Origin of the sequence: Sphingomonas sp. S-NIH.Pt3_0716 (genome assembly GCF_003950715.1) — a bacterium.
Classification (GTDB): domain Bacteria; phylum Pseudomonadota; class Alphaproteobacteria; order Sphingomonadales; family Sphingomonadaceae; genus Sphingobium; species Sphingobium yanoikuyae_A.
This window is the reverse complement of the sequence record NZ_QLJK01000006.1, coordinates 1-113,326: the sequence shown is the minus strand read 5'-3', so window position 1 is coordinate 113,326 and position 113,326 is coordinate 1. Positions and strand designations below refer to the sequence as shown.

Annotated in this window: 113 protein-coding genes, 3 tRNA genes and 1 pseudogene; 54 read left to right on the top strand and 63 right to left on the bottom strand. The window is 63.5% G+C overall.

The features are described 5' to 3' along the window. Window positions 1–21: 21 nt before the first annotated feature. Entirely contained in the window at window positions 22–1,368 is a 1,347-nt protein-coding gene (gene gor / locus BRX37_RS06535) for a glutathione-disulfide reductase (RefSeq protein WP_010337904.1), read from the bottom strand. A 198-nt stretch (window positions 1,369–1,566) separates the two neighbouring features. Then, window positions 1,567–3,066 carry a glucose-6-phosphate isomerase gene (pgi, locus tag BRX37_RS06530; RefSeq protein ID WP_069337008.1) on the bottom strand — a complete coding sequence of 500 codons (1,500 nt, stop codon included), beginning with the start codon at window positions 3,064–3,066 and terminating at the stop codon, window positions 1,567–1,569. A gap of 189 nt (window positions 3,067–3,255) precedes the next feature. Here pgi and lepB point away from each other — a divergent pair, with 189 nt between their 5' ends. The 4 genes from lepB to BRX37_RS06510 all read left to right on the top strand — a co-directional run bounded on the left by lepB (window position 3,256) and on the right by BRX37_RS06510 (window position 7,378). Then, the gene (gene lepB, locus BRX37_RS06525; RefSeq protein WP_125985982.1) at window positions 3,256–4,080 is read left to right on the top strand and encodes a signal peptidase I; all 825 of its coding nucleotides are present in this window, start codon (window positions 3,256–3,258) and stop codon (window positions 4,078–4,080) included. Next, entirely contained in the window at window positions 4,080–4,760 is a 681-nt protein-coding gene (gene rnc, locus BRX37_RS06520; protein ID WP_125985981.1) for a ribonuclease III, read from the top strand. Before lepB ends, rnc begins: the two co-directional genes overlap by 1 nt. Window positions 4,761–4,833: 73 nt before the next feature. Beyond that, window positions 4,834–5,742 (top strand): GTPase Era, encoded by a 909-nt coding sequence (era, locus tag BRX37_RS06515; RefSeq protein ID WP_048937133.1) that lies wholly within the window; start codon window positions 4,834–4,836, stop codon window positions 5,740–5,742. 136 nt (window positions 5,743–5,878) lie between these two features. Continuing rightward, window positions 5,879–7,378 (top strand): ABC1 kinase family protein, encoded by a 1,500-nt coding sequence (locus BRX37_RS06510; RefSeq protein ID WP_125985980.1) that lies wholly within the window; start codon window positions 5,879–5,881, stop codon window positions 7,376–7,378. Window positions 7,379–7,435: 57 nt separating this feature from the next. Here BRX37_RS06510 and BRX37_RS06505 read toward each other — a convergent pair whose 3' ends face one another. From BRX37_RS06505 to topA, 3 genes are read right to left on the bottom strand one after another with little or no spacing between them, the layout of a single operon-like run. Next, window positions 7,436–7,660, bottom strand: a complete 225-nt coding sequence (locus BRX37_RS06505) for a hypothetical protein (protein ID WP_125985979.1) — start codon at window positions 7,658–7,660, stop codon at window positions 7,436–7,438. Continuing rightward, window positions 7,650–8,108, bottom strand: coding sequence for a hypothetical protein (locus BRX37_RS06500; protein WP_125985978.1), 459 nt, complete (start codon window positions 8,106–8,108; stop codon window positions 7,650–7,652). Before BRX37_RS06500 ends, BRX37_RS06505 begins: the two co-directional genes overlap by 11 nt. Continuing rightward, window positions 8,105–10,693 carry a type I DNA topoisomerase gene (gene topA, locus BRX37_RS06495; protein WP_125985977.1) on the bottom strand — a complete coding sequence of 863 codons (2,589 nt, stop codon included), beginning with the start codon at window positions 10,691–10,693 and terminating at the stop codon, window positions 8,105–8,107. The genes BRX37_RS06500 and topA overlap by 4 nt, the downstream gene beginning before the upstream one ends. Window positions 10,694–10,842: 149 nt before the next feature. On the opposite strand from topA, the gene BRX37_RS06490 reads away from it, so the two are divergent. Next, the gene (locus tag BRX37_RS06490) at window positions 10,843–11,706 is read left to right on the top strand and encodes a DUF4253 domain-containing protein (RefSeq protein WP_164522423.1); all 864 of its coding nucleotides are present in this window, start codon (window positions 10,843–10,845) and stop codon (window positions 11,704–11,706) included. Between the two features lie 21 nt (window positions 11,707–11,727). On the opposite strand, the gene dprA is transcribed toward BRX37_RS06490, so the two are convergent. From dprA to BRX37_RS06475, 3 genes are all read right to left on the bottom strand, one after another. After that, complete coding sequence (gene dprA, locus BRX37_RS06485) at window positions 11,728–12,810, bottom strand: DNA-processing protein DprA (RefSeq protein WP_125985975.1); 1,083 nt, start codon at window positions 12,808–12,810, stop codon at window positions 11,728–11,730. Next, complete coding sequence (plsY, locus tag BRX37_RS06480; protein WP_125985974.1) at window positions 12,807–13,421, bottom strand: glycerol-3-phosphate 1-O-acyltransferase PlsY; 615 nt, start codon at window positions 13,419–13,421, stop codon at window positions 12,807–12,809. The genes dprA and plsY overlap by 4 nt, the downstream gene beginning before the upstream one ends. A gap of 168 nt (window positions 13,422–13,589) precedes the next feature. Then, window positions 13,590–14,132 carry a sugar O-acetyltransferase gene (locus BRX37_RS06475; RefSeq protein ID WP_048937137.1) on the bottom strand — a complete coding sequence of 181 codons (543 nt, stop codon included), beginning with the start codon at window positions 14,130–14,132 and terminating at the stop codon, window positions 13,590–13,592. A gap of 99 nt (window positions 14,133–14,231) precedes the next feature. Here BRX37_RS06475 and murI point away from each other — a divergent pair, with 99 nt between their 5' ends. Continuing rightward, entirely contained in the window at window positions 14,232–15,035 is an 804-nt protein-coding gene (gene murI, locus BRX37_RS06470; protein WP_125985973.1) for a glutamate racemase, read from the top strand. 182 nt (window positions 15,036–15,217) lie between these two features. Next, on the top strand, window positions 15,218–16,444 hold the full coding sequence (gene hemA / locus BRX37_RS06465; protein WP_125985972.1) for a 5-aminolevulinate synthase: 1,227 nt from the start codon (window positions 15,218–15,220) through the stop codon (window positions 16,442–16,444). 189 nt (window positions 16,445–16,633) lie between these two features. Here the strand turns inward: hemA and BRX37_RS06460 are convergent, their stop codons facing one another. Together BRX37_RS06460 and BRX37_RS06455 are read right to left on the bottom strand one after the other, a co-directional pair. After that, a complete protein-coding gene (locus BRX37_RS06460) occupies window positions 16,634–17,278 on the bottom strand; it encodes a class I SAM-dependent methyltransferase (RefSeq protein WP_125985971.1) in 645 nt (214 codons plus the stop codon). Beyond that, a complete protein-coding gene (locus BRX37_RS06455; protein ID WP_125985970.1) occupies window positions 17,275–18,498 on the bottom strand; it encodes a BtaA family protein in 1,224 nt (407 codons plus the stop codon). The genes BRX37_RS06460 and BRX37_RS06455 overlap by 4 nt, the downstream gene beginning before the upstream one ends. 132 nt (window positions 18,499–18,630) lie before the next feature. On the opposite strand from BRX37_RS06455, the gene BRX37_RS06450 reads away from it, so the two are divergent. The 7 genes from BRX37_RS06450 (at window position 18,631) to BRX37_RS06420 (ending at window position 26,848) form a co-directional block, all read left to right on the top strand. Further along, the gene (locus BRX37_RS06450; RefSeq protein WP_125985969.1) at window positions 18,631–19,623 is read left to right on the top strand and encodes a ligase-associated DNA damage response exonuclease; all 993 of its coding nucleotides are present in this window, start codon (window positions 18,631–18,633) and stop codon (window positions 19,621–19,623) included. Window positions 19,624–19,747: 124 nt separating this feature from the next. Beyond that, the gene (locus BRX37_RS06445; protein WP_125985968.1) at window positions 19,748–21,358 is read left to right on the top strand and encodes a cisplatin damage response ATP-dependent DNA ligase; all 1,611 of its coding nucleotides are present in this window, start codon (window positions 19,748–19,750) and stop codon (window positions 21,356–21,358) included. Window positions 21,359–21,385: 27 nt separating this feature from the next. Beyond that, entirely contained in the window at window positions 21,386–21,733 is a 348-nt protein-coding gene (locus tag BRX37_RS06440) for a GFA family protein (protein ID WP_125985967.1), read from the top strand. 82 nt (window positions 21,734–21,815) lie between these two features. Next, window positions 21,816–23,021, top strand: coding sequence for a saccharopine dehydrogenase family protein (locus BRX37_RS06435; RefSeq protein ID WP_125985966.1), 1,206 nt, complete (start codon window positions 21,816–21,818; stop codon window positions 23,019–23,021). 101 nt (window positions 23,022–23,122) lie between these two features. Next, a complete protein-coding gene (locus BRX37_RS06430) occupies window positions 23,123–24,214 on the top strand; it encodes an alpha/beta fold hydrolase (protein WP_125985965.1) in 1,092 nt (363 codons plus the stop codon). A gap of 7 nt (window positions 24,215–24,221) precedes the next feature. Further along, window positions 24,222–25,394, top strand: a complete 1,173-nt coding sequence (locus BRX37_RS06425; RefSeq protein WP_125985964.1) for a carboxynorspermidine decarboxylase — start codon at window positions 24,222–24,224, stop codon at window positions 25,392–25,394. 260 nt (window positions 25,395–25,654) lie between these two features. Further along, complete coding sequence (locus BRX37_RS06420; protein ID WP_004207266.1) at window positions 25,655–26,848, top strand: type III PLP-dependent enzyme; 1,194 nt, start codon at window positions 25,655–25,657, stop codon at window positions 26,846–26,848. Between the two features lie 163 nt (window positions 26,849–27,011). On the opposite strand, the gene BRX37_RS06415 is transcribed toward BRX37_RS06420, so the two are convergent. From BRX37_RS06415 to BRX37_RS06385, 7 genes are read right to left on the bottom strand one after another with little or no spacing between them, the layout of a single operon-like run. Then, window positions 27,012–28,217 carry a class I SAM-dependent RNA methyltransferase gene (locus BRX37_RS06415; protein WP_125985963.1) on the bottom strand — a complete coding sequence of 402 codons (1,206 nt, stop codon included), beginning with the start codon at window positions 28,215–28,217 and terminating at the stop codon, window positions 27,012–27,014. Then, window positions 28,214–29,605, bottom strand: coding sequence for an NAD(P)H-hydrate dehydratase (locus BRX37_RS06410; RefSeq protein WP_125985962.1), 1,392 nt, complete (start codon window positions 29,603–29,605; stop codon window positions 28,214–28,216). Before BRX37_RS06410 ends, BRX37_RS06415 begins: the two co-directional genes overlap by 4 nt. Then, window positions 29,605–29,961: a hypothetical protein gene (locus BRX37_RS06405; RefSeq protein WP_125985961.1), complete on the bottom strand. Its 357-nt coding sequence runs from the start codon at window positions 29,959–29,961 to the stop codon at window positions 29,605–29,607. Before BRX37_RS06405 ends, BRX37_RS06410 begins: the two co-directional genes overlap by 1 nt. 52 nt (window positions 29,962–30,013) lie before the next feature. Further along, window positions 30,014–30,730: an N-formylglutamate amidohydrolase gene (locus tag BRX37_RS06400; protein ID WP_125985960.1), complete on the bottom strand. Its 717-nt coding sequence runs from the start codon at window positions 30,728–30,730 to the stop codon at window positions 30,014–30,016. Then, window positions 30,727–31,590 (bottom strand): 4-(cytidine 5'-diphospho)-2-C-methyl-D-erythritol kinase, encoded by an 864-nt coding sequence (locus BRX37_RS06395; RefSeq protein ID WP_318276623.1) that lies wholly within the window; start codon window positions 31,588–31,590, stop codon window positions 30,727–30,729. Before BRX37_RS06395 ends, BRX37_RS06400 begins: the two co-directional genes overlap by 4 nt. Before the next feature lie 14 nt (window positions 31,591–31,604). Then, window positions 31,605–33,221 carry a tetratricopeptide repeat protein gene (locus BRX37_RS06390; RefSeq protein WP_125985959.1) on the bottom strand — a complete coding sequence of 539 codons (1,617 nt, stop codon included), beginning with the start codon at window positions 33,219–33,221 and terminating at the stop codon, window positions 31,605–31,607. A 25-nt stretch (window positions 33,222–33,246) separates the two neighbouring features. After that, window positions 33,247–34,899: an electron transfer flavoprotein-ubiquinone oxidoreductase gene (locus BRX37_RS06385; RefSeq protein ID WP_125985958.1), complete on the bottom strand. Its 1,653-nt coding sequence runs from the start codon at window positions 34,897–34,899 to the stop codon at window positions 33,247–33,249. A gap of 81 nt (window positions 34,900–34,980) precedes the next feature. Here BRX37_RS06385 and BRX37_RS06380 point away from each other — a divergent pair, with 81 nt between their 5' ends. The 3 genes from BRX37_RS06380 to moaB are packed head-to-tail and all read left to right on the top strand — an operon-like array spanning window position 34,981 to window position 38,071. After that, a complete protein-coding gene (locus BRX37_RS06380; RefSeq protein WP_125985957.1) occupies window positions 34,981–35,760 on the top strand; it encodes a uracil-DNA glycosylase family protein in 780 nt (259 codons plus the stop codon). After that, the gene (locus tag BRX37_RS06375) at window positions 35,757–37,544 is read left to right on the top strand and encodes a lytic transglycosylase domain-containing protein (RefSeq protein WP_125985956.1); all 1,788 of its coding nucleotides are present in this window, start codon (window positions 35,757–35,759) and stop codon (window positions 37,542–37,544) included. The genes BRX37_RS06380 and BRX37_RS06375 overlap by 4 nt, the downstream gene beginning before the upstream one ends. Beyond that, the gene (gene moaB, locus BRX37_RS06370) at window positions 37,544–38,071 is read left to right on the top strand and encodes a molybdenum cofactor biosynthesis protein B (RefSeq protein ID WP_125985955.1); all 528 of its coding nucleotides are present in this window, start codon (window positions 37,544–37,546) and stop codon (window positions 38,069–38,071) included. The genes BRX37_RS06375 and moaB overlap by 1 nt, the downstream gene beginning before the upstream one ends. A gap of 60 nt (window positions 38,072–38,131) precedes the next feature. On the opposite strand, the gene BRX37_RS06365 is transcribed toward moaB, so the two are convergent. After that, a complete protein-coding gene (locus BRX37_RS06365) occupies window positions 38,132–38,644 on the bottom strand; it encodes a YbjN domain-containing protein (protein ID WP_125985954.1) in 513 nt (170 codons plus the stop codon). A gap of 86 nt (window positions 38,645–38,730) precedes the next feature. Between BRX37_RS06365 and BRX37_RS06360 the strand changes: the two genes are divergently transcribed. Then, window positions 38,731–39,798: a PA0069 family radical SAM protein gene (locus BRX37_RS06360; protein WP_125986046.1), complete on the top strand. Its 1,068-nt coding sequence runs from the start codon at window positions 38,731–38,733 to the stop codon at window positions 39,796–39,798. A 7-nt stretch (window positions 39,799–39,805) separates the two neighbouring features. On the opposite strand, the gene BRX37_RS06355 is transcribed toward BRX37_RS06360, so the two are convergent. The 8 genes from BRX37_RS06355 to ccmC form a co-directional block, all read right to left on the bottom strand. Continuing rightward, entirely contained in the window at window positions 39,806–41,728 is a 1,923-nt protein-coding gene (locus tag BRX37_RS06355; RefSeq protein WP_125985953.1) for a potassium transporter Kup, read from the bottom strand. A 133-nt stretch (window positions 41,729–41,861) separates the two neighbouring features. Next, window positions 41,862–42,503, bottom strand: a complete 642-nt coding sequence (locus tag BRX37_RS06350) for a tetratricopeptide repeat protein (RefSeq protein WP_125985952.1) — start codon at window positions 42,501–42,503, stop codon at window positions 41,862–41,864. Continuing rightward, window positions 42,500–42,910 carry a cytochrome c-type biogenesis protein gene (locus BRX37_RS06345; RefSeq protein WP_125986044.1) on the bottom strand — a complete coding sequence of 137 codons (411 nt, stop codon included), beginning with the start codon at window positions 42,908–42,910 and terminating at the stop codon, window positions 42,500–42,502. The genes BRX37_RS06350 and BRX37_RS06345 overlap by 4 nt, the downstream gene beginning before the upstream one ends. Further along, window positions 42,910–43,437 carry a redoxin family protein gene (locus BRX37_RS06340; protein ID WP_235682084.1) on the bottom strand — a complete coding sequence of 176 codons (528 nt, stop codon included), beginning with the start codon at window positions 43,435–43,437 and terminating at the stop codon, window positions 42,910–42,912. The genes BRX37_RS06345 and BRX37_RS06340 overlap by 1 nt, the downstream gene beginning before the upstream one ends. Further along, a complete protein-coding gene (locus BRX37_RS06335) occupies window positions 43,434–45,362 on the bottom strand; it encodes a heme lyase CcmF/NrfE family subunit (protein WP_125985950.1) in 1,929 nt (642 codons plus the stop codon). The genes BRX37_RS06340 and BRX37_RS06335 overlap by 4 nt, the downstream gene beginning before the upstream one ends. After that, the gene (gene ccmE, locus BRX37_RS06330) at window positions 45,359–45,805 is read right to left on the bottom strand and encodes a cytochrome c maturation protein CcmE (protein WP_125985949.1); all 447 of its coding nucleotides are present in this window, start codon (window positions 45,803–45,805) and stop codon (window positions 45,359–45,361) included. The genes BRX37_RS06335 and ccmE overlap by 4 nt, the downstream gene beginning before the upstream one ends. Next, on the bottom strand, window positions 45,802–45,933 hold the full coding sequence (locus BRX37_RS06325; RefSeq protein ID WP_107917594.1) for a heme exporter protein CcmD: 132 nt from the start codon (window positions 45,931–45,933) through the stop codon (window positions 45,802–45,804). The genes ccmE and BRX37_RS06325 overlap by 4 nt, the downstream gene beginning before the upstream one ends. A 2-nt stretch (window positions 45,934–45,935) precedes the next feature. Continuing rightward, on the bottom strand, window positions 45,936–46,658 hold the full coding sequence (gene ccmC, locus BRX37_RS06320; RefSeq protein WP_125985948.1) for a heme ABC transporter permease CcmC: 723 nt from the start codon (window positions 46,656–46,658) through the stop codon (window positions 45,936–45,938). A gap of 202 nt (window positions 46,659–46,860) precedes the next feature. Here ccmC and purF point away from each other — a divergent pair, with 202 nt between their 5' ends. After that, window positions 46,861–48,321 carry an amidophosphoribosyltransferase gene (gene purF, locus BRX37_RS06315; RefSeq protein WP_017499557.1) on the top strand — a complete coding sequence of 487 codons (1,461 nt, stop codon included), beginning with the start codon at window positions 46,861–46,863 and terminating at the stop codon, window positions 48,319–48,321. A gap of 96 nt (window positions 48,322–48,417) precedes the next feature. Continuing rightward, window positions 48,418–49,134: an SDR family NAD(P)-dependent oxidoreductase gene (locus tag BRX37_RS06310; RefSeq protein ID WP_037506635.1), complete on the top strand. Its 717-nt coding sequence runs from the start codon at window positions 48,418–48,420 to the stop codon at window positions 49,132–49,134. Here the strand turns inward: BRX37_RS06310 and BRX37_RS06305 are convergent. Both BRX37_RS06305 and BRX37_RS06300 read right to left on the bottom strand, forming a co-directional pair. Further along, window positions 49,131–50,399 carry an SAM-dependent methyltransferase gene (locus tag BRX37_RS06305; protein WP_125985947.1) on the bottom strand — a complete coding sequence of 423 codons (1,269 nt, stop codon included), beginning with the start codon at window positions 50,397–50,399 and terminating at the stop codon, window positions 49,131–49,133. The genes BRX37_RS06310 and BRX37_RS06305 overlap by 4 nt on opposite strands. 37 nt (window positions 50,400–50,436) lie before the next feature. Then, window positions 50,437–51,813, bottom strand: coding sequence for a cryptochrome/photolyase family protein (locus BRX37_RS06300; RefSeq protein ID WP_125985946.1), 1,377 nt, complete (start codon window positions 51,811–51,813; stop codon window positions 50,437–50,439). Between the two features lie 189 nt (window positions 51,814–52,002). Here BRX37_RS06300 and BRX37_RS06295 point away from each other — a divergent pair, with 189 nt between their 5' ends. From BRX37_RS06295 to BRX37_RS06250, 10 genes are all read left to right on the top strand, one after another. Next, the gene (locus BRX37_RS06295) at window positions 52,003–52,488 is read left to right on the top strand and encodes an RNA pyrophosphohydrolase (RefSeq protein WP_069337025.1); all 486 of its coding nucleotides are present in this window, start codon (window positions 52,003–52,005) and stop codon (window positions 52,486–52,488) included. A gap of 41 nt (window positions 52,489–52,529) precedes the next feature. Continuing rightward, window positions 52,530–53,429: a DUF481 domain-containing protein gene (locus tag BRX37_RS06290; protein ID WP_125985945.1), complete on the top strand. Its 900-nt coding sequence runs from the start codon at window positions 52,530–52,532 to the stop codon at window positions 53,427–53,429. 41 nt (window positions 53,430–53,470) lie between these two features. Continuing rightward, a complete protein-coding gene (locus BRX37_RS06285; protein ID WP_125985944.1) occupies window positions 53,471–54,688 on the top strand; it encodes a hydrolase in 1,218 nt (405 codons plus the stop codon). 16 nt (window positions 54,689–54,704) lie between these two features. After that, window positions 54,705–55,724: an arginine N-succinyltransferase gene (locus tag BRX37_RS06280; protein WP_037506629.1), complete on the top strand. Its 1,020-nt coding sequence runs from the start codon at window positions 54,705–54,707 to the stop codon at window positions 55,722–55,724. Beyond that, window positions 55,721–56,980 carry an N-succinylarginine dihydrolase gene (locus BRX37_RS06275; protein ID WP_125985943.1) on the top strand — a complete coding sequence of 420 codons (1,260 nt, stop codon included), beginning with the start codon at window positions 55,721–55,723 and terminating at the stop codon, window positions 56,978–56,980. The genes BRX37_RS06280 and BRX37_RS06275 overlap by 4 nt, the downstream gene beginning before the upstream one ends. Before the next feature lie 29 nt (window positions 56,981–57,009). Continuing rightward, the gene (locus BRX37_RS06270) at window positions 57,010–57,231 is read left to right on the top strand and encodes a hypothetical protein (RefSeq protein ID WP_125985942.1); all 222 of its coding nucleotides are present in this window, start codon (window positions 57,010–57,012) and stop codon (window positions 57,229–57,231) included. Between the two features lie 123 nt (window positions 57,232–57,354). After that, a complete protein-coding gene (locus BRX37_RS06265; RefSeq protein WP_010337851.1) occupies window positions 57,355–58,263 on the top strand; it encodes a histidine kinase in 909 nt (302 codons plus the stop codon). Window positions 58,264–58,429: 166 nt separating this feature from the next. Then, window positions 58,430–58,876 (top strand): TadE/TadG family type IV pilus assembly protein, encoded by a 447-nt coding sequence (locus BRX37_RS06260; RefSeq protein WP_037506839.1) that lies wholly within the window; start codon window positions 58,430–58,432, stop codon window positions 58,874–58,876. Further along, entirely contained in the window at window positions 58,873–60,516 is a 1,644-nt protein-coding gene (locus BRX37_RS06255; protein WP_125985941.1) for a TadG family pilus assembly protein, read from the top strand. Before BRX37_RS06260 ends, BRX37_RS06255 begins: the two co-directional genes overlap by 4 nt. Before the next feature lie 203 nt (window positions 60,517–60,719). Then, on the top strand, window positions 60,720–62,168 hold the full coding sequence (locus BRX37_RS06250; protein ID WP_125985940.1) for a cobyric acid synthase: 1,449 nt from the start codon (window positions 60,720–60,722) through the stop codon (window positions 62,166–62,168). A 72-nt stretch (window positions 62,169–62,240) separates the two neighbouring features. Here the strand turns inward: BRX37_RS06250 and BRX37_RS06245 are convergent. From BRX37_RS06245 to BRX37_RS06230, 4 genes are all read right to left on the bottom strand, one after another. Further along, window positions 62,241–62,317 (bottom strand) — tRNA-Arg (locus BRX37_RS06245). A 120-nt stretch (window positions 62,318–62,437) separates the two neighbouring features. Further along, window positions 62,438–62,620 (bottom strand): hypothetical protein, encoded by a 183-nt coding sequence (locus BRX37_RS06240; protein WP_004207302.1) that lies wholly within the window; start codon window positions 62,618–62,620, stop codon window positions 62,438–62,440. Between the two features lie 92 nt (window positions 62,621–62,712). Further along, window positions 62,713–62,892 carry a hypothetical protein gene (locus tag BRX37_RS06235; RefSeq protein ID WP_125985939.1) on the bottom strand — a complete coding sequence of 60 codons (180 nt, stop codon included), beginning with the start codon at window positions 62,890–62,892 and terminating at the stop codon, window positions 62,713–62,715. A 106-nt stretch (window positions 62,893–62,998) separates the two neighbouring features. After that, window positions 62,999–63,075 (bottom strand) — tRNA-Arg (locus BRX37_RS06230). 138 nt (window positions 63,076–63,213) lie between these two features. Between BRX37_RS06230 and BRX37_RS06225 the strand changes: the two genes are divergently transcribed. Further along, window positions 63,214–63,705 carry a hypothetical protein gene (locus tag BRX37_RS06225; protein WP_125985938.1) on the top strand — a complete coding sequence of 164 codons (492 nt, stop codon included), beginning with the start codon at window positions 63,214–63,216 and terminating at the stop codon, window positions 63,703–63,705. A 45-nt stretch (window positions 63,706–63,750) separates the two neighbouring features. Here BRX37_RS06225 and ppdK read toward each other — a convergent pair whose 3' ends face one another. The 3 genes from ppdK to BRX37_RS06210 all read right to left on the bottom strand — a co-directional run bounded on the left by ppdK (window position 63,751) and on the right by BRX37_RS06210 (window position 69,464). After that, window positions 63,751–66,450: a pyruvate, phosphate dikinase gene (ppdK, locus tag BRX37_RS06220; protein ID WP_125985937.1), complete on the bottom strand. Its 2,700-nt coding sequence runs from the start codon at window positions 66,448–66,450 to the stop codon at window positions 63,751–63,753. A 138-nt stretch (window positions 66,451–66,588) separates the two neighbouring features. Beyond that, window positions 66,589–68,592, bottom strand: a complete 2,004-nt coding sequence (gene glyS / locus BRX37_RS06215) for a glycine--tRNA ligase subunit beta (protein WP_125985936.1) — start codon at window positions 68,590–68,592, stop codon at window positions 66,589–66,591. Then, entirely contained in the window at window positions 68,592–69,464 is an 873-nt protein-coding gene (locus BRX37_RS06210) for a glycine--tRNA ligase subunit alpha (RefSeq protein WP_004207307.1), read from the bottom strand. The genes glyS and BRX37_RS06210 overlap by 1 nt, the downstream gene beginning before the upstream one ends. Before the next feature lie 134 nt (window positions 69,465–69,598). On the opposite strand from BRX37_RS06210, the gene BRX37_RS06205 reads away from it, so the two are divergent. From BRX37_RS06205 to pth, 4 genes are all read left to right on the top strand, one after another. Beyond that, window positions 69,599–70,525: a TraB/GumN family protein gene (locus BRX37_RS06205; RefSeq protein ID WP_125985935.1), complete on the top strand. Its 927-nt coding sequence runs from the start codon at window positions 69,599–69,601 to the stop codon at window positions 70,523–70,525. Between the two features lie 4 nt (window positions 70,526–70,529). Beyond that, window positions 70,530–71,420 (top strand): TraB/GumN family protein, encoded by an 891-nt coding sequence (locus BRX37_RS06200; RefSeq protein ID WP_125985934.1) that lies wholly within the window; start codon window positions 70,530–70,532, stop codon window positions 71,418–71,420. 115 nt (window positions 71,421–71,535) lie between these two features. After that, window positions 71,536–72,147 (top strand): 50S ribosomal protein L25/general stress protein Ctc, encoded by a 612-nt coding sequence (locus tag BRX37_RS06195; protein WP_004207310.1) that lies wholly within the window; start codon window positions 71,536–71,538, stop codon window positions 72,145–72,147. Window positions 72,148–72,328: 181 nt separating this feature from the next. Beyond that, window positions 72,329–72,898, top strand: a complete 570-nt coding sequence (pth, locus tag BRX37_RS06190; RefSeq protein ID WP_125985933.1) for an aminoacyl-tRNA hydrolase — start codon at window positions 72,329–72,331, stop codon at window positions 72,896–72,898. 6 nt (window positions 72,899–72,904) lie between these two features. Here pth and BRX37_RS06185 read toward each other — a convergent pair whose 3' ends face one another. Genes BRX37_RS06185 through BRX37_RS26665 form a run of 3 tightly spaced genes read right to left on the bottom strand, consistent with a single transcriptional unit; the run spans window position 72,905 to window position 74,960 of the window. Further along, on the bottom strand, window positions 72,905–73,711 hold the full coding sequence (locus BRX37_RS06185; RefSeq protein ID WP_125985932.1) for a porin family protein: 807 nt from the start codon (window positions 73,709–73,711) through the stop codon (window positions 72,905–72,907). An 18-nt stretch (window positions 73,712–73,729) separates the two neighbouring features. Continuing rightward, window positions 73,730–74,785, bottom strand: coding sequence for a linear amide C-N hydrolase (locus BRX37_RS06180; protein WP_125985931.1), 1,056 nt, complete (start codon window positions 74,783–74,785; stop codon window positions 73,730–73,732). Window positions 74,786–74,813: 28 nt separating this feature from the next. After that, window positions 74,814–74,960 (bottom strand): hypothetical protein, encoded by a 147-nt coding sequence (locus tag BRX37_RS26665; RefSeq protein WP_161730658.1) that lies wholly within the window; start codon window positions 74,958–74,960, stop codon window positions 74,814–74,816. 50 nt (window positions 74,961–75,010) lie between these two features. Between BRX37_RS26665 and BRX37_RS06175 the strand changes: the two genes are divergently transcribed. From BRX37_RS06175 to BRX37_RS06140, 8 genes are all read left to right on the top strand, one after another. Beyond that, entirely contained in the window at window positions 75,011–76,639 is a 1,629-nt protein-coding gene (locus BRX37_RS06175) for an alpha-D-glucose phosphate-specific phosphoglucomutase (RefSeq protein ID WP_125985930.1), read from the top strand. 66 nt (window positions 76,640–76,705) lie between these two features. After that, entirely contained in the window at window positions 76,706–77,416 is a 711-nt protein-coding gene (locus BRX37_RS06170; protein ID WP_125985929.1) for a DUF2490 domain-containing protein, read from the top strand. Window positions 77,417–77,485: 69 nt separating this feature from the next. Then, window positions 77,486–78,586: a redox-regulated ATPase YchF gene (gene ychF / locus BRX37_RS06165; protein ID WP_125985928.1), complete on the top strand. Its 1,101-nt coding sequence runs from the start codon at window positions 77,486–77,488 to the stop codon at window positions 78,584–78,586. A gap of 4 nt (window positions 78,587–78,590) precedes the next feature. Next, a complete protein-coding gene (locus tag BRX37_RS06160) occupies window positions 78,591–79,118 on the top strand; it encodes a DNA-deoxyinosine glycosylase (RefSeq protein ID WP_125985927.1) in 528 nt (175 codons plus the stop codon). A gap of 74 nt (window positions 79,119–79,192) precedes the next feature. Continuing rightward, the gene (locus BRX37_RS06155; RefSeq protein ID WP_125986043.1) at window positions 79,193–80,473 is read left to right on the top strand and encodes an alkaline phosphatase family protein; all 1,281 of its coding nucleotides are present in this window, start codon (window positions 79,193–79,195) and stop codon (window positions 80,471–80,473) included. 45 nt (window positions 80,474–80,518) lie between these two features. Continuing rightward, window positions 80,519–82,069: an alkaline phosphatase D family protein gene (locus BRX37_RS06150; RefSeq protein WP_125985926.1), complete on the top strand. Its 1,551-nt coding sequence runs from the start codon at window positions 80,519–80,521 to the stop codon at window positions 82,067–82,069. A 59-nt stretch (window positions 82,070–82,128) separates the two neighbouring features. Beyond that, entirely contained in the window at window positions 82,129–82,593 is a 465-nt protein-coding gene (locus BRX37_RS06145; RefSeq protein WP_125985925.1) for a MaoC family dehydratase, read from the top strand. A 100-nt stretch (window positions 82,594–82,693) separates the two neighbouring features. Further along, entirely contained in the window at window positions 82,694–83,320 is a 627-nt protein-coding gene (locus tag BRX37_RS06140; protein WP_125985924.1) for a LysE family translocator, read from the top strand. Between the two features lie 13 nt (window positions 83,321–83,333). Here the strand turns inward: BRX37_RS06140 and BRX37_RS06135 are convergent, their stop codons facing one another. Together BRX37_RS06135 and BRX37_RS06130 are read right to left on the bottom strand one after the other, a co-directional pair. After that, a complete protein-coding gene (locus BRX37_RS06135) occupies window positions 83,334–83,987 on the bottom strand; it encodes an MOSC domain-containing protein (protein ID WP_125985923.1) in 654 nt (217 codons plus the stop codon). Between the two features lie 74 nt (window positions 83,988–84,061). Further along, a complete protein-coding gene (locus tag BRX37_RS06130; RefSeq protein ID WP_125985922.1) occupies window positions 84,062–84,280 on the bottom strand; it encodes a hypervirulence associated TUDOR domain-containing protein in 219 nt (72 codons plus the stop codon). 123 nt (window positions 84,281–84,403) lie between these two features. On the opposite strand from BRX37_RS06130, the gene BRX37_RS06125 reads away from it, so the two are divergent. The 6 genes from BRX37_RS06125 to BRX37_RS27240 all read left to right on the top strand — a co-directional run bounded on the left by BRX37_RS06125 (window position 84,404) and on the right by BRX37_RS27240 (window position 88,573). Next, window positions 84,404–85,582 carry a glycosyltransferase family 4 protein gene (locus BRX37_RS06125; protein WP_010337830.1) on the top strand — a complete coding sequence of 393 codons (1,179 nt, stop codon included), beginning with the start codon at window positions 84,404–84,406 and terminating at the stop codon, window positions 85,580–85,582. Window positions 85,583–85,610: 28 nt separating this feature from the next. Then, on the top strand, window positions 85,611–86,924 hold the full coding sequence (locus BRX37_RS06120; RefSeq protein ID WP_017499524.1) for a replication-associated recombination protein A: 1,314 nt from the start codon (window positions 85,611–85,613) through the stop codon (window positions 86,922–86,924). Beyond that, a complete protein-coding gene (locus BRX37_RS06115) occupies window positions 86,921–87,778 on the top strand; it encodes a hypothetical protein (RefSeq protein WP_125985921.1) in 858 nt (285 codons plus the stop codon). Before BRX37_RS06120 ends, BRX37_RS06115 begins: the two co-directional genes overlap by 4 nt. 28 nt (window positions 87,779–87,806) lie before the next feature. Then, window positions 87,807–87,881: transfer RNA gene (locus BRX37_RS06110), tRNA-Thr, on the top strand. 252 nt (window positions 87,882–88,133) lie between these two features. Continuing rightward, the gene (locus BRX37_RS26660; RefSeq protein WP_164522422.1) at window positions 88,134–88,286 is read left to right on the top strand and encodes a hypothetical protein; all 153 of its coding nucleotides are present in this window, start codon (window positions 88,134–88,136) and stop codon (window positions 88,284–88,286) included. A gap of 164 nt (window positions 88,287–88,450) precedes the next feature. Beyond that, on the top strand, window positions 88,451–88,573 hold the full coding sequence (locus BRX37_RS27240) for a hypothetical protein (RefSeq protein ID WP_276609692.1): 123 nt from the start codon (window positions 88,451–88,453) through the stop codon (window positions 88,571–88,573). Window positions 88,574–88,806: 233 nt separating this feature from the next. On the opposite strand, the gene BRX37_RS06105 is transcribed toward BRX37_RS27240, so the two are convergent. After that, the gene (locus BRX37_RS06105) at window positions 88,807–89,148 is read right to left on the bottom strand and encodes a PDDEXK family nuclease (RefSeq protein ID WP_125985920.1); all 342 of its coding nucleotides are present in this window, start codon (window positions 89,146–89,148) and stop codon (window positions 88,807–88,809) included. Then, window positions 89,138–89,620: pseudogene (locus BRX37_RS06100) on the bottom strand (TIGR02594 family protein); the annotation flags it as partial. The gene BRX37_RS06105 and the pseudogene BRX37_RS06100, both read right to left, overlap by 11 nt. Before the next feature lie 102 nt (window positions 89,621–89,722). On the opposite strand from BRX37_RS06100, the gene BRX37_RS06095 reads away from it, so the two are divergent. Next, entirely contained in the window at window positions 89,723–90,331 is a 609-nt protein-coding gene (locus BRX37_RS06095) for a hypothetical protein (RefSeq protein ID WP_125985918.1), read from the top strand. 77 nt (window positions 90,332–90,408) lie between these two features. Here BRX37_RS06095 and BRX37_RS06090 read toward each other — a convergent pair whose 3' ends face one another. From BRX37_RS06090 to BRX37_RS06005, 19 genes are all read right to left on the bottom strand, one after another. Then, entirely contained in the window at window positions 90,409–90,792 is a 384-nt protein-coding gene (locus BRX37_RS06090; RefSeq protein ID WP_125985917.1) for a hypothetical protein, read from the bottom strand. Beyond that, window positions 90,785–90,958: a hypothetical protein gene (locus tag BRX37_RS26655; protein ID WP_164522421.1), complete on the bottom strand. Its 174-nt coding sequence runs from the start codon at window positions 90,956–90,958 to the stop codon at window positions 90,785–90,787. Before BRX37_RS26655 ends, BRX37_RS06090 begins: the two co-directional genes overlap by 8 nt. Further along, complete coding sequence (locus BRX37_RS06085; RefSeq protein ID WP_125985916.1) at window positions 90,955–91,251, bottom strand: hypothetical protein; 297 nt, start codon at window positions 91,249–91,251, stop codon at window positions 90,955–90,957. The genes BRX37_RS26655 and BRX37_RS06085 overlap by 4 nt, the downstream gene beginning before the upstream one ends. Before the next feature lie 11 nt (window positions 91,252–91,262). Beyond that, complete coding sequence (locus BRX37_RS06080; protein WP_125985915.1) at window positions 91,263–98,198, bottom strand: phage tail protein; 6,936 nt, start codon at window positions 98,196–98,198, stop codon at window positions 91,263–91,265. Continuing rightward, window positions 98,191–98,643: a DUF6950 family protein gene (locus BRX37_RS06075; protein WP_125985914.1), complete on the bottom strand. Its 453-nt coding sequence runs from the start codon at window positions 98,641–98,643 to the stop codon at window positions 98,191–98,193. Before BRX37_RS06075 ends, BRX37_RS06080 begins: the two co-directional genes overlap by 8 nt. Window positions 98,644–98,670: 27 nt before the next feature. Then, on the bottom strand, window positions 98,671–99,324 hold the full coding sequence (locus BRX37_RS06070) for a hypothetical protein (RefSeq protein WP_125985913.1): 654 nt from the start codon (window positions 99,322–99,324) through the stop codon (window positions 98,671–98,673). Next, a complete protein-coding gene (locus BRX37_RS06065; protein ID WP_206434127.1) occupies window positions 99,321–99,845 on the bottom strand; it encodes a hypothetical protein in 525 nt (174 codons plus the stop codon). Before BRX37_RS06065 ends, BRX37_RS06070 begins: the two co-directional genes overlap by 4 nt. A gap of 121 nt (window positions 99,846–99,966) precedes the next feature. Next, the gene (locus tag BRX37_RS06060; RefSeq protein ID WP_206434126.1) at window positions 99,967–102,327 is read right to left on the bottom strand and encodes a phage tail tape measure protein; all 2,361 of its coding nucleotides are present in this window, start codon (window positions 102,325–102,327) and stop codon (window positions 99,967–99,969) included. 7 nt (window positions 102,328–102,334) lie between these two features. Further along, complete coding sequence (locus BRX37_RS06055) at window positions 102,335–102,613, bottom strand: phage tail assembly protein T (RefSeq protein ID WP_318276616.1); 279 nt, start codon at window positions 102,611–102,613, stop codon at window positions 102,335–102,337. Window positions 102,614–102,663: 50 nt separating this feature from the next. Next, a complete protein-coding gene (locus BRX37_RS06050; RefSeq protein WP_125985910.1) occupies window positions 102,664–103,071 on the bottom strand; it encodes a hypothetical protein in 408 nt (135 codons plus the stop codon). Window positions 103,072–103,073: 2 nt separating this feature from the next. After that, window positions 103,074–103,490, bottom strand: a complete 417-nt coding sequence (locus BRX37_RS06045; protein ID WP_125985909.1) for a phage tail tube protein — start codon at window positions 103,488–103,490, stop codon at window positions 103,074–103,076. 89 nt (window positions 103,491–103,579) lie between these two features. Further along, window positions 103,580–103,939 (bottom strand): tail completion protein gp17, encoded by a 360-nt coding sequence (gene gp17 / locus BRX37_RS06040; RefSeq protein WP_125985908.1) that lies wholly within the window; start codon window positions 103,937–103,939, stop codon window positions 103,580–103,582. Further along, on the bottom strand, window positions 103,936–104,385 hold the full coding sequence (locus tag BRX37_RS06035) for an HK97-gp10 family putative phage morphogenesis protein (RefSeq protein WP_125985907.1): 450 nt from the start codon (window positions 104,383–104,385) through the stop codon (window positions 103,936–103,938). Before BRX37_RS06035 ends, gp17 begins: the two co-directional genes overlap by 4 nt. Further along, a complete protein-coding gene (locus BRX37_RS06030; RefSeq protein WP_125985906.1) occupies window positions 104,382–104,705 on the bottom strand; it encodes a phage head closure protein in 324 nt (107 codons plus the stop codon). Before BRX37_RS06030 ends, BRX37_RS06035 begins: the two co-directional genes overlap by 4 nt. Before the next feature lie 2 nt (window positions 104,706–104,707). Next, window positions 104,708–105,217 (bottom strand): head-tail connector protein, encoded by a 510-nt coding sequence (locus tag BRX37_RS06025; protein ID WP_206434125.1) that lies wholly within the window; start codon window positions 105,215–105,217, stop codon window positions 104,708–104,710. Between the two features lie 73 nt (window positions 105,218–105,290). Then, window positions 105,291–106,370, bottom strand: a complete 1,080-nt coding sequence (locus BRX37_RS06020; RefSeq protein ID WP_125985905.1) for a phage major capsid protein — start codon at window positions 106,368–106,370, stop codon at window positions 105,291–105,293. Beyond that, window positions 106,360–107,175 carry an HK97 family phage prohead protease gene (locus BRX37_RS06015; protein ID WP_125985904.1) on the bottom strand — a complete coding sequence of 272 codons (816 nt, stop codon included), beginning with the start codon at window positions 107,173–107,175 and terminating at the stop codon, window positions 106,360–106,362. Before BRX37_RS06015 ends, BRX37_RS06020 begins: the two co-directional genes overlap by 11 nt. Window positions 107,176–107,183: 8 nt before the next feature. Further along, the gene (locus BRX37_RS06010) at window positions 107,184–108,419 is read right to left on the bottom strand and encodes a phage portal protein (protein WP_125985903.1); all 1,236 of its coding nucleotides are present in this window, start codon (window positions 108,417–108,419) and stop codon (window positions 107,184–107,186) included. Window positions 108,420–108,430: 11 nt separating this feature from the next. After that, on the bottom strand, window positions 108,431–110,107 hold the full coding sequence (locus BRX37_RS06005; protein WP_125985902.1) for a terminase large subunit: 1,677 nt from the start codon (window positions 110,105–110,107) through the stop codon (window positions 108,431–108,433). Window positions 110,108–110,128: 21 nt separating this feature from the next. Between BRX37_RS06005 and BRX37_RS06000 the strand changes: the two genes are divergently transcribed. Beyond that, window positions 110,129–110,503 (top strand): hypothetical protein, encoded by a 375-nt coding sequence (locus BRX37_RS06000; protein ID WP_125985901.1) that lies wholly within the window; start codon window positions 110,129–110,131, stop codon window positions 110,501–110,503. On the opposite strand, the gene BRX37_RS05995 is transcribed toward BRX37_RS06000, so the two are convergent. Beyond that, on the bottom strand, window positions 110,487–110,894 hold the full coding sequence (locus tag BRX37_RS05995) for a hypothetical protein (protein ID WP_125986039.1): 408 nt from the start codon (window positions 110,892–110,894) through the stop codon (window positions 110,487–110,489). The two genes, BRX37_RS06000 and BRX37_RS05995, sit on opposite strands and share 17 nt — an antisense overlap. A 51-nt stretch (window positions 110,895–110,945) precedes the next feature. On the opposite strand from BRX37_RS05995, the gene BRX37_RS05990 reads away from it, so the two are divergent. The 3 genes from BRX37_RS05990 to BRX37_RS05980 all read left to right on the top strand — a co-directional run bounded on the left by BRX37_RS05990 (window position 110,946) and on the right by BRX37_RS05980 (window position 113,152). Next, window positions 110,946–111,890, top strand: a complete 945-nt coding sequence (locus BRX37_RS05990; RefSeq protein WP_125985900.1) for a hypothetical protein — start codon at window positions 110,946–110,948, stop codon at window positions 111,888–111,890. Between the two features lie 9 nt (window positions 111,891–111,899). Continuing rightward, on the top strand, window positions 111,900–112,547 hold the full coding sequence (locus BRX37_RS05985) for a hypothetical protein (RefSeq protein WP_125985899.1): 648 nt from the start codon (window positions 111,900–111,902) through the stop codon (window positions 112,545–112,547). A gap of 215 nt (window positions 112,548–112,762) precedes the next feature. Further along, window positions 112,763–113,152: a hypothetical protein gene (locus tag BRX37_RS05980; RefSeq protein WP_017501269.1), complete on the top strand. Its 390-nt coding sequence runs from the start codon at window positions 112,763–112,765 to the stop codon at window positions 113,150–113,152. Here BRX37_RS05980 and BRX37_RS05975 read toward each other — a convergent pair. Next, the coding region (locus BRX37_RS05975; RefSeq protein WP_164522420.1) for an HNH endonuclease at window positions 113,121–113,326 on the bottom strand (206 nt) is incomplete at its 5' end. The two genes, BRX37_RS05980 and BRX37_RS05975, sit on opposite strands and share 32 nt — an antisense overlap.

The following is a 113,326-nucleotide window of genomic DNA, read 5'->3' as shown; positions in this document are numbered from 1 at the left end:
CGGATCTTTGGTTCTCCGCCTTTACTTCAGCAGCACCAGCTCTTCAGCCATGCTGGGGTGCAGCGCCACGGTATCGTCGAAATCCTGCTTGGTGAGGCCCGCCTTCACCGCGACGGCCGCCGCCTGCAGGATTTCCGGCGCATCCGGGCCGATCATGTGCAGGCCCACCACCTTGTTGGTGGTCGCATCCACGACCATCTTGTAGAGCGCCCGCTCGTCGCGTCCGGCCAGCACATTCTTCATCGGCCGGAAGTCGGAGGTATAGACCTTCACCGTGCCATATTTATTCTTGGCCTGCGCTTCGGTCAGGCCGACGCCCGCCAGCGGCGGATGGCTGAACACGGCCGACGGCACACAGCTATAGTCGACGGTGCGCGGATTATTGCCGAACACGGTGTCGGCAAAGGCATGGCCCTCGCGGATCGCCACCGGGGTCAGTTGCAGCCGGTCGGTGACGTCACCCACCGCATAGATGCTCTCACAGCTGGTGCGGCTATATTCGTCGACCTTGATCGCGCCCTTGTCGTCGATCTCGACGCCGGCATTCTCCAGACCCAGACCGTCGGTGTGCGGGCGGCGGCCGGTGGCGAACAGCACGATATCGGCCGCGACCGGATCGCCATTCTTGAAGTGGACGCACAAGGTGCCATCCTCCTTCTTCTCGATCTTCTCCATCTGCGCGTTGAAGCGGAAATTAATCCCCTTCATCGTCGAAATCTGGAGCAGGCGGTCGCGGATCTGCTCATCATAACCGCGCAGCAGCGTGCCGCCCCGGTTGACCATCGTCACATGGCTGCCGAACTGGTGGAAGATGCCGGCAAATTCATTGGCGATGTAGCCGCCGCCAACGATGACGATCCGCTTGGGGCATTCGTCCAGATGGAACACCTCGTTGGAGGTGATGCCATGTTCGGCGCCCTCCACTTCCGGGATCAGCGGCCAGGCGCCGGTCGCGACCAGGATGACCTTGGCCGTCACCTCGCGCCCGCTGGCGAGCTTCACGCTGTGCGGCCCGGTCACCGTCACGCGCTCGGCGATCAGCTCGACCTTATGGCTGTTGAGGGTGTTGGTGTAGAGTCCTTCGAGCCGGTCGACATCGGCCAGCACATTGTCGCGCAGCGTCGCCCATTCAAAGCCGCAGTCCGGCACATTCCAGCCGAAACGGCGAGCGTCCTTCAGATCCTCGGCGAAATGCGCGCCATAGATGAGCAGCTTCTTGGGCACGCAGCCGCGGATGACGCAGGTGCCGCCGACGCGAAATTCCTCCGCCACCGCGACCTTGGCGCCATGCGCGGCGGCGACGCGCGACGCGCGCACCCCGCCCGATCCTGCGCCGATGACGAAAAGGTCGAAATCATAATCGCTCATGCCAGTCTCCGCTCGGCGCACTATCTTGGCGGCGGATATGGCGGCTGGACCGCGCAGTTACAAATGGGAATTTCCTCCCCGCATGCGGGGAGGGGGACCATGCGCAGCATGGTGGAGGGGGTGCGCCGCCAGCCCGGCGGAGAAGGATAGCCCCCTCCACCGGCCTGCGGCCGGTCCCCCTCCCCGTGCCGGGGAGGATTACTCGCCCAAAGCGATCTCGATCAGCGCCATGGTCGAGGGATCGAAGCCGGTCGGACCATTGGCCTCGATCGACTTGGCGATCTCCTTGCCCAGTTCGACGCCGAACTGGTCATAGGGGTTGATCCCCATCAGCACGGCATTGGCGAAGGTGCGATGCTCGTAAAAGGCGATCAGCGCGCCCAGCGCCTCCGGGTTCACATCATCCATCAGGATGGTGGTCGACGGGCGGTTGCCGGCATAGGCGCGCGCCGGGTCTTCATTGTCCTTGCCGCGCATCAATGCCGCGCCCTGGGCGAAGCAATTGACCAGCAGCGCGCGATGATGCGCCGGGTCGAGCGCATTGCCCGGCTCGATCGAGGCGATGAACTCGACCGGGGTCAGGATCGTGCCCTGATGCAGCAGCTGGAACACGGCATGCTGCGCATCGGTGCCGACGCCGCCCCAGGTGATCGGCGCGGTCGGCCCATCGACCGGCGAGCCATCCAGCTTCACCGACTTGCCGTTGCTCTCCATCTCCAGTTGCTGGAGATAGGAGGGCAGCAGCGCCAGCCGCTCGTCATAGGCGAACAGCGCACGCGTCTCGCAACCCAGCACGCGGGCATAATATTGATCGACGAAGGCAGCGATCAGCGGGATATTCTCGCGCGGATCGGTCAGCTGGAAATGGCGGTCCATCGCCGCCGCACCTTCCAGCAGGCTTTCGAACGCGTCCCAGCCCAGCGCCAGTGCGGCGGGGAAGCCGATCGACGACCAAAGCGAATAGCGGCCGCCGACGCTTTCAGGGAAGGGCAGGATGCGGGTCTCATCGACGCCCCATTCCATCGCCTTTTCCGGCGCGGCGGTCAGCGCGATGATCTTGCCATAAGGGTCTTCGACACCCGCCTCGACCATCCAGTTGATCGCGCTCGCCGCGTTCAGCATGGTTTCGCTGGTGGTGAAGGTCTTGGACGCGATCGCGATCAGCGTGGCGTCGGGGTCGAACGCATCCATCGCCTTTTCAAGCGCCGTGCCATCGACATTGGAGACGATCGCGACATCATAGCGCATGCCGTCGCCGCCCAGCGCATCGACGATCAGGTCCGGGCCGAGCGCCGACCCGCCGATGCCGATATGCAGGATATGGCGGATCGGGCCGAGCGCCTCTGCCTCGATCGCGTCGATCAGCGCGCGGGTGCGATTGTGCAGCGCCTTGGCCAGCGCCACGCTGTCGGCATTGCCGACGCCGCGCTGCGCGGTGTGCTCGGCGGCGCGCCCTTCGGTATTGTTGACCGCCTCGCCGGCGAACAGCGCCTCGCGCCGGCCGGCAAAATCCTGTTCCTGCGCCAGCTTCAGGAAGCCGTCGACCAGATCGTCGGTCAGGTGCGTCTTGGACCAGTCGAAGCGCAGCGGCCCATGGCTCAGCACCAGCTTGGACAGGCGGTCGGGATCACTCTCGAAGATGGTCTTGAGTTCAGCTTGAGGCAGGGCGGCAAGGGCCGCCAGTGCGGGACTGGACATGCGGGAGATCCTCTTGGTCGTTGGTCGATATCGACGCTGCACCGGTCGATTCTTCCTCTCCTTATCCAAAAGCGGCACGCATTGCATCGTCCACGCGCTTGACGCGGCGCGGGCGACCCCGCAAAAGCCGCGACAGGCCGCAGTGACACGTCGCAGCGCGGCACGATCTTGAAGGAACATTAGGCAGACATGAGCGCAAAATCGGAAACGCGGGACTTCATCTGGTTCCTCGCCAAGCTGGCGGTGTTCGTCTTCGTCCTGCGCAGCTTCATCGTCTCGCCCTTCAACATCCCTTCGGAATCGATGCAGCCGCGCCTCTTGATCGGCGACTATCTGCTGGTCGCCAAATGGCCCTATGGCTATTCGCGCTATTCGCTGCCCTTCTCGGTGCCGCTGATCCCCGGCCGCATCTTCGCCTCGACGCCGCAGCGCGGCGACGTGGTGGTGTTCAAGGCGCCGCCGAGCCAGAAGAACGACTATATCAAGCGGGTGATCGGCCTGCCGGGCGACATGATCTCGGTCCGCGGCGGCACCGTCTATCTGAATGGCCAGGCGATCCCGAAGCAGAAGGTCGCCGACCTCGTCATTCCGGTGACGCCCAACATGGAAGATGCCGCGCAGAAGGAAGGCAGTCCCTCCCCCTGCTATCGCCCCGAATTCGAACAGGCCGCGCCGGGCGGTGGCAAGCAGTGCCGCTATCCGCAATATCGTGAGACGCTGCCGGGTGGCAAAAGCTACAATGTCCTCGACCTGGTGCCCGATGGCGCCGCCGATGACCGTGACACCGTGCTGGTGCCGCAAGGCCATCTCTTCATGATGGGCGACAATCGCGATCGCAGCGCCGACAGCCGCTTCCCTGCGGTCGAAGGCGGCGGCATCGGCCTCGTCCCCGAGGAAAATCTGGTCGGCAAGGCGCTGGTCTCCGTCTTCTCGACCGATGGCAGCGCCAACTGGCTGCTGCCCTGGACCTGGTTCACCGCCGCACGCTGGAGCCGGATCGGGGAAGGCTTTTGATGGTGGCTTCGCACAGGCCTGATACCGCAGCCTGGCTGATCGCGCTGATCGGCCGCGCGCCGATCAACCCCGCCGCCTTCGAACAGGCGCTGACCCATGGCAGCGCCAAGGCGGAGAATTACGAGCGGCTGGAATTTCTGGGCGACCGCATCCTGGGGCTGCTGATCGCCGAATGGCTCTATGCCCGCTTCCCGGCCGAACCGGAAGGCAAGCTGTCGCGTCGTTTCAACGCACTGGTCTCAGGCGAAACCTGCGCGCAGGTGGCCCGCGCCGCCGGCGTGCCCACCCATCTGGTGCTGGGCAAGCAGGCGCGCGACGATGGCGCCGCCGACAGCGACAATGTGCTGGGCGACGTGATGGAGGCGCTGATCGGCGCCCTCTATCTGGAGGCCGGACTGGACGAGGCGCGCACGCTCGTCCACCGCCTGTGGGGCGACCGGGTCGATACCCAGACCGCCGCGCCGCGCCACCCCAAGTCGGCGCTGCAGGAATGGGCCGCGTCGAACAAGCGCAAGCCGCCCGAATATGTGATGACGGACCGGTCGGGGCCGCACCATGCGCTGCGCTTCACCGTCACCGTCTCGATCAAGGGCGCGGGCGAGGCAAGCGCCACCGGCGGCTCCAAGCAGGAAGCCGAAACCGCTGCCGCGAAAGCCCTGCTGGAGCAATTGGCGGGCTAAGCCTGTCCCCAACATTCATTTTGGTTTAGGAAGACGTCTCCGCGCATTGGCGTGGAGCGAACGGAGCATGTGATTGACCATCGAGTTTGAAAATCAGCGCTGTGGCGTCATCGCCATCGTCGGCGCCCCCAATGCCGGCAAGTCGACGCTGGTCAATGCACTTGTCGGGCAGAAGGTGGCGATCACCAGCCCCAAGGCGCAGACCACGCGCACCCGCGTCATGGGCGTCGCGATCGAGGGCGATGCGCAGATGGTGCTGGTCGACACGCCCGGCATCTTCGCGCCGCGCCGCCGCCTCGATCGCGCGATGGTGCAGGCCGCCTGGGGCGGCGCGCAGGGCGCCGACCTGATCGTCCTGCTGGTCGATGGCAAGGCGGGCCTTGGCGCCAAGATGGAGCCGATCATCGCTGCGCTGAAGGCCCGGCCGGAACGCAAATGGCTGGTGCTCAACAAGGTCGACATCGCGGTCAAGGAGAAGCTGCTGGTCCATACCCAGCGCCTCTATGAGGAACTGGAGTTCGAGGAGACCTTCTTCGTTTCCGCCGCGACCGGCGATGGCTTGCCCGAACTCAAGACCGCCTTTGCGAACGCCATGCCCCAAGGCCCCTGGCATTTCCCCGAGGATCAGGTGTCGGACGCGACCGACCGCATGCTGGCGGCCGAAATCACCCGCGAGCAGCTTTATCACCAGCTCCACGCCGAACTGCCCTATGCCGCCGCGGTCGATACCGAGCAGTATAAGGAGCGCGACGACGGTTCGGTCGAAATCCACCAGCAGATCCTGGTCGGCCGCTCCAGCCAGCGCGCGATCGTGCTGGGCAAGGGGGGGCAGCGCCTCAAGGAAATCGGATCCAAGGCGCGCGCCGAACTGGCCAACCTTCTGGGCGTCAAGGTCCACCTCTACCTCCACGTCAAGGTGAAGGAAGACTGGGAAGAAGATCGCTTCATCTATCGCGACATCGGCCTCGACTGGGTCGACTGACTGACGACCGTTCGCTTCGAGCCTGGTCGAGAAGCGGAGAGCGCTACGCGCGCGTTTCTCGACACGCTCGAAACGAACGGATCGGGGTTCGATTACTCAAGCGAAACATAATCACCATCCCGGTCGTTGAGCCATCATGCTCAAGACCATCATGGTGGCCACGCGGGATCGCGCACGACTGGCCGAGATTACCAGCGTCGCTACCCGCTTCGGCCTCGACATGCTGCTCGCCCGGCTGGGACTGGCGAAAGGCGATGACAGTGCCACCGCCGATCCGCCCGACCTGCCCCGCCGCACCCGGCAGGCAATGGAAGCGCTCGGCCCGACCTATGTGAAGCTCGGCCAGATCCTCGCCACCCGGCAGGATCTGCTGCCCGAGGCGTGGATCGCCGAATTCGGCAAGCTGCACAGCGACGCGCCAACCCTGCCCTTCGATCAGCTTCGCCCACGCCTCGAAGCGGTGCTTGGCGAACCGGTCGAAACCGCCTTCGCCCGCTTCGACACGGCGCCGCTCGCCGCCGCCTCCATGGCGCAGGTCCATCGCGCGACCCTGACCGACGGGCAGGAGGTGGTGGTCAAGATCCGTCGCCCCGGCATCCGCAAGGCGATGGAGGCGGACCTGCGCCTCATCACCCATCTGGCCGGCGTCGTCGAAGCAAGCAGTCGCGAGGCGCGCCGTTTCCAGCCGCAAGCGCTGGTGCAGCAATTGCTCGACACCGTGCTGGAGGAACTGGATTTCACCCAGGAAGGTCGCAATGCCGACCGGCTGCGCGAAGACCTGGCCGACAACCCGGCCGTGGTCATCCCGGCGATCCACTGGACTTATTGCGCGGAAACCGTGCTGGTGATGGATTATATCGACGGCGTGCCGCCGCGCGACGGCGATGCCTTGCGCGCTGCCGGCATCGATCCGGCCGCGATCGCCGACCTCGGTGCCGCGCTGGTGCTCGACATGGTGCTGGTCCATGGCCGCTTCCATGGCGATCCGCATCCCGGCAATCTTCTCTGCCTGCCCGGCGACCGGCTCGCCTTGCTCGACCTTGGCCTGATCGGTCATGTCAGCGCGCGGCGGCGGCAGGAATTCCTGTCCTTCATCCTCTCGCTGCGCTCCGGCGACGCCCGCACCCTGGCCGACACGCTGCTGGTCTGGTCAAAGGCCAGCGCGCCCGATCCCGGCCAGGTGCTGGACGCCGCCGAGCAACTGGTCGCGCGCCATGGCAGCGGCCCGCTGGTCCTCACCCGCATGGTCGCCGACTTCTTTCCGCTGCTGCGCAAGGAGGGGCTGGTGCTGCCGCCCGACCTCGCCCTCATCTTCAAGGCGCTGATCACGATGGACGGGGTGCTGGGTGCGATCCAGCCCGGCTTCGACCTGTCGCAAGCCCTGCAGAAGGCGCGCGGCCGGCTGGTGATGAACCAGGTCGCGGCAGCCCATGCCCCGGAAAAGACCGTTGCCCTGCTGCTTGAGCTCTCGCGCATCGCCGACGACGCCCCGCGCCTGCTGCGCGCGCTGACGCGCCGACTGGAGGCAGACACGACGCCCGCCACGCCATCACCGCCCGACAATGGCGCGAAATGGATCGCCGCCGCCATCCTGGCCGCTGGCAGCCTGATCGCCGCCGCCCACTATTTCGGCTAGAGGGGCGTCGGTTCGGCTCCGCGCCACAACGGAGCAAGCGATAAACTGGTCAGCCGATCAATTCGCCGGCGCTTCATTTTCCGCGATGATCGACAGGGCAAAGTCGCGCGACCGCTTTACCAACGTGCGGACCGTGTCCGGCCCGTCATAGCCTTCATAGGTCGCGACAAGGATCACCTTGCCCGCCGCCGTCGTCAGACAGCCGCCAACGCCGATCGCCACCTGCGCCTGCTGGGTCTGCATCGTCATCGATCCGCCGATGATGGCGCAGCTATCGTCCATTCCCGCTGGTCTGAGTCTTGGCGCCGAACAGCGTCTCCATCCCCTTGTCGATGGCCACATTGGTATCGTCCTTGTCCAGAAACGCCTTGAACGCCGGCGTGTCGAACTCCGCCTCCATGAGCTTCAGGAACTGGTCCCGCTCCAGCGTCGCCATCAATGCCGCGACCGGCGCCTTGACGAGGATATAGCGATCCAGCTTCGTCAGCGTCGCGTCGCAGGCATAGAGGGTCAGGACCGTGACATTCTGCGTGTCCATGGTCGCCATCATCTGCGCCAGCGACGCCATCGGCCCCTTGGGCGGGCAATAGCCCTCCGGCACGGTCCAGTGCAGTTCCTTGTCGCCGACCTGAAAGCGCACGACGTCCGGTTCGGCGGCCAGCGCGGGGCTGGCCGCCGACGGAAGCAGGGCGACGATGGCGCAGGCACGCCCCGCCATGGCGCCGATCATGCCTTGGCGGTCTCCGCCTTCTTCTTGGCCGGGGCCTTCTTGGCAGCGGGCTTCTTTTCGCCCGCTTCCTTCTTCGCCGCCGGCTTCTTGGCGGCCGCCTTCTTCGCCGGCGCCTTCTTGCCCTTCTTGGCCGGGGCCGCCGCTGCGCGCGCGTCGATCAGCTGGGCCGCTTCCTCCAGCGTCAGCGCGTCCTGCTCGATCGTCTTGGGCAGGGTCGCGTTGGTGGTGCCGTCAGTGACATAGGGGCCATAGCGGCCCGCCATCAGCTTGATCTCCGCCTCGGTGCGCGGATGCTTGCCCAACACCTTGAGCGGCTCGCGCGACGATCCGCCACGCCCGCCCTTGTTCGCCGCATCGGCGAGCTTGGCGACGGCCATGTTCATGCCGACCTCGAAAATCTCGGCGGTCGAGGACAGGCGGCCATATTTGCCGTCATGCAGCAGATAGGGACCGAAACGACCGATATTGGCGACGATCGGCAGCCCGGTTTCCGGGTGCAGGCCGACTTCGCGCGGCAGGCTCAGCAGCTTGATCGCCCAGTCGAGCGTCATCTCGCCATCGGGCAGATCCTTGGGGATCGACCCGCGCTTGGCTTCCTTGCCCTCGCCAATCTCGATATAAGGGCCGAAACGGCCGGACTTCTTGACGATGTCCTGCCCGGTCTCGGGATGCTGGCCCAGGATTTCGGGACCGGTATCGGCGCCATCGCTGCCGCCGGGCTGGCCGAACTTGCGGGTATATTTGCACTCGGGATAGTTGGAGCAGGCGATGAACGCGCCAAAGCGGCCGCCGCGCAGCGACAATTGGCCATCAGCGCAGAGCGGGCAGGCGCGCGGATTGCTGCCGTCCGCCTTGGGCGGGAACAGCATCGGCTCCAGGAACTTGTCCAGCTCCGCCGTGATGTCGGACGGTTTCTGCTCCATGATCTCGGCAGTCTTGGGCTTGAAGTCCTTCCAGAAGGCTTCGAGCACTTCCTGCCACTGGGCGCGGCCGCCGCTGATCTCGTCCAGCTCATCCTCAAGACCCGCGGTGAAGTCATAGGAGACATAGCGCTCGAAGAAGCGCTCCAGGAAGGCCGTGACGAGACGCCCGCTTTCCTCGGCAAAGAAGCGGTTCTTCTCGACGCGCACATAGTCGCGGTCCTTCAGAACCTGCAGGGTCGAGGCGTAGGTCGACGGGCGACCGATGCCCAGCTCTTCCAACCGCTTCACCAGCGACGCTTCCGAAAAGCGCGGCGGCGGCTGGGTGAAATGCTGTTCGGCGCTCACCTTCTTCTTGGCCGGCGCGTCGCCTTCGCTCAGGCGCGGCAGCAGCTTGCTGTCGTCGTCTTCCGCGTCGTCGCGACCTTCTTCGTAAAGGGCGAGGAAACCGGGGAAGATCACCACCTGGCCGGTGGCGCGCAGCGTGTGGCTGCCGCTGCCGTCGACCATGTCGATGGTGGTGCGTTCCAGCCGGGCCGAGGCCATCTGGCTCGCCAGCGCGCGCTTGAAGATCAGGTCATAGAGGCGCGCATGATCGCCACCACCGACCTTGTCGCGATGGAATTCGGTCGGACGAATGGCTTCGTGCGCTTCCTGCGCATTCTTCGCCTTGGTCTGATATTGGCGTGGCTTTTCGGGCAGGTAGCCGCCGTCATAGCGCTCCGCGATCGCCTTGCGCGCGGCCGAGATGGCGCTACCGTCCATCTGCACGCCATCGGTACGCATATAGGTGATCGCGCCGTCCTCGTAGAGCTGCTGCGCGATCCGCATCGTGTGGCTGGCCGAAAAGCCCAGCTTGCGCGCGGCTTCCTGCTGCAGGGTCGAGGTGGTGAAGGGCGGCGGGGGATTGCGGGTGAGCGGCTTGGTCTCGACCTTGTCGACGGTGAAGCGCCCGGCCTCCACGTCCGCCTTGGCGGCCATGGCATCGCCTTCCTTGCCGATGGTCAGGCGGTCGATCTTCTCGCCCTTCCAGCGGACCAGGCGCGCGGTGAAGCCCTGCCCGCCCTGCTCCATCTCGGCCGAGATCGACCAATATTCCTGCGGCACGAAGCTTTCGATCTCGCGCTCGCGCTCCACCACCAGGCGCAGCGCGACCGACTGGACGCGGCCGGCCGACTTGGCGCCGGGCAGCTTGCGCCACAGCACCGGCGACAGGGTGAAGCCCACCAGATAGTCGAGCGCGCGGCGCGCCCGATAGGCGTCGATCAGATCCTCGTCCAGCGCGCGCGGCTTGGCCATCGCGTCCAGTACCGCCGCCTTGGTGATCGCGTTGAACGTCACCCGGTCGACCGTCTGCGGCAGCGCCTTCTTGGCGCGCAGCACTTCCTGCACATGCCAGCTGATCGCTTCCCCTTCGCGATCAGGGTCAGTCGCCAAGATCAATCGCGTGGCCTTCTTCGCTTCGTCGGCGATGGCCTTGAGCTGCTTGCCCTTGTCGCCATAATTTTCCCAGGACATAGCAAAGCCATTGTCGGGATCGACCGACCCGTCCTTGGGCGGCAGGTCGCGGATATGGCCGTAGCTGGCCAGGACATGGAAATCCCCGCCCAGATATTTCTCGATGGTCTTCGCCTTGGCCGGCGATTCGACAATGACAAGTTGCATGTGGGTCCAGTAGCTGCTTACGCGTGTGTGTGTAAGGTGGGGAGCAAACACGTAGCACGTCAAGCCAATCTGACGACTGGCTCCGTCAACGAATCACCCCCATGACATTTTCGTTCCTAGCGGAGCCACGAATGATGAGGCGGAATTTTTTGGCAGCGCTCATTGCCGGAGCGGCTGCGATCCTGGGCGGAAAGGCACAGAAAGGGCGCGCGACAACCGGCCAGCTTGGCGGCGACGCGCAGGATAGTTCGTCAACGGAACTGGTAGAGATGCGGCAGAAACTGCGCGCCGCCCTTCCCTATGAATGCGTCACCGTTGCGGGGGGTGACGCGCTCTCCGAATGGAAACGCCTCCACGATCTCGGCCAAGGCTGGCCAGTCATCATCGGCGATGACGAAGCGCTGGATCGCATCGCGGAGCAATATAGCCTGGATGATCCGGCCATGCTCCCGCCATCGGCACACCCCTCTGCGTCATTGCCCAAAACAGCGGCCGAAATCATTGCTGCGGCGGACGGCGTCAATGTCCCGGCCGCGCTCAGGCAGTTCTGGCAAGATGAATATGGGGACGATGAGGAAGCGGATGCCATGCCTGCAGAAGGTTCATGGCCGAGTTCGACATCCAATGCGCAGCCTGGCTTCACCATCGCCAGCGATGTGTTGACGGGCAAGGCTTTCCCGCGCATTCACATCCTCCTCATTCCCACCCCCCATTCCTATGAAGTCCCCGCCTATCTGCGATGGGGCAACTGGAATGCCTGCCCGTCTCCGAAAATCCATGTCGCAGCCTTGCGATACTGGCATCACCGCTATGGCGCGGAGTTGATCGGGTTAAACGGCGACACCATCAATATGCGGGCATCCCGCCGACCCAGCACGAAAGCAGAGGCTCTCAACCTCGCTCGCGATCAGTTCTACTATTGCGCAGATATCGTCTATCAGGGCACCGAAACGCTGGCGCCATTGGCGGCTGGTCTAATGGATTCCGATTGGTGGTTCTTCTGGTGGGATTGATCACATCCGGGGAGTAATCGTTTACCGCAGGCTGACCCGGCCACCCGCCTGCCGTTCCAGCCCGCCCGCCAGCTCCAGTTCCAACAGCACGGTCTGCACGACCGCAGGCGACAGGCCGGACAGGCGTATGACCTCATCCACCGCCACCGCGACCGGCCCCAGCAAGGCGATCACCGCCGCGCGATCGGCATCGGCGACATCGCTCGACACCGGCTGGCCGATGAAGTCGAAACTGCCCTGCCGCACCATCCGGGGATCAAGCCCGCCGACCGCCTCCAAAATGTCGTCGGCATTCTGCACCAATGTCGCGCCTTCGCGGATCAGCAGGTTGCAGCCCTGGGCGCGCGGGTCGAGCGGTGATCCGGGCACCGCCATCACCTCGCGCCCCGCCTCGGTCGCGAGCCTTGCGGTGATCAGCGACCCGGACTTGGGCGCTGCCTCCACCACAACCGTGCCCAGCGCGAGGCCGGCGATGATCCGGTTGCGCGCCGGGAAATGCCGGGCGAGCGGCTGGGTGCCGGGCGGATGCTCGGTCACCAGCAGGCCGCGCTGCGCCACATCCTCCTGCAAGGCGGCATTTTCGGGCGGGAAGCCGATGTCGATGCCGCTGGCGATCACGCCGATCGTGCCGCTGTCGATCGACCCGCGATGCGCTTCGGTATCGATGCCGCGGGCCAGGCCGGACACGACCACCGCGCCGCGATCGCCCAGCTGCTGCGCCAATATCCGGGCAAAGCGGCAGGCGGCCGCCGACGCGTTACGCGCGCCGACCATGGCGATGCAGGGCCGCGCCGCGATCGCGGCATCGCCGCGCACGATCAGCGCCGGCGGCGCGCCCTCCATCTCGGCCAGCAGCGCGGGATAGTCGGCATCGCCCATCAGCAGATAGCGGGCGCCGATCGCGCGGGTCGAGGCAATCTCCCGCTCGATCGCGGCGGCATCGGCCACGCGCGCCTCGCCCCCGCCGCGCGCGGCAAGCATGGGAATGGCGCGCAGCGCCTCGGCCGCGCTGCCGAAGCGCGCGAGCAACTGGCGGTAGCTGACGGGGCCGATCCGGGGGGATCGGATCAGGCGGAGACGGTCGAACCGCTCCTGCCCGCTCACTCGGTGGCGGCTTTCTGCTTGGAACTGCCGACTTTGGGCTCCTCGCCCTTCATCAGCCGGGCGATATTGGCGCGGTGCCGCCACAGCACGATCAGCGCGAGTGCCAGGCTGACCGGCACCAGATCGATCCGGCCAAAGGCAAACATGGCGATCGGCGCGCTGACCGCGGCCGACATGCCGCCGACCGACGACCATTTGGTGCCGAACAGCGCGCCCAGCCACACGACCGCAAAGACGATGCCGGCCGGCCAGTACATGGCCGTCACCACGCCCATCATCGTCGCCACGCCCTTGCCGCCGGCAAAGCGCAGCCAGACCGGGTAGCAATGGCCGATGAACGCCATGGCGCCCGCCATCGGCCCGCCACCATCCACCAGCGCCGCGCCGATCAGCACCACCGCCGCCCCCTTGAGCAGGTCGAGCAGCAGGGTCGCCGCCGCCAGCCCCTTGCGCCCGGTGCGCAGCACATTGGTCGCGCCGATATTCCCCGACCCGATCTGGCGCAGGTCGCCCGCGCCGGTGAAGCGCGTCAGCAGCAGGCCAAAGGGGATCGAGCCGAGCATGTAGCCCAGCACCAGGACAAAAGCGGGAAGCAGCCAGGGAGGTGTCATGAAATTCGCCGATAAAGCGTTTTCAAAGCAGGTGGAACAACTGCTGGCTCGGAAAACGCGGTACATCAAAAGACCAGCACAGGACAGCCGATGCAATCGGCCGGCCTGTTCTGATTGTTGCGCGCGACCATAGCGTGACAGGCGCGAGGAGCAATGGGCAGTATCGGTTTACCGCACCCGCGCGGGATTGCCGACCACGGTTGCACCGGCCGGCACGTCGCGCGTCACCACGCTGCCCGCACCGATCAGCGCATCGTCGCCGATCGTCACGCCGGGCAGGATGATGGCGCCACCACCGATCCACACATTGCGGCCGATATTGATCGGCACGCCCCATTCGATGCCGGTGGCGCGCTCGGCCGGATCGCGCGGATGATCGGCGGTCAATATCTGCACCCCGGTGCCGATCTGCGTGCCATCGCCGATGGTCACCGGCACGACGTCCAGGATGACGCAGTTGAAGTTCAGGAACACGCCCGCGCCCAGGAAGATGTTGAAGCCATAGTCGCAGTGGAAGGGTGGCCGGATCGTCGATCCCGCCCCCAGCGCGCCCAGCCGCTCGCGCAGCAGCGCCTCGCGCTCGGGCGGCAGGGTCGCGTTGAAACGCTGCATCCACGCCGCTGCGGCCAGCTGGTCCGCGATGATTTCCGGGTCGCTCGCATGATAGGGCTCACCCGCGATCATCTTCTGCTTCATGCTGGGCTGGGTCATTCTGTTCTCCTTCGATCGGCCCGCGAGGTGGCAGCGACCGGCCCGCTTTGCAAGCACCGGGCGTTGACACTCCCGCCCCATGCCGCGACACAGGCGCGCATGACGGTCGCACCAGACGCTCCCATCCTTTTCTTCGATTCCGGCGTGGGGGGGCTGTCCATCCTCGCTCCGGCCCGCGCTGCCTTGCCGAACGCCCCGGTCGTCTATGCGGCCGACAGCGCCGGCTTCCCTTACGGCACCAAGAGCGAGGCGGAGATCGCCGCGCGCGTGCCCGCCCTGCTCGGCCGGCTGGTGGAGCGCTATCGCCCGCGCCTTGCCGTCATCGCCTGCAACACCGCCTCGACCATAGCCCTGCCGCATGTGCGCGCCGCGCTCGACATTCCGGTGGTCGGCACCGTCCCGGCGATCAAGCCGGCGGCACTATTGTCCAAAAGCCGGGTGTTCGGCGTGCTGGGCACCAATGCCACCGTGCGCCAGCCCTATGTCGACCGACTTGCCGCCGAACATGGCGCCGACTGCACCGTGCTGCGCCATGGCAGCGCCGCGCTGGTGCAACTGGCCGAGGCGAAGCTGCGCGGCGAAACGCTCGATCCTGCCATCGCCCGCGACGCTCTGGCGGGGCTTCTCGATCAGCCGGGTGGCGATCGGATGGACATGGTCGTCCTCGCCTGCACCCATTTTCCGCTGGTGGAACAAGAACTTGCCGCCACCGCGCCGCATCCGATGGGCTTCGTCCATGGCGGCGAAGGGATAGCCCGGCGCATCGCCTTCCTGACCGAAGGACAGCCCTGGCCGGATGCGCCCTCGCCCGGCATCGCCGTCTTCACCCGCGTCGATGACCAGGTCGAGGCGCTGCGCGACGCGCTGGCCGGCTATGGCCTTGATCGCATCGACGCGCTCTGACCCCAGGGGTAGGCCATTTGTCCAATGGCAAAGCGTTTCGATCACACTGATAGGGAATCTGCGTATCGTTGCGAGCGGTTATCGCTGGCAATGGCAGGCGCGCGCAGGTAAATGCACTCCTCAGGCAGAGGATGGCGCGACCATAGAAGAACCGGCGCGCGAGCAACGGGAAGAACGGCGTAGTGAATTACAAGCATATCTTTTCGCAGGCGATCGACCGGCTCCACAGCGAGGGCCGCTACCGCGTGTTCATCGACATCCTGCGCAACAAGGGCGCGTTCCCCAACGCCCGCTGCTTCCACGGCCATAACGGCCCGAAGCCGATCACCGTCTGGTGCTCGAACGATTATCTCGCCATGGGCCAGCATCCCAAGGTGGTCGCCGCCATGGAGGAAGCGCTCCATGATGTCGGCGCCGGATCGGGCGGCACCCGCAATATCGGCGGCAACACCCATTATCATGTCGACCTGGAGGCGGAACTCGCCGACCTGCATGGCAAGGAAGCGGCCCTGCTCTTCACCTCGGGCTATGTCTCGAACGAAGCGACGCTCTCGACCCTCGCCAAGATCCTGCCGGGCTGCATCATCTTTTCGGACGAGCTGAACCACGCCTCGATGATCGCGGGCATCCGCAATTCGGGCTGCGAGAAGCGCGTCTTCCGTCATAATGATCTCGATCATCTGCGCGAGCTGCTCGCCGCCGAAGATTCCGAAGCGCCCAAGCTGATCGCCTTCGAAAGCGTCTACTCGATGGACGGCGACGTCGCGCCGATCGCGGAAATCTGCGACCTGGCCGACGAGTTCAACGCGCTCACCTATCTCGACGAAGTCCATGCAGTGGGCATGTATGGCGCGCGCGGCGGCGGCATTTCGGAGCGCGACGATGTCGCCCATCGCCTGACCATCATCGAAGGCACGCTCGGCAAGGCATTCGGCGTGATGGGCGGCTATATCGCCGCCGACCAGATGATCGTCGACGTGATCCGCAGCTATGCGCCCGGCTTCATCTTCACCACCTCGCTCTCGCCCGTGCTGGTCGCGGGCGTGCTGGCGAGCGTGCGGCACCTGAAGGGCTCCAGCGCCGAGCGCGAAGGCCAGCAGGCCTCCGCCGCCAAGCTCAAGCAACTGATGCGCGACGCGGGCCTGCCGGTGATGAACTCGGTCACCCATATCGTGCCGCTGATGGTGGGCGATCCGGTCAAGGCCAAGCGGATCAGCGACATCCTTCTCGCCGAATATGGCGCCTATGTGCAGCCGATCAACTATCCGACCGTGCCGCGCGGCACGGAGCGACTGCGCTTCACCCCCGGCCCGGCCCATAATGAAGAGATGATGCGCGACCTGGTGTCGGCGCTGGTCGAAATCTGGGACCGGCTGGAACTGGAACTGCTGGAGCGCCAGGCGGCCTGACCGGACAGGAACGGGGCGGCCGATCGCAGCGCCGCCCTGTCCTATCCGCGCAAAAGCCGCTATGATGAACCGGGTCGGAGCCATCCGCCCTGCCCCCGTCCGCAACAAGATTTCCTACATTGGATATCAAATGTCACAATGTGCGGGAAATGTGCGAAGTTAAGCGCAGCCTTTCCTACAAATCCAACATCAGACCCGGATCAGTCCGCCCCTGACCGCATAGCCGCGATAGAGCGTCCGGACATGGGGGAAGCCGCCCATATCCTGTGCCAGTCGGTTGATCGCGCCGTTGAGTTCGCGTCGAGGCGAGACGTGAAACCGCTCCAGCCAGCCGAACAGCGCCCGTTTCCAGAGCGCCGGCAATTCCTCCTGCTGGCCGAAATCCACAATCTCCAGCTTGCCGCCGGGCGCCACGCAGCGCGCCGCCTGGACCAGCGCCATTTCCCATTCGGGGATCATCGACAGCGCATAGCTGATGAACACCCGCTCGAAGCTTGCACGGCCGAACAGTGCTTGCGGATCGAACCCGCAGGCATCGCCCTGCGCCAGCGTCACCCGATCCGCCATGCCCGCCTTGGCGACCGAGGCGCGCGCCGTGTCCAGCATCGCATCGCTGATATCGACGCCATAGAGCCGCGCCTTGGGCCAGGCCTTGCCCACCGCGATCAGGTTGCGGCCGGTGCCGCAGCCAATCTCCAGCACCGCGCCCCCGGCGGGCGGATCGAGATCGGCGATCAGCCCGTCGCGGCCCAGCAGATAATATTTGCGGGTCAGGTCATAAATGTGCCGCTGGTAGCGATAGACCCCGTCCATCAGCTGCCCATGGCCGCTCATGCGTCAGCGCCCTTCAACACATAGAGATGCACGCCGCCATAGATGGCCGACCGGTCCCGCGCGGTATAGTCGCGCGAGGCGTCGGCCCGATAATCCCAATGGGCCAGCACATCGTCAGCGACCCGGCCGGGCAGGATGCTCGGTTCGCCCGCGGTGCGGAACAGCACGCGGGCGCCCGGCTTGGCCGTCCGCGTGATCTGCGCCCAGAGCGCATTCAACTGCTCGTCATCCATCCAGTCCTGCGCATCGAGCAGGATATAGCGGTCGCACGATGCCGCCGGCTGATTGGCCAGGAAATCGGTGAAGTTGATGTGGCTTACATCGACCCGCTCGGCCCTATCGCGCACTGCGCGATGATTGGCCGCCTGTAGATAGGGCGGCAACGGCCCTTCGCCGCCTGCATAGCCACGGCCGAACGCCTGCACGGCGAAATAATTGTCCTTGAGATCGAAGTCACAGGCCAGTTTCTTCAGCCGCGCCTTCAGCACATTGTCCATCCGGTCGTCGCCGGCCAGCGCCTCGAACTGCGCGGGCGGGATGCCCAGGCCGAACAGCGAGGCCGGCTGGCTGGTCAGCCAGCGGACAAAGCCCTTGTCGAAGATCGGCGCCAGTTCGCGCTCGAAGATCGCCAGTTGCTCCTCGCGGCTCTGCGCGTCCAGCATCCGCTTGGGGTTCACGCCATGCAGCCGAGCGAGCAGATGGGCCGCGCCGATGAAACGGCCGAGCAGGCCATGCCTGTAGATGCCCCGCGCAAAGCCACCGATACGGCGGCGACCGGTCATGTCGCGGCCTTCCCAATAGCGGCGCGTCGCCTCATCCAGGTGCGGCGCCACGATCTCGCGATAAGCGGCGATATTCGCCTTGTTGTCCGCCCGCGCGAAGAAGCGGTGGAAGGCGGCATGATCGGGCAGGGTCTGCGCCGCCATCAGCTTCAGCCGGTTGAGCGCGATATGGGCGGTGTTGAGGTCGACCGCGGTGATTTTCGCCGGATCGGCGGTCAGATAGGAGAGGACATTGCAGCCGCCCGACGCGATCGTCACCACATGACTGTCGGGCGTGATCGCCAGCGCTTCCATGTCGACGGCCGGATCTTCCCAGATCTGGGCATAGACCAGGCCGCGGAAGGCGAAGGTGAAGGCGCGTTCCAGCAGCCCCTGCTTCGACAGATGGCGGTGACGATGCACCGCATTGGTGACTTTCTTGTGGGCCGATGCGGCCATGGGCGCACTCCTCGCTGCCGGGTCGTTCGGTCGGCCGATAGGGCAGGCGCGTGTCGTGCGCATGACCGCCCGATGACGCGACGATGACGGCCCTTGCGGAACCGGGACCGCGTTTCCCATATTCTGCATCTGATGGCGCACTGGATCGAACCCCACCCCACCGGCATCTATGTCCGCCCCGCCGATGCGTGGATCGACCCGTCGCAGCCGCAGGAACGGGCGCTTGTCACCCATGGCCATGCCGACCATGCGCGCGGCGGCCATGGCCATGTCTGGGCCACACGGGAAACGCTGGCGATCATGGCACTGCGCTATGGCACGGCCAGCGGCACGGCGGTGGGCTATGGCGAGGAGATCAGGCTGGGCGGCGTCACCATCCGCTATGTCCCCGCCGGCCATGTGCTGGGATCGGCGCAGATCATCCTCGATCATGCCGGCGAACGGGTAGTAGTGACCGGCGACTACAAGCGCCGCCCCGACCCCACCTGTCTGCCGTTCGAACCGGTCCCTTGCGACATCTTCGTGACCGAGGCGACCTTCGGCCTGCCCGTCTTCCGCCATCCCGACACCGGCAGCGAAATGGACCGGCTGCTCCATGCCCTCCATGCCAATCCCGATCGCTGCGTGCTGGTCGGCGCCTATGCGCTGGGCAAGGCACAGCGGGTGATCTGCGAATTGCGGGCGCGTGGCCATCATGACCCCATCTATATCCATGGCGCGCTCGAACGCATGTGCGCGCTGTATGAGGATTTCGGCGTCGACATGGGGAAGTTGCGCGGCGCGACTGGCGTGCCGGCCAAGGAAATGCGCGGCGCCATCGTGCTGGCGCCGCCCTCCGCGCTCAACGATCGCTGGAGCCGCCGCCTGCCCGACCCGATTGCCGCCATGGCGTCAGGCTGGATGCGGGTGCGCCAGCGCGCCCGACAGCGCAATGTCGAACTGCCGTTGGTCATTTCCGACCATGCCGACTGGGAAGAACTGACCGACACCATCCGCGAGGTCGCGCCGAGCGAGACCTGGATCACCCATGGCCGCGAGGAAGCCCTGCTCCACTGGTGCATGACCCACCAATATCGCGCCCGCGCGCTCGCGCTGGTAGGCCGCGAGGATGAGGAGGAAGGGTGATGCTGTCTAACCCGTTCGCCCTGAGCCTGTCGAAGGGCCTGGCTGAGCGAAGTCGAAGCCACTTCGCTTCGCTCAGTGCTGGGCTTCGACTTCGCTCAGCCCGAACGGTCATTGAGATTGATCCATGAGGCAATTTTCCCAACTGCTCGACGGCCTCGTCTACACCCGCTCGCGCAACGGCAAGCTGGCGCTGATCGCCGCCTATATGCGCGAAGCCCCCGATCCAGACCGGGGCTGGGCGCTGGCCGCGCTGACCGGCAATCTCGACCTCAAGGCGGTGAAGGCGTCGGCCATCGGCGAGATGATCCGCGCCCGCACCGATCCCATCCTGTTCGAGATGAGCCGCGACTATGTCGGCGACCTGGCCGAGACCGTCGCCCTGCTCTGGCCCCGCCCCGACAATGAGCCGGCCGAACTGGACGACGGCTCGCTCAGCCCGTCCGGCGTCATCGACCGGCTGCACAATGTCAGCCGCGCCGCCGCACCGGATACGCTGGCGCAGATGATGGACCATCTCGACGCATCGGGCCGCTTCGCCCTCTTGAAACTGGCCACCGGCGGCCTGCGGGTGGGCATTTCCGCCCGCCTCGCCAAGACCGGCTTTGCCCAGGCCTTCGGCCTCGACGTCGACGATGTAGAACAGGTCTGGCACGCCCTCGCCCCGCCCTATGCCGCCCTGTTCGACTGGGCCGAAGGCCGCAGTGCCCGTCCCGATCCGGAAGGCACGCCCTATTTCCGCCCGTTCATGCTCGCCCATCCGCTGGAAGCCGACAGCGTCGACCTTGCCGACTATGCGGCCGAATGGAAATGGGACGGCATCCGCATCCAGATCGTCGGCACCGGCCCAAAAAATGGAGGCGAGACGCGCCTCTACAGCCGCGCGGGCGACGACATCACGGGCAGCTTCCCCGAAATCGCGCAGGCCTTCACCGGTCACGCCGTGCTGGACGGCGAATTGCTGGTGAAGGGGGAGTTTCAGGGCGCCAAAGAACATGGAGGCGCTGCGGCCAGCTTCAACGCCCTGCAACAACGGCTCGGCCGCAAGGCAGTGAGCGCCAGGATGATGGCCGATTATCCCGCCTTCGTCCGCCTCTATGACCTGCTGATCGAGGGCGACGAGGACCTGCGCACCTTCCCCTGGACCGACCGCCGCGCGCGCCTCGAAGCCTATATGGCGCAGCTATCGCCCGACCGCTTCGACCTGTCCGCCGTCATCGACGCGCCCGATTTCGCGGCGCTGGCCGATATCCGCGCTGGCGCCCGCGACGCCGCGATCGAGGGGGTGATGCTCAAGCGCCGCGACAGCCCCTATGTCGCCGGGCGCAAGGCCGCGCTCTGGTACAAATGGAAGCGCGATCCGCTGACCGCCGACTGCGTCATGATGTATGCCCAGCGCGGCCATGGCAAACGCTCCTCCTTCTATTCGGATTACACATTCGGCTGCTGGACGGAGGATGGCGAGCTTCTGCCGGTCGGCAAGGCCTATAGCGGGTTCACCGACGAGGAACTCAAATGGCTCGACCGCTTTGTCCGGGGGAATACAGTGAACCGCTTCGGCCCGGTCCGGGAGGTCGAAAAGACGCTGGTGCTCGAAGTCGCCTTCGACTCCATTCATGACAGCAAGCGCCACAAGTCCGGCCTCGCCATGCGCTTCCCCCGCATCGCCCGCATCCGCAAGGACAAGCCGGCAGCGGAAGCCGATACGGTCGAGGGATTGAAGCGCCTGGTCAGTTGAAGCATAAGGATCAAAAGGAGAACGAGGATGACCTATAGTGGAAGCTGTCATTGCGGCGCCGTCACCTTCACGGTCGATGCCGATCCGCCCAGCGAGGCGATGAGCTGCAACTGCTCCCATTGCGGCCGCAAGGGCTTCGTCCTGACCTTCGTTCCCGTCGATCAGTTCCGCCTCGACAGCGGCGCCGAGCAATTGACCGACTATCTCTTCTACAAGCACGCCATCACGCATCAATTCTGCAAGACCTGCGGGACGGAAGCCTTCGCACTCGGCAAGTCACCCCAGGGTGAAATGCGCGCGATCAACCTGCGCTGCGTGCCTGCGATCGATATTGAAGCACTGACCATCCAGAAGGTTGACGGAGCGCGCTTCTAACTCTGACTTTGCTCTGTCACGCGACGCCCCTATATGGGCGCTTTCGCGCGTCCGGCGCGACCACAGTTATGGAGCAGTTGAATTGAGCAAGGTTCTGGTCATCGGCGCAGGCGGCGTCGGGTCTGTCGCGGTCCACAAGATGGCGATGAACCCTGATATTTTCAGCCACATCACGCTGGCCAGCCGCCGCATCGTCAGCTGCGAGAAGGTCGCCGAATCGGTCAAGAAGCTGGTCGGCGTGGATATCGACGTGGCCCAGGTCGACGCCGACAATGTCGAAGAGACTATCGCCCTGATCCAGAAGGTCCAGCCCAAGCTGGTCGTGAACCTGGCGCTGCCCTATCAGGATCTGGCGATCATGGACGCGTGCCTCGCGACCAAGACCGACTATCTCGACACCGCCAATTACGAACCGCGCGACACCGCCAAGTTCGAATATAGCTGGCAGTGGGCCTATCAGGAGCGCTTCAAGGAAGCCGGCATCATGGCGCTGCTGGGTTCGGGCTTCGATCCGGGCGTCACCAGCGTGTTCGCCAGCTACATCAAGAAGCATCTGCTCGACACGATCGACACGCTCGACATTCTCGACTGCAATGGCGGCGACCATGGCCAGCATTTCGCCACCAACTTCAATCCGGAAATCAACATCCGCGAAGTGACAGCTCCGTCGCGTCACTGGCTGAACGGCGAATGGGTCGAAGGCCCGGCATTGAGCCACAAGCAGGTGTTCGACTTCGATCAGGTCGGCGAAAAGAACATGTACCTCATGTATCATGAGGAACTGGAAAGCCTCGCCACCCACTATCCCGAAATCAAGCGCATCCGCTTCTGGATGACCTTCGGCGACGCGTACCTCAAGCATCTCGAAGTGCTGCAGAATGTCGGTATGACCCGGATCGATCCGGTCATCTATAATGGCCAGGAAATCATTCCGCTGCAGTTCCTGAAGGCCGTTCTGCCCGAACCGTCGAGCCTGGGTTCGACCACCAAGGGCAAGACCAATATCGGCGACATCGCGACCGGCCAGAGGGATGGTCAGGAAAAGACCGTCTACATCTATCAGGTCTGCGACCATGAGGACGCCTATGCCGAAACCGGCAACCAGGCGGTCAGCTACACCACCGGCGTGCCGGCGATGATCGGCGCCGCCATGATGCTGACCGGCGCCTGGAAGGGTGAAGGCGTGTTCAACATCGAGCAGTTCGATCCCGATCCCTTCATGGACATGCTGAACAAGCACGGCCTGCCCTGGCAGGTGAAGGAACTGGACGCGCCGCTGGCCTTCTAAGCGACACGCGATATCGCATGCCGCCCCACGCATTGAACCGCGCGTTCATAGGAGTGGGGCGGCATGTTGATCCGTGGCAGCGGGATGATGGAGGGGATGGAATGCGAAAGCTGACAAGCGCCGTTCTGGCGCTTTCTCTTTTTGGAGCGCCGGTTTCTGCGCAGCAGCCCGCCGATCCCTATGCCCCGGCCAAGGCCATCGTCGCCGACGTCAACCGCATCGTGACGCCCAGCGGCGTCCAGGAAAATCTGGTCGTGGCCTTGGGCGGCGCGCGACAGGCGATCAATGTGCGGGGCGCGGATCGCGCCAACCCAATCCTCCTCTATGTCCATGGCGGCCCCGGCGCAGTGGAAATGCCCTTCGCCTGGTCGTTCCAGCGGCCATGGGAGGATTTCTTCACGGTCGTCCAGTGGGACCAGCGCGGCGCGGGCAAAAGCTATGCGCTGAACGATCCCAAGGCGATCGCGCCGACCATGACGCTGGATCGCTATCGCGACGACGCGATCGAACTGATCGACTATCTCAAGGCCCGCTATGGCAAGCGCAAGGTCTTCCTGCTCGGCCATAGCTGGGGCTCCGCCGTCGGCCTCTCGGTCGCGATCAAGCGACCCGACCTGCTCTACGCCTATGTCGGCATGGGCCAGGCGATCGACTTCCGCGCCGGCGAACGCATGGGCATGGACTGGACCATCGCTCAGGCAAGGAAGGCCGGCAACACCGATGCCGTAAAGGCGATCAAGGCGCTTGCCCCCTATCCCGATAGCGGGCCGTTCACGATCGACAAGGCGGATGGCTGGCGCCGCTATGCCATCCCTTACGGCTCGCTGATGGCCGACCGGCCCGACCCGACGCTCTATTTCCAGACCCCGCGCCTATCGCCCGACTATACGCCCGAAGACCGCAAGGCCTGGGGCGCGGGCAGCGAATTTTCGACCACCACCCTGTGGCCGCGTGTCGCCGATGTCAGCTTCGCCAAGGTCCACGAGATGAAGCTGCCGGTTATCATGCTGCTCGGCCGCACCGACTATACCGTGCCCTCGCCGCTCGCCGCGCAGTGGATGGACCGGTTGAAAGCCCCCGCCAAGAAGACCATCTGGTTCGAGCATTCGGCCCATATGCCGATGGTCGAGGAACCCGGCCTGGTCCTCAAGGCCCTGATCAACGATGTCCGCCCGCTGGCGGATCAGGAGTAATAATTTCATGGAAACCAAGGCTGGCGATCCCGCCGCTTTCGCCCATTTCGACTTGTACCGCGTCCCATCCCCCGCCTTCGTCGTCGATGAAGCGGCGGTGCGACGCAACCTGTCGGTGCTGCGCGATATCGGCGACCGCGCCGGCATCAAGGTGCTGGGCGCGCTCAAGGCCTTTTCCATGTGGTCGCTGGGCGGCGTGCTGGGCGAATATCTCGACGGCGTCTGCGCCTCGGGCATCTATGAAGCGCGCCTAGGCCGCGAGGAATATCAGGGCGAGGTCGCGACCTATTGCGCTGCCTACAAGCCCGATGATCTGGCCGAAATCCTCAAGATTTCCGACCACGTGATCTTCAACAGCCCCGGCCAGATCGCCCGCATGAAGCCGGTGATCGATGCCGCCCGTGCCGAAGGCCGCATCTTCGACATCGGCCTGCGCCTCAATCCGCTTCACCCCGAGGGTGAGGTGCCCAAATATGACCCGTCGCAGCCGCACAGCCGCCTGGGCTTCCCGGTCGACCAGTTGCGCGCAGAGCATCTGGACGGGGTGGACGGCCTCCACGTCCACAATCTGTGCGAACAGGATTTCCTGCCGCTCCAGCGCACCTGGGCGGCGATCGAGCCGTTCGTCATGCCCCATGTCGCCGGCCTCAAATGGCTGAACTTCGGCGGTGGCCACCATGTCACCCGCGCCGACTATCAGATTGACGACCTCATCGCCTTCCTCCAGGCGATCAAGGCGCAGACCGGGCTTGAACTCTATATCGAACCGGGCGAGGCGATGGCGCTCGATGCCGGCATCCTGGTCGGCGAGATTCTCGACGTGATCGACAATGGCATGCCCGTTGCCATCACCGACATCAGCGCCACCTGCCACATGCCCGACGTGATCGAGGCACCCTACCGCCCCGCCATGCTGCATGAGCAGGAAGGCGGCCCGGTCACGCGCCTGGGCGGTCCATCCTGCCTGGCGGGTGATATCATCGGCGATTATCGGGTGCCCGGCGGCGCCGAGCCGGGCGCCCGCATCGCCTTCCTCGACCAGGCCCATTATTCGATGGTGAAGACCAACACCTTCAACGGCGTGCCCCTGCCGGCCATCTGGCTTTGGAATTCCCAGAGCGATGAACTCCGGGAAATCCGCAGCTTTTCCTACGCGGATTTCAAGGGCCGCCTATCCTGATTCCATTCCTGTTTCTGCCCGGCCGGGCGCGTTAATTTCCACGTTAATTCCGTGGAAACTATCTTTCGTCCGGCCAAAATATCCTGTCTTTTCAACAACCTATCGAGCATGACGCACGTTTCATAGCAGGCTGCGCAACAAAATTTTCATATGCGCTTTACAGGAGGGACCCCACCGCATATATCGGCCGCTCGCTGCCCCATGGGACTTCCACCGCAAGGCAGCTTTTTCGCCCTGAACTACACTGGAGGTCCCTTGAGTTGCACAAGCATCATAGCGCGCTGGGGGTAGCGACCGCCCTCACACCGGCAGCACCGGTAACGCTGATCCGTCCCGAAGCAGCAGCTCGGGCTGCCCGTTTCTTCACTGAGAAGTTTCCGGGTCGCTCGCTGTATGCAGTCAAGGCGAATCCGTCTCCTGATCTGATCCGTACGCTTTTCGATTCGGGCATCACGCATTTCGACGTGGCCTCGATTGCCGAAGTGCGCCTCGTTGCCGAAACGCTCGAAGGCAAGGCCAAGCTGTGCTTCATGCACCCGGTCAAGGCCGAGGAAGCGATCGCGGAAGCGTACCATGTCCATGGCGTGCGCACCTTCTCGCTCGACACGATCGACGAGCTGGAAAAGATCATGCGCGCCACCGGTGATGCGACCGATCTGGAGCTGTGCGTGCGCCTGCGCGTTTCGTCCGAACATTCGGAACTCAGCCTGGCGTCGAAATTCGGCGCGGAGCTGGGCGAGACCCGCGAGCTGCTGATGGCAACCCGCCAGGCCGCCGATGCGCTGGGCATCTGCTTCCATGTCGGCAGCCAGGCGATGAGCCCCCAGGCCTACAGCGATGCGATCGAGCGCGTGCGCGCCGCGATCGTCGACGCGGCCGTCACGGTCGACATCATCGATGTCGGCGGCGGCTTCCCGTCCATCTATCCGGGCATGGAGCCGGTCGCGCTCGAAAATTATTTCGAAGCCATCCACCGCGGCTTTGAAAGCCTGCCGGTCAGCTATTCGTCGGAACTGTGGTGTGAACCCGGCCGCGCGCTGTCGGCGGAATATAGCTCGATCATCGTGCGCGTCGAACGCCGCCGCGGTCAGGAACTCTACATCAACGACGGCGCCTATGGCGCGCTGTTCGACGCCGCGCATATCGGCTGGCGCTTCCCCGTCGCCCTGCTGCGCGAAGATGAGAGCGAGGAAGAGCTGGAAGGCTTCTCCTTCTATGGCCCGACCTGCGACGACATGGACCATATGGTCGGCCCGTTCATGCTCCCGGCGGACGTGAAGGTCGGCGACTATATCGAAATCGGCATGCTTGGCGCCTATGGCGCGGCGATGCGCACCGGCTTCAACGGCTTCACGTCGGAATCGACGATCGAAGTGTCGGACGAGCCGATGGCCAGCCTCTATGCGGAAACGCTGCCCGCCCGTCGTCGCGCAACTGTCATCAAGCTCGGTTAAGACGGGCATCGCTCCCCTTTAGGAGAGGGTGCCCGTCCAACGGCCCACATAGGCCGAGGATCGAACGAAAGACTATATCCCTCGCTGCCGCCCCCTCGCAGCGAGGGATTTTCTTTGGGGCTTTTGCTCCCTCCACGACGGTGTGAACTTCGTGGGAAATCGCTCAGGAGCGCCGGAAAATCCCGACCAGTTCGACATGGGTGGACCAGCGGAACTGTCCGACCGGCATGACGCTGTCGAGCACATAGCCACCCGCCACCAGATGCGCGGCGTCGCGGGCAAAGCTGCCCGGATTGCACGAGACATAGGCGATCAGCGGCACGGTCGACTGCGCCAGTTGCATCGCCTGTTCGCGCGCGCCCGCACGGGGCGGATCGATCACCACGGCGGCAAAGCGGTTCAGCTCCTCGGGCGTCAGCGGCCGGCGGAAAAGGTCGCGATGATCCGCCACCATGCGCCGCTGCGCGCGATGGCCGGCGAGCTTGAGCGACAGCACCAAATCCCGCGCGCCCTCCGCCGCATAGACCGGCCGATTGGCGCCGATCGCCAGCGCAAAGGTGCCAAGGCCGCAGAACAGGTCGGCGACCGCGCCGGTCGCGGGCAACGCGTCCTGCACTGCCTTCACCAAGGCAGCCTCGCCATCAGGTGTCGCCTGCAGGAAGGAATAGGGCGGAAAGCCGACCGCGACGCCACCAAAGCTGACGGTCACCGGTTCCGGCTCCCACCGCGTCTCCGGGCCATCGCCCTGGTCGATGGTCAGCCGTGCCAGAGCGTGCCCGCGGGCGAAATCTCCCAGCGCCTCGTCCGCCGCCAGCCCCTCGACCTTCGCGCCTTCCAGCAGCAGGTCGACGCCCTGATCGGTCAGCGACATGCGCACATGCGCGGCGCGCTTGTCGGGCAGACAGGTCAACAGCATCGTCCGCAGCGGCGCGATCAGTGCAAACAGGCGCGGATCCAGTATCTCGCACATCGTCAGGTCGACCAGAACATGGCTGCCCTGCTCGGCAAAGCCGATGGTGATCCGCTTGCCCTGCCGCGAGGCGCGCAGCGAGGCACGGCGACGCGTGCGCGGCGGCGAGACATGGGCCGGCAGCACCATCTGCGGCACTACGCCCTGCCCGGCCAGCGCACCGGTCACGCGGGCGCTGACGAAATCAGCGAGGCTCGGCTCGTCGATCTGCTGCAGTTCGCAGCCACCGCAACCGGGAAAATGGACACAGGGCGCGTCGACATGATGCGGGCCAGCGATGATGCTGCCGTCGGCAGCGATCCGGTCGCCCGGTGCTACCAGCGCGAAATGCCGCCCGTCGGCGGTGACGCCATCGCCCTTGGCGGCGATGCGGAGGATGAGATCATTATCTTGGGTCACAGCCGCGAGCCGATAGCGGCTGGAAGCGCGGCAAGCAAATCATCCGCGACAAAAGCCGGGCCAGCCCGTCGCGCAGCGTCCCCATGCAGCCACACCGCCTCGCACGCCGCACGGAAGGGATCGCCGGTCACGGCCAGTCGCCCGACGACCAGGCCAGCCAGCACATCACCCGTTCCGGCTGTAGACAGCCAGGTCGAAGCGCCCCGCGCCACCGCTACTTGGCCATCCGGCGCGGCGATCACGCTGTCCGCGCCCTTATAGACCACAACCGACCTCGTCATGCGGGCGCCGGCCAGCGCCCGGTCGATCTTGCTGCCCGGCAGATCGCCGAACAGCCGGACGAATTCGCCTTGATGCGGGGTCAGGATCGATCCGGCCGGGATATGGGTAGCTGCCCTTGCTGCCAGCAAGGTGAGCGCATCGGCGTCCAGCAGCAGCGGCCGCTTGCATGCCAGCGCAGCATCAAGCCGCATCTGTGCCCCATCCTCCCGGCCCAATCCCGGACCGACCAGCACGGCCGCCAGCCGAGCTTCGGAAAGAGCATCGCTCAGGACAGTTTCATCCTCAATCTGCTGATGAACGATGGCATGTGGCCTGACCTCACAAGGCGAAGCGTCATAGCGCCTCACCATGCCGGCACCGGAATGGGCCGCCGCAGCCGCTGCCAGCGCTGCCGCGCCCGGCATAAGACCGCCGACAACGCCGACCAGACCTCGGCTATATTTATGCGCAGCGGCAACAGGCGCGCGAAGCCGCGGCGGTGCAAGCACATGCATGTCGTGCGGCATGGCGAGGCCGATGTCCGCCCGCACCAGTTTTCCCATGAGGCTAGCCGCCGGCTGCAACAGATGCGCGGGCTTGAACGCGCCCAATGCGATCGTCACGTCGAACTTCGGCACCGCCGATAATAGCAGGCCATCATCCGTCCCCACCCCGCTCGGCAGATCGATCGCATAGCTGTGATTGGCATGCGCTACCAATGCGCCCAACCGGTCCGCCACCGCCGCATCCAGGCCGCGCGTCAGCCCCGTGCCGAACAGGGCGTCGACCAGTTGCGCCGCCGGCGCGGCATCGGCCAGCGACTCTACCGGGCCGTCCCATAATGCCCTGGCCCGCAGGGCGGATGCAGTGCGACTGTCCCCCAGGGAGGCGACCCGCGCCGGCACGCCCAGTTCGCGCAATATACGGGCAATAACAAAACCATCACCGCCGTTGTTTCCAGGACCACAGAGGATCAGCGCGTCCCGTCGATGCCCGGCACGCCAGATGATCTGCGCCGCCGCCGCACCAGCTCGTTCCATCAGTTCATAGGGATCGACGCCAGCATCAAACGCCGCCTGCTCGGCCGCGCGCATGGCTGCTGCCGTCAATATCGGGTCGGGCACCATCAATTCGGCTTGGCCGCCACGGTAGCGGGCAGCCGATACCGGTCGGCACCGACCGTTACTTCGATCAGCCCCTTGTCGATGATGACAAGCTTTGCCTCCTCGGCGCCATCGGCCGAAACCAGGCCACGCCCGTCCTGCACGATCCTCAGCCGCCGGAACCCGCCGTCGGGATGGCGCAGGGTCAGCATGTCGCCCTCGCGTTCGACGCCGCATTCTCGCGACCAATCGCCCTTGCCGATCGCGCAGTCGATCAGGCTGTCGCCATCAGCGATCGCACCGGTCCGACCGCCCTTGCCGTCACATCCCGCCAGGGCCAGCCCCGCCAGCATCAGTGCGCCAGACAATCGCAGCCCCATCAGAATATCCCCTTTCGACATCCTCTATGGCCCGGCGCGCCAGGCCCGACCATCAACTCAGCCGGTTACGGCATTCCAGCACGATCGGCCCGAGCAGATCGGCAAAGCGGCGCTGCCCCGCAGCATCGGCAACCAGATCCTGCCGCATCTCGATCCCCAGATAGGGGATGCCATTGGCTTCCGCATGGCGGTTCATGGTCGCGTTGAGCAATTGCCCCGAATAGGGCAGTTGGTCGCCGACATTCAGCCCCGCCGCCTCCAGCATCGGAATGGCGATCCGCGCCGCCCGATCATCCTGATTATAGAGAATACCGATGTCCCAGGGCCGCTGCTGCGCCGGATCGCTCGCCAGGCGCGGCGTGAAGCTATGTACGGAAAGGATGAAGGGTGACGTCATGCCGTCGAGCATGGCCGCCACCTGCTGATGATAGGGATGATGGAAGCGGCGCATCCGTTCGGCCAGATCGGCGTCCCGATTACCCGGAATGGCATGGCCGTCACTCATCACCGGCAGCAGGCCGGGCGCATCCTCTTCGCGGTTGAGATCGATAACCAGGCGGGAGATACCGGCCAGGATCGCGGAGCAGTTCAGTTGCGCCGCGAGCAACTGGCTGACCTCCGCCACGCCGATGTCGATCGCGATATGTTCGCGAAGCAGCGCCGGATCGATGCCCAAGTCGATATCGTCGGGGACATGGGCCGAGGCATGATCGACGATGATCAGCAGGTCGAGATCGCCCTCGCGCACGGTGATGAAGGCTTCGCTCATGATGTCCTGATCCTCGTTTCCATCACCCACCAATCCGGATGATCGCGGCGGAGGGCCGTCGCGGCCTGCGCCATTGCCTGCCCGTCATCGAACAACGCGAAACAGGTCGCGCCCGACCCGGACATACGCACCAGCCGGGGAGCTTGCGCCTGCAACGCCTGCAGCACATCACCGATCACCGGCGCCAACAGCAGGGCCGGCGCCTCCAGATCATTGCGGCCGGCGCGCGCAAGCCCATCAATATCCAGCGCATCGAGCGCACCGCGGTCGATCCTGTCCCAGCCGGCAAAGACCGACGCCGTCGAGACGCCGACCCGCGGATTGACCAGCAGCATCGGCCGGCCCGACAGGTCGTCCAGCGCCTGCGCCTCCAGCAGCTCGCCACGGCCGCGCACCAGTTGCGTGGTACTGGCCAAGCAGGCCGGCACGTCCGAGCCAAGCGACAGGGATAATTGCTGCAATACAGCATCTTCCACGGTGACATTCCAGAGACGCATCAGCAAGCGCAGCGTCGCAGCCGCATCCGCCGAGCCACCACCGATGCCCGACGCAACCGGCAGTCGCTTGTCGAGCCGGACATCGGCGCCGGCCGTTATCCCGGTGGCCGCCTGAAGACTTCTCGCCGCCCGCATCACCAGATTGTCATCGTCACCGCTCAGGCCCGCGCCGCAGGGGCCTTCCACGGCGAGCGTGATGACGCCATCGTCGCGGTGCCGGGCATGGAGAATATCCCCATCCTCGGCAAAGACGAACAGGCTTTCCAGCGCATGATAGCCATCCGCGCGGCGCTCGCGCACATGTAAGGCCAGATTGACCTTTGCGTAAGCAATTTCAGTTAGTTGTTCAGATATATTCACAATATTTCGATACAATATCAGGGCGCTGCATATTCGGGTTTCAGCCCTTCACGGGCCTTGGCGTCAAGCCGATTGGCGACATCCCCCTCCGCGAACACCGCCGCTGCGCGCCAGGCATAGCGCGCTTCATAGCGGCGGCCGGCGGTCCACAATGCGTCGCCCAGATGCTCGTTGATCGTGGCATCGCCGGGCGCTCCGGCCGCGGCGCGTTCCAGCACCGGAACAGCGCCCTTGACGTCCCCGGTCACGAACTTGGCCCAGCCGAGCGAGTCCGTGATCGACGCATCTTGGGGCTTGAGCGCGCTCGCCTTTTTCAGCAGGTCCAGCGCAGCATCGACATTCTGCCGCCGTTCGATCTGGGCATAGCCGAGATAATTGAGGATGACCGGTTCATTCGGGGCCATGACAGCGGCCTTTTCCAGCACCGCGCGGGCCTCGTCCCACCGCTTGCCCTGTTCCAGCGCGCTGCCTTCGAACAGTAGCAATGCCCAGGGCAGGCTGTCAGCCGAATAACCCGCCTGCGCACGATGGAAAGCGGATGCAGCACCGTCAAAATCGCCGGAGTCCGCCAGCAATCGCCCAAGTCTTACAAGGCGTTCCGGCTCAGCATTGGGGGCCGATGCCAGGCTTTGCGCCAGTGCGATCGCGCCGTCGCGATCCCCCGAGGCCGCCAGTGCCTCGACCAGTTCCGCCTGGGCGAGCGCACCATACCAGCCAGTCACCGGCACCTTGCGCGCTTCCACCGCCGCATAATTGGCGAGATCGCCCGCCACCAGCAGCTTCGCTGCCACCAGATGCGGCTCCGCCGCGGCGGGATCGGCAAAGGTCGCGATCCGCGCCAGGCGAATGCCCAGCGCCGTGCCTGTTTCATCGGACGCGATGTCGACCGCGAGGCGGGCCAACAATTGGGCAAAGCCCTGCCTGGGTGTGAAGGGCGCGGCAATCGCTCCCGGCACCTTGCCGCGGACAACGTCCGTACGGGCCTTGGCGAAGCTCGCCTCATCGGCGGGCAGCAGGGCCAGGGCATCCGCCTTCGCCCGGCGCCCGGCCAGTTGCGCGGCGAAGGTCAGGCGCAGCGCTTCGTCATCCGTCACGCGCAAGGCCAAGGCGCGGCGCATCGCACCAATCGCCTCTTCCTTGTCGCCCCGCGCCATGGCCTGCAACGCCAGATGCTCGTCGAGATAGCGGGCGCCTAGCGCCCCGAACTTGTCCTTACCGTCGATGACGGGCGCCACATAGCGGCGCTGGCCCAGCGATATCCAGCTCTGCACGATCGGGGCGAGGAAGGAGAAATTGCCCTCCTCCACCAGGCGATCGGTGAAGGTCTGCGCCGCCGCCCAATCCTTGCGCCCCAACGCGTCGCAAATCCGCAGCAAGGTGCCGTCGCGCGGCAGCATGCCGCCCTCATCCAGCAACGCGGCCGATTGCAATGCCAGCGGCATGTCGCCGCTTTCCAATGCCTGGACATAGGAACGGCGGGCAATGGCAAGGCTGGTCGGATCGCCGGCGAGGGCCACACGATAGCTGTCGACCGCAACGCCGAGCGCGCCTTCGCCATCGGCAAGGCGCGCGCGGGCATAGGCATGCAAGGCCATATCGGGATCGACCGATGCGCCGGCCGCAGCCGGCAGCATCAGCAACAGTCCTGGAATCAGGCCCTTACATGTTCGGATAATTCGGTCCTCCACCGCCCTCGGGCACGACCCAGTTGATATTCTGGGTCGGGTCCTTGATGTCGCATGTCTTGCAGTGGACGCAATTCTGCGCGTTGATCTGGAAGCGAGGCTCCCCTTCATCCAGGCCGACCACTTCATAGACACCGGCAGGACAATAACGCTGAGCCGGCTCGTCATAAAGGGGCAGATTGTAGGAAATCGGAACCGACGGATCCTTCAACTGCAGATGGACCGGCTGGTCCTCTTCATGATTGGTGTTCGACAGGAACACCGAGGACAGACGGTCGAAGCTGATCACGCCATCGGGCTTGGGATAGGCGATCTTCTCGCACTGGTCCTTGCGCCACAATTTCTCGCAATCGGGCTTGTGCTTCATGGTGAAGGGCAGGCCGATCTTGAGCGTCCGCATCCACATGTCGATGCCCGCCAGCAGCGTGCCGATGGTGTTGCCGAACTTGGCCAGCAGCGGCTCGGCATTCTTCACCAGTTTCAGTTCGTCCGCGATCCAGCTGGAACGCAGCCGATCCTCATAATCGTGCAGCACGTCGCGCGCGCGCTCGTCCTGGATCGCCTCGAACGCGGCCTCGGCGGCCAGCATGCCCGACTTCATGGCGGTATGGCTGCCCTTGATGCGCGGCACATTGACGAAGCCGGCCGAGCAACCGATCAGCGCGCCACCGGGAAAGACCAGCTTGGGGATCGACTGCCAGCCGCCCTCGTTGATCGCGCGCGCGCCATAGGAAACGCGGCGGCCACCCTCCAGGAACTTGCGGATTTCCGGATGCTGCTTCCAGCGCTGGAATTCCTCGAACGGATAGAGGTGCGGGTTGCGATAGCCAAGGCCCACGACGAAGCCGAGGGCCACCTGACCATTGGCCTGATGATAGAGAAAACCGCCGCCATATGCGTCAGTTAGTGGCCATCCCTGCGTATGGATGACAAGGCCCGGCTGATGCTTGGCGGGATCGATGTCCCACAATTCCTTCATCCCCAGGCCATAGACCTGCGGCTCGCAATCGGCCTCCAGGTCGAACTGGCGCTTGAGGATCTTGGTCAGGTGGCCGCGCGCGCCCTCCGCAAAGAAGGTATATTTGGCGTGCAGTTCCAGGCCCGGCTGATAGTCCGCCTTGCGCTCGCCATCACGGGCGATGCCCATGTCGCCGGTCGCGACGCCCTTCACGCTGCCATCCTCATTGTAGAGGATTTCGGCGGCGGCGAAGCCGGGGAAGATTTCGACGCCCAGCCCCTCGGCCTGCTCGGCCAGCCAGCGGCACAGATTGCCCAGCGATCCGGTATAGGTGCCCTTATTGTGCATCCAGCCCGGCGTCATGATGTGCGGCATCGCCATCTTGCCAGCCTTGGACAAGACCCAATGCTGATTGTCGGTGACCGGAACATCGGCCATCGGGCAGCCCTGTTCCTTCCAGTCGGAAATCAGCTCATCCAGCGCCTTGGGATCGACCACCGCGCCCGACAGGATATGGGCGCCGATTTCCGACCCCTTTTCCAGCACGCAGACGGCCAGTTCCTGCCCTGCGGCATTGGCCAATTGCTTCAGCCGGATCGCTGCAGACAGGCCAGCCGGTCCCCCACCGACGATGACGATGTCATAGGGCATCGAATCCCGTTCGCTCATAATCCCTCCATAAAGGCGCCCGCCAGCACATGTCCGGCCATCCGGTCGCCTTATTACTCCAACGTTTTGACATTCCACGCGATGAAGATTCTTGACCCTCGCGTCAACCTCTGGCCCAAGGGCATAGTGATGCGGGGATTAGAGCGGGACTTTGGAGCCGCAGCGCCTGACGCCTATCTGGCGTGGTGGTCGCTGGCGGGGGTGGACGGCGCCGTAGCGGAAGCACCAGTCAACTGGTTGCGGCCGCAGCCGACGCGCGCCCTGCTGGCCGAGCAGGCTGCGAAGGCCTTTGCTCCGCCGCCCGAAAAACCCAAGACGCTCGACGCCTATCTCGAATGGCTTGCCAGTGATTCGGCCCAGCCCGAACGCAAATGGCCCGGCACCCCGATCCTGCCGACCGGCCCGGCCGAAGCATCGCTGATGGTCATCACCGACATGCCCGACATGGCAGATGCCGGCGCGGGCCATTTGTTCGCCGATCGCGCGGGCGCTCTGTTCGATGCCATGATGCGGGCCATCGGCCTGCGCCGTGACGATATCTGCCTGGCTTCGCTGTTCACCGTCCGCCCCGCCGGCGGCATGGTGGAGGCCAGCGATCTGGCGCATGTCGCCGATCGCATCAGGCTCCATGTCCATCTCGCCGCGCCGCGCCGCCTGCTCCTGTTGGGCGATCGGACGGTCCGTGCGCTGCTTCCGACCGATGGCGCGGACCGGCCCGTCGGTTTACGCCCCTTTAACCATGATGGCGGCACTGTGCCCGCCATTGCCACATTCCATCCGCGGCTGCTGCTCAGCCAGCCTGCGGCCAAGGCGGAATGCTGGCGCGCCCTGCAAAGCCTGATTGAGGAAGATCGCCCGTGATTCGCGTTGCAACCCGCATTTCCAGCCTTGCCCTGCTCAGCATGAGCGCGGCGCTGGCGATCCCGGCCAGTGCCAAGGCGGCCGAAACCCTCCCCATCTTGCCGACCAGTTCCACCGCCGGCACCCCGCTGCAGCTGTCCGATGGCGACAAGGCGCGCTACAATGCGATCTTCGCCGCCCTACGCGACCAGAAATGGTCGGATGCCAAGGCGATGATCCTGGCGCTCGATCCACAGGATGCGGTTCGTCCGCTCGCCCTGTCGGAACTCTATCTTGCCAAGGGGTCGCCGCGTGTCGAGCTGTTCGACCTGCTCGACCTCGTCAACAAGGCAGCCTGGCTGCCCAAAGCCGACCAACTTTCCCGCCTGGCGCAGAAGCGCGGCGCGACCATCCTGCCCGATCTGCCGCAGGTCCAGAAGCTGGTATGGCTGGGCTCGGCACCCCGCCGCCAATATGTCAGCGGCAGCAAGACGGACGTTCTGGCCCAGAGCCTGTCGGCCCAGATCCTGACCTTCATCAAGAATGATGATCCGGCCGGCGCGGAAGGGCTGCTTGCCGCTGGCGAAGCGGGGCTGACGCCCGAAGGCCTGACCGAGGTACGCCAGCGTGTTGCCTGGGCCTATTATATTGAAAGCGACGATCTCAACGCGCGCCGTATGGCCGCGCGCGCGCTCGAAACCCGTACCGGCGGCGACTGGACTGTGCAGGCTCACTGGACGACGGGCCTGGCCGCCTGGCGCCAGAATGATTGCCGCGCTGCCGCCCCGGCCTTCGCCAATGTCGCCGCGCTGGCGGGCGACGCGGACATGCGCGCGGCCGGCGCCTATTGGGCATCGCGCGCCTATATGGTCTGCGGCGAGGCCGAGAAGGTCGAGAATATGCTGAAGCTCGCGGCGCGATCCGACGAGACCTTCTATGGCCTGCTCGCCCGCGAAAGCTTGGGCATGCCGCTGGGCGGCGCGACCATGAACGCGCGTTTCAGCGACAATGACTGGCGCCAGCTCAAGGACAGCCCCAATGTCCGCAGCGCGATCGCGCTGGCCGATATTGGCGAGAATGGCCGCGCCGACGAGATTTTGCGCTATCAGGCGAAGCTGGGCGGCACCACCCAATATGATGCGCTGCTGCGCCTGGCCAGCGCGCTCAACCTGCCCGCGACGCAGCTCTGGCTCGCCCATAATGGCCCGGCCGGCAAGCAGCCCGACAGCTTTGCCCGCTTCCCGGCGCCGGCCTGGCGGCCGGACGGCGGCTGGCGTGTCGATCCGTCGCTGATCTACGCCCATACGCTGCAGGAATCCGGCTTCCGTTCGGACGTCGTCTCCAGCGCCGGCGCCCGCGGCCTGATGCAGGTGCGCCCCGGAACCGCCGGCGATGTCGGCCTGTCCAACGCATCGCAATTGTTCGTGCCGTCCACCAACATGGAATATGGCCAGCGCTATCTGGAATCGCTCCGCGACATGAGCGCGACCGGCGGCCTGCTGCCCAAGGTGATGGCCGCCTATAATGCCGGCCCGCTGCCGGTCGAACGCTGGAACAGCGAGGTAAAGGACAAGGGCGATCCGCTGCTCTTCATCGAATCCCTACCCTATTATGAAACCCGCGCCTATGTGAACATCGTCATGCGCAACTACTGGATGTACCAGATCCAGGCGAAGGGCGAGGCGGATTGCCTGACCGGCATGGCGCAGGGCATGTGGCCAACCTTCCCCAATGCCAAGGGCGTCAAGCTGGTGCGTCTCAGCAAGGCCGATGGCCGGGCGATGATCGCCGGCGGATCGGACTGATGCCGATCGATGAGGGCCGGACCTTCCTGCCCGTCCGCATCGCCGTCCTGACCGTTTCCGACACCCGCACCCTGGCCGATGACCGGTCCGGCGATACGCTGGTCGATCGCCTGACCGGCGCGGGCCATGTCCTGGCCGACCGGCTGATCGTCACTGATGATCGCAGTGCCATCGTCGCACGTCTTCACGCCTGGATCGACGATCCGCAGGTCGATGTGATCCTGACCACCGGTGGCACCGGCGTCACCGGCCGGGATGTCACGCCCGAGGCACTGACCCAGGTGCAGGACAAGGAAATTCCCGGTTTCGGCGAGCTGTTCCGGTGGCTCAGCTATCAGTCGATCGGCACCTCGACCATCCAGTCGCGCGCCACCGCCTGCGTCGCGCGCGGCACCTATATCTTCGCGCTGCCCGGCTCGACTGGCGCGGTGCGCGATGCCTGGGACGGCATTCTCGCCAGCCAGCTCGACAGCCGGTTCCGCCCCTGCAATTTCGTCGAGCTGATGCCGCGCCTCACCGAGCGCTGAGCGGCTGTTTGAAAAATCGCGAAAGGGCGATTTTTCGTTACGGCTCCAGCCCGCTCCCCTTCACTTCTTGAGCGTGGGCGCCGGGTTCTCCTTGAAGAATTTGCTGAGTTCGCCGAGCATCACCGACCACCAGTCGACCACGTCGGCGAAATTCTCCTGGTTGAGGCCGCCGATCGTGCTGACGTCATAGGACACGTCCAGCGTCTTGTCGTCGGCCAGCGACATCTGGATGAAGCGCTTGGACTGGTTCCACTTGTTCGCCAGTTCGACCGTGTTGCCGCCATCATCTGCGAAATTGATACCGAACTGCAACGAGTTGCAGTCCTTCATCTCTTCGCAGCCATAGAAATAGATGGTGAAATTATAGCCGGAGGCCGCGCTCTCTATCATCGGGTTACCGGTCGACTTGCTCTTGGTCAGCGCCGCCTTGTAGCCCGCTGCCTGTAGCGCATCGACCACCGACTGTGGGCGGCTCGCACAGACCATATTGGCCGCACAATCCGTCGTCGGCGCCGCAGCATCGGCCGCGCCAGACATCATCATGAGAGCCGGAACAAGCCACCAGGCACGCATGATATTTCCCCCTTCTTTCAAGGGCACAGCCATGACGCGTCCGAAGCGACCTTGTCAATAAGTTCATGATATGTTCTTATTTCAACATGGCAATCATTCCCGGACGCGGCGCAACGCACAACCAGGCGAGCAGCCGGTTCAACCTGGCCGCGCGCGAGGCGGACGGCGACTGGCTCGACGCCGTGGAAGCGATCGACGGACCGGCCCAGAAACTGCGCACCAGCGTTTCGCTGATTACGCCGCGCACGATCATCTCGCGCAACGCGTCGCCCGACATCGCCTTCTCCCAGTCGATCAACGCCTATGCCGGCTGCGAGCATGGCTGCATCTATTGCTTTGCCCGCCCGACCCACGCCTATCATGATCTGTCGCCGGGGCTGGATTTCGAAACACGCCTGTTCGCCAAGCCGGACGCGGCGGCGCTGCTGCGCAAGGAACTGGCGCGCGGTAATTACAGCGTCTCGCCGATCGCCATGGGCACGAATACCGACCCCTATCAGCCGATCGAGAAGGATTGGGGGATCACCCGCCAATTGCTGGAGGTGATGGTGGAATGCCGCCATCCGGTCTTCATCACCACCAAGTCCGACCGCATCCTGCGCGACATCGACCTGCTTGCCGATCTAGCGCGCGACAATCTGGTCGCGGTGATGATTTCGGTCACCTCGCTCGATCCCAAGGCCGCGCGCACGCTGGAGCCGCGCGCGCCCCATCCCGAACGGCGGATCGCCGCCATCGCCCGACTGGCCGAAGCCGGCGTGCCGGTATCGGCCAACATGTCGCCGATCATCCCGGCAATCAACGATCATGAGATCGAACAGGTGGTGGCGCGGCTTGCCATGGCCGGCGCGCAGGACGTCAACTACATCCTGGTCCGCCTGCCGCATGAGGTCGCACCGTTGTTCCGCGCATGGCTGGATACCCATTATCCCGATCGCGCCGCCAAGGTGATGGCGATGATCCGGGACATTCGCGGCGGGCGCGACAATGATCCCGATTTCGGCAGCCGGATGCGCGGTCAGGGCGTCTGGGCCGACCTGACCCGCACCCGCTTCATCAAGGCCCGGCGCAAGGCCAATCTCGGGCAGGCGCGGATCAGCGTCCGCACCGATCTGTTCCAGCCGCCCGAGGGCGCGCAGATGCGGCTCTTCTAAATGCCGGTCAAATCTCGACCTGGCTGCCCAGTTCGACCACGCGATTGGTCGGCAGGCGGAAGAACTCCATCGCGCTTTCCGCGTTGCGGAGCATCCAGGCAAAAATCTTCTCGCGCCACAGCGGCATGCCGGGATTGGCCGAAGGCAGCAGCGTCTGGCGCGCCAGGAAGAAGCTGGTGTCCATCATCTTGAACGCCTGGCCGCAGCCGGTAACATTCTTGAGCGCGGCCGGAACATCCGGCTCCTGCATGAAGCCATATTGCAGCACCAGACGGAAGAAGCCCCGGCCCAGATCCTCCAGCTTGCACCGGCCGTCATCCTCGACCACGGGCACATCCTTGATCTTGACCGTCAACAGGATCACCCGCTCGTGCAGCACCTTGTTGTGCTTGAGATTATGCAGCAGCGCATGCGGCACGCCATCGGGCGTCGAAGTCATGAAAACAGCGGTGCCCGGCACGCGCACCGCGCTGTTGGCGGCCGAAGCCACGAATACTGGGATCGGCATTGCTGCCTCGCGCAGCCGTTCCTGCACCAGCCGGCGCCCACGAGACCAGGTGGTCAGCAAGGTGAAGACGACGAAGCCGATCAGCAGCGGGAACCAGCCGCCGTCGGGCACTTTGGTCAGATTGGCTGCCAGATAGGCGCCATCGACCAGGTAGAAGACGGCAAGCAGCGGCGCGGCATAATACCATTTCCAGTGCCACAGCCGATAGAGCACCACGGTCAGCAGCACATTGTCGATGAACATCGCACCGGTGACGGCAATGCCATAGGCTGCGGTCAGGTTGGACGATGTCTTGAACACCAGCACCAGCAGGATGACCATGACCATCAGCCCCCAGTTGATCAGGGGAATGTAGATCTGGCCGGCCGTCGAGGCGCTGGTATGCTCGATCCGCAGGCGCGGCATGAAGCCGAGTTGGATCGCCTGCTGCGTGACCGAGAAAGCGCCCGATATGACCGCCTGCGACGCGATGATCGCCGCCAGCGTGGCAAGGCCGATCAGCGGCAACTGCATCCATTGCGGCGCAAGATTGTAGAAGGGGCTGTGCAGCGCCGCAGCGCCCTCACGGAAGAGCAGCGCGCCCTGTCCCATATAGTTGAGCATCAGTGCCGGCAGCACGAAGATCAGCCAGGAGACGCGGATCGGGCTGCGGCCGAAATGGCCCATATCGGCATAGAGCGCTTCGGCGCCCGTCACCGCCAGCACGACCGAGCCCAGCGCCAGGAAGGCGGGCAGCGGATCGGTGGCAAAGAACATCACCGCCCAATAGGGATTGAAGGCGTAGAGAATGCCCGGAGTCTTGACGATGCTGAGCACGCCGAGCGACGCGATCGTCACGAAATAGATCAGCATGATCGGCCCGAACAGGGTCGCGACTTTGTTGGTCCCCAACCCCTGGATCCAGAACAGGCCGAGCAGGATCAGCACCGCGACCGGCAGGATCGCCGGCGCAAGGTTGGCGTTATAGACCGCCAGACCTTCCACCGCCGACAGCACCGAAACCGCCGGCGTGATCATCGAATCGCCGTAGAAGAGGGCAGTCGCGAACACGCCCAGCAGCACGATGCCGCGCGACCAGCGCTGCGTCTTGGTCTGGCCGTTGATCAGCGCCAGCAGAGCCAGGCTGCCGCCCTCGCCCTTATTGTCGGCGCGCATGATGATGCTGACATATTTGAGCGTCACGACCAGCATCATCGACCAGAACATCAGGCTGATGACGCCCAATATATGGTCGGGATCGAGGTCGAGATGATGGTGCCCCGCAAAGGTTTCGCGGAAAGCGTAGAGCGGGCTGGTGCCGATATCGCCGAAGACGATACCGATCGCGCCGACGACCAGCTTGGCCGTGGCTTTCTGACGGGCATGGCCATGCCCATCCTGCTCGCCGTCTTCGGGGACGGCGACCGCGCTGTCATCAGCCATGAAGGAAATGCTCGATCATCAATATCATGTCGCAACCCTTGCCAGGGCAATTCTCATTCCAAGGACGGAGCCCAGCAAACCGCCGGCCCCTACCATGGGCACAGGGTTCACGCAATGATCGCCCCGATGCCGATCATCGCGAAGCCGCATCCAACGCCAGCATGGCATCGATACGCGCGATATTCGCCTGCAGTTCCGCCTTGATCTTGCTGCCTTCGGGCGCAGATTGCGCCAGCGGCAACCATTGCTTGCGCGCCGCGTCCAACTGCCCGGCCTGGGCGAGGGCGAGGCCATAGAAATAGCGCGGCGCCGGCCCTTCCGGGTCCAGCCGCGACGCCTGGCGATAGGCATAGTCCGCCGCCGGCGCGACCACGCCATCGGCATGCGCGACCAGCGCATTCCCCATACCCAGCCACAGATTGGCGTCTTCCGGCGTCTGCTTGAGGCCGGAGAGCAGGACATTGGCTGCCTCCTTGGTCAGGCCGCGACGCCCGTAGGAATCCGACATGATCAGCCATTGGCCGGCCGGGCCATAGCGCTCCGCCAGGCTGCGGCGTCGCTCCGCCAGTTTCTCGTCGAACTGCGCTTCCTTCTCGGCCGCGACCTGTCGCGGCGCGCCGGCTAGGCCGGGATGCCCCTGCCAGGCATAGCCCGCGAGGCCGACCAGCAAAGCCGCCGCAACGATCTCCCGCGTCACGCGCGGGATACGCCCGATGAAGCAGAGCGCCGCCATGGCCAGGATGGCGAGGCCGAAAGCGATGATCCAGCCCGTCATGCCCGCGGCCTCCGCTTGACCCGTCCGCGCATCAACAACAGCCCCAATGACAGCAGGACGATCGGCGCCGCCCATAGCGGCCAGAGGATCGGCGCGGCCGTGGGCTCATAGCTCACCCAGTCGCCATAACGCTCGATCAGCCAGCGCCTGATATGCTCCGGCTCCTCCCCCGCCCTGATCCGCTCGCGTATCTCGGAGCGCATGTCGCCCGCCATGCTGGCGTTCGAATCGGCGATCGACTGGCTCTGGCAGGTGAGGCAGCGGATGGTTTCCATCAGCGCCTTCGCCTTGCGCTCCAGCGCCGGATCGTCGAGCTGCCGATCGGCATAGGGCGCCGGCGGCAGGGCGGTCTGCGCCTGAACCGGTGCTGCCAGCATCAGCAGGAGAACAGAAAGCAGCCCCCTCATCATTGCGCGTCCTTCAGCCGTTGCAGCAGCATCGGCACGTCATCGGCGCGGATGTCACCAATATGCTGATAGGCGATCCTGCCCCTGCCATCGATCACGAAGGTTTCCGGCACGCCGGACGAGCCCAGCGCGATCTGCACGCCACTGCGCGCATCCAGGCCGATCCGGCTATAGGGATTGCCGTTGCGCGCCAGGAAGGCGTCGACATCGGGCCGGGCATCGCGGATCGCGATCGCGTCTATCGCTACCCCGGCCTGCTTGAGCGCCATCAGTTGCGGCGCCTCCGCCGCGCAGGGAATGCACCAGCTGGCAAAGATGTTGAGCAGGCGCGGCTTGCCATCGGCCAACTGCGTGCTGGCGAGCGCGGGACGATCGCTGGCGGCAGCCGGCAGGGTGAAGGCCGGCAAAGCCTGGCCAATCAGCTTGGAGGTGATGACACGGTCATCCGGCTTGAACAGGCCGCTGGCGAACAGGGCGAAGAAGCCGAGGAACAGCACCAGCGGTAGCCAGATCAGCAGCTTCCTCATGCCATTGCCCTCCGTGCGCGCCATTTCATCAGCCAGCCGCGCCGCTCCCGCCCGACCAGCGCCAGCAGGCCACCCAGCGCGATCATGATGCCGCCCAGCCAGATCAGCGTCACGAACGGCTTCCACCAGATCCGCATCTGCCAGCGACCGGCATCGGCTTCCTGCCCCAGCACGACATAGAGCTGGCCATTCCACCGGGTCAGCAGCGCCGCTTCCGTCGTGGTCGTCGGCGGCGAGGCGAAGAAGCGCGATTGCGGATGGATCACCACCGCCCGGCCGCCCCGTTCCGCAATGACGTCCGCCTGCAACGCCGTCCAATTGTCGCCAGCAAGCGGCAGGATGCGCTGGAAGCGCAGCGTCCAGCCAGCCGTCTCGATGCTGTCGCCTGGCCGGACTGCCACTAGCTTCTCGACCGTGAACGCCGAATCGCAGGCCATGCCCGCCAGGCTGACGGCACAGCCCAGATGGGCGATCACCATGCCATAGGTGAAGAGCGGCGTGCGGCGCAGGTTGCGCTTCCACAGCGGCGCGAGCGATCCCACGCCGACGGCCAGCGCCACCACCAGCCCGCAATAGGGCAACAGCCCGATCCGGCCCCAGGCGAGCGCACCGACCAGCACCACGGCCGCCAGTGCGACCGCCGTCGGAACGAGCATGCGCCCGGCCACGGCGCGCGCCTGATCCCGGCGCCAGCGAGTGAGCGGCCCTGCCGCCATGACGATCAGCAGGATGAGCGCAATCGGCCCGGCAATGCGATCGAAATAGGGCGCGCCGACCGACACCTTGTGCCCGAATGCTTCGGTCATCAGCGGGTAAAGCGTGCCGATCAGCACCAGCCCGAGGATCACCGAAAGCAACAGGTTGTTGACCACCAGGAAGGTTTCGCGGCTTACCAGTTCGAACGGCGCGCCCTCGCGCACCGTGCCGATCCGCCAGCCGAACAGAGCCAAAGCGCCGCCAATATAGAGCGCCAGCAAGGCCAGGATGAAGCTACCCCGCTCCGGATCGACAGCGAAGGCATGGACGCTGGTCAATATGCCCGACCGGACCAGGAAGGTGCCGACCATCGACATGGAGAAGGCAACGACGGCCAGCATCACCGTCCAGGCGCGCAGCGCGTCGCGGGTCGCCAGCACGGTCACGCTGTGCAGCAGCGCGGTCGCCGCCAGCCAGGGCATCAGCGATGCATTTTCGACCGGATCCCAGAACCACCAGCCGCCCCAGCCCAGCTCATAATAGGCCCAATAGCTGCCCGCGGTGATGCCAAGCGTCAACATCACCCAGGCGGCCAGCACCCAGGGCCGCATGGCGCGGGCGAACGCCGCATCCACCTGCCGCGTCAGCAAGGCGCCGACCGCAAAGGAAAAAGCGACCGACAGGCCGACATAGCCAAGATAGAGCGTCGGCGGATGGAAGGCGAGGCCCGGATCCTGCAGCAGCGGGTTGAGCCCCTGCCCATCAACGGGCGCGGGCGCAATGCGGGCGAAGGGATTGGAGGAGAAGAGCAGGAAGGCATAGAAGCCGAGGCTGATCGCTGCCTGCGCCCCCAGTGTTGCCATGTGCGCGTCGCGCTTCAACGCCCGTTCAAACAAGGCAACCGCCGCGCCAGCAACGCCCATCACCGTGACCCACAGCAGCATCGACCCTTCATGATTGCCCCAGGTTCCGGCGAACTTGTAGAGCCATGGCTTGGCCGAATGGCTGTTGGTCGCCACCAGCAGCACCGACATGTCGGACCGCAGGAACAGGCTGATCAGCGCGACAAAGGCGGCTGCCGTCAGCACGCCCTGCAAAACAGCGACAGGTCGGACGGCGCCCAGCACCTCGCCCTTGCCGCCCGCCAGCCCCATGCCGACCAGAAACAGCTGGAGCAGCGCGAGGACCGCGGCAAACCACAGGGCGGCGAGACCGGCTTCGGCAATCATGGCGCGGCCTTCATCTCATGCGTGGTTTCATTATAGGTCATGCCGTCCAGTTCGCGCGGCATGTAGCGCTCGTCATGCTTGGCCAGCAAATTGGTGGCGACGAACCGCCCCTGCCGATCAAAAGCGCCCTCCGCGACCACGCCGCTGCCTTCCTTGAACAGGTCGGGCGCGATGCCGCTGAAGGTCGCCGGCACGGTCGCCTTGCCGTCGGTCACGTCGAAATTGATCGTCACGCCATCGGCCGCGTGCTTGAGGCTGCCCTTCACCACCATGCCGCCCAGACGGATCGCCTTGCCGGGCTCCACACCCTTGGTCTTCACGTCGTTGGGCGCGTAGAAATAGGCCGCTTCGTCCTTCAGCGCCGATACGGCGAGCAGCCCGGCGCCGATGATCGCCACAAGCGCTGCGAGCGCCAGGATAAGCCGTTGATGTTTGGCTTTCATGTCCGGTCAGACAGTCGTTCGGCCTGACGTTCCGCCGATCGCATCGCGCGCCAGCTGACGATGGTGACGATCGCCGTGCCTACGGCCGTCACGGCATAGGCGGCGATCACGAAAGCCCATTGGTTCATCTCTACCCTCTTGTCAGGCGCTGCATCCGCGCCTCGACCTTATTTTGTGCCAATATTGCCCGCATCCGCATCAGCACGATCGCCGCGAACAACAAGGTGAAACCGAACAGCGTCAGGCCGAGTGGCCAGAGCAACGATCCGTCGATGCTCGATCCCCGCATCGTGATGCTGGGCCCCTGGTGCAGGCTGTTCCACCAGACCACCGAACGGTTGATGATCGGGATGTTGATCGCGCCAACCAAGCCGAAGATCGCGGTCACCGGGCTGACCCCGCCCTGTCCCTGCCGCGCCGATGCATTGGCCAGGGCGATATAGCCCAGATAGAGAAAGAGCAGGACCAGCATGGACGTCATGCGCCCGTCCCATTCCCACCAGGTGCCCCAGGTCGGCCGCCCCCAGATCGAACCGGTCATCAGGCAGATGGCGGTGAACAGCGCGCCCGGCGCCGCGATCGCGCGGCCGGCCACGGCAGCCAGCGGATGGCGCCAGACCAGTTGCATCAGCCCGGACACGGCAATGCCGGTCCAGCCCGCCATGCCGAGCCACGCGGCCGGCACATGTATATAGAGTATGCGCACCGTATCGCCCTGCAGATAATCCGCCGGCGTCAGGAACAGACCCGAAGCGCAGCCGGCCAGCAGCAGCACGAAGCCGGGCCAGAACAGCCAGCCCGTCATCGGACGGGCGATCTTCAGGAAGCGGGCGGGATTGGCAAAACGGTGCATGAGTACAGGTTTCTTAGCGACACCCGAACGTCAACGCCAGTGGCCGTTTAGCCCATGGAAAAGCCGGCAAAACGCAGCGTTGCCACGATTGGCCACGCTTTTTTGTTACAGGCAGGCGACAAATCGAGCGGGAGGGACTATATGCGCGCGAAAGGTCGCCCCAGAGGGGTGGTCAGGAACGGCAATGGACCCGCTCACACCCATGATTACGACGAATCCTTTCGACGACGACAAGTTGCGCGAAGAATGCGGCATTTTTGGCGTATCTGGCGCAGAAACCGCGTCCGCGATGGTAGCGCTCGGCCTTCACGCCCTGCAGCATCGCGGCCAGGAAGCGGCAGGCATCACCAGCTGGGACGGGCATGATTTCCATACCCATCGCGCCATGGGCCATGTCGCCGGCAATTTCGACCGCGACGAGGTGATTCGGGGCCTTCCCGGCGACACGGCCTGCGGCCATGTCCGTTACTCGACCACCGGCGAAACCTCGCTGCGCAACGTCCAGCCGCTCTATGCCGAACTCAATTCCGGCGGTTTCGCGGTTGCCCATAACGGCAATATCTCCAACGCGATGAAGGTCCGCCGCGAACTCATCCGCCGCGGCTCCATTTTCCAGTCGACCTCGGACACCGAAGTCATCATCCATCTGGTCGCGACGTCCAATTATCGCACCCTGCTCGACAAGTTCATCGACGCGCTCAAGCAGATCGAAGGCGCCTATTCGCTGATCGTCATGACCCCCGAGGGCATGATCGCCTGCCGCGATCCGCTGGGCATCCGCCCGCTGGTGATGGGCAAGCTGGGCGATTCGACCATCTTCGCTTCTGAAACCGTCGCGCTCGACGTGGTCGGCGCCGACTATGTCCGCTCGATCGATCCGGGCGAACTCGTCATCGTCACCAAGGATGGCGAAATGCGCTCGATCCGCCCGTTCGGCGAAGTGCATCCGCGTCCCTGCATCTTCGAGCATGTCTATTTCAGCCGCCCTGATTCGATCATCGACAATTCCAGCGTCTATTCGGTCCGCAAGGCGATCGGCGCGCAGCTGGCGATCGAAAATCCGGTCGAGGCCGACTATGTCATCCCGGTGCCCGACAGCGGTGTGCCGGCCGCCATCGGCTATGCGCAGGAATCGGGCATCCCGTTCGAACTGGGCATCATCCGGTCGCATTATATCGGCCGCACCTTCATCCAGCCGGGCGACAAGGTCCGCCATCTGGGCGTCAAGCTGAAGCATAATGCCAACCGCGCCCTCATCCAAGGCAAGCGCATCGTGCTGATCGACGACTCGATCGTGCGCGGCACCACCTCGCTGAAGATCGTGCAGATGATGCGCGAAGCGGGCGCGGCCGAAGTGCATATGCGCATCGCCTCGCCGCCGACCAAGCATAGCTGCTTCTATGGCGTCGATACGCCCGAGCGCACCAAGCTGCTGGCGCACAAGCTGGACATTGGCGGCATGCAGGACTTCATCCACGCCGACAGCCTGGCCTTCATCTCGATCGACGGCCTGTACAAGGCGCTGGGCGAGGCGAAGCGCGCCGACATCCGTCCGCAATATTGCGACGCCTGCTTCACTGGCGACTATCCGACCAAGCTCACCGACCAGGATGAAGCGGTGGTCGAAAACCAGTTCGAACTGCTGGCAGAACGGGTCTCCTGATCCCCGGGCAAGGCCCGACCGGGCGGGGTCGCACGACCCCGCCCTTTCCTTTTCCCACGACGACACCCGGCATCGGTCGGGGCGAACGGAGAGCCGATGTCTGATACCTTGCCGCTGTTCGGAAAACTTGCGCTCGTCACCGGCGCCAGCCGAGGCATCGGCGCCGCGACGGCAGAGGCACTGGCCGCAGCCGGCGCCCATGTGATCCTGACCGCGCGCACCAGCGGCGGACTGGAAGAGGTGGAAGATCGCATTCATCAGGCCGGCGGCAGCGCCACCATCGCACCGCTCGACCTGATCGACGGCGAAAGCATCGGCCGCCTGGCCCAGGCCATTTCGGGTCGCTGGAAGGCACTCGACATCCTCGTCCTCAACGCCGCGACGCTCGGGTCGCTGGCATCGGTTCCCGCAATCGATGCCAAGGAATTTGCCCGGCTGCTGATGCTCAACATTGCCGCCCCCCAGGCGCTGATCGCAGCCTTCGATCCGATGCTGCGGGCCAGCGCCGATGCGCGGGTGATCGCGCTGACATCCTCGGTCGGCGCCACGCCGCGCGCCTATTGGGGCGCCTATGGCGCGTCCAAGGCTGCGCTCGAAACGCTGGTCGGCGCCTATGGCGAGGAGATGAAGAACATCTCCGCCATCCGCACCCACATCGTCGACCCCGGCGCCACCCGCACCGCGATGCGCGCCCGCGCCTTCCCCGGCGAGGATCCGGCAACGCTCAAGGGGCCGGAGACGGTCGCCAGGGCCATCCATGATCTGGTGCTGAGCGATGCGCCGAACGGCCACCGCCTGCGCGTCGAGGGTTAAGCGGCCGGCTTCACCAGCGTGACCTGGGCGACATCGATGGTGCCGCCCCGGAAACCGCCTTCGCAATACATCAGATAATAGCGCCACAAGCCGACGAAATGCTGGTCGAAACTGGCCGGCAATCGCCCTTCGTCGATCGCCCGATCGAACCGCTCGCGCCAGCGGCGCAGTGTTTCGGCATAATGGTCGCCAAAGCGGCGCACGTCGCGCCATTCCAGCCCGCGTTCCTGCGCCAAGGCCCGAAAACGACTTTCGGATATCAGCATGCCGCCGGGGAAGATGTAGGTCTGGATGAAGTCGGCGCCGCGCGCATAATGATCGAAGATCGCATCGTCGATCAAAATATATTGGATCGCGGCGCGCCCGCCGGGTTTCAGCAGGCGTGCGACCGCATCCAGATAGTCGGGCCAATAATGCTGGCCCACCGCCTCCACCATCTCCACGCTGGCGATGGCGTCATATTGCCCCTGTGCGTCGCGATAATCGGTCAGGTGGATCTGCGCGCCGGACCCCAGCCGGTCGCGCGCATAATCAGCCTGCTCCACCGACAGGGTCAGCCCGTCATATCGGATGGCGCAGCGTTCCATCGCCTGTTCCGCGAGGCCGCCCCAGCCGCATCCGATTTCCAGCAGCGCCTGTCCGTCGCGCAGGTCAAGCCGTTCCAGCAGAGCCTCCACCTTGCGCTGCTGCGCCCGCTCCAGGTTTTCGATCCGATCCTCAGGATTGAGGAACAAGGCACTGGAATAATGCATGTTCCGGTCCAGCCACAGGCCGTAGAAATCATTGCCCAGATCATAATGAAAGGCGATGTTCCGGCGCGAGCCGTTACGGTTGTTCCGCCGCGCCCAGTGCAACAATCGTCCTGCCCAACGAGCCGGTCCATGGGGCCGAGCAACGCGCCCCAGCGATACGGCGTTGGCCATGAACAGCGCGAAGAGCGGCACCGGATCGGCACTGCGCCACTCGCCCGCCGCCCAGGCGCGATACCAGCCCGCCGAGCCACCCATCGCCAGTCGCACCAAGGCGCGCCAGTCGACCAGGTCCACGACACAGTCGAACCCCGGCCCCCGCCCGCCCAATAGCCGGCGCGAGCCGTCCGGCAAAGTCGCATCCAGCGAGCCCTGCTCCAGTCCCTGGTCGATGCGATCGAGCATGCGATGGAAAAGTGGCGCGAGCAGGCGCGCCCGCCATCCCGGCGTCCGCTCTGCCGGGGGGCGCCGGATCGACAATGCGGCCTTGCCGCGACGGGGGTCGACTGCATTCATCGGGCCTCTTTCTGCCCCATGCCGCGCGTCGCTGCAATCACCCCTTCATCTGGCGATAGGCCGTCAGCGCACGCTCACGCCCCTCGCGATGGCCGATCCGCTTTTCGGGATAGGATGATGGCCTAACCCCATGAAAATCCGGATCATGGATGACGCGATCGTCCAGATCGGCCAATTCCGGCACCCATTGGCGGATATAATCGGCAGCATCGAATTTATCCGACTGGGTCAGCGGCGCCATGATCCGGGTGAAGAGATTGGCGTCGACGCCGCTGCCCGCCACCCACTGCCAGTTGACGCTGTTATTGGCATAATCCGCGTCGACCAGCGTGTCCCAGAACCAGCGTGCGCCATGGCGCCAGTCGATCAGCAGATGCTTGATGAGGAAACTGGCCGCGATCATCCGCACCCGATTGTGCATCCAACCCGTCTGCCAGAGCTGGCGCATGCCGGCATCGACGATCGGATAGCCGGTCCGCCCCTGTTTCCACGCCGTCCAGTCGCCTCGCGCCTCGCGCAGATCGCGCCAGTGCATGGCATCGAAGGCGGGCTGGGCATTTTCCGATCCATAGGTCGGCAAGGCCCAGACCTGATTATGCGCATAGTCGCGCCAGATCAGTTCCTTCAGATAGACGGTCGCGTCCCCCGGCACCTGCGCCACCCGATGCCAGACCTTGGCCGGCGAAATCTCCCCGAAATGGAGATGCGGGGACAGGCGGGACGTTCCTTCCTGCGACGGCAAATCGCGCGCGACCGCATAGTCACCGACTTCTCCTAGAAAACTGTCGAGATAGCGCTTTGCCCCCTCTTCGCCCGGCGACCAGTCGGCAGGGAAGCCGCTCGCCCAGTCCGGGTCGCGCGGCAACAAGTTCCAGCCTTCCAGCCTGTCGCTGTCCGGCCAGTGCGATGGCGCCTCGATCCGCTGCGGCGCGGGCTGTGGTGGCGCGGGTGGCATGTGCAGCATCACCGCGCGAGAAAAGGGCGTGTAGATGCGATAGGGCGTCCCGCCACCCGTCCGCACCGCCTCCACTGGCAATAGCAGTCCGCCGTCATGAAGCCGCAGGTCGATCTGCCTCGCCACCGCCTTCTCGGCGTTACGCCACCAGGGCTCATGATGGCGGATCGCATGAACGACCTGCGCGCCACTTTCCTGTGCCACCTGCGCCAGCACATCGGCGCAGCGTCCGCGCCGCAGGATCAATCGCGATCCCTTGGCCCTCAGTCGCTCGTCCAGGCTGGCGAGGCTGTGATGCAGCCACCAGCGGGATGCGCCACCCATCGCCCATTGGCGCGGGCTTTCATCGTCAAGGATATAGAGCGGAATGACCGGGCCGGCCTGCGCGGCGGCGGCGAGCGCCGCCTGATCCGATAGGCGCAGATCCTGGCGGAACCAGATGATGATGGGGGAAGGCATGACCGCCCAATGCCTGCCTAGCACCCCGGTTCCAAATGAATTTTCCGCGCCCTTCCGGGAGATGCCCGGCAAATCCGATGAATGTCGATTCGGCCAATGGACGCGCGCATCACCGCCGCCTATTCTGGAACCCAATACACTAGCCATGGGTCGTCAACCGGCCATGGCTGCAGCGATGCAGGGGAAGACATGGCGTCGATGCCAGATAATGCAGAACTGAATTACCGACCGTGCGTCGGGATCATGCTGGTCAACATGGCGGGCAAGGTCTTCGTGGGTCAGCGCCTCGATAATGTCGTGGAAGCCTGGCAGATGCCACAGGGCGGGATCGACGAAGGCGAAGACGCCAAAACGGCAGCGCTGCGCGAACTGGGCGAAGAGACCGGGATCACGCCCGAACATGTCGAGATCATCGCCAAGAGCCGCGACGAGCATTTCTATGATCTGCCGCCTGAACTGATCGGCAAGCTGTGGGGCGGCAAATATCGTGGCCAGCGCCAGATCTGGTTCCTCGCCCGCTTCCTGGGCAAGGACAGCCATATCGACATCCAGACCAAGCATCCCGAATTCCGGGAATGGAAATGGGCCGCGCCCGAAACGCTGCCGGAACTGATCGTGCCGTTCAAGCGCAAGCTTTACCGCGACATATTGCAGGAATTCCACGACTTGATCTGATGGGGGCTTAAAATCCCCGGTCGGTTCGCTATGACAGCGGCATGCGTCACTGTCTGGCTATCCTGCCCTTCCTCTTTGTCACCCAGGCCTGGGCCAATGCGCCTGCGCTGCTGCCGCCATCCGTCCGCGAGATGCTGGAGGCGGCAATTGCCAATGGCAATGAGACGGAAATCGCGACCGTCGCCAAGATCGCCAAGCAGACCAATCCGCAATCGGCCGACCAGATCCAGCAGATGGTCAACAGTTGGAAGGAACGGACCAAGGCGACCCATGATACGGTGATTCGCGAGGCGCGCTTCACCGAATTATGGACAGGCAAGCTGGAAGCCGGCGGCTTCCGCTCGACCGGTTCGACCAGCGAAATCGGCATCAGCGCCGCGGCGCAGGTCAAGCGCGAAGGGCTGGAATGGAGCCATAAGCTGAGCGCCACGGTGGATTATCGCCGCGCCAATGGCGTCACCTCGCGCGAACGCTACACCGCCAGCTATGAACCGCGCTATCAGTTCGACCCGCGCGGTTTCGCCTATGGCCTGACCCAGTTCGAACGCGATCCCTCGATCGGCTATGACGAGCGCTACACCGCCTCGGCCGGTATCGGTTACAAGGTGATCGTCAGCAAGCCGATCGACCTGTCGCTAGACTTGGGCCCGTCCGTCCGTCATGCCAAATATGTGATCGGGCCGCGCGAAACCAAGCTGGGCGCGCGTGCATCTATGGACCTGGCCTGGCGTCTGGCGCCCAATGTCACCTTCAAGCAGACCGCTGCAGGTTACGCAGAAACTGACGTATTTTCCGTCAATTCTCTGACACAGTTGCAAACCAAGGTGAGCACCCGCCTGTCCGCTGGCCTGTCCTATACGGTGCAGTATGAATCGGAGACCCTGCTGTCCGCGCGCGACTTCGACACGCTCAGCCGCCTGACCCTCAGCTACGATTTCTGATCGGGGTGGAGCAGGCGCCCGCGCTCTGATAGACCTCCGGGATGAACGGCATCCACCCGCCCGTAACAGCCCCTGAAACCGCCCTGTTGGAACAGGCCGCCGCCGCGCCAATGCTGGCACAGGTCGAGGCATGGGCCAGCATCAACAGCGGATCGCGCAACCTGACCGGGCTCGCCGCCATGGCCTCCACGCTCGCCGACGCCTTTTCGGCGCTGCCCGGTGCAATCGACCTGATCGAACCCGATCCGGTCGAAACCGTGGCGCCCGATGGCCGGATATCGGTGATCCGCCATGGCCAGCATCTTCGCCTGACCGTCCGCCCCGATGCGCCGGTCCAGCTGCTGCTGACGGGCCATATGGATACGGTTTTCCCGGTCGATCATCCATTTCAGAGGCTTCGCTGGCTGGAACCCGGCATTCTCAACGGCCCCGGCGTCGCCGACATGAAGGGCGGCATTGCCGTCATGCTCGCCGCCCTATCTGCAGTCGAGCTTAGCGAAGTGGCCCGGACGCTTGGCTATCAGGTGGTGATCAACAGCGACGAGGAAGTCGGCAGCCCCTCTTCCGCTGCCCTGCTCCGCCAGGCAGCTGCCGGCAAGCGCGCCGCCTTCACCTATGAACCGGCCCTGCCCGATGGCACGCTGGCCGGCGCGCGGGCGGGCAGCGGCAATTTCTCGATCATCGTCACCGGCCTCAGCGCCCACGCCGGCCGCAACCCCGACGATGGCCGCAATGCCCTGCTCGCGGCCGCCGATCTCGCGCTGCGGCTGAAGGCCGGCAGCGGCAGCGGCTTTTCCTGCAATCCTGCCAAGATCGACGGCGGCAGCCCCAATAATGTCGTGCCCGACCATGCCGTGCTGCGGGTCAATTTCCGCCCGCGCACGCAGGACGACGAAATCGCGGCCCGTGCCCTGCTGGATCGAGCCATGGCCGATGTCGCCCGCGATCATGGCGTCAGCCTGCATCTCCATGGCGGCTTTGGTCGCCCGCCCAAGCCCATGGACGCCAAGGCCGAGCGGCTGTTCGGCCTGGTCAGGCGCTGCGGCGCGGACCTCGGCCTCGATATCAGCTGGCGCGACACCGGCGGCGTGTGCGACGGCAACAACATCGCGGCCTGCGGCGTCCCGGTGGTCGATACCATGGGCGTGCGCGGCGGCAGCATCCACAGCGACGCCGAATTTCTGATCAGCGACAGCCTGGCCGAGCGCGCGCAACTGTCCGCGCTGGCGCTGCTGCGGATCGCCCAAGGACAATATTGAGAGAGAGGACCGCCTTTTGAGTTTCTACATGCGCACCGCGCGAGCGGACGATCTGCAGACCCTGTATGAAATGGCGAAGCTGACCGGGGGTGGCTTCACCAACCTGCCGCCCGATCGCGCCGCGCTGACCGCCAAGCTGGAGCGCACCGAACAGGCGCTCAGCCGGCAGGATGGCGGGATCAAGGACGATCTGATCGTCCTTGTGCTGGTCAATGCGCAGACCGGCCAAGTGCGCGGCACCTGCCAAATTTTCAGCACGGTGGGGCAGAGCTGGCCCTTCTATTCCTATCGCCTGGGCGTGCTGACCCAGCATAGCCGCGAACTGGCCCGCACCTTCCGCGCGCAGATGCTCTCGCTCACGACCGATCTGGAAGGATCGACCGAGGTTGGCGGCCTCTTCCTCCACCCGCGCGAACGGGCCGAGGGACTTGGCCTGCTGCTCGCCCGCAGCCGCTATCTCTATATCCGCAACCATCGCGACCGCTTCGGCGACCGGGTGATTGCCGAACTGCGCGGCGTGATCGACGAAGCGGGCGGCTCCCCCTTCTGGGACGGTCTTGCCGGCCGCTTCTTCGGCATGAATTTCCAGGAGGCCGACGAGTTCAACGCCGTCAACGGCAACCAGTTCATCGCCGACCTGATGCCCAAGACGCCGATCTACACCGCAATGCTGACCGACAGCGCCCGCGCGGTGATCGGCCTGCCCCATCCCAATGGCCGCGCAGCGATGCGGATGCTGGAGACCGAGGGCTTCACCAATGCCGGCTATGTCGACATTTTCGACGGTGGCCCGACCATGGTGGGCCAGATCGACCAGCTCCGTACCGTGGCCCAGGCACGCGACGTCACCTTGGCCGCCACCCATGACAAGGGCGGCGACAAGATGCTGGTGTCGACCGGCCTGCTCGCCGACTATCGCTGCACCTATGGCTATGTGCAGGAGGGCGAGGATGGCAGCATCTCGCTCGACGCGGCCAGCGCCGCGCTGCTGCAACTGGACGTCGGACAGGCATTCACCATGGCGGGGCGGGCATGAGCGTGCGCGAGATCAATTTCGACGGGCTGGTCGGCCCGAGCCATAATTATGCCGGCCTCAGCCTTGGCAATCTGGCCTCGTCCCGCAATGCCGGCGCGGTGTCGCACCCCCGCGCCGCAGCCCTGCAGGGGATAGAGAAGATGCGCGGCAATCTGCGCCTCGGCCTCGCCCAGGGTATTTTCCTGCCGCAATGGCGTCCTGACGGCGCTTGGCTCGCGACCCTGGGCACCGACATCAGCAATGCCGATCCGCACATCCGCGCTGCCGCCATGTCGGCCTCGTCCATGTGGGCCGCCAATGCCGCGACCGTTTCACCCGCCGCCGATACCGCCGACGGACGCACCCACCTGACCGTCGCCAATCTCGTCACCATGGCGCATCGCAGCCATGAATGGCCCCAGACCCTGGCGCAACTGCGCCTCGCCTTTTCCGACACCCGTGCCTTTGCGGTGCATGGCCCCATTCCCGCGCCCTTTGGCGACGAAGGCGCGGCTAATCATATGCGGTTGTGCGACAGCCATGGCGCGCCGGGCATCGAGGTCTTCGTTTATGGCCAGTCGGGCGGCCCCTTCCCCGCCCGCCAGCATGTCGAGGCGAGCAAGGCCGTCGCCCGCATCCACGGCCTCGATCCGGCCCGCACCCTGTTCGTGCAGCAGTCGCAGGAGGCAATTGCTGCCGGCGCCTTCCACAATGACGTCGTCGCCGTCGCCAATGAACGCGTCCTCTTCACCCATGAACAGGCCTTTGCCGACAAGCAGGCCTTCTACGCCTCGCTGCGCACGCTGTTGCCGTCGGTGGAGATCGTCGAAGTGCCCGCCAGTGCCGTCAGCCTGGCCGACGCGATCAAGAGCTATTTGTTCAACGCGCAGTTCGTCACCCTGCCCGATGGCACCATGGCGCTGATCCTGCCAAGCGAGGCACAGGCCGTGCCGGCGGTATGGACCTGGCTGGAACAGATGATCGCCGGCAATGGCCCGATCCGCCGCCTCGTTCCCGTCGATGTGCGTCAGTCGATGGCCAATGGCGGCGGCCCCGCCTGCCTGCGCCTGCGCGTGGTCGCGGATCCAAAGGATATCGACCCGCGTTTCCTGGTCGATGAGCCGCGCCTGGATGAAATCGCCCGCATCGTTTCGGACTATTGGCCTGAAACCATTGCGCCCGACGACCTGTCCGACACGCGCCTTATTGCCCGGATCGAACAATCATGGTTAAGCCTTGTTGACCATTTGCAACTTTCGGGCGACTTAATGCCTTAGAAGATGGACGAAAGCCTCGGATGAGTCTGATGGAACGGATCAAACGCCTCTTCACGATCAAGACCAAGTTCGAGGCTTTCCTCGTGATCTACGCGCTCGCACTGGGCGCCAGCGAGCGCGGCGTCGTCTATATGGATCAATATCCCGGCGTCGGCGGCCAGTTGCTCGCCCTCGCCTGCTCCGGTGCCGTCTTCATGGCGGGCGGAAAAATGCTCGATGCCCTGGAACTCCAGCGCAGTTACGGCGCTTGATACTGCCTGATAACCATTGCTCGCAAAGCAACACCAGTTCGCCGCACATAAGGGATATTACGTAGCCGCCACCCGTTGGTGAGGGTCTTTGTGCCTGCACCCAGATTTGGGAGAGGGTCAACCATGCCGGACGACATAAGCGACAGGAGTGTCACCGCTGCGGAACTGGTCCGCAACTTCGCCCATTGGCGCGAGATCGGCGCGCGACACCCCCTGCTGATAACCCATCATGGCCGCGAAACCCATGTCTTCATGGGGCTGGACCGGTTCAAGGCGCTCGCCAGCCAGGACGAGTTCGATCAAAATCCCGATCGATTGCGCGAACTGGCGGTGCGCATGGCCCAGGGACTGATCCTGTGCCGCGCCGATTTTCGCATCGACCTGATCAATCCGGTCGCACTGGCCATGGCACGGCGCTGGGACCGCCGGCTGGAAGGGCAGATGCTGTGGGATGCGCTGCCAGAACTGGTCGGCACACTGACCGAGGCGCATGCCCGGCACAGCCAGGTGTCCGGCGAAATCAGCGCTGCGGATATTCCCTCCCCCTTCCGCGACGATAGCTGGCTCCACGTCGAAACCTTTCCCTTCGCAGACGGGATCGGCCTGCTGCTGCGCGACATCACGTCCGACGTGCAGCGCCATCGCCTGGCCGACGTCAAATCGGCCATCCTTAAGGCGATGGGCATCCATGGCGGCGTCGGTTATGCCCGTCTCTCCAACCGGGGTTTCATCGAATATGTCGATGCCACCATCTGCACCCTGGTCGGGCTCCCCGAAGCCCGCCTGATCAACGCCTATATGACCGACCTCATCGCCCTGCCACAGCGACCGCATTTCCGCCAGGAACTGGAAGCCGTGCTGCGCGGCGAGGGCGACCGCCGCGTCCAGGCCCATCTGCTCACCAATGGCGGCGCCTTGCTTCCTATGGAGGGCGCCCTCGTTCAACTGCGCGGCACCTACGGAACGGAGGGTGTCGTGCTAGTAATGACCCCGCCCTGCTTGAGCGAAAACGACCAAGCCGGTTCCCAATGATGTAAAATCCAGCGGTCGTAGCGGATTTGTCCGTGTAGAGCGTTCAGTATCACCCCAAAATGTCCGAAAAGCCCCGAAAACGCCGCATCGGATTTACACAATTCGCACAAAATGTGCGCGAATTTCGCATACCGCTTTTTGAATGTTGCGCCTTTATTGGAGTGACATGCGGAACCCTCCTCTCCATGCGGTGCTTCGCCTCGCCCGACTGGGCCAGGCCATGTCCCGTCATGAGCGTGGCAGCGTGCTTGTCGAAGCCGCCTTCGCCCTCCCCCTGATGATCGTCCTGTTGCTAGGCATCCTGCTCTATGGCGGCTGGTTGATGACCGCCCATAGCCTGCAGCAGGCAGCCAATGACGCGGCACGCGCGGCCGTGGCCGGCATGACCGCGACCGAACGACGGGCGCTGGTCGACGAAAGCGTCAATGCCAGCCGCCCATCCTTTCCGCTGCCGGGCGCGCAGACAATCGGCGTCGCCGCCAATTCCAATAGCGGTTATTATACGGTCACCCTGACCTATAATCTCAGCAACGCGCCCTTCTTTTCCGCCGCCATCTTCCCGATGCCCGCTGCCCAGATCCAGCGGAGCGCCGTTGTGCGGATTGCATCATGAGCCAGCCGCACAAGCGCATGCGCCGCCTGCTCGTCGACAAGCGCGGCGGCATCAGCGTTCTGTTGGCGGGATCACTGTTCATGCTCGCCGGCGCCGCCACGGTCGCCGTCGACCTGGGATCGGTCTATCTCGCCAAGCGCCAGTTACAGGGCGTGGCCGATGCCGCCGCGCTGGCGGCCAGCAGTGGCGGGCGATCTGCCGCCGAAGCCTTGCTGACCAAGAGCGGCGTGCCTGGCGTGTCCCTGGTGGCGGTCCAGACCGGCTATTATGACCAGAACAGTGCAGTCGCGGTCGGCAATCGCTTCGTATCGGGCGACCCGCGCGCCAGCGCGATCCAGGTCCAGGTCCAGCGCCGCACCCCCCTCTTCTTCGGCCGCCTGCTGGTCGGCAAGGATGGCGTCGATGTGCGCGCCCATGCCACAGCCGCCCGCTCCGACGCGGCAGCCTTCTCCATCGGCACCGGTCTTGCCTCGCTCAGCGGCGGCCTTCCCAACATGCTGCTGTCGGCCCTTGCAGGAACGGAACTCAATCTGTCGGTCATGGACTATCAGGGGCTGGCCAACCTGAACGTCGACCTGCTCCATTTCGCCGACGCGCTCAAGGTCCGCACCGGCCGCAATGATGCTGCCTATGGCGAGTTGTTCGGTGCCAATATTCCTTTGTCCGACGTCATCGGCGCCATTGCCGACACCGCGGACAATAGCGGCACGGCCGCCCTGCTCCGCAATATCGGCGGCAAGCTGCCGGGCAAGAGCGTTCGCCTCAGCGATGTCATCGATCTGGGTCCGATGAAGGGGACCGGCAGTTCGACCGGCCAGCCCAGCCTGCTGCTAGACTCCTTCTCGATGCTGCGCATGGTGCTGAGCCCGCCATCCTCGACCGCGGTGCCGCTGGACCTGACCCTGAACGTTCCGGGCCTGACCAGTACGCGGCTGAAGCTCATCACCGGCACCGGCCAGGCCAGCACGCCCCTGATCAGCATCACCAATGACAAGAATTTCATTTTGCGCACGGCGCAGACCCGCATCTTCCTCGAAAGCCGGGTAGGCACTCTGCTCACCGGGATCGCGACGATCCGCATCCCGCTCTATGTCGAACTGGCATCGGCCGAAGCGCAATTGTCGAATATCGTCTGCGATCAGGGTGCCATCAACAATGGCGTGACGCTGGCGGTCAAGCCGTCGATCGGCACGGCGGTGATCGGTGACGTCGATGAAGCCGCGCTCACCAATTTCTCGACGCCCGCCAATCCGCGCACCGCGACTTTGGCGTCGGTCCTCGGATCGCTGACCCAGGTCCATGCCTATGCCAATATCGCGCTGGGCGGCGTGACCCAGCAGAATGTGCTGTTCACGCCCAGCGATATTTCCGGGAAGCAGAGCAAGACCGTCAGCACCCAGGATCTGACCCAGGGGGTCGCCTCCAGCCTGGCCAACCAGACCAAGGTCACGGTGACGCTCGCCGGGCTGCAACTGCCGCTCAGCCCCCTGATTTCACCTGTTGCCGGCTTGCTGGGTACGACTGCACCCATCCTGGACGACCTGCTGAGCAACCTCACCGCCATCCTTGGCGTGAAGCTGGGCACCGCGACGGTCAAGGTCCACCAGATGCGCTGCGGGATGCCGACGCTGGTCGCCTGATGCGCTAAGAACCTGTCTGGAAAATGCGCGGGAACGCGCATTTTCAATGCGGCACCGGCCCGCACCCCCACCCGGCCGCCCAGACATGGTATCCTGATGGGTGGCCGGGTGGGGGTGCGGGCCGGTGCGGATGCGCCAGAGGCGCATTTCCAAACAGACTCTAAACCCTTGCCATCATTGCCGCCGGCTTGCAGGAACAGGCCATGGGCGCAATCATGCTGCAGGGAACCGGATCGGACGTCGGCAAATCGGTGCTGGTGGCGGGGCTATGCCGCGCCCTGCTCCGCCGGGGGTATCGCGTCCGGCCATTCAAGCCACAGAATATGTCGAACAATGCCGCCGTCACCGTGGACGGCGGCGAGATTGGCCGCGCACAGGCGCTGCAGGCGATCGCCTGTGAGGTCGAGGCGCATACCGACATGAACCCGGTGCTGATGAAGCCCCAGGCCGACCGGACGTCCCAGTTGATCGTCCACGGCCAGGTCCGCGGCACATTGGGCAGCGGCAATTTCCGCAGTGCTCGCGGGCAGTTGCTGGGCGCCGTGCTGGAAAGCTATGAGCGACTGAAAGCGCAATGCGACATCGTCGTGGTCGAAGGCGCCGGATCGCCGGCCGAGATCAACCTGCGCGCCGGCGACATTGCGAACATGGGCTTTGCCCGCGCCGCCGATGTACCGGTGCTGCTGGTCGGCGATATCGACCGGGGCGGCGTGATCGCGGCGATCGTCGGCACCAGGGCCGTGATCGACCCGGACGATGCCGCGATGATCCGTGGCTTCCTGATCAACAAGTTCCGGGGCGACCCCGCGCTGTTCGAGGATGGATATCGCCAGATCGAGGCGCTGTCGGGCTGGCGCGGCTTTGGTGTTATACCCTGGCTGGAGGCGACCGCCCGCCTGCCCAGCGAGGATGCGGTGGTGCTGGAGCGGACAGCACAATCCGGAACCGAGCGCACCATCATCGCCTGCCCCATCCTGCCGCGCATTTCCAATTTCGACGATCTCGACCCGTTCAAGCTCGATCCCGGCGTGGAATTGCGCATGGTGCCACCCGGCCAGCCAATACCGGCCGAGGCCGCGCTGATCGTCCTGCCCGGCTCCAAGGCGACGATCGCCGACATGGCGGCCATGCGCGCGCAGGGCTGGGACATCGACATATTGGCGCATCATCGCCGCGGCGGCGCGATCCTGGGCATTTGCGGCGGATATCAGATGCTGGGGCGCCATATCGCCGACCCTGACGGCATCGAGGGGCCGGCCGGCACGGTCGAGGGCCTGGGTCTACTCGACGTCGAGACGCGACTGTCGGCGGGCAAGCGGCTGGAACGGGTCGACGGGGTGGCGCTGGGCGCCGTCTTTAGCGGCTATGAGATGCATATCGGCGAAACGACCGGCCCCGACAGCGGCCGCCCTTTTGCAAGCCTTGGCAGCAATGCAGACGGCGCAATCAGCGCTGACGGCCGGGTGATGGGCACCTATGTCCATGGCCTGCTCGCCAGCAGCCCGCTGCGCGCGGCCCTGCTTGCCCGGCTGGGCGCTGATGGCGGCATGGCGGATTATGATAAGTCGGTCGACATGGCGCTGGATGCGATCGCCGCCCGGCTGGAAGAGCATCTGGACATCGACGCGATCGTCGCCTTGGCGCTCGGCTGAGCGCCCATTTCCCAAACGCCAAATGGGCCGGGAACCTTGCGGTTTCCGGCCCATTTTATTCCTGTGAAGGAATGGTGCACCCGGAACGATTCGAACGTCCGACCCTCAGATTCGTAGTCTGATGCTCTATCCAGCTGAGCTACGGGTGCGTTGTGGAGGCGCAGATATAAGGGCCCGGCTGATCTGGCAACCCCCAAAAATCATCAATGTGAAATTTATGCGAAAATCACCGACAAAAGCCCGCATTTCCGGGACTTGGCCCTCGCCGCCTATTGCTTGCGCCGCGGCCAGGGATGGAGAATCGGGATGTAGATGGCGGCAATGATGCCCAGCGCCAGGAAAGTGAGGCCGATCGCCAGCGCAATCACCCAATAGCGCGGGTCTTCCTGCGACACGAACCAGCCCGCAATCAGCGACGGGATGAACAGAAGGAGGCGTGCGATCCAGACCATGGATATTCCCCGCATGTCGAACGATGCGATGATCCTAGCATGCTGACTTCGGCAGGGAAAATAATCTGGAAGCCACTTTGGCCTCCGATCGGTCATTCCCGATAGGGTGGCCGCAGTCGCATGCCCTTGGTCCGGCTGGTCAGGTGATATTGGCGGCACAGCGCGCAGCGATACGGGCGAAGGACGATATCGGCCCGATGGGCGACAGCCCAAGCCTCCTCCTCCGTGGCATAGCGTGCCTTGCGAGTGCAGATGCCCAATGTCGTGCGCATATAGGGATGCTTCGCCAGATCGCGCCCGGCGTCAATGCCGATTGACGCGGCAAAATCTCAAGCAACCACAGTGAGTTGCGTTCGATCGTTCAGCGATGAAGGAAAATGGTGCACCCGGAACGATTCGAACGTCCGACCCTCAGATTCGTAGTCTGATGCTCTATCCAGCTGAGCTACGGGTGCATTGGAGTGGCGCTGTTAGAAGCGTCCGGCGGTGCTGGCAAGCACTTTCTTTCACTTTTTTCGACAATGCCCGAACCATGGGCGTTTTCGGCAACTTCCCGGCGGGCTGATCGTTTCGACGCTGGAAAGGATGCCGACATGAGCTTCACACCCAATGAGATTGCGCTGCTGTTGGTGGCGCTGCTGGCCGGCCTGGTGCTTGGCCTGATGATGAGCGGCCGGGGCAAATATAAGCGCCTGTGGCGCGAGGAGCAAAGCGCCCACCACCATGCCATCCGGGATCGCGATGCGCGGCTGAATGCCGCCAATGAACGGATCGCCGAACTGGAGCGCCAGTCCGCCCCGATCGGCCCCGGCACGGCCACCGCCGTGGCCGGCGGCGTGCAGGGCCGCGATGACCTCAGCCGGATCAACGGCATCAGCCAGACGCAGGAGGTCGCGCTCAACGAGGCGGGCTATCACCGCTATAGTCAGATCGCGGCCCTGAATGGCGAGCAGGAAGCGACGCTGGAAGCCCGCCTGGGGCTCAAGCCCGGCACGATCGCGCATGAGGACTGGCGCGGCCAGGCGCACGATCTGGAACGGGGCGAGAAGCCGGGCCTGCTGAGCCGCCTCACCGGCCAGGCCTGACCCCCTGAAACGAAAAGGGCGGGAGTTGCCTCCCGCCCTTTCCTCTTACTTCTTCGCCAGCGCGGCCTGCGCCGCGGCGAGGCGGGCGATCGGCACGCGATAGGGCGAGGCCGAGACATAATCGAGGCCGGTAGCCTCGCAGAAGGCGATCGAGGCCGGGTCGCCGCCATGTTCGCCGCAGATGCCGAGCTTGATGCCGGGACGGGTCGCCCGACCGCGTTCGGCCGCTAGTTCGATGAGCTGACCCACGCCTTCCACATCGATGCTGACGAACGGATCGCGGGCGAAGATGCCCTTGTCGACATATTGCGTCAGGAAGCGGCCGGCGTCGTCACGGCTAATGCCGATGGTCGTCTGGGTGAGGTCGTTGGTGCCGAAGGAGAAGAATTCTCCGACCTCGGCAATCTCACCGGCCTTGAGCGCCGCGCGCGGCAATTCGATCATCGTGCCGACCAGATAGTCGACCGACGCGCCTTGCTCGGCGAACACGTCCTTGGCGACCTGATCGACGATCGCCTTCATCAGTTCCAGCTCCTTCTTCGTCGCGACGAGCGGGATCATGACTTCCGGGATCGGCGCTTCGCCGCTCCGTTCCTTCACGATCAGCGCGGCTTCGAAGATGGCGCGGGCCTGCATCTCGTAGATTTCGGGATAGGTCACGCCCAGGCGGCAACCGCGATGGCCCAGCATCGGGTTGAATTCATGCAGTTCGGCGGCACGACGCTTCAGCGCCTCGACACCGACGCCGGCCGCCTTGGCCACTTCCTCGAACTCCGCTTCGCCATGCGGCAGGAATTCGTGGAGCGGCGGATCGAGCAGGCGGATGGTCACGGGCAGGCCGGCCATCACCATGAAGATCTGCGCGAAATCGTCACGCTGTTCGGGCAGCAGCTTGTCGAGCGCGACGCGGCGGCCCTTCTCACTGTCGGCCAGGATCATTTCGCGCACGGCGGTGATGCGGGCCGCGTCGAAGAACATATGCTCGGTACGGCACAGGCCCACGCCTTCGGCCCCGAAGTCGCGTGCGGTCTGGCAGTCGAGCGGGGTTTCCGCATTGGCGCGCACCTTCAGGCGACGGACCTTGTCGGCCCAGGCCATCAGGATGCCGAAGTCGCCGGCCAGTTCGGGCTGCACGGTCGGCACTTCACCCGCCATGACTTCGCCGGTGGCGCCGTCGATGGTCAGGATATCGCCTTCCTTCAACTCGCGGCTGCCGATGCGCAGGATCTTGTTGGCATTGTCGATCGACAGGCTGCCCGCGCCCGAGACGCAGGGACGGCCCATGCCGCGCGCCACCACGGCGGCGTGGCTGGTCATGCCGCCCCGCGCCGTCAGGATGCCCTTGGCCGCGTGCATGCCGTGAATATCTTCCGGACTGGTTTCGACGCGGACCAGGATGACGGCGTCGCCCAGTTCGTTGCGACGCTCGGCGGTGTCGGCATCGAACACGATCGCGCCGCTGGCTGCGCCCGGCGAGGCGGGCAGGCCCTTGGTCAGCACATCGCGCGGCGCCTTGGGATCGAGGGTCGGATGCAGAAGCTGGTCGAGAGCAGCGGGATCGACGCGAGCGACGGCTTCTTCTTCCGAGATCAGGCCTTCATTGGCCATTTCAACCGCGATCTTGAGCGCAGCCTTCGCCGTGCGCTTGCCCGAACGGGTCTGGAGCATCCAGAGCTTGCCCTGCTGCACCGTGAACTCGATGTCCTGCATGTCGCGATAATGGGTTTCGAGGATGTCGAACACCCGTGCCAGTTCGGCATAGGTTTCGGGCATCGCCTCTTCCATCGACAGCGGCTTGGCCCCTGCCCGCTCGCGCGCCTGCTTGGTGAGGTACTGCGGCGTGCGGATGCCGGCAACGACGTCCTCGCCCTGAGCGTTGATCAGATATTCGCCATAATAGGCATTCTCACCGGTCGCGGGATCGCGGGTGAAGGCGACGCCGGTGGCCGAGGTGTCGCCCATATTGCCGAACACCATCGCCTGCACATTGACGGCCGTGCCCCAGTCGCCGGGGATCGAGTTCAGGCGGCGATAGACCTTGGCGCGGTCCGCCTGCCAGCTGCCGAACACGGCCGAGATCGCACCCCAGAGCTGGTCGGCGACATCCTGCGGGAAAGGCTTGTTCCAGAGCTTGGCGACCAGCGCCTTATATTCCGAAACCAGCGCCTTCCAGTCGTCGGCGGTCATTTCGGTGTCGAGCGTGTAGCCCTGATCTTCCTTGGCGATTTCAAGGGCTTCCTCGAATGCGCCATGATCGAGTTCCAGCACCACGTCCGAATACATCTGGATGAAACGGCGATAGCTGTCCCAAGCGAAACGCTCGTCGCCCGATGCAGCGGCCAGGCCCAGCACAGTCTCGTCATTGAGGCCGAGGTTGAGGACAGTGTCCATCATGCCCGGCATCGAGATGCGCGCGCCCGAGCGGACCGAAACCAGCAGCGGATCGGCCGCGTCGCCGAACTTCTTGCCGGTAACCGCCTCGATATGGGCGATGCCATTGGCGACTTCCGCCTTCAGGCTCTCGGGATAGACGCCGCCATCGGTATAATAGCGGGTGCACATTTCGGTGGTGATGGTGAAGCCCGGCGGCACCGGCAGGCCGATCGCGGCCATGCCGTCCAGGTTCGCGCCCTTGCCGCCCAGCAGATTCTTGTCGCCCTTGCCCCCGTCGTTCACGCCACCGCCGAAACGATAAACATAGCGCGTCGAAGTGGTGCTCATCTGGGCCTCTTCCGTCATAACCATATACCGGCTCTCCCTGCACTGATTGCCGAGTTGTGCGTTGCAATAATAATGCCGCAATTAGCGGCTCAAGCCATTAGGGGATAGGACTTATCCCGCTTAACTTCGCATATTTCCCGCAGATTTTGGAATTTCGTTTCCTTATCCTGTAATCTTCGAAAAGTCGGCGACATTGTGCACTGCATCACGGACCCGCGCCAGCAGCGCGAGGCGAGTCGTGCGCTTCGCCGGATCAGCATCATTCACCGTCACGGTCTCAAAGAAGGCGTCGATCGGCGCACGGAGCGTCGCCAGCGCCGCCATGGCGCCCTCAAACTCCTCGGCCGCGACAGCCTGTGCCGCCTGCGGTTCCGCCGCGTCGAGCGCAGCGATCAGATCAGCTTCCGCCTTTTCGGGTTCATAGGAAAGCGAAATCGCCTCCGCCTGCTCCACGCCTTCCTTCTTGAGGATATTGGCGGCGCGCTTGTAGCCCGCGAGCAGATTGGCACCATCATCGGTCGCGACGAAGGACTGGAGCGCCTTCACGCGGGCGAGCAGGCGGACAAGGTCGTCCTCGCCGCCCAGCGCGAACACCGCGTCGATCAGGTCGTGGCGAACGCCGGCTTCCTTCTGCTGGACCTTGAGGCGGTCGGCGAAGAAGTCGAGCAGGTCGCCCTCTGCAACAGGCATACGCAGACCATTGGCGGTCACGATCTGGATCACGCCAAGCGCCGCACGGCGCAGCGCGAACGGGTCACGCGAACCAGTCGGCTTTTCATCGATACCGAAGAAGGAGCGCAGCGTATCCAGCTTGTCCGCCAGGCTGACCGCCACCGTCACCGGCGCGGTGGGGACGTCATCGCCCTGCCCGACCGGCTTGTAATGGTCGCGGATCGCATCGGCGACGGCATCGGGCAGGCCTTCGGCGCGGGCATAATAGCCGCCCATAACCCCCTGCAATTCGGGGAATTCGCCGACCATTTCGGTGACGAGGTCCGCCTTGCACAATTCCGCCGCCTGGCGCGCCAGCGCCGGGTCGCAGTTCGGCACGACACCTTCGCTCGCCAACCATTCGGCCAGTTGGGCGACGCGCGCCACCTTGTCGGCGACGGTGCCCAGCTTCTCATGGAAGGTGATGCGGTCGAGCTTCTGCGCCTGATCGGCGAGCGGGGTCTTGCGGTCCTGCTGCCAGAAGAAGCGGGCGTCGCTGAGGCGCGCGGCCAGCACTTTGCGGTTACCAGCGACGATCGCCACGCCGCCATCCTTCGCTTCGATATTGGCGGTGCAGATGAAGGCCGGGGCCAGCTTGCCCGCTGCATCGCGCAGCACGAAATATTTCTGGTTGATACGCAGGGTTAGCTGAATGACTTCAGGCGGAACCTCAAGAAATTCCGGATCGAAATCGCCGAGTAATGGCACCGGCCATTCGGTCAGGCCGGCATTCTCCGCGACCAGGCCCTTGTCCTCGATCACGCTATAGCCCTTGGCCGCGGCGGCCTCGCCGGCCTTCGCCTCGATGATCGCCTGACGCTCCTGATGCGAGACGATGACATAAGCGGCGCGCAGCTTGTCGGCATAGTCGTCGGCACCGTCGATGCGGATGGCGCCGGTCGAATGGAAGCGATGCCCCACCGTCTCGCGGCCAGCCTCGATCCCCTCGATCGACAGCGGGACGATCTCGCCGTCGAGCAGCGCGATGATGCCCTGCAGCGGGCGGACCCAGCGCAGGCTTTCGGTGGTGGCGCTGGCCGCGCCCCAGCGCATCGACTTGGGCCAGGGGAAGGCGCGGATCACCGCCGGCACGGCTTCGGCCAGCACGTCGGTGGTGGCGCGGCTGGGCTTGTTCACCACAGCGAACCAGACGCCGTCGCGATCCTCCAGCTGATCCTGGGTCAGGCCGGTCTTGCGCAGAAAGCCTTCAAGCGCCTGCGCCGGGGCGCTGGTGCGGGGGCCTTTGAATTCCTCGCTGACCGCCGCGGTTTCCAGCGGCAGGTCGCGGGCGATAAGCGCCAGGCGGCGCGGCGTGACGAAGCTGTCGATCGACGCGGGCTTGAGCCCGGCCTTGGCCAGTTCCTCGGTGAAGAGGCGCGCCAGATCGTCGGACGCCTTCAATTGCATACGCGCGGGAATTTCCTCGCAGCGCAGTTCGAGGAGGAAATCGGTCATCAGGCGGTCCATCCGTTGGTCTTCATCCACGCTTCGCAGCTACCCTTCGCCATGTCGCGGACCTGGCCCATATAGCTGGCGCGCTCCTGCACGGAGATCACGCCGCGCGCCTGCAGCAGATTGAAGGTGTGGCTGGCCTTGATCGCCTGCTCGAAAGCCGCGAGCGGCACATCATTGGCGATGCACTGGTCGTACTCGGCCTTGCAGTCCTTGAACCAGCGGAACAGTTTTTCGGTGTCGGCGACCTCGAAATTCCATTTCGACATCTGCCGCTCATTTTCCAGGAATACATCGCCATAGGTGACGCCCTGGTCGTTGAACTTCAGGTCATAGACGCTGTCGACGCCCTGAATATACATGGCGAGGCGTTCCAGGCCGTAGGTCAGCTCGCCCGCGACCGGCTTGCAGTCATAGCCGCCCATCTGCTGGAAATAGGTGAACTGGGTGACTTCCATGCCATCGCACCAGACTTCCCAGCCCAGGCCCCAGGCGCCGAGCGTCGGGCTTTCCCAGTCATCCTCGACAAAGCGGATGTCATGGACCAGCGGATCGATGCCGATTTCCCGGAGGCTGCCCAGATACAGTTCCTGCAGGTTGGCAGGGCTGGGCTTCATGATCACCTGATATTGGTAATAATGCTGCAGCCGGTTCGGGTTCTCGCCATAGCGGCCGTCGGTCGGACGGCGGCTCGGCTGGACATAGGCCGCGTTCCAGGGCTTGGGGCCCAGGCTGCGCAGCGTGGTCGCCGGGTGGAACGTACCCGCCCCCACTTCCATGTCGTAGGGCTGAAGAATGACACAACCCTGCTTGCCCCAATAGGCGTGCAGGGTGAGAATGAGGTCCTGGAAGGAAAGCGCTTTGCCCTCGGCCACCGGTGGTCCTTGCAATAATGACAGATTATGGTCGGCCGCGCCTTGGCGCAGCGCGGGCCAAGGGTCAAGGAAAAGCCGCGTCGAACAGGGTTAAGCCGCTTGCCCTGCGCGCCCGGCGCCCGCATGGAAGGGATATGAGACTGACCGCTTTCCCGTCCCGCTGGCTTGCCGCGGGACTTTTGCTGCTCGGCGCCTGGGGCCAGACCCAGCCCGTCGCCGCCCGCGAACCCGCCAACATCGCTGCCAACGTCGCCCCTGCCCTGTGGCAGGTGAAGGACGCCGACACGACCATCTATCTGTTCGGCACCGTCCATGTGCTGAAGCCGGGGATCGACTGGTTCAAGGGCGGGGTGAAGCAGGCGTTCGACGCGTCGGACGAACTGGTGCTGGAAATCATCGAGCCGGAGAATCCCGGCGAGATGGCGCAGATGATGGCGGGCAAGGCGATGGCGACCGACCGGGTCGCCCTGTCCACCCGCCTCGCGCCCGATGCCGCGCAGAAATATCGCGCAGCGATGGTGGCGGCCGGCGTGCCATGGCAGTCGTTCGAGGCGTTCAATCCCTGGATGGCGGGCATGATCCTGTCGGTCGCGCCGCTGCAGAAGCTGGGCTATCAGTCCGACATCGGCGCGGAGAAGATATTGCGCGCCGCGGCCGAGAAGGCCGGCAAGAAGGTCGACGCGCTGGAAACGGTGGAGCAGCAGCTCAATTTCTTCGCCGACCTGCCGATGGCGCAGCAGGTCCAGTTCCTCAACGCCACGGTCGAGGGCATGGACGGCATGGAAGGCGAGTTCGCCGCCCTGCTCAATCACTGGCAGACCGGCCAGCCGGACAAGCTGGCGGACGAGATGAATGATTCGCTCAAGGCCACGCCGGAACTGGCGCAGGTGCTGCTGATCAACCGCAACGCCAATTGGGCCAAGTGGATCAAGGCGCGACTGGATCAGCCCGGCACCGTCTTCGTCGCGGTCGGCGCGGGCCATCTGGCCGGCAAGGGCAGCGTGCAGGATCAGTTGAAGACGCTGGGCATCGCCAGCGCGCGCGTGAAGCAGGGGGAATAAGGCCATGACAAGCTGGATGATCCGTTTTCTGGCCCTCTGCGGCCTTGCCCTTATCTCCGCGTGCGGCAGCGAGCAGAAGCCCCCTGCCCCCAAGGTCGAGGCCGGCCAAGGGCCAGCGCTGTGGCGGGTGGAACGCGCAGGCCTGGACGGCTGGATCTTCGGCACCATCCATGCCCTGCCCGAAGGGGTCGACTGGCAGACGCCGACGATCAAGCAGGCCTGGAAGGATGCCGACCAGCTGGTGCTGGAGGCCGCCGACCTGCAGGACCAGCAAAAGACGCTGGGCCTGTTCGAGAGCATGGGCCGCAGCCCCAACCTGCCCGCGCTCGACGCGCGCGTACCGGCGGGCGAGCGCCCCGAACTCGACCGGATCGTGAAGGAAGGCGGCACCAGCGCGCAGGCACTGTCGGGCTATGAAAGCTGGGCGGCCGCCATGCTGCTGTCCGCCGCATCGCAGGAAAGCCTGAACGTCAGCCAGGAAAATGGCGTCGAGCCGGTACTGATCGCCGCCTTCAAGGGCCGGCCGATCGGTGGCCTCGAAACCGTCGAGCGCCAGTTCGGCGCCTTTGACGGCCTGCCCGAAGCGGCGCAGCGCAAGCTGCTGATCCAGACCATCCATGAAGCCAAGGACATGAAGACCCTCTATAATCGCATCCTGAGCGCCTGGGCCAAGGGCGACATGGAGGCGATCGCCAAGGAGGACCAGAATGGCGAGCAGCCCGACCCGGTGGTCGAGGACGCGATCCTGACCGCGCGCAACCGCGACTGGGTCGGCGCGGTCGACAAGTTGAAGGGCCGTCCCTTCATCGCCGTGGGCGCCGGCCACCTGACCGGCAAGGACAATCTCGTCGATCTGCTCAAGGCGAAAGGCTATAAGGTCACGCGCGTGCAATAAGCCAACGCTAAACTTGCTTTATCGCCGCTTTCTGCTACAGGGCCGCCTTCCCGCGATGGTCATCCCTGGAGGCGTGGCGGGAAAATTGTATCAAATTTGCTTTTGGAGACACGCAATGAGCGAGCAGCTTACGCTGTCGGCCGAGGCACGCGATCGGGCAGGCAAGGGAGCCTCCCGCGCCCTCCGCCGTGAGGGCCGCGTACCCGCCGTCATCTATGGTATGAACGAAGAACCCCTGTCGATCCACGTCGAGGAAAAGCTCCTCAACAAGCAGCTCGGCACCGGTCACTTCTTCAATTCGGTCATCATGGTCGAAGTCGGCGGCAAGACCGTCCGCACCCTCGCCAAGGATGTGGCCTTCCACCCCGTGACCGATCGTCCGCTGCACGCCGACTTCCTGCGCGTTTCGGAACATGCCACCGTGACCGTCGCTGTCCCGGTGCGCTTCGAGAATGAAGACGCCTCGCCCGGCCTCAAGAAGGGTGGCGTGCTGAACGTCGTCCGTCACGACGTCGAACTGGTCGTCGATGCCGCCGAGATCCCCGATGACGTCGTCGTCGACCTCAAGGGCTTCGAAGTCGGCGATTCGATCCACATCAGCGCCGTGACCCTGCCCAAGGGCGCGAAGGCTGCGATCGAAGACCGCGACTTCACCATCGCCACCATCGTCGCTCCCTCGGCTCTCAAGAGCGCCGAAGGCGAAGCCGCCGAGGGCGAAGGCGAGTAATCGCCTTACAGCTTGCTTGCAGGCTGGAAATTCCGATCCCGCCGGAGGGCGGTCCACTCCATATCGGAGAGGGCCGCCCTCCGGTTTTTCTGCCGCATTTTCCGAGCCGCCGGGCGTACCGCCCGACTTGAAAATGCTATGCCTACTCGGCGGGCGGGATTTTTCTTTGGAGCCATGAAACATGCAGATCTGGGCCGGCCTCGGCAATCCGGGGCAGCAATATGCGATGCACCGGCACAATGTCGGCTTCATGGCCGTGGACCTGATCGCCGACATGTATCGCTTCTCGCCGCCCAAGAAGCAGTTCCAGGGCTGGGTGCAGGAAGGGCGGATCGGCCCGGAGAAGATCATCCTGCTCAAACCCGCCACCTTCATGAACGAAAGCGGCCGCGCGGTCGGCGAGGCGATGCGCTTCTACAAGCTGACACCGCAGGACGTGACCGTCTTCCATGACGAACTCGATCTCGCGCCGATGAAGGTCAAGGTGAAGCGCGGCGGCGGCAATGCCGGCCATAATGGCCTGCGGTCGACCGACGCCCATATCGGCAATGATTTCCGCCGCCTGCGCCTGGGCATCGGCCATCCGGGCCACAAGGACAAGGTCCATGGCTATGTGCTGGGCAATTACCACAAGAGCGAGATGGACGCGCTGGCCGACATGCTGGGCGCGATCGGTGCCGAGGCGGAATGGCTGGCGAAGAATGACGACGCCCGCTTCATGAACGAAGTGGCGCTGCGGCTGGCCGACTGAGGCGGATCAGAAGCGCGCCGACAGACCCAATAGCGGCCCTTCCTGCGATACGTTCCAACGAAATTGCTGGCCGGTAAAGTCGCGCATCCGATATTGCTGGTGAACGAAGCGATAGCCGGCACGCACGGTCAGCGGCAGGCCGGCGAGGCGCAGCCGATAACCGATCGTCCCCTCACCATCCATGCTGGATTTGCTGTCGGTGAAGCCGCCGACATTCAGGCGCGCGTCGATCACCCAGTGTCGGTCGATATCGCCCGCCGTGCGGACGCCGGCCAGCACCTCCGTCCAGTCGGCCTTGCGATTGGCCTCCATACCCAGCGTCGCGACATCGGCCGACAGTTTCGACCAGCGCAAACCGACGACCGGCGCGAAGGTAAAGCGCCGCCGATCCCCATGGACGGTTCGCTCCGCCATGCGATGGTCGATGATATTATAGAAGAGGCCACCCGACACATGGGTCTTCCTGATGCCCAGTCCGACCTGCTGGTGATAGACGGATGCGTCCTGACTGGTCTTCACATATTGGCCATCGACATAGGCGCCGACCTTGCCATTGCTCAGGAGGACTTCACCCATGGTGACGAAGTCGAGATGGTCGAATATCTCCGAGAAGGGCATGTCGACCCTGGTGCGGAACCCAGCCAGTTCCGCATTGCCGTGCAGCGATGCCGCCCAGACATAGGGCGAGACGGTGAGATGCCAGCCCTGATCGGGCGTGTCATCGGACAGGTGCGCCGGCGCCTCCTGCGCCAAGGCCGGTCCGGCATAGACAAGGGCATTGGCGAGCAGGCAGCATAGAGGAAGATATCGCATGGCGGCGCTCCCGGCCGATCAGGACAGTCCCAGAAATTTGAAGGCCGGCGCATCCTTGAACTGTCCGCTGACCTCGCCCGAATAGGTTTTGGTCTGGTTCGGGCCAAGATCGAGCTTCTTCACCTTCGCGGAAGGGGCAAAGTCGATCGTCTTGAGGTCGACCCAGAAGCTGTTGGGGGTCATGGCGGATTCGAAGAAATAGAGCTTGCGCTTGTGGTCCGCGACCGTGCGCCAGCGGGTCGAGGAGATATTGGGCTGGTCGGGGGTCGAGATGCCGAGTGGCACCGAGACATTGCGGATCACGCTGAACACGCTGGCCAGCGCCGTCACCGGGTCTTCGCTCTTGGGAATGGCCTTCACATAGAAGGAGGCGCGGGCGAAGCGATCGGCCGAGCGGTTGGTGCCCGGCAACATGGTGGTGCCGCCAATATCCTTCCAATAGGCGTTGAGTGCCAGTTGCTCGTCGAAGATCGGCGAATTGGTCATCACCGGATATTGCGGGCCGTGATGGATCACCAGCTTGCCCTTGATATATTCGAAGATGGCGCTGTCGCCCGACGCATCCGAAATTGCGAGGTGGAGCGTGCCGAGCCGTTCCTCGCCGGGAATATTGTCGGTGACGACGACAAAGCTTTCCTTGCCCAGTGCGTCGACCGCCTCCTTCACCGTGGCGAAATTGTCGAGCACATATTGGGTCCAGATGGCGATGCTCATGCCCGGCTGCTTGCCATCGAAATGCGGATATTCGGATTCGACCAGCCACAGGAGATTGGCGGTCAGCCCTGCCTCGTTCATGCCGTCGGTGGTGGAAATGTCGTAACCGGTGGCGATCACGCTGCCATAGCGGGACGTCCATTTGACCGAATTGGGGCCAGCCTCCCCACTGCGCGCGATGCCGCGCGGAAAGATCCAGAGGTTGGTGCCGACATCGACCTTCCAGTCCATCGACCGGGCGGTGATCACATCGTCATTGGCGCCATGATAGACCAGGCGCGTGCAGGCATCGGCCGATACCGAAGCCAGTTGCGCCGTCAGCAGCGCAAGACCGGACAGGAAAGCAGGCAGACGAGACATGGAACCTCCTACAAAGGTCACGATACTGTCACTGAAAATGCCGATTTTCTGAATAGTTGCCATGGGTGATAACCCGCATGACGGCTTTGGCCAACCCGTCTCTTGCGCAGTAATCGCATGCGATCACGGCCGCCCGCACCTTCGGCGCGACAAAGCGCATTGCGCAGTGCAGCATGAACAAGCCATAGAGGCGTAACGACTTATTAGGCAAAGCAGGGGACAGAGGTGATCCAGACCGTCGCGACCACGCCTTTCGACGACCAGAAGCCCGGCACATCGGGCCTGCGCAAGAAGGTTCGGGTCTTCCAGCAGCCCCATTATGCGGAAAATTTCATCCAGTCGGTGTTCGACAGCCTGGACGGCTATGCCGGCCAGACCTTGGTGATCGGCGGCGATGGCCGCTATCTCAACCGGGAAGTCATCCAGATCGCACTCAGGATGGCGGCGGCCAATGGCTTTGGCCGGGTGCTGGTCGGTCAGGGCGGTATCTTGTCGACCCCGGCCGCGTCGCACCTGATCCGATCGTCCGGCGCCTTTGGCGGGCTGGTGCTGTCGGCCAGCCATAATCCCGGCGGGCCGGACGAGGATTTCGGCATCAAATATAATGTGTCGAACGGCGGGCCAGCCCCCGAAAAGGTGACCGACGCGATCCACGCGCGGACCCTGACCATCGACAGCTATCGCATCCTCGATGCCGCCGACGTCGACATCGACACGCTCGGCACCAGCCAGCTCGGCGCCATGACCGTCGAAGTGGTCGATCCGGTCGCCGGCTATGCCGCGCTGATGGAAAGCCTGTTCGATTTCCCCGCGATCAGGGCGATGATCGCCGGTGGCTTCACCCTCGCCTTCGACTCGATGAGCGCGGTGACCGGCCCCTATGCGACCGAGATTTTCGAGAAGCGCCTGGGCGCGCCGGCCGGCACGGTGATGAACGGCACCCCCCTGCCCGATTTCGGCCATCATCATCCCGACCCCAATCTGGTCCATGCCAAGGCCCTCTATGACCGCATGATGGCCGCCGCCGCGCCCGACTTCGGCGCGGCGTCGGACGGCGACGGCGACCGCAACCTGATCATCGGCCGCCATTGCTATGTGACGCCATCGGACTCGCTCGCGGTGCTGGCCGCCAATGCCCATCTGGCGCCCGGCTATGCCGGTGGCCTCAAGGGCATTGCCCGGTCCATGCCGACCAGCGGCGCGGCCGACCGGGTGGCGCAGAAGCTGGGCATTCCGCTCTACGAGACGCCGACCGGCTGGAAATTCTTCGGCAATCTGCTCGACGCCGGCATGGCGACGATCTGCGGCGAGGAAAGCGCCGGCACCGGGTCTGACCATGTGCGCGAGAAGGACGGCATCTGGGCAGTGCTGCTGTGGCTCAATATCCTCGCCGCGCGCCAGCAGAGCGTGGCGGATATCATGGCCGATCATTGGGCAACCTATGGCCGCAACTATTATGCCCGCCATGACTATGAAGCGATCGCCAAGGACAAGGCCGATGCGCTGATGGCCGCGCTGCGCGACACGCTCGCCAGCCTGCCCGGCACTGGCAACAGCGGCGGCACGGTGAAGGCAGCGGACGATTTCGCCTATACTGACCCGACCGACCAGTCGGTGAGCCGGAACCAGGGCGTGCGCATATTGTTCGAGGATGGATCGCGCGTCGTCTTCCGCCTGTCGGGCACCGGCACCGAAGGGGCCACCTTGCGCGTCTATATCGAACGCTATGTCGGGCCGGACGGCGATCTGGCGCTCGCCACCGGCGATGCGTTGGCACCGCTGGTGGCGGCCGCACAGGAACTGGCCGACATCGCCGGCTATACCGGCATGGACCAGCCCAGCGTCATCACCTGAACCGGTTCACCATCGCTTACCACGCAGCAACGGGACAGCAATGACAGCAACCTAAAGGCGGTGGGAATGTCGCTTTCCACCGCCAGAGGTTTCATGCGTTTCCCGTCGCTTGCTGTCGCCCTATCCCTTGCCACCCTCGCCGTGCCCGCCCAGGCCGCGACGAGCGAGGATGAACAGCTCTGGGTCAATCTGACGGCGATGGGGTCGATCAAGGACGAGCTGGTCTATTTTGCGGAAATCCAGCCGCGCGTCGGCGACGGCGTGTCGCGCATCGACCAGGCGCTGTTCCGCGGCGCGCTGGGCGTCAAATTGTCGCGCGATATCACCCTCTATCAGGGTTACGCCCATGTCGTCGTCCCGATCGAGGGTGGCAAGGACGTCAATGAGGAACGCAGTTTCCAGCAACTGAGCTGGACGCTGGCGCGGCCCAAGGATGCCGAGATTTCCTCACGCACCCGGCTGGAGCAGCGCTGGCGTTCGAACGGCAGCGACATGGGCTGGCGCCTGCGCGAGATGCTGCGGGTGGAACATGCGCTCAAACCCGGCAGCGACGCGGTCAATGCGCTTGTCTATGGCGAGGTCTTCTTTGCCCTCAACGATACCGACTGGGGCGCCCGCAAAGGCTTTGACCAGTTGCGCAGCTTCGCCGGGGTGGAAATCGGCCTGCCGGGCGCATCGACCATGGAAGTCGGCTATCTCAACCAGCTGATCGACCAGGGCGGCAGCCGCCAGCGCGTCAACCATGTCGCATCGGTGACGCTGTTCTTCCGCCATTGACGCAAGGCTGGCCAATCCGCGCCGAAACCGCTATCGGCGCGGCATCATCTGAGACATGAAGGCAGTCAAATGGGTTTTCGTTGCGGTATCGTCGGGCTTCCCAATGTGGGCAAGTCCACCCTGTTCAATGCGCTGACCGAGACGCAGGCGGCGCAGGCGGCGAATTATCCCTTCTGCACGATCGAGCCCAATGAGGGCCGCGTCGCCGTGCCCGACGACCGGTTGCAGACCATCGCCAGGATCGGCGGCAGCGCCAAGATCATCGAAACCCAGCTTGCCTTCGTCGACATTGCCGGCCTGGTGCGCGGCGCGTCGAAGGGCGAAGGGCTGGGCAACCAGTTCCTGGCGAACATCCGCGAGACCGACGCCATCGTCCACGTCCTGCGCTGTTTCGAGGATGACGACATCACCCATGTCGAGGGCAAGGTCGATCCGATCGCCGACGCCGAAACCGTCGAGACCGAACTGATGCTCGCCGACCTCGAAAGCCTCGAAAAGCGCGTTCCCAACCTGCTCAAGAAGGGCGCGCAGGGCGACAAGGAGGCCAAGGCCGCCGCATCGGTGCTGGGCCAGACGCTGGAACTGCTGCGCGACGGCAAGCCCGCCCGCCTGACCCAGCCGCGCGACGAGGAAGAGGCTCGCCTGTTCGCCCAAGCTCAGCTTCTGACCGCCAAGCCGGTTCTCTATGTCTGCAATGTCGAGGAAAGCGCCGCGGCTGAGGGCAATGCATTTTCCGCCCGCGTGTTCGAGAAGGCAGCGGCCGAAAATGCCAGCGCGGTCATCGTGTCGGCCGCGATCGAGGCCGAACTCATCACCATGCCAGTCGAGGAACGCGGCGAATATCTCGAAGCGCTGGGCCTGACCGAAGCCGGCCTCGCCCGCATCATCCGCGCCGGCTATGAGCTGCTCGGCCTCATCACCTTCTTCACCGTCGGCCCCAAGGAGGCCCGCGCCTGGACCGTCGCTAAGGGCAGCAAGGCCCCGCAAGCCGCCGGCGCCATCCATTCGGATTTCGAGAAGGGCTTCATCCGCGCCGAAACCATGGCCTATGCCGACTATGTCCAGTTCAATGGCGAAGCCGGCGCCAAGGAAGCGGGCAAGTGGCGTTCGGAAGGCAAGGAATATGTGACGCAGGACGGCGACATCATGCTGTTCCGCTTCAACGTCTGATCCGATGGCGCTGCGCATCGGCCAGCGGCCTGCGCAGCGCAAGGCTGCCTTCCCGCCCAGCGTGGACGCGGGAACGCGGCTGCTGATCCTGGGCAGCCTGCCCGGCGACGCATCGATCAAGCAGGGCGAATATTACGCCCATCGCGGCAATGCCTTCTGGACGCTCGTCAGCGATTTACTGGGCGAGGATCTGCGCAGCGCACCCTATGCGATGAAGCTCAAGCGGCTGCGCGCACGGGGCGTCGGCCTGTGGGATGTGATCGAAAGCGCGGACCGCGACGGCAGCCTGGACAGCAGCATCCGGGGCGCGGAGCTGCGCGACCTCAGCGCCTTCCTGTCCCGCCTGCCCAATCTCCGCGCGATCGCCTTCAACGGCAAGACCGCCGCCCAGCATGGCCGCCGCCAATTGGGCGAAAGGTCCGATCTGGTGATGATCGACCTCCCCTCCTCCAGCGGCGCCTATGCCAGCCTTTCACGCGATGCCAAACGACAGGCCTGGAGCGCGCTGGCCCCCTATGTCGATCCGACATGAACCATTCGTCACTTTACCGACATGGTTGGACTGCTAAGCAGCGGTCAAATCTTCCTTTTTGCCATGAGGCCATGATGTCCGCCCGTCGCCTGTCGCTCGCATTTGCCCTGTCCGTTTCCACCTTGCTCGGCGCCTGCGCCCCGGTGCAGCAGCATCCAGCGAGCGTCGCCGCCGCCCCGGCCGAACAGCGCGCGCCGGTGACGATCCTGGTGTCGATCGACGGCTTCCGTCCCGACTATCTGACCCGCGGCGTCTCGCCCAATCTCAATGCACTGGCGGCCGGCGGCGCCGAAGCATCGATGCGCCCGTCCTTCCCGACCAAGACCTTTCCCAATCATTGGGCGATCGTGACCGGCGACCGGCCGGACCGCAGCGGCATCGTCGCCAATAATATGGAAGATGACAGCCGGCCCAAGGACAAGTTCACCATGGCCAGCGACGATCCATACTGGTGGAACGAGGCCGAGCCGATCTGGATCACCGCCGAAAAGCAGGGCGTGCGCACCGCGACCATGTTCTGGCCAGGCTCCAACGTCGCCTGGGGCGGCAACAAGGCCGCCGAGTGGCCCTACAAGATCAGCGGCGGATCGCGCCCGAGCGACTGGGCGCAGTTCAACGAAGCGATCAGCCCGACCCAGCGCGTCAACGGCGTGCTGGACGTGCTGCGCCGCCCGGCCGACATCCGCCCGCGCTTCGTCACCCTCTATTTCGATGAGGTCGATACCGCTGGGCATGTGAACGGACCGGCCGCACCGGAAACGACCCAGGCGGTCGCCGATGTCGATGCCCATATCGGTGACCTCCTCGCCGGCCTCAAGACGCTGGGCCAACCGGCCAATATCGTCATCGTGTCGGATCATGGCATGGCCGCCAAGGCGAATGACCGGGTGCTGCCGATCGACAAGATCGCCGACCCGGCCGACTATCGCGTGGTGGAGGCCGGCCCCTATGCCAGCCTGGTCGCCAATCCCGGCCACGAAAAGGCGCTGGAGGCCGCGCTGTTCAAGCCGCGCGACCATATGCAGTGCTGGCGCAAGAGCGAAATCCCGGCGCGCTTCCACTATGGCACCCATCGCCGCATCCCGCCCTATTTCTGCCTGGCCGAAACCGGCTGGGTGTTCCAGAACACGACGCCGACCAAGCCGGTCACCGGCGGCGACCATGGCTGGGACGACCGCGCCCCCGAAATGCAGGCTTTGTTCATCGCCAACGGCCCGGCCTTCGTCAGCGGCTTCCGTCCCTCGGCCGATTTCACCAATGTCGATGTCTATCCGCTGCTCGCCCGCCTGCTGGGCGTGACGCCGGTGGCGAGCGATGGCAATCCGGCGGTGCTGCAGGGGCTGGTCAAGCCCTGATCGGGCGACATGTCTTTGTCATAAAGCGGTTCTAGGCGGCGCGTCATGTTCACGCGCCGCTCGCTCCTCTCCGCCGCCGCCATCGCCCCGATCGCCGGCGCGCCGGCCATCCTCCACGCCCAGAGCTGGTTCGCCGGCTACCCCTTTGCACTGGGCGTAACATCGGGCGATCCGGCGCCCGACGGCTTCGTCATCTGGACCAAGCTGGCGCCGCGCCCGTTCGAGCCGCATGGCGGCATGCCGATGACGCCGATCCCGGTGAAATGGGAGGTCACGGCCGATGATCGCTTCAGGACCATCGTTGCCGGCGGCGAAGCGACCGCCCGGCCCGAACTGGGCCATAGCGTCCATGTCGAGGTGACCGGCCTTCAGCCCGACCGCCCCTATTGGTATCGCTTTGCGCTCGGCAATGACCAGTCGACGCGCGGCCGCGCCCGCACCCTGCCGCTGGCGTCGGCGAGTCCCAAGCTGCTGAAATTCGGCGTTGCGGGTTGCCAAAATTATCAGGACGGCCTGTTCACTGCCTTCCGCCATCTGGCGCGCGAGGACGATCTCGCCTTCATCTATCATTATGGCGACTTCATCTATGAATATAGCCAGCGCGGCCCGGACTATGACAAGAACGGCCTGCCCGGACCGCAGGTGCGCGACCATATCGGCCAGGATTGTTATGACCTTGCCGACTATCGCCTGCGCTACGCCCAATATCTGAGCGATTATGATCTGCAGGCGGCGCGTTGCCGCCATAGCTGGTTTCCGACCTTCGACGATCATGAGGTCGCCAACAACTGGGTCGGTGACATCGACGCCAAGGGCGCGCCGGCCGATGCCTTCCGCATGCGCCGCGCCGCCGGCATGCAGGCCTGGTATGAATATATGCCGGTCCGCGCGGCGATGGCGCCCCGCAGCGAGATGATCGGCACCATGTATCGCCAGGCGCGCTTCGGCGACCTGCTGTCGATCGACTTCCTCGACACCCGCACCTTCCGCACCGACCAGCCCTGCGGCGACAATTTCAAGCCGGCCTGCGCCGAAATGACCGCCACCCAGGCACAGGTCATTTCGGCCGAGGAGGAAGGCTGGCTGACCCGCAACCTTGCCCGCCGCGACGCCAAGTGGAACTGCCTGGCGCAGCAGGTGATGATGATGGCGCTCGACCGCCGCAACAGCGAAGATGCGACCGATCCCATCTACAATATGGACACCTGGGCCGGCTACAAGGTGCAGCGCCAGCGGCTGCTCGGCCGGATGAAGGGGTTGAACAATGTCGTGGTCCTGACCGGCGACGAGCATCAGAATTTCGCCGGCCTGCTGGATGACGGCACCAAGCCGGTGGCGGTGGAGTTCGTGTCGACCTCCATTTCCTCCGGCGGCGACGGATCGGACCTGCGGCCCGGCAGCGACACCATCCTGAAGAACAACCCGCAGCTCAAATTCATCAACGACCAGCGCGGCTATCTGACCTGCGAAGTGACGGCCGACTCCTGGACGACGCAGGCGATGGTGATGGATCAGGTATCGGCGCCGGGCGGCCAGATCCGCACACGCGCGACCATGACCGTTCCGCGCGGCACGCCGGGGCTGAGCATCAGCTGACAGTTGACGTAAACGGAAAGTCACCATACACCATGTCCGTTGCAATGGGAGACGGATAGATGGACGACATTCTCTATTTCGAGGATATCGAGATAGGCGACAGCTTCGCGTTCGGGCCGCTGACCCTGTCGCGCGAGGAAACGATCGCCTTTGCCGCGGAGTTCGATCCCCAGCCCTTCCATCTGTCCGACGAGGCTGCGGCTACCACCCATTTTCACACCCTCTCGGCCAGCGGCTGGCACACCACCGCCCTGTTCATGAAGATGTTCGTCGCCGAAATGCAGAAGCAACCCGGACGCCAGGCGGCCAGCCTGGGCGCGATGGGCGTCGATGAACTGCGCTGGCTGCGCCCGGTCCGCCCCGGCGACACGTTGCGCGGCACCAATGAGGTGATCGACAAGAAGATTTCGCAGAGCCGCCCGGAAATGGGCATCGTCCGCAACAAGGTGACGCTCTACAACCAGAAGGACGAACCCGTGCTGACCATGTGCCCGATCGCCATGTGGCGGACGCGGCCGGCCTGATCCGCCCTCGGCCGGATGGGGCCACTTCCACTATCCCGGACCTGTCGGTGCGGATCGCCTGCCATTAAGCAAAGGCGCATTCTCATCGGGGAGCCCAGCCATGCCCAGCGCCGCGCATCTTGCCGCCTTCGCCCTCATCTCGCTCGGCATGGTGCTGACGCCGGGTCCGAACATGATCTATCTGATCTCGCGCTCGATCAGCCAGGGGCGCGCCGCCGGCATGGTCTCGCTGCTCGGCGTCGCCTGCGGCTTCCTCTTCTACATGGTCGCTGCCGCCTTCGGCATCACCGCGCTGCTGATGGCGGTGCCCTTCGCCTATGATGTGCTGCGCCTGGGCGGCGCGCTCTATCTGCTGTGGCTCGCCTGGAATGCGGTGCGGCCCGGCGGCCGTTCGCCTTTCCAGGTGAAGCAATTGCCGCTCGTCGGCCCACGCAAGCTGTTCGCCATGGGGCTGCTCACCAACCTGCTCAACCCCAAGGTGGCGATGATCTATCTTTCGTTGCTGCCCCAGTTCGTCGATCCGGCGCGCGGCCATGTGCTGGGCCAGTCGCTGATCCTGGGCGCCACCCAGATCGTCATCAGCCTGTCGGTCAACGCGATCATCGCCTGCCTCGCCGGATCGATCGCCGGTTTCCTTGGCACCCGGCCGCGCTGGCTGACAATCCAGCGCTGGTTCATGGGCACGGTTCTGGGTGGCCTCGCCGTGCGGATGGCGGTGGAACGCTAGGCGACCTCAGCCGTCACGCCGCCAGCTTGCGCGCCCGTTCCCGCCAGGCTTCGGCCAGTTGCGGCATGTCGGCCAGCGCGCGCACCGCATCGGGATCGGCCTTGTGGCCGCCACCGATCAGCAGGCGAAACACCCGATCGATGCTCCAGTCGGGCAAGGGCCGCTCCAGCAATGTCATCTGTGTGCCGGCCTCCGCCTCACCTTCGCGGATTACCCGGAAATAGATGCCACAACGCGCAGTCTTGACGATCGTCGCCATCACGTCGCGGGCACCGAAACGATGGTCGAGCTTCCAGCAGGGCTGGCGGCCATGGCTCACCTCCACCACCGCACTGCCCAGGCTGAACCGATCGCCCAGGCAGATGTCGCTTTCGGTCATACCGCGGCTAGCGATATTCTCACCAAAGGCGCCGGGCGCGTCGAGCAGCGGATGATCCGGCTTGCGATCGCGCCACCAGCCATAATGGTCCTGCGGATAGAGATGGATCGCCTTGTCCCAACCGCCATGATGGACGGTATCGGCCACCCCGTCGCCCGCGAACCCCAGCCAGTTGATGCGGATCGGGCCGGCGACCGGCTGCTTGGCGATGGCGCTATGCTCGTTATCGCGAAAGGGCCGGGGCATGCCGATCAGCAGCGCATCGATGGTCATGAAAGGCTGGGTCATGCCGCTCCATGCCATGGTTGCAGCGCGATGACGATGGCCAGTTGCGGCCAGCTTGCCCCGTCCGCCCGCTAAGATCAGGCGACGCTCAGTTCCGATCCCAGCTTGAGCACCAGGTCGCCCTTGTCGGTATGGACCAGATAGGCGGGATCGCGCGGCGATCCGTTGCGACGGATCAGGGAGCCGGCGATCATCCGCTCCACATGTCGCTCGAACCGCTCGGCTATGCGTCCCCGGCCGACACCCTGCCCCCAATTCCACCTGACCCGTGTTCCCTTACGGAATCTCTCGGCCATCAGCAGACATCCTCTCCTTCGGGGGCAATCATGCCGGCCGGCTTTCCCGGTCAGCCTCAGCAAAATTCCCGAGACCCGCTCTGGTTCCTTGGGTTTTTCGCCGGTCTGGTCTAAGGGGCCGCGATGGATGTTACCGGACTTCGTGTCGCGCTGTTCAGCGGCAATTATAATTATGTGCGCGATGGCGCGAACCAGGCGCTCAATCGCTTCGTCGGCTATCTGCTGCGTCAGGGTGCGCAGGTGCGCGTCTATGCCCCGACCACCGATACACCCGCCTTCCCGCCGACCGGCGACCTGGTCAGCGCGCCGTCCATCCCCGTGCCCGGCCGCCCGGAATATCGCATCCCCACCCGCCTGTCGCGCGCGCTGCGCCGGGACCTAAAGGCGTTCGCGCCCAACATGATCCATCTGTCGAGCCCCGATCCGCTCGGCCATCGGGCACTGACCTGGGCGCGCGATCATGACCTGCCCGCCGTTGCTTCGGTCCACACCCGGTTCGAAACCTATCCGCGCTATTATGGCCTCGCCTTCCTGGAACCGGCGATCGAGGGCATTCTCCGCCGCTTCTACCGCCGCTGCGATGCGATCGTCGCCCCGTCGGAATCGATGGCCCAGTTGCTGCGCGAACAGCGGATGAGCTATGATGTCGGCATCTGGACCCGTGGCATCGACCGCGAGATATTCACCCCTCAGCGCCGCGATCTCGACTGGCGTCGATCGCTCGGCTTTGCCGACGATGTTCCGGTGATCGGCTTCATCGGCCGTCAGGTGATGGAAAAGGGGCTGGACGTCTTTTCCGACACGATCGACCAGCTGACCGCACGCAAGGTGCCGCACAAGGTGCTGGTGGTTGGCGAAGGGCCGGCCCGCGAATGGTTCCAGAACCGCTTGCCCGATGCCGTCTTCACCGGCTTCCAGGGCGGGGCCGACCTGGGCCGCGCCGTCGCCAGCATGGACATGCTGTTCAACCCGTCGGTCACCGAGACGTTCGGCAATGTCACGCTGGAGGCGATGGCCTGCCGCCTGCCGACCGTCGCCGCCCGCGCCACCGGCAGCGAAAACCTGGTGCAGGAAGGCGTCACCGGCCGGCTGATCCGCCCCGGCGCCATCGGCAAGTTCGCCGATGCGCTGCAAATCTACTGCACTGATGGTGCTGCCCGCGCCAGCGCAGGCGCCGCCGCCGAGGCGCAGGCTGAACATTTCGGCTGGGATCAGGTAAACCAGGCGCTGGTCGACACCTATTTGCGGATCATCCGCCAGCGCGCCCAGGGTGCCAAGATCCGTTCCAGCCCTGTTCCCTGATCGGGCCGGCCGACCTATATCGGGGACGATGGCTGATCTTTTCTCTTCCGACGATGTCCTTCCCGCCGGTATCGACCATGCCCCGCTGGCTGATCGGTTGCGTCCGGCCGTGCTGGCCGATGTGGTCGGCCAGGAGCATCTGACCGGCCCGGACGGCGCGATCGGCCGGATGGTGGCCGCCGGCCGCCTGTCCTCGATCCTCTTCTGGGGACCGCCCGGCACTGGCAAGACCACGATATCGCGGCTGCTCGCCGACGCCGTCGGCATGCGGTTCGAGCCCATCTCGGCCGTCTTTTCCGGTGTCGCCGACCTCAAGAAGGTGTTCGCCGCCGCAAAGGACCATGGCCGGCGCGGCGAAAAGACCTTGCTCTTCGTGGACGAGATCCACCGTTTCAACCGCGCCCAGCAGGACAGTTTCCTGCCTTTCGTCGAGGATGGCACGGTCACGCTGGTCGGCGCCACGACGGAAAACCCGAGCTTCGAACTGAACGCCGCGCTCCTGTCCCGCGCGCAGGTGCTGATCCTGCGCCGGCTCGATGCCGCCGCGCTCGAACAATTGCTGGACCGGGCCGAAGCGCTGATCGGCCGCCCGTTGCCGTTGGATATGGCCGCGCGTGAAGCGCTGCTGGCCAGCGCGGACGGCGACGGCCGCTTCCTGCTCAACCAGGTCGAAACGCTCTATTCGATCGACATTCCCGCGCCGCTCGACCCGGCCGGCCTCTCCGCCCTGCTCCACCGCCGCGTCGCGGTCTATGACAAGGATCGCGAGGGCCATTACAACCTCATCTCCGCCCTGCACAAATCGCTGCGCGGCTCCGATCCGCAGGCGGCGCTCTATTATCTTGCCCGCATGCTGACCGCTGGCGAGGAACCGCTCTATGTGCTGCGCCGGCTCGTCCGCTTCGCGACCGAGGATATCGGCCTCGCCGACCCGCAGGCAGTGGTCCAGTGCCTTGCCGCCAAGGATGCCTATGAATTTCTCGGCTCGCCCGAAGGCGAACTGGCGATCGTTCAGGCCTGCATCTATTGCGCCACCGCGCCCAAGTCGAACGCCGGCTATATGGCGATGAAGACGGCCTTCCGCACCGCGCGCGAAACCGGGTCCCTGATGCCGCCGATGAACATCGTCAATGCCCCGACCAAGCTGATGAAGCAGGTCGGCTATGGCAAGAATTACCAATATGACCATGATGCCGAGGGCGGTTTTTCCGGCGCCAATTACTGGCCGGAGGAGATGAGCCCGCAGACCTTCTACACGCCGACGGAGCGTGGGTTCGAGGCGCGGATCGCCGAGCGCATTGCCTATTGGAACAAGCTGCGCGCCGAACGCGGCGCGGCGTGACGCCCCGGTTCGCGCGCTTCGCCGCGATCGACTGGTCGGGCGCCAAGGGCGCGCGGCATAAGGGGATAGCGGTCGCCATCTGTGGCGTCGGTCAGGATGCGCCGGAACTGGTCGAGGCGCCGGACGGCATCTGGTCGCGCCAGGCGGTCGCCGACTGGCTGATCGCAACAGCGCGCGAGGCACCGACCCTGTTCGGCTTCGACTTCAGCTTCGCGCCGCCCTTCGTCACACGCGGCGCCTATCTGCCCGGCGACCCGACGCCCACGAACGGGCCCGCTTTCTGGGCCTATGTCGATGCGGTCTGCGACGATCCCGATCTGGGCGCCGCCAGCCTGCTGGAAACCACTCATCGTCGCCATTTCTATTTCGGTAAGGCCGACGGAATGAAGGCCGGCTTCCTGCACAATCGCGCCTGCGAAGCCCATTATAATGCCGGAGGCGGCGGCAAGCCCTCGACCATCTATGACGCGATCGGCGCGGCGCAGGTGGCCAAGGCCAGCTTTGCCGGCATGCGCCTGCTCCACCATGTCCGCCCGCATGTGCCGGTCTGGCCGTTCGATCCGCTGCCCGCCACCGGATCGCTGGTCGTCGAAATCTATACCAGCATTGCCGCGCGCGCCGCCGGGCGGCCCAAGGGCCGGACCAAGATGCGCGATCTCGCCGCCCTCAACGACGCGCTGGCCATGTTCGCAACCGCCCCATACGCCAGCCCGATCACCGCCGACCATCAGGCCGATGCCTTGCTGACCGCCGCCTGGATGCGCGAAAGGGCCGAAAATCCCGCACTTTGGACACCTTTGCCCCTGACCGACGAAATTGCGCGCACAGAGGGCTGGACGTTCGGCGTCGTCTGATAGTAAGGGCGTCCGACCCGTCGGGTGCGCCGGCTTAGCACAGCGGTAGTGCAGCGGTTTTGTAAACCGAAGGTCGGGGGTTCGATCCCCTCAGTCGGCACCATTAAACCCCCTGAAATTGTTAGATTTTATCATTCCCCTCGGGGGCATGCCGACGTGACCAGATTTGCTGGGGGAAACTCTGGGGGAAACTTTTCCAATTTCGCGTTTCGGGGGAAGAGTATGGTGGAAACCGACTCGCTTTGACGGCGGATCATTCCCATCGATTCGCCCCCAACGCCTTGATCCGGCTCGACCCTTTCCAGGCGACCGTTACGCCTATCAATGCTATCGTCTCGTCGTAGGGAGAACTCAGGTGGACGATCACCTCAAAGCAGCAGCCCAAGCGTCGGCGATGACGAATTCGCAATTGATCGCGGTTCGTAATCGGATCGTGGACATCGACAATCTGACCAGCCAGCAACAGGCGGTGATCGACGAGATCAAGCGCCGCGCGATCAACACCTGATGCGCAGCGGCCCCGACATCGCGCTGACCATCGAGGCGTTCGTTCTGGCCGTGATGATGTTCGTCGCCGCGATCAGCGGGATCGTCCGACTGATCGACTGACCGCGCAACCAATCGACGAGAACGGTCGTTTCATCCCGACCCGCACACCTGGAGAGACAAGCATTGCGCCGCCCCGACACCGATCCCACGACCCGCACGACATCGTTTTTCGAAATCGACGGCGTGCTGGCCTTGGGCATCCTGTGCGGGGCACTGTTCGCCGCGCTGGTGGGCTTGATGCGATAGGCGTGGAACCGATGCGGGGCAGCGACCGTTAGACGGTCTCCCCGATATTGCGAAACCACCCTACCCCGCCATCTTCGGCGGGGTATTTTTTTTGAAGGCGAACATTTGAAACCCCACCACCAATATGACCGCGACCGATCGTCGCTGGTCCTCAAGGTCCAGGCGATCTTTCTCGCTGCGATGATGATCGGATCGTCGGCCGCAGGCCTTTACAGCCTGCTCTAACACCCGCGTCAGGCCGGACCTTGGCGCCAGGCGATCCCATGTCGATCGCACCAGGCCGCATACGTCGTCGAACTGTTCGGCGAGATTTTCAGCCGAGGGTTCTGAAACCACATCTCGATCGTCCAGTCGGGATGCTGGTCGCGAACGGCCAGAACTTTCCTTCGGTCCTCTGCGAGAAAACGACCCTTCGCCTCGATTATCCGCCGACCTTCGACATCGACAAAATCGGGCAGATAGGTGTGGGCGATGGTGTAGGGCAGCTTGATGGCTTCGTGCGCGAATTCGGCCGGGACGAGCGCGGCGCAACGGGCTTCGAATTTCGACCGGTAGCGCGGGGCGTCAGGCTTCATTCGTCGAAACCTTCGCGCCCGCCGAATTCACCACCGGTGCCAGCGCGATCGGCTTCGCGGCCCCCTTCGGCCATCGCATAGCAGCACACCGGCTGCGTTCGATCCAGGTCTCGTTGACCGAATTCGACTGGTTTCCGCCCAGCACGCGGAACAGCCGACCGTCAGCCGAGACCCCGGTCAGAAACGCGACGTGACCGCCACCAGGACGCTGGAACCGGACGATGGCGCCGAGATAAGCCTTTTCGACCGGTTCGCCGAAAGCGTCCCAAGACGATGCCCGGACGGCGATTTTCGGCGGCTGGAAACCAGCGTGGGAAACGACGTGCGCGGCAAAGGTGCCGCACCAGGCGGTTTCATCGGAATCGACGGCGATGCCGAGAATTTTCGGACCAAGCGCTTTGATCCACGACATGATCGTGGGCGAATGCTTGGGGCCGACGATTTCGCGAACGCCGACCAGAGTGCGGGCATAGGTGAGCCAGGACGGCTCGAAAGGGTCACATAACCGCTATTTATACGGAGCCGACGACCACTGGCATTTGCGCCATTCTTTGAAACGCAGTAGTCGCCATTCATGGCACCTATCTCTTACAATCTACTTGGCTGGCTCTACCAAGAAGGCCTCAGCCGCCTCAGAGATAGCTACTTATCTGCAATGGATGGAATTGGCCTGCGGATAAGGGCTGCTTACGATGACATCGACCAGCACGATAAAGAGGTCGCCGAAACCAACAACGACCAAATTGAACGCGATGATGATGGAAATGTGATCGCGGACCCGCGCGACATTCTTCTTTATTCTGCCGAAGTTGCTGAAGAAACAGAGTCAGACTTAAACAAGGCATTTGCCATTGCTATATTTCATTATTGGGAACGATCTGCACGATCTTGGACAAAAAAGCACAATGGCAAATTCACAACACTCGTTCATGATGTTGAAGCCATGGGCTACAGTGTAGACCGGGAACTAAAAAATTTGCATCTAGTGGTAAACCTACTCAAACATGCGAATTCCAAGCATGGAAATCTATTAATGCAGGAAAATACCAAATACCTAAAAAAAGATAATTACAGCGACGCAATTTCCCATGAATGGTATGACGAATTATTATTGAACAAGCAAGATATCTTAAATTTCTTCAAAATTGCGGAAATTTCTGGCCCAACGCTGAGCGAAAATTAAAATTGCAATTTTGGCTCAAAACCCACACATGCCGTATCTGTATTATAGCCAAGTCCATTCATCGCACTTAGTCATATTCAAAGTTTCTGTTCCGTCGCAGTCGTGATTGCGGGAGGTGAAGTTGTTGCGGCTGGTGCGACAACGATTTGCGCACCCAGATATCCAAGGATTCCGACCAATGCACCAACTGCAAATTTGAAGAAACCACCGGCTTCGATCCACCCCCGCGCCTTGCCTTCGACGGTGGTGCGCCACGTCTTGAGGTCGGCTAGATCGGCCTCGACAATACGATAACCGGGGATCATGGCCGCACGGTCGGCCTCGATCGTGCGAACAGCGCCTTCCAGCGAAGACAGCCGACTTTCGTGCGCATCCTGGCGCTGGACGATGGCGGAAAGGGTCGCCTGAATGCTGTCCACTTTCCCTTCAAGCCGACCGAGGATCAGGCTGGTGTCATCCACCGTTCGCGAGGCCGTCCGCAATAGCGACAATGATCGAACCAATCGCGCCACCACCGACGACACGGACGATGTTCGTTACGATGGCGGATCGCACAGGCGGGAGGTGCCACAGCCAGATCGCGCCAGCGCCGATCTTCCCACCCGCGCTTTTCAAACGGTCGATCACGCGGGCGTCACCGGCAGCGTCGGGGTGAAGGTGCCTGCGGCGCCCAGCGGCTCTTCACCGTCCCAACCCCGGCGCACGTTTTCCAGCGTCACGCGCCGCGTCTCAAGCTGCATTCGGATGCCCGACATGCTGGACATGGCTTGGCCGACCACCTGGGCGGTCGGATAGTCCTGCTCCAACGTCGCACCCTGGGCGCTGGCCCGGAGAGCGTCGATGTCGGCGATCAGCGCTTCAAGCGTGGCGATCGAAAATGCGTTGACCTCGCGGAGGGTCGTTTCTGCTGTGATATCCATGTCGGTATTTATCATTCGACAGTGCTGACCCCGACGCGCTGCGTGACGTTCGCCCCCGATCCCAAATTCCGCGTGATGTCGGCGCTGTATGTGCGCGACGCGGTGTTATGTTCGGGATCAGTATAGGTCAGCGACGCCGCATAGCTGTAGGTCCAGGTGATCCGGCCGCCGCTATCACCAGGCATCGGACGAACGCCTTCAAGCGACAGAAGCCCGGTTCCACCCGCCTGGCTGGCGACAAGCGCACCGTTCCGACGAAGGTTCAGCACAACGCCATTACCGTCCAGGCCGATTGACTTCGACCCAGTCCAGCTATCACCACCGCTTGCCTGGAGAAACTGCCGCCCGAACGAGTCCAAATCTGCGTCGAACGCGTTCCGCCCCTGCGTCGTCGCCGCATAGGTCTGCTCGCTGGTGTAGCTGTATGTCCAGGACGCGTTCGCGACGATCATGCCACCGTTCGAACCGAAGGCGCCGGTCGAAACCGAGGCATTGTTGGCAAGGCTGCTGGTCTGCTGGCTGTTGCGGATCGAACCCGCGAGCAGCGTGCCGCCGAAAAATACGTCGCCGTTAACACGAACATATTTCTTAGCGTTCGCCTCGCTGCACTGGTTGAGATCAGCGAAATATGGGCCGGTCCACTCGACGAACCGGTTACCAGCACCGAAGGGCTGACCGTAAACCGACATCCACGACGAGCCATCGGTCGCGATCATACGGCCGTTGATGAACTCCATCCGCGCGCCACCACCCGGTTTCAAGATGCGAAAACGGTCGGCCGACACAGTGAAATCGGACGACTGGCCGTCATTGCTGGTTTCCCAGCCGCTGACGTAGCCGTTGACATCAAGCTGGACGGCAGCACGGGCCAGCGCCTGATTGGCTTTGCCATCGGTCGAAGAAAGCGCGGAATTGATGGTCGATATCGAAGCGCCATTCGCGGCAACCGTGGTCGTCAGATTTGCCAGGCTGGTGTTAGCAGTTGCGATTGCGTTCTGGTTCGTCGCGATCGACGAAGACATGTTCGCGAGCATCTTACCAGGGCGACCAGGCGAATAGGCGGCAGGCGACGGCGCGTTCTCAAAAGTCTCGCGCACCTGGGGCTGGAGGAACCACGCATAGCTATCCCCCTGCCCCGCGATCGTGGCGAACTTGCGCATGATGAAGTTCGCACGAACGGCGCCTGATGGCGACTTCGCTTTGAAGCCATATCGGGTAAAGCTACCGACTGTGTTGCCACCCGAACTCGGAACGAACGACCCCGTAGAAGGCGCGCCCCATGGCGTTTGACCGTTCGCATCAATCCACTGAATGTAGACTTCGATCGCCTGGGTGCGATGGGCAGCGACGCGACCAGACACGTCATACCATGTGTCGCCGCGAATGTTGATCGTCTGCGTCCACTCGCTGTAGCCGCTGGACGTGCCATTGTTCTGACGGATCGCCAGGACGTTCTCTTCGATCGGATGCCACCCATCGCCCGCAAGGTTCAGGTCGAAATCGACGCCCGATATCGCGGAATAATAGTTCCAGTTATCTCGGGTCTGGAAATCGGTATTCGACAACAGATTGCCACCCGCTGTCGAGTAAGACGCGACCAATAGCGCCGTGGACGACACGCTGGCAGCGAGATCGGTCACGGCGGCCCTGTTTGCGGCGGTTTGCTCCGCATAAATCCGGGTCGTGTTCTCGCTGGTAAGGTCGCGAATTTCGATCTGCTGGACGAAATAGATGCCCCGGCTGTCCAATCGGAACAGCGGCCGCACCCATGCACAACCTTGATCGATCAGTGTGTTCGCATTGATGTCGAGTGTGTGTGTAGCCCATTGCCCGGTTCCCCAACCCGCCTGTCCAGACGAGATCGTCACCCCCAGATTAACGTCATTATACTGGCTGTTGTCGGGCTTGATACCAATCGCAAACATCGACGCGTTGACGCTCTCGCCACTCTGGTAACCTACCAGCAGCCACTTCACCGTGATGCGATACGTCTTGTCACGGACCAGCGCGAGACGCCCCTTGGTGGACATATGCGGGCTGAAAGCCGGATCGTTCTGGACTTGGACTATGCGCCCAAATGTGGGGTTGTCATATGCGTTATAGCGGCTGTCATCCGCGAGGGTGTTGGTCCCGTTGGTATAATCCCAAGTGAAGTTGCGGAGGTCACCAAACGTCGAAGGCAGCGTCGATTGCACGACCGTTTCGGCCATTAGCCGCTCCGCGCGCGCCGCAGCGGCGTGCTGACCGGCCTGATCGTTTGCCGACTGCGCGGACGCGGCACTGCCCGCCGATGCATTAGCGGATTGACCCGATTGGTCGCGATATTGTGCGCCTAGGTTTGTCTGATCGGTAGCCGTCTGCGCGAAACCAGCAGTGTCATCGCGAATGGTGACGGTCTGATCGCGAAGGGCTTCGGTAGCGCCACGCGCAGTCTCGGCCGCAATTCTATCAGCTTGCGTGGCTGCTGCGTTTTGGCCTGCTGCATTATTGGCAGCGCTTGCGGACGCGGCATGTTCAGCGCTAGCTTGTGCCGATCCCTCCGCATTTACCTCGCCGGTAACGTCGCGGATTTCGAGGGTTTTGTAAAAATAGACGCCCTGGGAATCGAGGCGGAACAGCGGGCGAATCCACTGACAGCCCTGGTCCATCAAAGAGTTCGATGTCACGGTCAGGCTTTGGACTGCCCATCCCGAACCCCAACCGGCCCAACCCGGCGCAATGCTGCAACCGGTCTCAATATAGCCATTCGCGGTCCCGTTCGCGTGGATTCCGACCGCGTATAGCGCGCCATTGACTGGATTTTCGCTGGGCTGTTGGCCCACGAGCTTCCAGGTGATCGTGATTTTGTAGGTTTTGTCCCGAACCAGCGGCTCGCGACCAACCGATGCCACGTGGGGCGCCCAAGCCGGATTGTTCCAGACCCGCAGAACACGGCCTTCTGAACTGTCGTCGTAGGCGGTGAAGCGGGAATCGCCCTCGTATGATCCGGTTCCGCCGCCCCAATCACCGGTCCACATCGAAATGTCGGTGAAATCGGAGGGCATCATCGCTTGGGCAGTCGCCCGCGCCGTCAGTTTTGATTTTTCTGCCGCCGCAGCCTGTTGCTCCGCATTGTTCGAATACGATGCCGCACCCGCCTCGTGGGCGGCACCAGCTTCGGCGCTGCGCTGCGCATTATCCGAATTCGCTTTAGAGGCCAGGTTCGACACTTCAGCGGCTTGGGCAGATTTCCCTGCTGCATCGTTCGCGGCGGAGGCTGTAGCCGCATGGGCAGCACCAGCATCAGCAAAACCGCTCGCTCGCGTTTCCTGCGTGATATCTTCCATGCGGATACTGCGCCAGTTGACGCCGTGTCCGGCCACGCCCCAGTTTCCATCGCTGTTCAGGAACGGACGGATCGCCACAACATTCTGCGGCAGGGTCAGAATGAAAGAGAAATCGCCGTAGCCGGTATGGGCGGGTCTAGCCTGCCAATAAACGTAGGATAGTGATCCGTCCGCTCGTTGAAAATTCAAGCCAGCACCGGCTGGGAAATCAGCGTAGGCGGCGGCGTTGCCAGAGACGCGAATGTTCCGGTTGGACCAATCGCCGGGGATCATGTCCCCCTCGGTCAAATCACGATCGGTCTGCTGAAGGACGTAGGCATTGATCGAACTATCGTATTGGACGGTTCCAGAACCGCCCCAATCGCCACGGCCGGTCGCGTCGAATGTGGCCTTGCCGACGATGTTGCCACCGGCACGGGACGCAGCGATGTTCGCGGCACGGGCCGCAATTCCCGCCTGCTCAGTGACTGTGCTGACCTGGCCCGAAACGGTTTGTTGGACAGCGACGGACTGATCGCGATATGTCTTCGCATCACCACTGGCGGTCTGCGCGAGAATTCGGTCGGCTTGAGTGGCCGCCGCATTTTGGCTGGAGGCGTCTTCGTGCGCTGCGGCTGAACGATCGCTTTCCGCACTCGCCTGCGCGTGACCGGCCGCGATAACCTCTCCAGTCACATCTTCGAAACGGATCGACTGGAAATCATAGACACCTGGCGAATTCAGCCGGACCAGGACACGCGCGCGGGCAGATTGTGGATTTCCGTTCGCGAGGTCATCGGACGAGAATTCATAGACGGCAGTGGCAAAGCCACCGTTGCCGCCCCACCCGATCGCGTAAACCGGAATGCCGAAGTCTTTTGCGGCATTGTTGAATTGGACACCAGAGACGCCAGGGATGCCGATGCGGAAAATCTGCATCGCCGGGACACCCGAATAGCTATCGACAACGCGCCATTTAACGGTGATCCGCATTTTACGACCGGCTACGATCGCAATCGACCCGACGTTCGCGATGTCCTTATCGCCACCCGAGTTCGTGATGCGTGCGACCCGGCCATACGGGGTATCGACCAGCGTCCAATCCGAGGACATCGCAGCCGATCCGGTTGCCCAGTCTGCACCCCAATATTCGAAGCCTTGGGCGAAATCGTGCGGAAGCATAGCCGCCACGACGGTCCTTGCGGCGATCCTGCTGGCGTCGGCCGCTGCTGCCAATCGTCCCGTTTCGTCGGTCTTCGCAGTGACGATCGCGACATTGTTGGCAACACTCTGGGCCGAACCATGGGCGGACTGGGCGGCCTGCTGCGCCTGATCGCGCACCTGTTCGGTCGCGGTCTTGAGCACTTCAGTCGCGGCTTTTGTTGCCGCCGTATCTTGGGAAAATTGTTGGGTTTGATCGCGGGCAGACAGGACAATGGCTTTCGCCTGGTCGATGGCCTGCGCTGCGATCTGCGCCTGATCGTTTGCGGCTACGCTGTTCCCTGCCGCCGTCTCGGCAACCGTCGCATAGTCACGCGCGCTGTCAGTAGAGCCAAAGGTTTCGACAAGCTGGTCAGTCGTCTCTTTTTGGGCAGCCACGTCGGCATCAAGCTGGGCAAGCTGCTGGTTCAGAATCGATGTCTGGCTGACGGCCGAATTCGCGGTTTCCTGCGCCTGCTGCGCGGTGTCGATTGCGGTGGTGGCGTTTTCGCGCGCCTGGCCATCGACGATCTCGATCGCAGCCGACACGACATCCGCGCCGACCCACTCGCTGTAAACGCCGGTATCCATACGATAGCGGGCACGCACGGCGAGATCGACGCCGCCGACATTCGACCCGAACCGGAAAACACCGGACACGGGATCGTGGATCGCGGCCTGTTCGGTCCAAGCGATGGCGCCGGTCGGTCGGCTCTCAATCTGGATTCCGACGATGCGCGCGGACGGTGCGGGAAGCCAGGTGACTTCGACTTCGCTGACTTGCTGACCGCCTGCGCCTTCAATGACCGAACTGCTGACCGTGAGATTTTCCGGCGCGATCGCGTCGCGCGGATTATAGCCGTCGGGTCGGATCGTCGCGGGAAGCGGCTTCTCCTCGCGGTCCCAAGCGTAGACTTCGCTGGATTCTTCGCGAAGCGCCATGGTGAATAGAAGATCGTGGGTCTCGACCTGCTCGATCACCCTGAACAGCTTACGGTTCCAGCCGCGTTCGGGAAGGGACATGGTGATCAGCGAGCCGACCTGGACGCGGAAGGCTTTCGGACCAAAGGTCGCGCTGAAAACGCCAGGCGTCTTGGCCTCGCGGAGCAGCCATTGCTTCGCGATACGCTGGCAAGTCTCTGCGCGGGTGACAAGGCCCAAATCCAACGATAGCGTGCGCGGGATCGCGTCCGGTAGCGGATCGGTTTCGACCACACCCCAATCGACAAGCTGATAGAGCGAGGACGGATCGGCAAAGCGACCGCGCACGATGTTGTGCAACTCGCGGGTCGGCGGCGCCGGTTTCCACAGATACGGGGATGCCGATCCGGCTGCGGCGACCAGGTCGTTTTCGTCAAAATCGACCTTTGGGCCGAGCGTGTCGTCGTAACCGCCGACAAGCTGATAGACGCCGGACGTATCGACCAGCTTGCACGAACCCATGGCTGCCGAAAGGCCATTTATGACGGTTTCGTGCGGGTCAGCGGTCGAAAAGGTGCCATCGGCGGTGTAGCGCTGGACCGTCGCGCCAGACTGGGTCAGGACGCGCTCTTCGCAAAGGTTGGCGTAGGCGCGGAAATTGTCGAAATCGATGCGATGGGCCGGGATGCCCATGCCCCACACCAGCTTGTTATTGATCCGGTAACCGAGCAGATAGGTCAGCAGCGCCAGCGCGGGATTGCGGCCGATTTCGACCGCGCCTTCCCGGAATGTCCAGGTCGCCTGGTCCGCGATGCGGTGGGAACCGCTGCCCCCATTTGTGCTGTCGCGGCGGGGATCGTAAAGCGGGCAACCCTCGACGATCGTGGTGTAACGAGATGGGATGCCGCTGGGCCAAACCTTCGAATCCAGCTTGTATCGGGTCGCGAGGTAGGCACAGCCGGTGAAGGTCGATTGCGGGGTCCAATATTTCCCCGATCCCCAGGAAAATCCGTTTCCGGGCTTGCCTTCGAGACAGGTCTGGACGGCCAGAACGCCACCATCGTGGCTATCGACGATCGCGCCGTTCGCCCAAGTCCGGGTCTCTTCGAGATACCATTCCTTGACCGCATTGATCCGATGGCTCGCGAGCGCGATGATCTGCGCGTAACCGTCCTTTTTCGAACCGGCGCGGTCGAACGTTTCTGCAAAGCGAACGTCCGAACCGCCCGCCGTGGTGCCAAAGACGATCTTTCGCGGGGCGCTGGGAACGACGCTGGTGTGAAGACGATCGACCAGCGACTGCGACATCGACGGAGCCTTGCGCAGCACCGACGCGGCCGCAGCCATGCCAAGCGAAACGCCAAGGCCGACCAGCGACGACGTGATAGTGGCGAGCGTGGCCGCCGTGACGGTTGCGCCGAAAATGCCGCTGGCACCAATAGCCGCCGCAATCTGCGGGGCAAACACGACGATCGCCACCGCAACGGCGACGACCAGGACGGTCGTTACGACTTTACCCATCGATCGCCACCGGCGCTTCGAAGGGCACGCTGAAGGCGTATTTCAGACTAGCGGTCGGGACCGGGATCAGACCGACCTGGCCAGGGCCTTCACCGACAAAATAGCTGTAGGGGCCGACGCAGACGCCACAGGACAGGTCCGCATTCATGACGATGTCGCCGCGTTGGGCGAGATGGATCGACTTGGATTTTCCAAGCCAGGAGGTGACCGTCCGAAGGAGCGTCCCCGCGCCGAATTCGCGCAGCGCTTCAGCCGCGCCGGTCTTGGTGTCGTATCGTCCGCGATACGCTTCGCCGGGATCGAACCCGGTCATCGCCCGGATACAATCGGCGGCAAACAAGGCGCAGTCGTGGCGGCCCCACTTGAAGGGTTCGTCGTTTACGCGGTCGAGGTATGTGCGGAGGCGATCTTCCCAATCGCCATATCTGTGGGACGCAAGCTGCATCCCATATTTAGCTTAACCGCCCTACGCCTAACGCTGCTGCCAGTTGTTGATCGTGGACTGGACCGCCGCCCAACCCGTCGGCGCCGCCTTCATCAGATCGTCGCCGTTCGCGATCGAAGACACATAGTCCTGCGACCGATCATTCGGATCGAATTTCGGTTGGTCGAGATAGGTGCCCTGGGTGGCCGCGCTGATCATGCCAGCATGGCCTTCGATCGACAGTTTGAACGTCCGCGACAGTCCGTCACCGGAGACTTCGACCGTGTCCATCGTGCCCGATCGAATTCGACGAAAGACCCAATGCGGTTCGGCGATCAGGCCAGGCTGGATCAAAAGCGCGCGCCAAATCGTGGCCGTTCGCCCCTGATATTCGGTCGGCTCGACCGCCGCCGCTTCAAGCGCGAGTGGCACCGAAGACGGCAGGCCAAGCGCGATTTCCAACGCTTCGGAGCCGCTATACGAGAAGCTGTTGTCACCGATATCGACGATCACGCCGTTTTCGAGCGGGTGAAAGGTCTGATCGTTCAAGAGGCTGTCAGCCCAACCGGTCACCTTGATCGAATGGCCGCCAGTCCAGGCGCAAACCGTGCCGCTTTTGAAATCCAGGCGTGCCAACAGAGCCGTCGTAATGCCTGCTTCCGCAAGGGCAGCAGTGATTTCGGGCGTGGTGCCGGGTCTCATGCGCCCACCGCCTCCACAGCGGTCAGTGTGCCGAATTCGGCCAAGTTTCCGCGCTGCCCGCCAGGCGTCAGCGTATAGGTCTGGCCTTCGCTCGAATTCAGCCGAAACAGACCGCTGGGCCGGAAAAATTCGACATCGGTATCGACCGCAAAGGTCTGGCGAAGCGCCGGTTCGAACTGAACAAGGCACCGGCCATTGGCATCGGCGTTTGCTGGTGCGTCGGTGATTTCGAACAGTTGCGACCCGATGGAAAATAGCTGGCCGATCCGAAGCTGGCTGGCCTGTCCCGCCACCCATCCGCCCATCACGACGGCGGACAGATAGGCATAGGCGGTCTCGGCGACCTTCCGACCCGTCAGCGTCGAAGTGACGGTTTGTCGAGGGCAGTAACGAAAATGACCGACCTGTCCGCGCAAGCTATTGAGCCAGGCGCGCAGGCGTTCGGCGACATTCTGGCGCATCGGCGGCCAGGTCCAGGTCAGCGTCCACTGGCTGGCGGTGTTGATCGTCTGCTGGACCAAGGAAAAATTGGACGCGATAGCGGCCTGGCGACGATTGACCGCCAGGCGCTCTGAATTCGGGGTGACGGCGGGAAAGGACAATGGATAGGTCGGCATCCATTATTTAGGCGGATGCCTCCCGTCACATTGTCGGCCGCTGGAACCGACCCAGCGTTCGATCACTCGCCTGTTTCGACAAGAGCGGCGCCGCCTGGGCGATCCCCTCAAAGACCATGGCGCGCACCATCGCGGGGTCGTTGCTGGTGATGTTCCCGATGGTGACGGCGGGACCGGCCTGGCCCGCGCCGCGTATGCTTCGAAGAGCGTGATTCGGGACCGTGTTGGCTGTATTCCCAACATTGACAATTTCCGGGCCGCGTTCGCCGACCACATAGGTGCCAGCGCGGGTCAGGCCACCATTAGCGCGCGCGCCGATTTTGAGAGCCGCACCGCCCAGCACGATATCGCTGCCACCGCCACCCGCGAGGCTGGTGCCAATCGACCCTAGCACTGATCCAAACAGCGATCCCAGCGGCTTCAAAATCGCTTGCTGGAGGGCGATGTCGATCAGTTTGTCGATGATCCGGTCACCGACCGCTTCGAACGCATCGCCCAGATTTCCGGCACCCCGGATCGCTTCGCGCAGACCGTCGTTGAACGATCCCAAGCCTTCCGCCGCAGCGCTGCCGAGCGCATCCTGGATTTCCCCGACCGTGCGGGGGATGCCGTCCAGATACTGACCCAACGGCCCCATCGTGTCACGGCTGACCGCCGCAGTGTCGTTGGCCTGGAGACGATCCAGCACGCCAAGCCTAGCCTCCGCGATGGCCTTTTCTGCGGCGGTGGACTGTTTCGACGCAAGGATCGCGTCGATCGAAAGCCGCTCCTGCTGATACTGGAGATCGACCAGGCGCAGGCTGATGGCGCGACGATCGGCGGACGATCGCGCGAGTGCCATTTCCGACCCGAGGAGGTCACGGCTATTATCGAGATAAGAGTGCTGAACATCGAGTGCCTGGCGGGCCAGTTCTTCGTTTTCGCGCAGGTTGATCTCGTCCGCCCGCGTGTATTCGATCTTGTCTTCGAGCAGCTTGAGCGCGTCGCCTTGTGCCACCGTCAGCTTCTTGTCCGCCACGTCTTGGTCGATCGCTGCCTTTCGGCGATCCGTTTCGATAGCCAGCATCTCGCGCTCCAACGCGGACTGCTCAACGATATCGGACAGCAGCGCCTGTTTCGCCGACAGCAGTTCCATGTCGCCCGACGCCATGTCGGCGGTGAAGCGGGCAGACTGTTCGGCTGCGATTTCAGCGGCGGTCTTGCCGGTCGATTTCTTGCCGCCACCGGCGACAGGTGGAAGAGTGCCACCACCGCCGCCGCCGTTTCCACCAGCAAGCAGTTTGGCCGCAGCCTCTTCCTCTGCCGTCATTCGCGCCAGGCGGGCGTCGATGGCTTTGATCCGGGCTTCGTTCTTCTTCCATTGTGGCGATCCCTTGCCGATCGCGTCGGCGTCGATGCCGACCGCAGCAAGGAGCGGATTCTTTCCGGTGTTTTGGGCGACTAGCGACGCGCGTTCGTCGGTCAACGTTTTGCGTTCGCCGCGACTATTGTATCCCAGCACGGCGCCACCGATGCCGCCCGCGACTGCGCCGCCGACCATTCCGGGCAAGCCGCCCACAAGCCCGCCACCAATGCCACCAGCCAGCGCGCCCATAATCGCCATGGCCGCTGTCGGATTTTGGCTCCAGAACTGCGCCATGGCGGTCGCGATCTTGACCACCTGGTCGGCGAGGTTTCCGATGGCGTCGGCGTTCTGGACGATGGCGGACGCGAACCGCGCGTCGAGGGTCATCTTCAACGTATCCAAGCGATCGTTGATCTGACCAGCGTTGCGCAACAGGTCATCACCCAGCACGATGCCAAGATCGGCCGCCTTGTCGGCGAATTCGTCGAAGCCCTTCGCGCCTTCGCCCATCAGCGCGGTCAGAGTGCCCGCCGACTTGCCAAAAACCTGGAGCGCCGCTGCATTGCGCTGGCTGACGGTCGGCAGTTTGCTGATACCGTCTATGGTTTCGCGCAGCGCCTGGTCGAAGTCGCTGGACGTGACGCCCAACGATTTGAAGACTTCGCCCATCGCCTTGCCGCCAGATTGTGCGGTGCCAAGGTTTTTCGCGAATTTCTCCAGCGCGCCGTCGGCCGACGCGAAGTCGCTGCCGGTCATCTGGGCAGCGTATCGGAGTTCCTGAATCGATTTGGTAGTGGCGCCGGTTCGATCCGCGAGGTCCACGATGCTGTCGGCGTAGTCAAAAGCGGCCCGCGCGGCTGACACAAAAGCATCGACCGACATAACCGCCAGGAGGCCAGTGACGGCCGTCTTCGCGCCATCCATCGCGCGGGAAATTGCTTTGTTGGTTGCCTCGGATTGGGCCGCTGCTTTCTTCATCCCGGCGATGAATTGCGCGGATTCCAATCCGAGGTTTACGAAGAGAGAACCTAGATCAGCCATCGATTATTTAGGTCGATGGCGCCTTCTGAGCGGCGATCCGGGCTTCGAAATAGGCTTCGATCGCGTCGTCGAGCGGCGGCCGTGCCAGGTCACGCAGGTGCGCCGACCATGCGGGATCACGGTCCAGCCAGTGGATTTCCTCTTTCCCGCCAAGGCCGGAATATTGCAGGGCGAGAAGGTTACGAAAGCGATCGTCTTCCACCGGCGAACCAAATGGTTCGACCTCGTAATATGCCTGCCATTCGGCAAATTCATCCGCCGAAATGGTGGCCGACAGTTCCTTCACCGTCCGGCCCATTTGCAGAGCCAAGCGAAAGAGGAACCGTCGATCAGAATTTAATCGGAACTTTTTTTTAGCGCAGCCTGGTCCGGCACCGTGTTGATCTGCCGGATCGCGATCATGATCGACTGCAAAGACGTGTAGGACAGCGCGCGGATACGGTCGTGATCGGCCAGGTCGAACAGGCGGGCGCCCGTTTCATCGACGCAGCTATGGATGATCTCCAGCACAGCGGCGTCGAAGCGTTTCACCTCGTCGAGTCCTTCCCGTTCGTCTTCATCCAGCGCCTGATCGCGCTGGAAGAGTTCGACCGCGTGGGCGTTTTCAGTCGCGGCATCCATCAGGGCGATACGGTCGATCAGACTGTAGGCGCGGACCATAACCGAGCCGCCCCACTCTGGAATCTCGACCTCAATGGTGGCGGGGGCGGCCGCAAAGATCGCCCCCTTGGAAAGGATCGCCATGGTTAAGCGGCGGTGCCCTTCACGACCAGGCCCGACACTTCAAGCGCGACCGAACCGGCGATGACCGCGTCAACACCGCCCGACTTTTCGAACGACAGCACGGCGGCGGAAAAGGTGTAGGTCGCACCGCTCCGAAGGGTGATGACGAATTCGGAAAGTTCGCCCGACAGACGCGCTTCTTCGAGGGCGACCTGACCGGGATCGGCGGGCATATAGTTGAGGGACAGGGTGACCTGACCTTCGTCGGCCAGACCGATCATCTTTTCTTTTGCGTCACTGTCGAGATCGGTCACGTCGATGACGGAAGCGGAACCACCGCCCAGACCCGAGAATTGCGTCAGTCCCTTGATCTGGACCTTGGTCGCGCCGTTGGTGATTTCAATTTTCGTTTTGCGGCTGTGGATTGCACCGGATGCCATAATTTATTCGCGTCTCCATATAGGGTTACTTCGACGCACAGGCGCGCCGGACGCAATTATTTAGGCAACGGCGCGATTTGATTTGTTGGTCAGAGGACCGCGAACAGGCGAAATTGCAGCATCGTCCGAAACAGGCTGGTATCGGTCGTCTCGTCGATCATGTCGGTCTCGCCGATCCAGGTCACCGACTGGACCGTGTCGTCATCCCATTCGATCATGTGGTCGCGGATGTCGGCGGCCAGTTCTTTCGCCGCGAGATAGCTGGGATCGTAGACATCAATCTGGAACGTCAGCCAGCCTTCTCCGGTCCACCCTTCGAGATCGTCGTTCGGGTCGGTCGCGATCCGATTGTAGACGACACACGGCGTCGAATAGTCGAGCGGCGCAGCGCCGGGATACATGTTCGGACAAAGGGCCGCTAGATGGGCGACAAGCTGGGCCTCGATCATACGCCCGCCTTGTCCAGCCGACGGGCCAGGACGGTTTTGATACGATCGACGGCATCTTCGCTCGCGAGCGCAAAGCCAGTGCGGAAAAACGGGTTCGGGGCATTATGGATGCTGCCAAATTCAACAAACGAAGCGTGATACGCGTCCTTTCCGATCACGATCGCGTTGATGACCCGACCAGCTTCCGCCCTGACTTTCCGCACCTTGACGTTGTTGATGATCTTGCTGTGCTTTTCCTGGACGACCCTACCACTTTTTCGAGTGCGGTTGCGGATCGAACCCTCCGCATGCGGGCCAATCGGGACGCCTTCTTTGATCTTTTTCTGGATCACCACGGCACCGGCGCGGTTGGCCGATTGGCCGACCTTGGTCGCAAAATCGTTCGACAGCGATTTCATCCTAGATTCGAGCGCGGCGAAGCCGGTAGTGGTGACGGTGACGGTCATTCCGCCACCCCCTCGACCGTGACGACCAGCGTCGAGCGACGATCCGGTTCGTCGATTGCGGTGATGGCGTAGGTCTGACCGTCCACACGAATTCGGTGCGCGACCGTCAAACCTGGACGGTATCGGATCAGATAGCGGCCCGCTGGGACGGCCTGGCGACCGGCGCCGCGCTCAATGTCCGACGTGCGCAGTTCCAGGCGCTGGCCGTAGACGGTCGCGGTGACGGTCCAGGTCGAACGCTCTTGGCCGACCGCGTCGCGAACCTTGGTCTGGGTCATGATTTCGATACGGCGATCCAGCGCCCCGGCGTCGATCCGCATGGTCAGATGACGATCCGGCGAAAGGGCTGGCAAAGCGCAGCGACAGTGCGAAGTGTGGCGTCGTCGATAGCGTGGCGGCTATCGTATGCGGCCCCGACATAGACCGCGATGGCGTGGCGCAATGATGCGGGGACCATCTCTTCGGTCGTCCAGCCAGCCGTCACGCGGACGGTTACCGGACCACGGTCAGCCGGAAGCACTTCGACGAAGACCAGATCGCCGTGGACGCTGGCTTCGACGATGTCGATGTCGGGGATCGGGTCACCGGCCTGGTCAAAAAGGGCGACCGCTGTGGAATTGCTGATGGTGATGACATGGCAACCAGGCCCGTGCAAAACAGTCTCGTAATCGGCGCTGACGACGATTTGGCCCGTCAGGGCCTGGACGTGATCAACGGCAGAGCCGAGCAATAGATCAAGGGTGTCGGCATCGACATCCGGGTCGAGGCGCAGCCATTCACGCAACTGGTCGGCGGAAACGGCAGGAAATGCGGGGGCGGAAATTCTCTTCACGCCGGTATTTATCTTGTCACGAAAAAGGGCCGGGTTTCCCCGGCCCCTCCTTTGGTTCGATCGTCGAAGCCGATTAGGCCGCGATCTTCAGAACCTTGACCGCATCGGTGTCGGTCGGCGTGCCGCCGACGCGGGCGCGGGTCTGATAGGCCACATACGGTGCGAAGGCGTAAGGGTTATACTGCATCGAGATGCCCACGCGATCGGCGATGGTATAGCCGCGACGGAAGTCCCCGAACATGATCGGGGTGGCGCCAGCCGCGATGTTGGGCATATCTTCCATTTCGACCACTTCATAACCCATGAAGCGACCCGGCTGACCAGCTTCGAGGCCGTCCTGCCACAGATAGCGGCCGGTCGAATCCTTGAACGACATCAGGGTGCCGATGGTGTCGCGGTTGGCGATCCACTTGGCGTTTGCGCGGAATTCGGCCTTGAGGCTGTAAACCAGCTTACGCAGCGGATCGACGCTCGTCAGGTTCGACGCTGCACCGCTGGTGACGTGCTGAAGCGTGCCGAACGCGCGGGTGTTGTCGGCGGTCGCAGCGGTGGCAACGGTCAGGATGCCCTTGGGCTGGTTGATGCCGGTGCCGTTGAGGAACGCGGCGCCCTCCATCTGGGCAAACTTGATCGCAACCTGGTTCACCAGGAAACCTTCGATATCGTAGGCCGAATCCTCCAGAAGGGTCGGAGTTACGAACGGCGAAGCATACTGTTCGCCAAACGACGGCGTCAGTTCGATGATCTTGGGAGCGGAAGTTTCGGGACGTGCGTCCTTTTCGCCAACCCAGACAGCATCGGCGCCAGTGGTGGCGAACGGAATGCGATAGTCAGGGGTGGAAACGGTGACGACTTCGGCAACACTGCGGAACGGCGAGATTTCCTGCACGCGGGCGCGGATGCTTGCGGCCATCTGCTTGGGGATGGTCACACCGCCTTCGTCGGTGCCAGTGGCGGACATGGCCTTGAATTCGGCCTGGTTGCCACGCAGGAAGGCGTTAAACGCCGACTTGAGTTCGGGATTTTCCGCGCCGTCGATGATCGGTCGGTTGCCCGCCTTTTCGAGAGCCTTCATTTTGCCTTCGATGTCGTCGAAGCGCGAGGTAACAGCAGTAGCGAGAGTGTTGATCTCGTCGAGGATTTTATCGGCCATGGTTCTCCAGGTTTTTCACAGCAAGGGTTAGGTTACGCACGGCCTCAATTCGTGCCGTCAAATTATATTTAGCTTCGCCTTCGATCTCTTCGTCGGACGGAACCTCGGCTTCATTTTCCGGCACTGCGTCGTCCGATGAATTTTCTTCGCTTCCGATACTTTCGTCGTCATCGGCCTGATCATCGACCTCGGACTTTTCTTCGTCAGCTTCGGTTACGAGACCATCGATCAGGTCTTTCGCTTCACCGAACAGTTCGGCCAGGCGTTCGAGCGACTTGCGCTGCAATTTCATGTTTTCTGCATTCTCCAGTTTTTGGGATTTCACATCATCGACGCGGGCAAGGTCGTTCGCGGGAAAGGTCACCAGGCTGACTTCGATCAGCTTCACCTCGGTGATGACGCGGACGGTTTTGCCATCGCGCTTTTCGATCTCGGACGCGGTAACGATGTAGCCGATCGAGAGTCCGGTCACGGCACCCGCTTTCGCGATCGTGTAGGCATCGCGGCCCGCCACGGTGTCGAGGAACCGACCCGACATTTTCAGGCCGTGTTCGTCTTCAAAAAGGTCGGTCCACACGCCAATCGGCATCGCCATCGCGTCATGGTTCCACAACATCACCGGCATGGTCCCGGCCGCTTTATGTTCGGCGATCGACGCCGCGAAAGCGCCAGGCGCAATGATATCGTCGTAGCTGTCGATGTTGCCGAAAACCGCGCCGTATCCTTCAAAGGATCGGGCTTCGGTCGTATCGTCGGTCGGTGGCGCGAACTTTACGTTGCGCAGTGCCAGGGCCTTTTTCTGCATATCAGTATTTATGCTGCGGCGGGCGGGGCCTGGTCGGGACCGAACAGGTTCGCGGCGGGCGTCAAACGGTCGGCCGACGGATCGTCCGAACGGTCAAACCCTTCCATCTCTCTGGCTTCGTTACGGGTGATGATCCCGGCCGCGATACCAGCGTTATAATAGGTCATCCGTTCGACGGCGGTTCCGCGCAAAAAGTCACGGTTGTCGAGCGAGATTGTGTAACCGGCCGCGCGCTCTGCTGCCGTCAGCAGGTGGACGGAAGCCGATTGGACGAAGCGGGTGTGCCAATGGGCGTCCGTATCCTGGTCGTGGGCGATATGCGCCTGCTCGACGCTGGCATAGGACTGGCTGCCGCCGCTCTGGAAAACCTTGGTCGGACTGACGCGGAAGAACCGGCAAATCTCTTCGATCTGGTAACGACGGGCTTCGATCATCTGCGCGTCGGTCGCGGTCGCGGACATCGGCGTATAAGCAAGGTCGGCGGGAAGAAAGGCGGTCTTGTGCTGCTTTCCTGGGCCGGAATATGCGCGCGACCAGGCCTCGCGAAGCTGCCGAACCTGGTCGTCGGTCATCGGCGTCTTGGCGCTGATCAAGCCGGAGAGTTTGCCCCCATTTACGAACAGGTCAGACGCGAATTTCTCGGCGTGACGCGCGAGGCCGATCGCCTGTCGAGCGTTATCTACGGCGGTCATCCCGCGATGCGATTGCCACGACGAACCCTTGAGGTGCCAGATTTGGTCGGCAGGCACTTCCAAGCCGTAGAGAAAGTATCGGACAGGCCCGCCGATCACCGACGGATCGACCAGCACGGTTACCGAACCAGGCTCCATCGGCAGCATTTCGAGGATTTCGCCGGTCGCGCGCGAGCGGTTGACCCAGACAAAGGCGTTGCCGTTTAGGGCTAGGTGGAGGCCGATCTGCTCGCGGAATTCGTAAGAGGTCTGCCTATCGTTCGGTGCCAGGTGGAGCAGACGATACAGCGGATGGCGGGTCGCCAGCTTTTTCCCGCGCGCGTCTGTTTGGTGGAGATAGCAAGGTGGCAGCGCCAGACCTTCGGCGATCACACGCGCGCAGGCGAAGACGGCCGAGATCGCAATCGCGGACGTGCCGAATTCATGCTCGTCGCGTAGTTGTCGCTCGATCGTTTCGGGCGAATGAACCGGGACGGTGGTCGTGGTGGCGGACTTGGTAGCGAACGACTGCTCGACCGGATGACCGAACAGAAAATCGATGATTTTTCCCATCGACTATTTAGTCAGTCCCAGAATTCCAGGGCGATGTCGGCGCGTGCCGGTGGCGGTTCGACGCCTGAAATCGCGTGGGCCATCAGCGCAGCCACCATGCCATCGATCTTGAGATGATCCTGGCCGGTCGGACGACATGGCGACATCATCGCGCCGCGCCGGGTGACGCTGATGTTCGACGCCATCCAGTTAAGGCAGGCATTGTCAGGGTGGACAATCTGGCCGTTCAACAGGTCGGCCTCAAAATCGACCATTGCCGGATGCATCGTGGCCGCCTTCTGCGGAAATTCGACCACGCTGATCCCGTCCGCCGCGAGCGATTGGCTGATCGTCGCGGATTGCCAGGCGTCGAATGCAACTTGCTGGACATTGTAGGTCCGGCACAATTCGCGGATTTTCGCCTCGACCGCTGCGTGATCGGATGCACTGCCTTCGGTTTGATGGACGACACCAGATGCGCCCCAATCGGTGTAGGCCTCCCGGTTCGGCGAGCGATCCAGTGCGCCGATCGGCAAAAAGAGATATGGCACGACAGCTTTCCGGCCGTCGGCGAGCAGGCACACGGCAACGATCGCGGTCAGGTCAGTCTTCGTCGAAAGGTCAACGCCAAGCCAGGCGGGTGTCCCAGGCGGGATGTCGAGCGCGGGATCGGCCGCCTTCGCCCAATCGACAGAATTCAACCAGCCGGACGCGCTGTTGCACCAGACGTTGAGATACTTGGTCAGCATCTCCGTTTGCGATCGGGGCGACTGAAGCGCCTTTTCATATTCGCGACGAAGATGATCTTCATCGACGCTGACCCCATATCCCGGATTCGCCTTTTCCCAGACCCGGAAATCGCGCCAATCGTCGTCGGCGTCGATCGTGTAGATCATGGCAAACTTGCTGTCGTCGCGGATTGTCCCAGTCAGCACGGCCTCGAAATATAGCTGCTCCTGGCGACACACCCCGGCGAGATTGAACCCGGCCGTCGTGATAATCAGCAAGAGGGGATCGGAACCGCGACGCTTGCCCATCCCAGTCCTGAAGGCCGCAAGCTGGGTGCCGTCTATGGCCTGGTGCAACTCGTCACAGATGCTGATCCACGGGATGCCGCCGTCTTTGGTCTTGGCGATAACTGGCTTGAAACTGCTGCCGGTGTGAGACTGGAAAATGGCGCGGGCCGACACTTCCAAGCCAAGGGCGTCAGCCAGGTCCGGGGTCATCTCGACCATCTTTTTCGCAGGGTCGAACACAGCAGCGGCCTGGTCCATCGACGTGGCACCGCTAAACCCTTGCGCGCCCTGTTCGCCGAGCGCGAAGTTCATGTAGACGCCAATGGCGGCGCCGATCAGAGACTTGCCGGTTCCGCGCGGAAACAGCCCCAGCGCTTCGCGAAAGCGGCGCAGGCCGGTCGCCTTCACAATCCATCCGAAGATGTTCGCGATGAAGAAAACCTGGAACGGCTCCAGCTTGATCGGCTGGCCTGCCAGCGCGCCGGTCACATGCGGAAGAGCCTCGATAAATTCGCAGGCGTGATCGACATATTCGGTGTTGAACTCGATGTCAGTGCGGTCGTGGTCGTCGAGATAGCGCTGACACGCGGCGCGGATTTGCCAACACGCTTCGATCTTGCCGTTGACGACTTTCTTCGCGTAATCGGTGGCAACCCAAGCATATGAATTTCGAGGATAACGGGGTAATGGCACCGTATATTTAGGGGGAAAGCAATGAAATTCGGACTTGCACTGGCCGCGATGGTAATGGTCATTCCGTCGATCGGATCGACCGCGACCGTTGAGCAATGGAGGAAGCGCCCGCCCCGTTGGGAAGGCCAGTCTTCGGTCCCGATGGACAAGCTGTTGGGATGTTTGGGTTCGCGCTGGGTCGGGACACTTTCGGCGTCAATGCGCGCAATGCCGATCGAAAACGGAATGTCCTATACGAACGACGGCATCCAACGTGACATTCTGGTCGATGTGATCGACGAAGGAAATCGGCGAGTGGTGAAGCTGTGGCTTCGGAATTTCATGGGCATCACGGCTGGCGCGAAGGAGCAAATCGAGAAACTAAGCGCCTGCGCCGAACCTATCGCCGAACGCTGAACGGACTGGCCTTCACCGGTTCGGCCGACGCGATCCGCGCCAGACGCGACTTGGCGCCCGCAATACCGAGCAACTCGGCTTGCTTACGAAGTTCCGATCGAAAGGCGGCGTTGACCGGCTCGCTCGCGCGAACGGAAGCGACGAAGACAGCCATGGTTTCGCAATAGAGGGCGACGGCACTGCTATCGACGGCGGTCGCCCCCATCGCGGCAATCCGCTCGATGTCAGTGGTCCACACTTCGCGGGCGCCGGGCGAGAGCCATTCCGGCATGACCGGCAGATCGCGGACGATGTCGGTAGCGATCGACACGACGTTGGAATCTACGCTGGGTTTGTGGGTGTTGGCCAGCTTTTTCCTTGCTGGATCAGTTAGTTTCTTGCCAGGATGCATCAGTATATTTATCGACGCGATAATCCGATCACACAAAGTGGGAACATAAACATGCTGCTTGAAAAGCACTCTCGCTTTTTTCGACGTTACGAATTTCAATTTTCTTCTAAAGCGCGGAGCGTTCCCCCGCCGCCGCTGGTAGATTCTCGCAACAACTATCCTTGTGTCTTGAAGGCGATACGCAAGGCAATGCTGAATAATAAGGCGTCACTAACCGTCGAGAATAATGACTCGATAGAGATCATCAAAGCCGAACATTATGCGGATAAAAACGCGATAGCGCTGCTGATTCACAAAGGAAGCCCGAACGCTGCCGATCCGATGTATCGGACGAAGAAGAAGGACGGAATTACCGTCCGACCAGGGAAAAAGGACATTCTTGAGGAACAGGCGCATTCCGCCCATGTGGTCGTCAGCACGAATGCCATCAGGCCGCACGTTTACAGTGCAGTTCTTGAAGAAATTCCAGGGATCAGCTTTAGCCGCATAAAAGAGCTTATAGCACTCTGCCTCAGAGAATATACTTATCCTTACGAAGATAAGAAAAAGGAGCAAAAGGACACTTATTGCTGCTTAAAAGCTCTCGGCTTGAAAACCGAGGCTTTGACTGACGCGCTCAAAAAGAAAGGGTCCATCAATTTCATCACTTTGACCCGAACCGAAGTCAGCGGTGTTCCAGACAGCGAGGGCATCGCGGAAGCTCGTGAGGTTCAAGTCAAATACCGAGTTATCGGTGATCCATCAGGCGCTGCATGGCGCGACAAATTTACAACCTTTGTCGCCGCCGCGCGCGACGAGAAATGGGAAGATGTAAGGCTAGACCTAAACCTCGACGACGAGCGCCACAAGACGGTCAAACTAGATCGACTTGCAGAAGCATCTGAAATACTTTTTGTTCGAGCAGAACAGGTTCAGTTTACAGTCCCCCTCGAAAACTGCACTGTTTCTGTAGTTCCAGCCATCGTAAATGCATCGTTAAAGCTTATGAAGAACTAAGGGGATTTTATGAACATCCCGTTCTACCCTTTGAGATATCTCAGCTTACGTGGCGAGAACGGCTTTCCAATTTGGTGGAGAGACATTTTTTTAATTTTACTTTTCCTTTTAGGGATATCGATCCCCTTCATCATTAAAAACAATGCGAACTTTTTTCACAAAGACGGCTTCATCGATAAAGTTGGAACTTTCTCGTCTGTTTTGACCGGCTTTTACGTCGCCGGTTTGGTCGCTGTCGCAACTTTTGCGCACCAGGTAAATGGACTTGATAAAACAATCGAAGTTGGGCGTATAAAATATCCCCACAAAAAAGGTGAAGACGCAGAATTCTTATCGAGGCGTCAGTTCGTTTGTTCCATGTTCGGCTACCTTGCCTTTTTATCCTTAATAATCACCCTGGCTTCTATCGTCATCGTCATCGTAGCGGATGCCAACCCAAAAGTAGAAGATGCGTCATTCTCTTTCTCTGATTGGAGAGTTGACATTGACAAAAATTACATGCGTGGCGTTTCGATTATTTTGTTCAATATTCCCGTTGCAAGCTTGACCATCACGACATTGCACGGACTTTATTATTTGATAGACAGGCTTTACGCTGTCTCGCCATCACTTTTGCCGCTTAAAGACGAAGAGCGGGATGATCGCGCCGAATTTTAATTCGGACGCGTGAAAAAAAACCTGGACTGCGGTAGTCCCAATATATGGTATATTATGATTTTACCCGCCCCACTATATGGGACGATTGCGCTGCCGGATCGTGGTCGTCACCGCGATCCGACAGCACGGGAGCAACGTCTCTATTTATCGTTCGAGCCTCGACAGCCCGCTAAATATCTGCCTCCTCGACCGGTTTCACACGGAGGCAAACCATTATGCGCATACCATTTTCAGCGGCATTCGGCGCCGCGATACTGATCGGCACCATCGGCTATACAATCACCGACAACGTCATCAACGTCGGCCCGCTCCAGGCTGCTTTCGGCGACCTGGCCGGACCATTCATCATTGTGCTGGTCGCGTTCTTCCTCGTTCCGTCGTTGGCGTTGCTGGGACGGTCACGGATAGCGCGGGGATGGCTGTCGCTGGCGGTCCTTGCCGGGGCTGCTTTCCTTGGATGGGCGGCGCAGTTCTTTTACGCCGACGACGTGATCCGCGAATTTCCGATCGCATCGACCGTCACGCAAATCGCTGGCGTCATCGCGTTGTGGTTACCCGGCGCCGACGACTGGTTCAACCGTCGGGACGACGCCTGCCGCGCTTGATCCAGTCCGCCAGTTCGATGTCAGCCATGATATCGCGGATGTCATGGCCACGGCGAATGAACCGCGCTTCAACCCTACCTTTCGCATCATTGCAACAGGCGCACGCGGGGGCCAGGTTGCCCCCGTCATTGCTTCCAGCCAGCGCCAGCGCGACGATGTGATCGACCACCCGCG

Bases quoted from the DNA above. Each gene is read 5' to 3' on its own strand.
- gor (WP_010337904.1), bottom strand. From the start codon at position 1,368: ATGAGCGATTATGATTTCGACCTTTTCGTCATCGGCGCAGGATCGGGC.
- pgi (WP_069337008.1), bottom strand. From the start codon at position 3,066: ATGTCCAGTCCCGCACTGGCGGCCCTTGCCGCCCTGCCTCAAGCTGAA.
- lepB (WP_125985982.1), top strand. From the start codon at position 3,256: ATGAGCGCAAAATCGGAAACGCGGGACTTCATCTGGTTCCTCGCCAAG.
- rnc (WP_125985981.1), top strand. From the start codon at position 4,080: ATGGTGGCTTCGCACAGGCCTGATACCGCAGCCTGGCTGATCGCGCTG.
- BRX37_RS06510 (WP_125985980.1), top strand. From the start codon at position 5,879: ATGCTCAAGACCATCATGGTGGCCACGCGGGATCGCGCACGACTGGCC.
- BRX37_RS06505 (WP_125985979.1), bottom strand. From the start codon at position 7,660: ATGGACGATAGCTGCGCCATCATCGGCGGATCGATGACGATGCAGACC.
- BRX37_RS06500 (WP_125985978.1), bottom strand. From the start codon at position 8,108: ATGATCGGCGCCATGGCGGGGCGTGCCTGCGCCATCGTCGCCCTGCTT.
- topA (WP_125985977.1), bottom strand. From the start codon at position 10,693: ATGCAACTTGTCATTGTCGAATCGCCGGCCAAGGCGAAGACCATCGAG.
- plsY (WP_125985974.1), bottom strand. From the start codon at position 13,421: ATGACACCTCCCTGGCTGCTTCCCGCTTTTGTCCTGGTGCTGGGCTAC.
- BRX37_RS06475 (WP_048937137.1), bottom strand. From the start codon at position 14,132: ATGACCCAGCCCAGCATGAAGCAGAAGATGATCGCGGGTGAGCCCTAT.
- murI (WP_125985973.1), top strand. From the start codon at position 14,232: ATGACGGTCGCACCAGACGCTCCCATCCTTTTCTTCGATTCCGGCGTG.
- BRX37_RS06460 (WP_125985971.1), bottom strand. From the start codon at position 17,278: ATGAGCGGCCATGGGCAGCTGATGGACGGGGTCTATCGCTACCAGCGG.
- BRX37_RS06455 (WP_125985970.1), bottom strand. From the start codon at position 18,498: ATGGCCGCATCGGCCCACAAGAAAGTCACCAATGCGGTGCATCGTCAC.
- BRX37_RS06450 (WP_125985969.1), top strand. From the start codon at position 18,631: ATGGCGCACTGGATCGAACCCCACCCCACCGGCATCTATGTCCGCCCC.
- BRX37_RS06445 (WP_125985968.1), top strand. From the start codon at position 19,748: ATGAGGCAATTTTCCCAACTGCTCGACGGCCTCGTCTACACCCGCTCG.
- BRX37_RS06440 (WP_125985967.1), top strand. From the start codon at position 21,386: ATGACCTATAGTGGAAGCTGTCATTGCGGCGCCGTCACCTTCACGGTC.
- BRX37_RS06430 (WP_125985965.1), top strand. From the start codon at position 23,123: ATGCGAAAGCTGACAAGCGCCGTTCTGGCGCTTTCTCTTTTTGGAGCG.
- BRX37_RS06425 (WP_125985964.1), top strand. From the start codon at position 24,222: ATGGAAACCAAGGCTGGCGATCCCGCCGCTTTCGCCCATTTCGACTTG.
- BRX37_RS06410 (WP_125985962.1), bottom strand. From the start codon at position 29,605: ATGGTGCCCGACCCGATATTGACGGCAGCAGCCATGCGCGCGGCCGAG.
- BRX37_RS06405 (WP_125985961.1), bottom strand. From the start codon at position 29,961: ATGGGGCTGCGATTGTCTGGCGCACTGATGCTGGCGGGGCTGGCCCTG.
- BRX37_RS06400 (WP_125985960.1), bottom strand. From the start codon at position 30,730: ATGAGCGAAGCCTTCATCACCGTGCGCGAGGGCGATCTCGACCTGCTG.
- BRX37_RS06390 (WP_125985959.1), bottom strand. From the start codon at position 33,221: ATGCTGCCGGCTGCGGCCGGCGCATCGGTCGATCCCGATATGGCCTTG.
- BRX37_RS06385 (WP_125985958.1), bottom strand. From the start codon at position 34,899: ATGAGCGAACGGGATTCGATGCCCTATGACATCGTCATCGTCGGTGGG.
- BRX37_RS06380 (WP_125985957.1), top strand. From the start codon at position 34,981: ATGAAGATTCTTGACCCTCGCGTCAACCTCTGGCCCAAGGGCATAGTG.
- moaB (WP_125985955.1), top strand. From the start codon at position 37,544: ATGCCGATCGATGAGGGCCGGACCTTCCTGCCCGTCCGCATCGCCGTC.
- BRX37_RS06365 (WP_125985954.1), bottom strand. From the start codon at position 38,644: ATGCGTGCCTGGTGGCTTGTTCCGGCTCTCATGATGATGTCTGGCGCG.
- BRX37_RS06360 (WP_125986046.1), top strand. From the start codon at position 38,731: ATGGCAATCATTCCCGGACGCGGCGCAACGCACAACCAGGCGAGCAGC.
- BRX37_RS06355 (WP_125985953.1), bottom strand. From the start codon at position 41,728: ATGGCTGATGACAGCGCGGTCGCCGTCCCCGAAGACGGCGAGCAGGAT.
- BRX37_RS06350 (WP_125985952.1), bottom strand. From the start codon at position 42,503: ATGACGGGCTGGATCATCGCTTTCGGCCTCGCCATCCTGGCCATGGCG.
- BRX37_RS06345 (WP_125986044.1), bottom strand. From the start codon at position 42,910: ATGAGGGGGCTGCTTTCTGTTCTCCTGCTGATGCTGGCAGCACCGGTT.
- BRX37_RS06340 (WP_235682084.1), bottom strand. From the start codon at position 43,437: ATGAGGAAGCTGCTGATCTGGCTACCGCTGGTGCTGTTCCTCGGCTTC.
- BRX37_RS06335 (WP_125985950.1), bottom strand. From the start codon at position 45,362: ATGATTGCCGAAGCCGGTCTCGCCGCCCTGTGGTTTGCCGCGGTCCTC.
- ccmE (WP_125985949.1), bottom strand. From the start codon at position 45,805: ATGAAAGCCAAACATCAACGGCTTATCCTGGCGCTCGCAGCGCTTGTG.
- BRX37_RS06325 (WP_107917594.1), bottom strand. From the start codon at position 45,933: ATGAACCAATGGGCTTTCGTGATCGCCGCCTATGCCGTGACGGCCGTA.
- ccmC (WP_125985948.1), bottom strand. From the start codon at position 46,658: ATGCACCGTTTTGCCAATCCCGCCCGCTTCCTGAAGATCGCCCGTCCG.
- purF (WP_017499557.1), top strand. From the start codon at position 46,861: ATGATTACGACGAATCCTTTCGACGACGACAAGTTGCGCGAAGAATGC.
- BRX37_RS06310 (WP_037506635.1), top strand. From the start codon at position 48,418: ATGTCTGATACCTTGCCGCTGTTCGGAAAACTTGCGCTCGTCACCGGC.
- BRX37_RS06305 (WP_125985947.1), bottom strand. From the start codon at position 50,399: ATGAATGCAGTCGACCCCCGTCGCGGCAAGGCCGCATTGTCGATCCGG.
- BRX37_RS06300 (WP_125985946.1), bottom strand. From the start codon at position 51,813: ATGCCTTCCCCCATCATCATCTGGTTCCGCCAGGATCTGCGCCTATCG.
- BRX37_RS06295 (WP_069337025.1), top strand. From the start codon at position 52,003: ATGGCGTCGATGCCAGATAATGCAGAACTGAATTACCGACCGTGCGTC.
- BRX37_RS06290 (WP_125985945.1), top strand. From the start codon at position 52,530: ATGCGTCACTGTCTGGCTATCCTGCCCTTCCTCTTTGTCACCCAGGCC.
- BRX37_RS06285 (WP_125985944.1), top strand. From the start codon at position 53,471: ATGAACGGCATCCACCCGCCCGTAACAGCCCCTGAAACCGCCCTGTTG.
- BRX37_RS06275 (WP_125985943.1), top strand. From the start codon at position 55,721: ATGAGCGTGCGCGAGATCAATTTCGACGGGCTGGTCGGCCCGAGCCAT.
- BRX37_RS06270 (WP_125985942.1), top strand. From the start codon at position 57,010: ATGGAACGGATCAAACGCCTCTTCACGATCAAGACCAAGTTCGAGGCT.
- BRX37_RS06265 (WP_010337851.1), top strand. From the start codon at position 57,355: ATGCCGGACGACATAAGCGACAGGAGTGTCACCGCTGCGGAACTGGTC.
- BRX37_RS06260 (WP_037506839.1), top strand. From the start codon at position 58,430: ATGCGGAACCCTCCTCTCCATGCGGTGCTTCGCCTCGCCCGACTGGGC.
- BRX37_RS06255 (WP_125985941.1), top strand. From the start codon at position 58,873: ATGAGCCAGCCGCACAAGCGCATGCGCCGCCTGCTCGTCGACAAGCGC.
- BRX37_RS06250 (WP_125985940.1), top strand. From the start codon at position 60,720: ATGGGCGCAATCATGCTGCAGGGAACCGGATCGGACGTCGGCAAATCG.
- BRX37_RS06240 (WP_004207302.1), bottom strand. From the start codon at position 62,620: ATGGTCTGGATCGCACGCCTCCTTCTGTTCATCCCGTCGCTGATTGCG.
- BRX37_RS06235 (WP_125985939.1), bottom strand. From the start codon at position 62,892: ATGCGCACGACATTGGGCATCTGCACTCGCAAGGCACGCTATGCCACG.
- BRX37_RS06225 (WP_125985938.1), top strand. From the start codon at position 63,214: ATGAGCTTCACACCCAATGAGATTGCGCTGCTGTTGGTGGCGCTGCTG.
- ppdK (WP_125985937.1), bottom strand. From the start codon at position 66,450: ATGGTTATGACGGAAGAGGCCCAGATGAGCACCACTTCGACGCGCTAT.
- glyS (WP_125985936.1), bottom strand. From the start codon at position 68,592: ATGACCGATTTCCTCCTCGAACTGCGCTGCGAGGAAATTCCCGCGCGT.
- BRX37_RS06205 (WP_125985935.1), top strand. From the start codon at position 69,599: ATGAGACTGACCGCTTTCCCGTCCCGCTGGCTTGCCGCGGGACTTTTG.
- BRX37_RS06200 (WP_125985934.1), top strand. From the start codon at position 70,530: ATGACAAGCTGGATGATCCGTTTTCTGGCCCTCTGCGGCCTTGCCCTT.
- BRX37_RS06195 (WP_004207310.1), top strand. From the start codon at position 71,536: ATGAGCGAGCAGCTTACGCTGTCGGCCGAGGCACGCGATCGGGCAGGC.
- pth (WP_125985933.1), top strand. From the start codon at position 72,329: ATGCAGATCTGGGCCGGCCTCGGCAATCCGGGGCAGCAATATGCGATG.
- BRX37_RS06185 (WP_125985932.1), bottom strand. From the start codon at position 73,711: ATGCGATATCTTCCTCTATGCTGCCTGCTCGCCAATGCCCTTGTCTAT.
- BRX37_RS06180 (WP_125985931.1), bottom strand. From the start codon at position 74,785: ATGTCTCGTCTGCCTGCTTTCCTGTCCGGTCTTGCGCTGCTGACGGCG.
- BRX37_RS26665 (WP_161730658.1), bottom strand. From the start codon at position 74,960: ATGCTGCACTGCGCAATGCGCTTTGTCGCGCCGAAGGTGCGGGCGGCC.
- BRX37_RS06170 (WP_125985929.1), top strand. From the start codon at position 76,706: ATGTCGCTTTCCACCGCCAGAGGTTTCATGCGTTTCCCGTCGCTTGCT.
- ychF (WP_125985928.1), top strand. From the start codon at position 77,486: ATGGGTTTTCGTTGCGGTATCGTCGGGCTTCCCAATGTGGGCAAGTCC.
- BRX37_RS06160 (WP_125985927.1), top strand. From the start codon at position 78,591: ATGGCGCTGCGCATCGGCCAGCGGCCTGCGCAGCGCAAGGCTGCCTTC.
- BRX37_RS06155 (WP_125986043.1), top strand. From the start codon at position 79,193: ATGTCCGCCCGTCGCCTGTCGCTCGCATTTGCCCTGTCCGTTTCCACC.
- BRX37_RS06150 (WP_125985926.1), top strand. From the start codon at position 80,519: ATGTTCACGCGCCGCTCGCTCCTCTCCGCCGCCGCCATCGCCCCGATC.
- BRX37_RS06145 (WP_125985925.1), top strand. From the start codon at position 82,129: ATGGACGACATTCTCTATTTCGAGGATATCGAGATAGGCGACAGCTTC.
- BRX37_RS06140 (WP_125985924.1), top strand. From the start codon at position 82,694: ATGCCCAGCGCCGCGCATCTTGCCGCCTTCGCCCTCATCTCGCTCGGC.
- BRX37_RS06135 (WP_125985923.1), bottom strand. From the start codon at position 83,987: ATGACCCAGCCTTTCATGACCATCGATGCGCTGCTGATCGGCATGCCC.
- BRX37_RS06130 (WP_125985922.1), bottom strand. From the start codon at position 84,280: ATGGCCGAGAGATTCCGTAAGGGAACACGGGTCAGGTGGAATTGGGGG.
- BRX37_RS06125 (WP_010337830.1), top strand. From the start codon at position 84,404: ATGGATGTTACCGGACTTCGTGTCGCGCTGTTCAGCGGCAATTATAAT.
- BRX37_RS06120 (WP_017499524.1), top strand. From the start codon at position 85,611: ATGGCTGATCTTTTCTCTTCCGACGATGTCCTTCCCGCCGGTATCGAC.
- BRX37_RS06105 (WP_125985920.1), bottom strand. From the start codon at position 89,148: ATGAAGCCTGACGCCCCGCGCTACCGGTCGAAATTCGAAGCCCGTTGC.
- BRX37_RS06095 (WP_125985918.1), top strand. From the start codon at position 89,723: ATGGCACCTATCTCTTACAATCTACTTGGCTGGCTCTACCAAGAAGGC.
- BRX37_RS06085 (WP_125985916.1), bottom strand. From the start codon at position 91,251: ATGGATATCACAGCAGAAACGACCCTCCGCGAGGTCAACGCATTTTCG.
- BRX37_RS06080 (WP_125985915.1), bottom strand. From the start codon at position 98,198: ATGGGTAAAGTCGTAACGACCGTCCTGGTCGTCGCCGTTGCGGTGGCG.
- BRX37_RS06075 (WP_125985914.1), bottom strand. From the start codon at position 98,643: ATGCAGCTTGCGTCCCACAGATATGGCGATTGGGAAGATCGCCTCCGC.
- BRX37_RS06070 (WP_125985913.1), bottom strand. From the start codon at position 99,324: ATGAGACCCGGCACCACGCCCGAAATCACTGCTGCCCTTGCGGAAGCA.
- BRX37_RS06060 (WP_206434126.1), bottom strand. From the start codon at position 102,327: ATGGCTGATCTAGGTTCTCTCTTCGTAAACCTCGGATTGGAATCCGCG.
- BRX37_RS06050 (WP_125985910.1), bottom strand. From the start codon at position 103,071: ATGGCGATCCTTTCCAAGGGGGCGATCTTTGCGGCCGCCCCCGCCACC.
- BRX37_RS06045 (WP_125985909.1), bottom strand. From the start codon at position 103,490: ATGGCATCCGGTGCAATCCACAGCCGCAAAACGAAAATTGAAATCACC.
- gp17 (WP_125985908.1), bottom strand. From the start codon at position 103,939: ATGATCGAGGCCCAGCTTGTCGCCCATCTAGCGGCCCTTTGTCCGAAC.
- BRX37_RS06035 (WP_125985907.1), bottom strand. From the start codon at position 104,385: ATGACCGTCACCGTCACCACTACCGGCTTCGCCGCGCTCGAATCTAGG.
- BRX37_RS06030 (WP_125985906.1), bottom strand. From the start codon at position 104,705: ATGCGGATCGACGCCGGGGCGCTGGATCGCCGTATCGAAATCATGACC.
- BRX37_RS06020 (WP_125985905.1), bottom strand. From the start codon at position 106,370: ATGGCCGATAAAATCCTCGACGAGATCAACACTCTCGCTACTGCTGTT.
- BRX37_RS06015 (WP_125985904.1), bottom strand. From the start codon at position 107,175: ATGCAGAAAAAGGCCCTGGCACTGCGCAACGTAAAGTTCGCGCCACCG.
- BRX37_RS06010 (WP_125985903.1), bottom strand. From the start codon at position 108,419: ATGGGAAAAATCATCGATTTTCTGTTCGGTCATCCGGTCGAGCAGTCG.
- BRX37_RS06000 (WP_125985901.1), top strand. From the start codon at position 110,129: ATGAAATTCGGACTTGCACTGGCCGCGATGGTAATGGTCATTCCGTCG.
- BRX37_RS05995 (WP_125986039.1), bottom strand. From the start codon at position 110,894: ATGCATCCTGGCAAGAAACTAACTGATCCAGCAAGGAAAAAGCTGGCC.
- BRX37_RS05990 (WP_125985900.1), top strand. From the start codon at position 110,946: ATGCTGCTTGAAAAGCACTCTCGCTTTTTTCGACGTTACGAATTTCAA.
- BRX37_RS05985 (WP_125985899.1), top strand. From the start codon at position 111,900: ATGAACATCCCGTTCTACCCTTTGAGATATCTCAGCTTACGTGGCGAG.
- BRX37_RS05980 (WP_017501269.1), top strand. From the start codon at position 112,763: ATGCGCATACCATTTTCAGCGGCATTCGGCGCCGCGATACTGATCGGC.